The sequence below is a fragment of the Vibrio sp. 99-70-13A1 genome, from assembly GCF_013114625.1.
In the GTDB taxonomy this organism is placed as follows: domain Bacteria; phylum Pseudomonadota; class Gammaproteobacteria; order Enterobacterales; family Vibrionaceae; genus Vibrio.
In genome coordinates this window covers 1-115,343 of sequence record NZ_VTXD01000013.1, presented here as the reverse complement: position 1 = coordinate 115,343, position 115,343 = coordinate 1, and the positions used below count along the sequence as shown (strand labels likewise).

The 115,343-nt window shown below is 42.0% G+C and carries 80 protein-coding genes and 1 pseudogene (1 of these 81 running past the window's edge); 38 read left to right on the top strand and 43 right to left on the bottom strand.

Going from position 1 to position 115,343, the window contains the following annotated elements:
- The 5 genes from otnI to F0226_RS10510 form a co-directional block, all read left to right on the top strand.
- Nucleotides 1–236, top strand: the 3' portion of a protein-coding gene (gene otnI / locus F0226_RS10530) for a 2-oxo-tetronate isomerase (RefSeq protein WP_171735592.1). 541 nt of this gene lie to the left of the window's left edge; the window shows 236 of its 777 coding nt (coding positions 542–777); its start codon lies off the left edge, out of view; it ends in the stop codon at nt 234–236.
- A gap of 190 nt (nt 237–426) precedes the next feature.
- Nucleotides 427–1,881, top strand: a complete 1,455-nt coding sequence (locus F0226_RS10525) for a TRAP transporter large permease subunit (RefSeq protein WP_171735591.1) — start codon at nt 427–429, stop codon at nt 1,879–1,881.
- A gap of 175 nt (nt 1,882–2,056) precedes the next feature.
- Complete coding sequence (locus F0226_RS10520) at nt 2,057–3,229, top strand: glycerate kinase (protein ID WP_171735590.1); 1,173 nt, start codon at nt 2,057–2,059, stop codon at nt 3,227–3,229.
- Between the two features lie 301 nt (nt 3,230–3,530).
- Entirely contained in the window at nt 3,531–4,982 is a 1,452-nt protein-coding gene (locus tag F0226_RS10515; protein WP_171735589.1) for a catalase, read from the top strand.
- Between the two features lie 216 nt (nt 4,983–5,198).
- The gene (locus F0226_RS10510; RefSeq protein ID WP_171735588.1) at nt 5,199–6,071 is read left to right on the top strand and encodes a patatin family protein; all 873 of its coding nucleotides are present in this window, start codon (nt 5,199–5,201) and stop codon (nt 6,069–6,071) included.
- A gap of 282 nt (nt 6,072–6,353) precedes the next feature.
- Here the strand turns inward: F0226_RS10510 and F0226_RS10505 are convergent, their stop codons facing one another.
- The 5 genes from F0226_RS10505 to F0226_RS10485 all read right to left on the bottom strand — a co-directional run bounded on the left by F0226_RS10505 (nt 6,354) and on the right by F0226_RS10485 (nt 13,214).
- Complete coding sequence (locus F0226_RS10505) at nt 6,354–7,346, bottom strand: 2-hydroxyacid dehydrogenase (RefSeq protein ID WP_171735587.1); 993 nt, start codon at nt 7,344–7,346, stop codon at nt 6,354–6,356.
- 251 nt (nt 7,347–7,597) lie between these two features.
- Complete coding sequence (locus F0226_RS10500) at nt 7,598–7,936, bottom strand: DUF1971 domain-containing protein (protein WP_171735586.1); 339 nt, start codon at nt 7,934–7,936, stop codon at nt 7,598–7,600.
- Nucleotides 7,937–8,063: 127 nt separating this feature from the next.
- The gene (locus F0226_RS10495) at nt 8,064–8,888 is read right to left on the bottom strand and encodes a ferredoxin--NADP reductase (protein WP_171735585.1); all 825 of its coding nucleotides are present in this window, start codon (nt 8,886–8,888) and stop codon (nt 8,064–8,066) included.
- A gap of 415 nt (nt 8,889–9,303) precedes the next feature.
- Nucleotides 9,304–12,423, bottom strand: coding sequence for an efflux RND transporter permease subunit (locus F0226_RS10490; RefSeq protein WP_171735584.1), 3,120 nt, complete (start codon nt 12,421–12,423; stop codon nt 9,304–9,306).
- Nucleotides 12,424–12,431: 8 nt separating this feature from the next.
- Nucleotides 12,432–13,214: an efflux RND transporter periplasmic adaptor subunit gene (locus tag F0226_RS10485; RefSeq protein WP_171735583.1), complete on the bottom strand. Its 783-nt coding sequence runs from the start codon at nt 13,212–13,214 to the stop codon at nt 12,432–12,434.
- Between the two features lie 293 nt (nt 13,215–13,507).
- On the opposite strand from F0226_RS10485, the gene F0226_RS10480 reads away from it, so the two are divergent.
- On the top strand, nt 13,508–14,188 hold the full coding sequence (locus F0226_RS10480; protein ID WP_171735582.1) for a response regulator transcription factor: 681 nt from the start codon (nt 13,508–13,510) through the stop codon (nt 14,186–14,188).
- Nucleotides 14,189–14,316: 128 nt separating this feature from the next.
- On the top strand, nt 14,317–15,606 hold the full coding sequence (locus tag F0226_RS10475; protein WP_253820800.1) for a HAMP domain-containing sensor histidine kinase: 1,290 nt from the start codon (nt 14,317–14,319) through the stop codon (nt 15,604–15,606).
- 58 nt (nt 15,607–15,664) lie between these two features.
- Here F0226_RS10475 and F0226_RS10470 read toward each other — a convergent pair whose 3' ends face one another.
- Nucleotides 15,665–16,645, bottom strand: coding sequence for an AraC family transcriptional regulator (locus F0226_RS10470; RefSeq protein ID WP_171735581.1), 981 nt, complete (start codon nt 16,643–16,645; stop codon nt 15,665–15,667).
- Nucleotides 16,646–16,789: 144 nt separating this feature from the next.
- Between F0226_RS10470 and F0226_RS10465 the strand changes: the two genes are divergently transcribed.
- Together F0226_RS10465 and F0226_RS10460 are read left to right on the top strand one after the other, a co-directional pair.
- Nucleotides 16,790–18,160, top strand: coding sequence for a serine hydrolase (locus F0226_RS10465; RefSeq protein WP_171735612.1), 1,371 nt, complete (start codon nt 16,790–16,792; stop codon nt 18,158–18,160).
- A 296-nt stretch (nt 18,161–18,456) separates the two neighbouring features.
- Entirely contained in the window at nt 18,457–19,347 is an 891-nt protein-coding gene (locus tag F0226_RS10460) for an acyltransferase (protein ID WP_171735580.1), read from the top strand.
- Between the two features lie 193 nt (nt 19,348–19,540).
- On the opposite strand, the gene F0226_RS10455 is transcribed toward F0226_RS10460, so the two are convergent.
- The 3 genes from F0226_RS10455 to glgX all read right to left on the bottom strand — a co-directional run bounded on the left by F0226_RS10455 (nt 19,541) and on the right by glgX (nt 24,418).
- On the bottom strand, nt 19,541–20,239 hold the full coding sequence (locus F0226_RS10455) for a tRNA (adenine(22)-N(1))-methyltransferase TrmK (RefSeq protein ID WP_171735579.1): 699 nt from the start codon (nt 20,237–20,239) through the stop codon (nt 19,541–19,543).
- A gap of 203 nt (nt 20,240–20,442) precedes the next feature.
- Nucleotides 20,443–22,185 (bottom strand): diguanylate cyclase, encoded by a 1,743-nt coding sequence (locus F0226_RS10450; protein WP_171735578.1) that lies wholly within the window; start codon nt 22,183–22,185, stop codon nt 20,443–20,445.
- Nucleotides 22,186–22,456: 271 nt separating this feature from the next.
- Nucleotides 22,457–24,418, bottom strand: coding sequence for a glycogen debranching protein GlgX (glgX, locus tag F0226_RS10445; protein WP_171735577.1), 1,962 nt, complete (start codon nt 24,416–24,418; stop codon nt 22,457–22,459).
- A gap of 438 nt (nt 24,419–24,856) precedes the next feature.
- Between glgX and F0226_RS10440 the strand changes: the two genes are divergently transcribed.
- The 3 genes from F0226_RS10440 to F0226_RS10430 all read left to right on the top strand — a co-directional run bounded on the left by F0226_RS10440 (nt 24,857) and on the right by F0226_RS10430 (nt 28,074).
- The gene (locus F0226_RS10440) at nt 24,857–26,182 is read left to right on the top strand and encodes a carbohydrate porin (RefSeq protein ID WP_171735576.1); all 1,326 of its coding nucleotides are present in this window, start codon (nt 24,857–24,859) and stop codon (nt 26,180–26,182) included.
- Nucleotides 26,183–26,261: 79 nt separating this feature from the next.
- Nucleotides 26,262–27,119: a MalM family protein gene (locus F0226_RS10435; protein ID WP_171735575.1), complete on the top strand. Its 858-nt coding sequence runs from the start codon at nt 26,262–26,264 to the stop codon at nt 27,117–27,119.
- A gap of 112 nt (nt 27,120–27,231) precedes the next feature.
- Complete coding sequence (locus tag F0226_RS10430; protein ID WP_171735574.1) at nt 27,232–28,074, top strand: alpha/beta hydrolase-fold protein; 843 nt, start codon at nt 27,232–27,234, stop codon at nt 28,072–28,074.
- Nucleotides 28,075–28,177: 103 nt separating this feature from the next.
- Here the strand turns inward: F0226_RS10430 and F0226_RS10425 are convergent, their stop codons facing one another.
- From F0226_RS10425 to F0226_RS10415, 3 genes are all read right to left on the bottom strand, one after another.
- Entirely contained in the window at nt 28,178–31,075 is a 2,898-nt protein-coding gene (locus F0226_RS10425) for an amylo-alpha-1,6-glucosidase (RefSeq protein WP_171735573.1), read from the bottom strand.
- Between the two features lie 101 nt (nt 31,076–31,176).
- Nucleotides 31,177–32,355, bottom strand: coding sequence for a maltose/maltodextrin ABC transporter substrate-binding protein MalE (gene malE / locus F0226_RS10420; protein WP_171735572.1), 1,179 nt, complete (start codon nt 32,353–32,355; stop codon nt 31,177–31,179).
- Nucleotides 32,356–32,737: 382 nt separating this feature from the next.
- Entirely contained in the window at nt 32,738–34,369 is a 1,632-nt protein-coding gene (locus F0226_RS10415; RefSeq protein ID WP_171735571.1) for an alpha-glucosidase, read from the bottom strand.
- A gap of 198 nt (nt 34,370–34,567) precedes the next feature.
- Between F0226_RS10415 and F0226_RS10410 the strand changes: the two genes are divergently transcribed.
- Nucleotides 34,568–35,479, top strand: coding sequence for a LysR family transcriptional regulator (locus tag F0226_RS10410; RefSeq protein WP_171735570.1), 912 nt, complete (start codon nt 34,568–34,570; stop codon nt 35,477–35,479).
- A gap of 181 nt (nt 35,480–35,660) precedes the next feature.
- On the opposite strand, the gene pulA is transcribed toward F0226_RS10410, so the two are convergent.
- Nucleotides 35,661–40,076, bottom strand: coding sequence for a pullulanase-type alpha-1,6-glucosidase (gene pulA, locus F0226_RS10405; RefSeq protein WP_345776511.1), 4,416 nt, complete (start codon nt 40,074–40,076; stop codon nt 35,661–35,663).
- 391 nt (nt 40,077–40,467) lie between these two features.
- Nucleotides 40,468–42,243 carry an alpha-amylase family glycosyl hydrolase gene (locus F0226_RS10400; protein ID WP_171735569.1) on the bottom strand — a complete coding sequence of 592 codons (1,776 nt, stop codon included), beginning with the start codon at nt 42,241–42,243 and terminating at the stop codon, nt 40,468–40,470.
- Nucleotides 42,244–42,515: 272 nt separating this feature from the next.
- Here F0226_RS10400 and F0226_RS10395 point away from each other — a divergent pair, with 272 nt between their 5' ends.
- Nucleotides 42,516–42,845, top strand: a complete 330-nt coding sequence (locus F0226_RS10395) for a DUF1294 domain-containing protein (protein WP_171735610.1) — start codon at nt 42,516–42,518, stop codon at nt 42,843–42,845.
- Nucleotides 42,846–42,993: 148 nt separating this feature from the next.
- Here F0226_RS10395 and F0226_RS10390 read toward each other — a convergent pair whose 3' ends face one another.
- Nucleotides 42,994–43,578, bottom strand: a complete 585-nt coding sequence (locus tag F0226_RS10390; RefSeq protein WP_171735568.1) for a LysE family translocator — start codon at nt 43,576–43,578, stop codon at nt 42,994–42,996.
- A gap of 231 nt (nt 43,579–43,809) precedes the next feature.
- On the opposite strand from F0226_RS10390, the gene F0226_RS10385 reads away from it, so the two are divergent.
- The 3 genes from F0226_RS10385 to F0226_RS10375 all read left to right on the top strand — a co-directional run bounded on the left by F0226_RS10385 (nt 43,810) and on the right by F0226_RS10375 (nt 46,945).
- Nucleotides 43,810–44,250: an Lrp/AsnC family transcriptional regulator gene (locus F0226_RS10385; protein ID WP_171735567.1), complete on the top strand. Its 441-nt coding sequence runs from the start codon at nt 43,810–43,812 to the stop codon at nt 44,248–44,250.
- Nucleotides 44,251–44,302: 52 nt separating this feature from the next.
- Entirely contained in the window at nt 44,303–45,235 is a 933-nt protein-coding gene (locus tag F0226_RS10380; protein WP_171735566.1) for a LysR substrate-binding domain-containing protein, read from the top strand.
- Nucleotides 45,236–45,742: 507 nt separating this feature from the next.
- Nucleotides 45,743–46,945: a tetratricopeptide repeat protein gene (locus F0226_RS10375; RefSeq protein ID WP_171735565.1), complete on the top strand. Its 1,203-nt coding sequence runs from the start codon at nt 45,743–45,745 to the stop codon at nt 46,943–46,945.
- Between the two features lie 234 nt (nt 46,946–47,179).
- Here the strand turns inward: F0226_RS10375 and sstT are convergent, their stop codons facing one another.
- The 9 genes from sstT to malT all read right to left on the bottom strand — a co-directional run bounded on the left by sstT (nt 47,180) and on the right by malT (nt 59,039).
- A complete protein-coding gene (gene sstT / locus F0226_RS10370; protein ID WP_171735564.1) occupies nt 47,180–48,397 on the bottom strand; it encodes a serine/threonine transporter SstT in 1,218 nt (405 codons plus the stop codon).
- 441 nt (nt 48,398–48,838) lie between these two features.
- On the bottom strand, nt 48,839–49,906 hold the full coding sequence (locus tag F0226_RS10365; RefSeq protein WP_171735563.1) for a DUF1254 domain-containing protein: 1,068 nt from the start codon (nt 49,904–49,906) through the stop codon (nt 48,839–48,841).
- A 174-nt stretch (nt 49,907–50,080) separates the two neighbouring features.
- Nucleotides 50,081–51,040, bottom strand: a complete 960-nt coding sequence (locus F0226_RS10360; RefSeq protein ID WP_171735562.1) for a LysR family transcriptional regulator — start codon at nt 51,038–51,040, stop codon at nt 50,081–50,083.
- Nucleotides 51,041–51,343: 303 nt separating this feature from the next.
- Nucleotides 51,344–52,405, bottom strand: a complete 1,062-nt coding sequence (gene rsgA / locus F0226_RS10355; RefSeq protein WP_171735561.1) for a ribosome small subunit-dependent GTPase A — start codon at nt 52,403–52,405, stop codon at nt 51,344–51,346.
- 412 nt (nt 52,406–52,817) lie between these two features.
- Nucleotides 52,818–53,276 carry a copper chaperone PCu(A)C gene (locus F0226_RS10350; RefSeq protein WP_171735560.1) on the bottom strand — a complete coding sequence of 153 codons (459 nt, stop codon included), beginning with the start codon at nt 53,274–53,276 and terminating at the stop codon, nt 52,818–52,820.
- Nucleotides 53,277–53,403: 127 nt separating this feature from the next.
- Nucleotides 53,404–54,003 carry an SCO family protein gene (locus tag F0226_RS10345; RefSeq protein ID WP_171735559.1) on the bottom strand — a complete coding sequence of 200 codons (600 nt, stop codon included), beginning with the start codon at nt 54,001–54,003 and terminating at the stop codon, nt 53,404–53,406.
- Nucleotides 54,000–54,440 (bottom strand): hypothetical protein, encoded by a 441-nt coding sequence (locus F0226_RS10340; RefSeq protein ID WP_171735558.1) that lies wholly within the window; start codon nt 54,438–54,440, stop codon nt 54,000–54,002. The genes F0226_RS10345 and F0226_RS10340 overlap by 4 nt, the downstream gene beginning before the upstream one ends.
- Nucleotides 54,441–54,695: 255 nt before the next feature.
- Nucleotides 54,696–55,619 carry a DUF368 domain-containing protein gene (locus F0226_RS10335; RefSeq protein WP_171735557.1) on the bottom strand — a complete coding sequence of 308 codons (924 nt, stop codon included), beginning with the start codon at nt 55,617–55,619 and terminating at the stop codon, nt 54,696–54,698.
- Between the two features lie 699 nt (nt 55,620–56,318).
- On the bottom strand, nt 56,319–59,039 hold the full coding sequence (gene malT, locus F0226_RS10330; RefSeq protein WP_171735556.1) for an HTH-type transcriptional regulator MalT: 2,721 nt from the start codon (nt 59,037–59,039) through the stop codon (nt 56,319–56,321).
- Between the two features lie 593 nt (nt 59,040–59,632).
- On the opposite strand from malT, the gene F0226_RS10325 reads away from it, so the two are divergent.
- From F0226_RS10325 to glgB, 3 genes are all read left to right on the top strand, one after another.
- On the top strand, nt 59,633–62,086 hold the full coding sequence (locus F0226_RS10325; RefSeq protein ID WP_171735555.1) for a glycogen/starch/alpha-glucan phosphorylase: 2,454 nt from the start codon (nt 59,633–59,635) through the stop codon (nt 62,084–62,086).
- Between the two features lie 100 nt (nt 62,087–62,186).
- Entirely contained in the window at nt 62,187–64,367 is a 2,181-nt protein-coding gene (gene malQ, locus F0226_RS10320) for a 4-alpha-glucanotransferase (RefSeq protein ID WP_171735554.1), read from the top strand.
- Between the two features lie 174 nt (nt 64,368–64,541).
- Nucleotides 64,542–66,722 carry a 1,4-alpha-glucan branching protein GlgB gene (glgB, locus tag F0226_RS10315; RefSeq protein WP_171735553.1) on the top strand — a complete coding sequence of 727 codons (2,181 nt, stop codon included), beginning with the start codon at nt 64,542–64,544 and terminating at the stop codon, nt 66,720–66,722.
- 206 nt (nt 66,723–66,928) lie between these two features.
- On the opposite strand, the gene F0226_RS10310 is transcribed toward glgB, so the two are convergent.
- From F0226_RS10310 to F0226_RS10290, 5 genes are all read right to left on the bottom strand, one after another.
- Entirely contained in the window at nt 66,929–67,768 is an 840-nt protein-coding gene (locus tag F0226_RS10310; protein ID WP_171735552.1) for an energy-coupling factor transporter transmembrane component T, read from the bottom strand.
- Nucleotides 67,765–69,459: an ABC transporter ATP-binding protein gene (locus F0226_RS10305; RefSeq protein ID WP_171735551.1), complete on the bottom strand. Its 1,695-nt coding sequence runs from the start codon at nt 69,457–69,459 to the stop codon at nt 67,765–67,767. Before F0226_RS10305 ends, F0226_RS10310 begins: the two co-directional genes overlap by 4 nt.
- Nucleotides 69,460–69,465: 6 nt before the next feature.
- Nucleotides 69,466–70,014: an ECF-type riboflavin transporter substrate-binding protein gene (locus tag F0226_RS10300; RefSeq protein ID WP_171735550.1), complete on the bottom strand. Its 549-nt coding sequence runs from the start codon at nt 70,012–70,014 to the stop codon at nt 69,466–69,468.
- Between the two features lie 268 nt (nt 70,015–70,282).
- Nucleotides 70,283–71,413, bottom strand: coding sequence for an HlyD family secretion protein (locus tag F0226_RS10295; RefSeq protein ID WP_171735549.1), 1,131 nt, complete (start codon nt 71,411–71,413; stop codon nt 70,283–70,285).
- Complete coding sequence (locus tag F0226_RS10290; protein WP_171735548.1) at nt 71,413–71,826, bottom strand: DUF3302 domain-containing protein; 414 nt, start codon at nt 71,824–71,826, stop codon at nt 71,413–71,415. The genes F0226_RS10295 and F0226_RS10290 overlap by 1 nt, the downstream gene beginning before the upstream one ends.
- 106 nt (nt 71,827–71,932) lie before the next feature.
- On the opposite strand from F0226_RS10290, the gene F0226_RS10285 reads away from it, so the two are divergent.
- Nucleotides 71,933–72,124 carry a hypothetical protein gene (locus F0226_RS10285; RefSeq protein WP_171735547.1) on the top strand — a complete coding sequence of 64 codons (192 nt, stop codon included), beginning with the start codon at nt 71,933–71,935 and terminating at the stop codon, nt 72,122–72,124.
- Here F0226_RS10285 and F0226_RS10280 read toward each other — a convergent pair whose 3' ends face one another.
- The 4 genes from F0226_RS10280 to deoD all read right to left on the bottom strand — a co-directional run bounded on the left by F0226_RS10280 (nt 72,125) and on the right by deoD (nt 77,629).
- Complete coding sequence (locus tag F0226_RS10280; RefSeq protein WP_171735546.1) at nt 72,125–73,705, bottom strand: diguanylate cyclase; 1,581 nt, start codon at nt 73,703–73,705, stop codon at nt 72,125–72,127.
- Nucleotides 73,686–75,173 (bottom strand): hypothetical protein, encoded by a 1,488-nt coding sequence (locus F0226_RS10275; RefSeq protein ID WP_171735545.1) that lies wholly within the window; start codon nt 75,171–75,173, stop codon nt 73,686–73,688. Before F0226_RS10275 ends, F0226_RS10280 begins: the two co-directional genes overlap by 20 nt.
- Nucleotides 75,174–75,361: 188 nt before the next feature.
- Nucleotides 75,362–76,831 (bottom strand): IS1 family transposase, encoded by a 1,470-nt coding sequence (locus tag F0226_RS10270; RefSeq protein WP_171735544.1) that lies wholly within the window; start codon nt 76,829–76,831, stop codon nt 75,362–75,364.
- A gap of 87 nt (nt 76,832–76,918) precedes the next feature.
- A complete protein-coding gene (deoD, locus tag F0226_RS10265) occupies nt 76,919–77,629 on the bottom strand; it encodes a purine-nucleoside phosphorylase (protein WP_171735543.1) in 711 nt (236 codons plus the stop codon).
- 432 nt (nt 77,630–78,061) lie between these two features.
- Between deoD and F0226_RS10260 the strand changes: the two genes are divergently transcribed.
- Entirely contained in the window at nt 78,062–79,006 is a 945-nt protein-coding gene (locus F0226_RS10260; protein ID WP_171735542.1) for a L,D-transpeptidase family protein, read from the top strand.
- A gap of 108 nt (nt 79,007–79,114) precedes the next feature.
- Here F0226_RS10260 and F0226_RS10255 read toward each other — a convergent pair whose 3' ends face one another.
- A complete protein-coding gene (locus F0226_RS10255) occupies nt 79,115–79,381 on the bottom strand; it encodes an Lpp/OprI family alanine-zipper lipoprotein (protein ID WP_137371940.1) in 267 nt (88 codons plus the stop codon).
- Between the two features lie 423 nt (nt 79,382–79,804).
- On the opposite strand from F0226_RS10255, the gene F0226_RS10250 reads away from it, so the two are divergent.
- The 3 genes from F0226_RS10250 (at nt 79,805) to F0226_RS10240 (ending at nt 83,685) form a co-directional block, all read left to right on the top strand.
- Nucleotides 79,805–81,136: a DEAD/DEAH box helicase gene (locus F0226_RS10250; RefSeq protein WP_171735541.1), complete on the top strand. Its 1,332-nt coding sequence runs from the start codon at nt 79,805–79,807 to the stop codon at nt 81,134–81,136.
- 541 nt (nt 81,137–81,677) lie between these two features.
- The gene (locus F0226_RS10245; RefSeq protein WP_171735540.1) at nt 81,678–82,352 is read left to right on the top strand and encodes a response regulator; all 675 of its coding nucleotides are present in this window, start codon (nt 81,678–81,680) and stop codon (nt 82,350–82,352) included.
- Nucleotides 82,336–83,685 (top strand): HAMP domain-containing sensor histidine kinase, encoded by a 1,350-nt coding sequence (locus F0226_RS10240; RefSeq protein ID WP_171735539.1) that lies wholly within the window; start codon nt 82,336–82,338, stop codon nt 83,683–83,685. Before F0226_RS10245 ends, F0226_RS10240 begins: the two co-directional genes overlap by 17 nt.
- 120 nt (nt 83,686–83,805) lie before the next feature.
- Here the strand turns inward: F0226_RS10240 and nagE are convergent, their stop codons facing one another.
- Nucleotides 83,806–85,284, bottom strand: coding sequence for an N-acetylglucosamine-specific PTS transporter subunit IIBC (nagE, locus tag F0226_RS10235; RefSeq protein WP_171735538.1), 1,479 nt, complete (start codon nt 85,282–85,284; stop codon nt 83,806–83,808).
- A gap of 421 nt (nt 85,285–85,705) precedes the next feature.
- Nucleotides 85,706–86,959: an SGNH/GDSL hydrolase family protein gene (locus F0226_RS10230; protein WP_171735537.1), complete on the bottom strand. Its 1,254-nt coding sequence runs from the start codon at nt 86,957–86,959 to the stop codon at nt 85,706–85,708.
- A 534-nt stretch (nt 86,960–87,493) separates the two neighbouring features.
- Here F0226_RS10230 and F0226_RS10225 point away from each other — a divergent pair.
- The 5 genes and pseudogenes from F0226_RS10225 (at nt 87,494) to F0226_RS10205 (ending at nt 96,103) form a co-directional block, all read left to right on the top strand.
- On the top strand, nt 87,494–89,536 hold the full coding sequence (locus F0226_RS10225) for a prolyl oligopeptidase family serine peptidase (protein WP_171735536.1): 2,043 nt from the start codon (nt 87,494–87,496) through the stop codon (nt 89,534–89,536).
- A complete protein-coding gene (locus F0226_RS10220; RefSeq protein ID WP_171735535.1) occupies nt 89,537–91,678 on the top strand; it encodes a TonB-dependent hemoglobin/transferrin/lactoferrin family receptor in 2,142 nt (713 codons plus the stop codon).
- A 9-nt stretch (nt 91,679–91,687) separates the two neighbouring features.
- Nucleotides 91,688–93,931: pseudogene (locus tag F0226_RS10215) on the top strand (proprotein convertase P-domain-containing protein); the annotation flags it as partial.
- A 139-nt stretch (nt 93,932–94,070) separates the two neighbouring features.
- Nucleotides 94,071–95,543, top strand: coding sequence for a DUF1566 domain-containing protein (locus tag F0226_RS10210; RefSeq protein WP_171735533.1), 1,473 nt, complete (start codon nt 94,071–94,073; stop codon nt 95,541–95,543).
- Nucleotides 95,544–95,545: 2 nt separating this feature from the next.
- Nucleotides 95,546–96,103 (top strand): DUF1566 domain-containing protein, encoded by a 558-nt coding sequence (locus F0226_RS10205; RefSeq protein WP_171735532.1) that lies wholly within the window; start codon nt 95,546–95,548, stop codon nt 96,101–96,103.
- A gap of 175 nt (nt 96,104–96,278) precedes the next feature.
- Here the strand turns inward: F0226_RS10205 and F0226_RS10200 are convergent, their stop codons facing one another.
- Entirely contained in the window at nt 96,279–97,922 is a 1,644-nt protein-coding gene (locus tag F0226_RS10200) for a methyl-accepting chemotaxis protein (RefSeq protein WP_171735531.1), read from the bottom strand.
- A 500-nt stretch (nt 97,923–98,422) separates the two neighbouring features.
- On the opposite strand from F0226_RS10200, the gene F0226_RS10195 reads away from it, so the two are divergent.
- The 5 genes from F0226_RS10195 (at nt 98,423) to F0226_RS10175 (ending at nt 104,481) form a co-directional block, all read left to right on the top strand.
- Entirely contained in the window at nt 98,423–99,244 is an 822-nt protein-coding gene (locus tag F0226_RS10195; RefSeq protein WP_171735530.1) for a phosphate ABC transporter substrate-binding protein, read from the top strand.
- A 106-nt stretch (nt 99,245–99,350) separates the two neighbouring features.
- Nucleotides 99,351–100,280: a phosphate ABC transporter permease subunit PstC gene (pstC, locus tag F0226_RS10190; RefSeq protein ID WP_171735529.1), complete on the top strand. Its 930-nt coding sequence runs from the start codon at nt 99,351–99,353 to the stop codon at nt 100,278–100,280.
- Nucleotides 100,281–100,296: 16 nt separating this feature from the next.
- On the top strand, nt 100,297–101,178 hold the full coding sequence (gene pstA / locus F0226_RS10185; RefSeq protein ID WP_171735528.1) for a phosphate ABC transporter permease PstA: 882 nt from the start codon (nt 100,297–100,299) through the stop codon (nt 101,176–101,178).
- A 66-nt stretch (nt 101,179–101,244) separates the two neighbouring features.
- A complete protein-coding gene (pstB, locus tag F0226_RS10180; RefSeq protein WP_137371954.1) occupies nt 101,245–101,994 on the top strand; it encodes a phosphate ABC transporter ATP-binding protein PstB in 750 nt (249 codons plus the stop codon).
- Between the two features lie 366 nt (nt 101,995–102,360).
- Nucleotides 102,361–104,481 (top strand): GGDEF domain-containing protein, encoded by a 2,121-nt coding sequence (locus F0226_RS10175; protein WP_171735527.1) that lies wholly within the window; start codon nt 102,361–102,363, stop codon nt 104,479–104,481.
- 203 nt (nt 104,482–104,684) lie between these two features.
- Here F0226_RS10175 and F0226_RS10170 read toward each other — a convergent pair whose 3' ends face one another.
- The 6 genes from F0226_RS10170 to F0226_RS10145 are packed head-to-tail and all read right to left on the bottom strand — an operon-like array spanning nt 104,685 to nt 111,787.
- Nucleotides 104,685–106,409, bottom strand: a complete 1,725-nt coding sequence (locus F0226_RS10170; protein ID WP_171735526.1) for a BatD family protein — start codon at nt 106,407–106,409, stop codon at nt 104,685–104,687.
- 2 nt (nt 106,410–106,411) lie between these two features.
- Nucleotides 106,412–108,241 carry a VWA domain-containing protein gene (locus tag F0226_RS10165; RefSeq protein WP_171735525.1) on the bottom strand — a complete coding sequence of 610 codons (1,830 nt, stop codon included), beginning with the start codon at nt 108,239–108,241 and terminating at the stop codon, nt 106,412–106,414.
- Nucleotides 108,234–109,259, bottom strand: coding sequence for a VWA domain-containing protein (locus F0226_RS10160; protein WP_171735524.1), 1,026 nt, complete (start codon nt 109,257–109,259; stop codon nt 108,234–108,236). The genes F0226_RS10165 and F0226_RS10160 overlap by 8 nt, the downstream gene beginning before the upstream one ends.
- Before the next feature lie 42 nt (nt 109,260–109,301).
- The gene (locus tag F0226_RS10155; protein ID WP_171735523.1) at nt 109,302–109,778 is read right to left on the bottom strand and encodes a DUF4381 domain-containing protein; all 477 of its coding nucleotides are present in this window, start codon (nt 109,776–109,778) and stop codon (nt 109,302–109,304) included.
- On the bottom strand, nt 109,775–110,800 hold the full coding sequence (locus F0226_RS10150; protein WP_171735522.1) for a DUF58 domain-containing protein: 1,026 nt from the start codon (nt 110,798–110,800) through the stop codon (nt 109,775–109,777). Before F0226_RS10150 ends, F0226_RS10155 begins: the two co-directional genes overlap by 4 nt.
- Nucleotides 110,801–110,830: 30 nt before the next feature.
- The gene (locus F0226_RS10145; RefSeq protein ID WP_171735521.1) at nt 110,831–111,787 is read right to left on the bottom strand and encodes a MoxR family ATPase; all 957 of its coding nucleotides are present in this window, start codon (nt 111,785–111,787) and stop codon (nt 110,831–110,833) included.
- A 336-nt stretch (nt 111,788–112,123) separates the two neighbouring features.
- On the opposite strand from F0226_RS10145, the gene F0226_RS10140 reads away from it, so the two are divergent.
- The 3 genes from F0226_RS10140 to F0226_RS10130 all read left to right on the top strand — a co-directional run bounded on the left by F0226_RS10140 (nt 112,124) and on the right by F0226_RS10130 (nt 115,225).
- The gene (locus tag F0226_RS10140) at nt 112,124–114,040 is read left to right on the top strand and encodes a methyl-accepting chemotaxis protein (RefSeq protein WP_171735520.1); all 1,917 of its coding nucleotides are present in this window, start codon (nt 112,124–112,126) and stop codon (nt 114,038–114,040) included.
- Nucleotides 114,041–114,116: 76 nt separating this feature from the next.
- On the top strand, nt 114,117–114,317 hold the full coding sequence (locus F0226_RS10135) for a restriction endonuclease subunit S (RefSeq protein WP_171735519.1): 201 nt from the start codon (nt 114,117–114,119) through the stop codon (nt 114,315–114,317).
- 233 nt (nt 114,318–114,550) lie between these two features.
- Entirely contained in the window at nt 114,551–115,225 is a 675-nt protein-coding gene (locus F0226_RS10130) for a LuxR C-terminal-related transcriptional regulator (protein WP_171735518.1), read from the top strand.
- Nucleotides 115,226–115,343 lie beyond the last annotated feature (118 nt).

Genomic DNA, 115,343 nt, shown 5'->3' with positions numbered 1-115,343 from the left:
ATGCACAGATAATGGATGGTGACCTAAGTACTTTGATCCGTGAAGTGGCGGCTTATACCGGCCATATCCAAATTGCTTCAGTGCCAGAAAGGCACGAGCCCTCTGAAGGTGAATTGAATTACCCGCACTTATTTAATGTGCTGGATGACTCAGGGTATCAAGGCTGGATTGGCTGCGAATATAACCCTAAAGGCACCACTGAAGAGGGGCTTGGTTGGGTGAAACCTTACCTATAAAGCTAATCCGTTACGTATTTAACGTTCAGCATTAAGCAGTAACAACAACTGCTGCAATCTTAATAACGATAACGGCAACAACAATAGCGACACCTGTAATAACAATAAAATTATAAAGATTCGTGAGTGATACGTTCGCTCACGAGCACCCCTACATAAACACAACAATAAGAAACAGAAGGAACATAAAATGGATGGAGCACTGATAGGCATTATAATTGGCATCTTAGCCATGATGGGTATGATCATTAAAACGAGAATCCCAGTCGCTCTTGCTATGATTATTGCCAGTATCATCATGGGTTTATTTGCAGGTATGGCACCAACCGATTTAATTAATGCGATCAAAGCGGGCTTTGGTGGTGTGCTTGGTGGCATTGGTTTGATTATCGCGTTTGGCGTAATCATGGGTGCATGTTTTGAGCGTTCTGGTGCTGCGGTAAGAATGGCAAAAACGTTTGTAAAGCTATGTGGTAAAGGTCGTGAAGACTTAGCTCTGGGCTTTACTGGCGTATTAGTTGCGATTCCCGTTTTTTGTGATTCTGCGTACATCATTTTACATTCCCTTGTTCGCGCAATTTCACGAGACACAGGTAAATCAGCAGTGGGTCTAGGTGTGACTCTGGCTCTTGGTCTACTGATTACACACGCACTTGTGCCACCAACACCGGGACCAGTTGCCGTAGCCGGTATTCTTGGTGTAGACCTAGGCGAATATATGTTGTGGGGCTTGATGGTTTCTATCCCTATGATGCTGCTTTCTATGATTTACATTCGCCGCGTAGGTAATGAATACTACCGTGTGCCAAATGGTGAAACATGGATCACTAACCAAGCTGATTGGGCAAACCTAGAAAAAGTAAAAGAAACGGACGACAAAGAACTACCAAGTAACTTCTTATCTTTTGGTCCTATTCTTCTTCCAATTGCATTCATCCTAATCAACACGCTTGTTGGTCAAGGTGATAGCGCAATGCACATGGTAATTTCGTTGATTGGTAATCCAGTGGTTGCGGTAGGGGTCGGTGTACTTATGGCGCTTTATGGTCTTACCCGCCACATCGAACGTAAAGATATGGTTAGCTCAATGGATGATGCACTGTCTACTACCGGTTTGATTCTTGTTGTGACGGGTTGTGGTGGGGCAATGGGTGCGGTACTAAAAGCATCTGGTGCTGGTCCTCAAGTCGCTGAGGCTATTGCAAGCAGTGGTATTCCACCATTACTTGTACCATTAGCCATTGCTTCAATGCTTCGTCTAATTCAAGGTTCAGCAACAGCATCTATGATGGTTGCTGCAACCATGACATTGCCTTTAGTAGAGACTCTAGGTCTAGACCCTGTGTTTGTAGCTCTTGCTTGTGCAGTAGGTCCAGTAGGCTTTTCTCACTTGAACGATTCATACTTCCACATCATCAACCGTACGTTAGGCATTACTGAACTTGCAGACCAAATCAAGATCTGGTCGGTGTCTTCAACCATCGCTTGGGCAATTGGTGCAAGTATCATCATGATTCTTAACCTAGTGTTTGGTAAAGGTGGAACCTTGATTGATCCTTTGATTCCAATTGCAGTGTTAGGTGCTCTCCTTGTATGGCTAAAAAGCAAAGAAAAATCACAAGTTGAGACTGCTGTAACTCACTAATATTATTTCCCTTTTATACTGCCTCTATGTTTGATTAGCTTGCTGATCTGCCATAGAGGCATTTTGGTTTCTATTATTTTTAGTCACCACTACTTTTAGTTATCAGTATTTTTGGTTTCCAATACTTTAGCTTTTCATTACTTATCAAAATTTATATTCCTTTGGATCTATCAGTATGAAGATTGTTATTGCACCAGACTCATTTAAAGAATCATTGACCGCAGTTTCAGTGGCGGCATGCATTGAGAAAGGCTTTCGAGAAATATTCCCAGATGCTGATTACGTGACTCTACCTTTAGCTGATGGCGGTGAGGGTACGGTAGATGTGTTGTTGCAGGGCTTAACGGGGCAAAAGCGAGCGCTTGAGGTGGAAGGGCCATTGGGTGATAAAGTTCATGCTGAATGGGCAATGCTTGAAACGTCAGATCGTAATCCGAATAAAACCGCACTTATTGAAATTGCCGCTGCATCGGGTTTGGATTTACTGACACCTGAGCTGCGAGATCCGTTAATTGCTTCCTCTTTTGGTACTGGTCAACTGATTTTAGAAGCCGCCGCGCAAGGTGCGAAAACTATTATTTTAGGGTTAGGTGGAAGCGCTACAAATGATGGTGGCGCCGGTATTGTTCAAGCATTAGGTGGTCGTCTATTCGATAGTAATGGACAAGAGCTGAGCCGCGGTGGCGCAGCGCTAGCCGAATTAGCAGCCATCGACTTGTCTAATGTCGATGCGATCTGTGCTGACATAAATCTGGTTGTCGCGTGCGATGTAGATAATCCACTATGTGGAGATAACGGAGCAAGCCATATATTCGGTCCACAAAAAGGGGCAAACCCAGAACAAGTCTTGATGCTTGATAACGCACTCGCGCATTTTGCTCAGGTAGCAGAAATGCAAGGTTGTGTTTGTGGAGAGGAGCCTATATCAGAGCGCACAAGTTATGGCGCGGCTGGAGGAGCACCGCTAGGGTTAGGTTTGATATTTAATATGCAAATTAAACCCGGTATCGAGATGGTACTCGATGTATTACAAGCTGATCGAGTCTTAAAAGGGGCTGACCTTTTGATCACAGGCGAAGGTCAAATGGACAATCAAACTCTACAAGGAAAAGCGCCTTATGGCATCGCTAAACGCGCGAGTTTGCAAGGTATTCCAACCATAGGTATTGCTGGTTCATTAGGTACCGAAGTAGAAGCGCTTTACGGTGAAATGAGCAGTTTGTTTGGGACAGTAAGATCACCGCAGGCTTTATCAAAAGTATTACAAGAGGCGGAACTTAACTTAACGAGAACGGCAAGAAATATTGCTGCGACTTTAAGGTTAGGTCACACAATATCGAGTAAATAAGACATTTCTGTCAGAATGAACTTACACTGATTTAACAATGTAAATTAGTGTAAGTTCATGATTTTTATATTGTAAATGTTTTTATCAATATTGGGTGATTATGATTTGGATCATTATTTCGATAGGTTTTACCCATGATAACGATAAATACAAACAATTATATTTTACTTTAACTCAAGCTTATTCTATACCCTTATTGGTTGAGTGGTTTTGTGTGACAAATGCCTTTACACAGAAGCTCACGCCGAAGTAAAGGTGCATCAATGATTGGTGCACTTTAAAAAGTGATAAGGAATTGATGATGAGTAAAAAACTGACCACAGCAGCGGGTTGCCCTGTTGCACATAACCAGAATGTTCAAACTGCAGGTAAGCGCGGACCTCAACTTCTTCAAGATGTTTGGTTTTTAGAGAAACTGGCGCATTTTGACCGCGAAGTGATTCCAGAGCGTCGTATGCACGCGAAAGGGTCTGGGGCATATGGCACGTTTACCGTTACGCACGATATTACCCAATACACCAAAGCGAAATTGTTCTCTGAAGTGGGTAAGAAAACCGACTTGTTTGCTCGTTTTACAACGGTTGCAGGTGAGCGCGGTGCGGCGGATGCAGAACGTGATATCCGCGGTTTTGCTGTGAAGTTTTATACTGAAGAAGGTAACTGGGACATGGTGGGTAACAATACGCCAGTGTTCTTTTTACGTGATCCTCTGAAGTTCCCCGATCTAAACCACGCAGTGAAACGTGATCCGCGCACTAACATGCGCAGTGCGAAGAATAATTGGGATTTCTGGACGTCGCTACCTGAAGCGCTTCACCAAATTACTATCGTTATGAGTGATCGTGGTATCCCTGCTACTTACCGCCACATGCATGGTTTTGGTAGCCACACGTTCAGCTTTATCAATAGTGACAATGAGCGTTTCTGGGTTAAATTCCACTTCAAATCTCAGCAAGGTATTAAGAACCTATCTGATGCAGAAGCTGGGCAGTTAATTGGTGATGATCGCGAAAGTCACCAACGTGATTTGCTAGAAAGCATCGATAACCAAGATTTCCCGAAATGGACTCTTAAAGTTCAAGTCATGCCAGAAGCAGACGCTTCAAAAGTGTCGTACAACCCATTCGACTTAACGAAGATCTGGCCGCACGCTGATTACCCATTAATTGAAGTGGGTGAGCTTGAACTGAATCGTAATCCAGAAAACTTCTTCGCAGAAGTCGAGCAATCGGCATTCAACCCAGCAAGTGTGGTTCCGGGTATTAGCTTCTCTCCAGACAAGATGCTACAAGGTCGTTTGTTTGCCTATGGTGATGCTCAGCGTTACCGTTTGGGTGTGAATCACCACCATATTCCAGTGAATGCGCCACGTTGCCCAGTACACAGCTACCACCGCGACGGTGCAATGCGTATTGATGGTAACCACGGCGGCACATTGGGTTATGAGCCAAACGATCAAGGTCAATGGGCTGAGCAACCCGATTTCGCAGAGCCGCCACTAAACCTAGAAGGCGCGGCTGATCATTGGAACCACCGTGAAGATGAAGATTACTTCTCACAACCGGGTGACTTGTTCCGCTTAATGACGGCAGAACAGCAAGGTATTTTGTTTGATAACACCGCGCGTAACTTAGGTGGCGTGCCTAAAGAAATTCAACTTCGTCACCTTAAACACTGCTACAAGGCTGATCCTGCATATGGCGAAGGCATCGGTAAATTGCTTGAAATCGATGTGAGCGAATTTAAATCGTAATCGCTAACTAGACTTGTTAATCAAAAGGTCGTGAGTTACTCGCTCAGCGGCCTTTTTTGATCGCGTATTCAACAGTCTGTTACCTAATCTTATGAATTATTGAGGTTTTATAGTTAATAGCTTTTACCTATCAAAATGATAAATTCAACCCATTATCTTCACGTTAAAAATGTGATTATCCTACTCTCATTAGTTGATACAGCAGTAGAGTTTGAGATGAATAAAAGCGCATTAATTGTAGAAGGTGGAGCAATGAGAGGCATCTTCGCCGCCGGAGTATTGGATGCTTTTATGGAAGAAGACTTTCGACCATATGATTTTGCTATTGGCGTCTCTGCTGGTGTGTCTAACCTTGTTGGTTACTTATCTCAAGCGCCAAAGCGCAGCTATAACGTGATAACGACTATGGCGACTGACAAAGTTTTCTTTAACCCAACTCGCTTTGCCAAAGGTGGCAATTTAGTGGACGTTAAGTGGTTATGGGATGAATCCAATAACCGTTTTCCGCTTAACTGTGAGCAATTATTCTCCAGTGTTCCACTGCTTGCCGCTGTTACTAATGTCGATACTGGCAGTGCTGACTATTACCATATTAAGCCTGAAAACTTATCGAATGTTGTAGAAGCAACCACTGCTCTGCCCATTGCTTACCGTGAAACGCCATGCTTTTCAGGTGGCTGTTATACCGATGGTGGAGTGGCGGATTCTATCCCAGTTCGTGAAGCATACCGTCGCGGCGCTCGTGACATTACCGTGATTTTGTCTCACCCTTTGAGCTATCAAATGAAACCTCAGAAGTATCAATGGATGCTCAAAAAGCTGCTGTCAAAGTATCCGAATATTGCAAAATCGATGGCTGTGCGCGCTGAGAACTACAATCAATCTTTGGAGTTCATCCGAAACCCACCTAAAGATGCGATCATTAAGGTTATTGCTCCACCAGAAGCGTTTGCGGTTAAACGGTTAACTATGGATCAAGGGATTCTAAATGCAGGTTATGAGATGGGCGTTCAAGCTGGGGCAGAACACTTAGCTATTCGACAAGGTGTGCATGGGTTAGATACTGAAAACTGCCATTTCTGCATCTAAAGATTATGGTTAGTAATGCTTATGGCTAGCCAGTTAGAGACCTGATGTCGAGGCAATCTTATGAGCAGTAGTTTATGAGTAATAGTTATGAGCAATTTTTTATAAATAATAGCTTATAAACAGTGGCTTAACTTAGATTTACGATTAATACGATCAAATTGAAACTATCAAATTACTATGATAAAAAGCCACGTTTCCTGTGTAGTAAGCGTGGCTTTATTGGTTTGATTTATCGACTAATCAACGATTACATTAAGTCGAGGCATCACGATTCTAGCCAAGCTAGATCAATTCATTGCCACTTTTTTTATCACTGAAAAATGCTTCAACACTGGTGAGTGTCGTGTTGGCAATATTGAATAAAGCATCTTTGGTTAAGAATGCTTGGTGCCCTGTAAATAACACGTTGTGACAAGCAGACAGGCGGCGGAAAACATCATCCACAATCACATCGTTAGATTTGTCTTGGAAGAACAACTCTTTTTCGTTGTCGTATACATCTAGACCTAACGCGCCAATTCGGCTTTGTTTTAAGGCTTCAATGGCAGCGGTTGAATCCAGTAGTTCACCACGGCTGGTGTTCACTATCATCACGCCGTCTTTCATTTTGCCAAACGCCGTTGCATCTAGAAGGTGGTAATTTTCTTTACTCATTGGGCAGTGCAGCGTAATTACGTCAGACTCTTGATACAGCTCATCGAGCTCCACATATTTTGCGCCAAGCTCTTCAGCCAGTGGGTTTGGATACGGGTCATAGCATAGAATGTTCATGCCTAAACCTTTCAAAATACGCATTGTCGCCAAGCCAATTTTCCCCGAACCAATCACACCCACAGTTTTGCCGTGGAAGTTGAAACCAACCAGCCCTTCAAGAGAGAAGTTAGCATCACGAGTTCGTTGGTAGGCTTTGTGCAGCTTGCGGTTTAAACACATCATCATGCCGACAGTGTGCTCGGCGACTGATTCTGGCGAATAAGCAGGCACGCGAACCACTTGTAAACCGAATTCTTTTGCGGCTTCTAAATCGACTTTGTCAAAACCAGCACAGCGCATCGCGATGAGTTTTGTGCCGCCTTTCGCTAGTTTTTCAAGAACGGGACGAGACAGGTCATCGTTAACAAAAGCACAAACTATTTCGTTTTGATAAGCCATTTTTGCTGTTTTTCTGGTGAGTCGAAAATCATGAAAGTGAAATTCAGCGTTGAGATCCCCTTTAGCAAGATTGAATGATTTTTCGTCGTATGATTTTGAGCTAAAAAAAGCAATGTTGAGCATAACTTCCTCTCTGTACGAAAGATGCGAATATCGTGTATTCAGGCTAATAATTAGGGCAGTTTGCTAGAGATTTATTATCTTGTCTATCATCATTAACCATTGTAATTATTAAGGTTATATTATTTCTTCCTAGCTATTTATATTTTTGGCTGATCTTTGTCTGGCTAAACGGCTTGTTCTGGTTTTACCGTATTTATCGCGCTTAATTGAATCATCAATGAATTTCACAACGAGTGAAATGCATAAATCGATCACTTATCTTTTCGGGTATTGAACATTTTCTTGGTTTCTTTCTCTGACCAGAAATTGATATTGAATTGGGCATCATCGCTGAGCTCCACTCGGTGCCAATATTGAGGAGGGCTGGTTGCAAATTGGCCCGCGTTAATCACCACAACGCTTTCAGGTTCGGTTGCGTCAGCGTTCGCAAAACCATAGAAAGTTACGGTTCCTTCCATCACGCAAATCTGACCAAACACTCCTTCAGCAGTATTGTGATGGTTAAGCAATGCCGCCGGTATGTTGTCTTTTGTGAAAAATGGCGTTGAGCGTTGAATTGTCCAATGAGATGGAATGCGTAAATGACTCATAATAAACCTCTAATGTTTAATCTTAATAAGTAAAAAATATTGAATACAAACACTGCTAACGCTTAGGCTTCTGCAAATAAGCGTCTGCAAAATTTGAAGTTAAAACCGGAAATAGGTTTAGGGATGACTACCAGTAATTCTCGCTGCTGAATTGTCCCGCTTGACGGCGTAAATGCTTGTTTAATCCGAGCTGTTTAAGCGCTTCACTTGTGTCGCGAACCATGGCGGGATTTCCACAAAGATAGAAGAAACTATGCTGCTGATGGATGGCGATGGAGGTAGCGTGTTCGAGTTCGCCTCGAAGTAACAACGTTGGGATTCGTCCGCGCAATGTTCCGGTGATTGATTCTCTAGAAATAATTGGCACATAACGTAGTTTTCCTTGAAATTGGTGAACAAGCTGCGCGATGCGCGATTGATAAGTGAGATCTTGCTGAGTTCTGACGGCATGCACCAATATGAGGTTAGCAAACCTATCAGCCATGTGAGGGGTTTCTAGCATGGCAATAAAAGGACCAATGGCGGTGCCTGTCGCAAGCATCCAAAAATCTTTCGCCGCTGGTGGAATCTCTTCTAATATCATGAAACCGCTGGGGTCTTTCCCGACAAAAATCGTATCGTGAATCTTTAATTCATGAAGCTTTGGGGAGAGTTGACCTGAAGTGTCTTTAACAATTAAAAACTCTAAATGTTGATGTCCTAGCGAGTGGCTTGGTGAGTTAACCATAGAGTAAGCTCGGCGGATGTACTCCGGACGTTCGAGGTCATTACTCTCTTGTTGGTACTGCAGCTCGGTAGACACGGGTAGGGCAAGTTTTGTGAATTGCCCTGCAAGGTAAGGCGCAACGGGTGCATGTACATGAAGGCTAAATAATTGGTCGTTCCATTCGATTTTCTGGGTTACTTTTCCTTGTACTAAACCGTGAGGAATACCATGAGAAATCTTGTCCATAGAGCCACCTTATTGATTGTTTTACCCACTGGTCATTTCATTTTTGAATTACCAGAAGCCTGTACTAATCATAGTGCATGAACCATGCCGATAATGAGAATTGTTATCAAGTGAGGGTTTGATGGTAATTTAATGTTTTTATAAGTCATAAAGACATTTTATTTTTGTGTCTTTATGACTTTTATGTGTTTTTCTTACTAGAAACTAGAAACTAGAAACTAGAAACTAGAAACTAGAAACTAGAAACTAGAAACTAGAAACTAGAAACTAGAAACTAGAAACTAGAAACTAGAAACTAGAAAGTAGAAAGTAGAAAGTAGAAAGTAGAAAGAAGCCTCTTATTCCACCTTTAAACCACTTGGAGTGATAGCTTAAAGGTGAAAATAAAAGGCTTCAGATGAATGATGTGAATGTTTTATTTACGTTTGAGTCGTCCAAAACAAAGCGCGTATAAGCTAGGAATGACGAATAAAACAATCGGCAAAGAGAACAATAAACCATAGCCAAGCGTTAAAGACATTGGTCCCATGAACACATCGGTTCCGCCTAAACCGTAAGCAAGAGGCAGCAACCCGACGACTGTGGTTATTGACGTTAATAGGATTGGTCTTAGTCGGCTGGCAGATGCTTCAATCACCGCTTCCAAAGTGTCTTTACCTTCTGCTCGAATCTCGTTAATACGATTTATCAGAACCAGAGAATTGTTCACCACAACCCCTGTCATACCAAGCACGCCAATCAAGGCAAACATAGATAAAGCTTGCATATGAACGACTAGTGCCATTAATGCCGCCACAACTGCAAACGGGATCACAGCCATAACGAGTAACGGCTGTATCAATGAATTAAACATCACCGCTAGAACAAAGTAGATAGCGACCATGGCAGCAGGAAAAGCCACTACAAAGCCACTCATGGTTTCATTGGTACTTTCTGCTTCCCCGCCAACATCCAGTGTCACGTTACTTGAATATTGTCCTTGTAGCTCAGTGAGCATTTGTTCTGAAAGCGTGACGGGGCTGATGGTGTCATCCGTGATTTGCGCCGTGACCGTGACTTCTCTTTCTGCGTTGTAGTGTTTAATTAAACGTGGCGCTTCAATTTGTTCTACTTTCGCTAAACGGCTCAGTGGTACTTGGACTCCGTCTGGTGTAAATATTTTGGTGGTCGATAAGCGTTTAATATCTCGGTATTCGTCTTCCAAAATGACACGAATATCGACCTCTTGATCACCCAGCCAAGTCGATGTGACAGAGTCTCCTTCAAACGCAAGGCGAAGTGTGGTTGCTAGATCAGATACCGTTAAGTTGTATTTCGCTAACCATTCGTACTGAGGAACAATGCTTAACTGAGGGTCTTTCAACGCTTCATTGTTGGTTACACCATTGATACCACTTTGTTGATTAAGCCAATTACTTGCGACTTCAACAGCATGATTGCGTTCATCCGTTGTGCCACCAAGAACACGCATCTCAATTGGCTCTCCTGGAGGCGGTCCGCCAGCATCCACTGAAAACTTCACAAAGATTCCGTGGTCATTGTCAGCAAGTTTTTCATTTAACTGAGCAATGATTTGGTCAGCCGTGCGATCACGCAGCTCATAACTGGTTAGAATCAGCAATCCAGTACTCACTGGTGATGAATAAGTCATATCGTAAGATACGCGTTCATTATCGGGTAAAGCAGCAATTGCCTTCTCAATATCAGTATGAACATCACGTATTTGTTCTAGTGGTGTGCCTGGCTGAACTTCGGTGTAGATTTCTACGTATTTTGCTGCCTCAGATGGAAATATATCCAGCTTCAATGTCATTACCATGCCAGCCGAAAGGGCGCTAACGACCAATGCTGATGCGATAACCGATTTTTTATATTGCAGGCTGAATGTCAGCATTTTTTTGTAAGTACTTATAATGCCTTCAAAACGATCTTTCTGTGGTTTTGGACTCCCTTTTTCTTTGGTATCTAATGCGCTGGCTAAGTGTGCGGGTAAGGTGAAAGTACATTCCGCTAGCGAAAATAATAGCGCTGAAATCACCGTGATAGGGATAACGAGTAATATTTTACCCATTGCACCGGGCATGAAAAACATGGGAATAAATACCAGTGCTGTAGTCGTTAAGCTCGCAATTATAGGTTTAATGACCTTTTGTGTGCCTGAAATCGCCGCCTCTAATGCGCTTTTACCTTTCTCTTTTTCTTGGTAAATACTTTCCGCTACAATAACCGAGTCATCAACAATAATACCGATAACCAAAAGCAAAGCTGCCAGTGTAATACTGTCTAAGTTTAAACCGACCATAGGTAGGATAAACATCACACCTAATATACAAAACGGAATAGAAACCGATACCCAGAAAGCCACCTGTCTTTTTAGAATCAAGCTTAATACTGCCAGTACTAATACCAGGCCAATACCACCATTGGTTGAAACGATTGAGAACTTATCATTCATGTCGTCAGCAAGGTTCAAACCATATTGAAATTGGAATTTACCATTGTGCTGAGCTTGTTCCTTTTCAAGTAAAGCTTTTACGCTGTTCACCGTTGCGATGATGTCTGAACTCGCGCTATTTGTTACTGAAAATAAAACCGCCTCTTGACCATTAATAACTCCCATTTGTGTTGCTTTAGCAAAGGTGTCTTCCACATTCGCTACGTCAGATACTCGAATAACGGAACCATTCGGTAGTGATTTGATAACGATATTTGCGATGTCTTCTGCCGAGTGAACCTGAGTCATGGTGACAATTTTTTGTTCACTCACCCAAGATTCAACCACCCCACCAGATTGAGATAGATTACGCTGGTTAATGGCTTGCCCAACTTCATCAAACGTTAATTGGTAACGGCTGATTTTAGTCGGATCGATTTCTACCCAGAATTCACGCTCGTTGTAACCAGACATGCTGACGCTACTGACACCAGAAAGTGCATTCACTTTTTTCTCTAGTTGATAAGCGTATTGCTGAAGAATATCTGAGTTAGTTTGTTCTGGGGTCGATGTGAGTTGTTTTGAGTCTGTATTTACTGTCGACTGGCTACTGTTTTTAAAATCTAAGCTATCAAGATTTATATCTTCAAGGTTTATGTCGACCAGATTGACGCCAAATGTCAGAACCTCAAACGATGAGGTTTTCTTTTGAGTGACCACTGGCGGGTTGGTGATATCAGCGGGTAAATTGCTGACGCGGTCGACCGCTTGTTGAATATCTCGTAAAGCACGAGCGGCATCTTCGCCAGGTAGCAGCTCGGCTTCAATAAAAGACATGCCATCTGTCGACTGAGATGAAAAGTAGTTGATGCCTTGTACACTGCGTAGTTCTTTTTCAATAGGGTTAGTGATGTTGAGCTCAATATCTTGAGCCGTTGCCCCTGGGTAAAGGGTTTCAATTTCAACCGTTTCAAAAGCCACATCAGGGTATTCCTGAAGCTTCAAAGTGTATAAAGAAGCGATGCCAAGTAACAGCACCATAATTGTGATGATACGAGCTAAAAAGCTTCTTTGTGCAAAATAAGAGATAAGTGATGACATTTTATGACCTATTGGATCGCAGCAATATTAGAAAGCGTTGTAGATGCATGAATAGACATGCCCGGTTTTAACTTTTGATCCGGATTGTTAATTTCCACTTCAACTGGGTAAGCCATGGTTTGGCTGTCTACTTCAACACCAATTCGATTGATGGTTGCTTGGAATTTAACGGCAGGTGCAGCTTCAGCCCAAAGCTCGATTGGTTGCCCCACCTTGAGTGAATCAATGTCATATTCACTTGCCAATAAGCGAACGGTTAATGTGTCGATATTGACGATCTTATAGAGCAGATCACCTTGATTCACCCAGGCGCCATTGTCTGTACTTCTATTCACGACAAACCCCGAAATGTTAGACAGGATTTTGGTGTTTTTCAGGTCAAGTTGCGCATTCTCAAGCTCAATTTTCGCAAGAGTTAGGCTAGCTTTTGCGCTTAAGAAGTCAGCGTTGGCAATGTCTAATTCGTTCTGCGACAAGCTATTTTTTTTACGAAGTTCCATATAACGTTCATAGACAGATTGCTTAAGTTGTAAGTCTGCTTTAGCAAGCTGTAGGTTGGCGGTTTGTTTCGCGACGGCAAAGTCAAAGTCTTGAGTTTTAACGGTTGCGATAACTTGCCCTTTTTCTACTGCTTCACCAGAATCAAAACTGGCACTTTCAACGACACCACTGACTTCCGCTACAACGTTAAGTGGGGATTTACTAATGGTTTGACCAATAAGGTCGGTGGCATAAACAGAAGGAGTAATAAGGGTGCTGCACAGTAGGCTAGTCAGTAGTAGTGGTTTCATGGTGGTGCCTCTCTAATTTGATACTTGCAGTGTGAGACTTCCCATGTCGAGTTTTTGTCGAAATCATTCGACATTGAAATATAAAATCGAGTTTTTTGATGAGTTTTTTATGAGCTGACAGTTGCTGACTATTTAAGACATTTCGATTGACCTAATGCATTTCAGTCGTTCTGTTGAGGCAAGCATGTTGTTGAATGAAATTAGTACAGCATTCGACATTAATTCGACACTGAACCATTATAATTTCAAGACACTGTGATAATTAGGTATCACGTGAAATAGGTGAGTGAATAATGCTAAAAGGCAAACAGATTTTAATTGTTGAAGATAACGATGAACTACAAGGCATTTTAGCTGATTTCCTTGAAGTGAAAGGTGCTGAAGTTGATTTTGCCGATAATGGTGAGTTAGGACTTAAGCTTGCGTTAAACAATGAATTTGATGCCATTATTCTTGATGTCATGATGCCAAAAAAAGATGGAATGCAGGTGGCAAAAGAGCTTCGAGAGAGCGGCTGCACTACACCTATCTTAATGCTAACAGCACTTAATGGTCGCGATGATATTCTAAATGGATTCAAAAACGGGGTAGATGATTTTGTTAGTAAGCCCTTTGATTTTCAAGAATTGGAAGTACGGCTATTAGCTCTCATTAAGCGCTTTAGAGGCAATGTTGCAGCGGCTGAGTTGTCTTTTGGTGAGCTGGTGATAGACGAGAAAACCAGAAAGGTACAAAGAGATGGGCATAAACTTGTCACCACCCCAGTTATGTATCAAATTCTTTTAGCATTAGTGAAAGCACAGGGTGAAATTGTGTCTCGTGAGTGTTTAATTCAGCAGTTATGGGGAGATGATACGCCGGATAATGATGTGTTACGCAGCCATATTTACTTGTTAAGAAACATACTTGATAAGCCATTCGAAAAACCTATGCTAAAAACAGTGCCTAAATGTGGATTCAGATTAGAACTGTAATCTAGACTTTGATAGATATGGCTAAAGATAGGGCTATTAGGAAGAAGGGTATAATGCTCAGATTTTTAATGCTTAGCTTATTAAAGCTAGAGCTAAAGCTAAACATATAAATGATGAAAGCTGAGGGTATGAAAACTATGGTCGTTAAAGCGTTGTCAGAGTTGAAATCTCAGCTGTTTGGAAAGCCGAAAACTCATAATATCTCTCAAGTTAAAAAACGCTTAATCGTGACATTTTCAAAAATTGCGCTGTCGACATCCTTTGTTGTGTTCTTTGCCTTCTCTCTTCGTTTAATTTTAGGGGAAGATTATCAGCTTCAAGCCCATCTTAAATCTTTCGAAAATATCGCCACTAAACATTATCAACTTGAACAAGTGCCTATAGCCCAAGTAAGCCAATCGGTTACTGCGTATTTTAATGAAAAGTATCTGCCTGAGTACTTACAAAATGAACTGCCTTTTCAAGAGAATGAAGTCACTCCATACCGACCTTTCAGCAAACAAGGCATGATGATTTATCACGTACAATTTGACTATCAGGGGCAGCAATTACCGCTTTATCTTACGATAGGCTCAAGGTCGATCGATTTTGGTGATGATAACTGGGATGCCCTTATGGGGATTTCTATGCTTCTCATGATTTTCTTAGTCGTGGTTCTCAATTTCTCTGTGAAAAGAATGTTTGATGGCTTAATGGCACCTGTCGCGGAGCTAAGTGAGCAATTAAATTCAGGTGTTAAAGGTGATTTTGAAGTCTCGGAACATAGTATCGATGAATTAAAACAGTTAACGCGAGAATTAAACCACTACCAGCACATGCGTGATCGAGTCGCAAAGCAAGAGATGATGTTTGCGAAATATGCCAGCCACGAATTGAAAACACCAATCTCCATTGTATTGGGCGCAGCGAACCTACAAGCGATGAAAGACGACCCTGAATTTCAAACAAAGCAGCGTGAAAGAATTTTGACTGCCGCGAATAACATGCACGCTACAGTAGAAGTATTGTTGAATATTGTGAAACAAGAAGATGCGAACCTGAATCAAGAGCCTTGGTTGATTCAAACCAGCGATATTACCTTAGCTGATTTTAGTAAAAAGCTGCCAGATGCAGTCGCCTTAAACTTAAATCTAGATACCGATAGCAAGCTTAACTTTCCGCCTGTTGTGCTTAATATGATTTTGAAGAACTTAGTGAATAACTCGATTCGGTTTACAGAAAAAGGCGATATAACCATAGGCATTCAATCAAATGAAATTACTGTATGCGACAGTGGTACTGGCTTGTGTGGAACCAATGAAACTGAGCATGGTCTTGGGTTATTGATAGTAAGGCGTTTGTGTACGACTTATGGTTGGAGCTTCGAGTTAACTGATAATGTAAACCAAGGTTGTACGGCTAAGTTATCGCGCCCATGATTTTAATCGTTAATCGTTAATCGTTAATCGTTAATCGTTAATCGTTAATCGTTAATCGTTAATCGTTAGATTTGTATTTTTGGCGGTAACTTGGTGCGCTGATTCCTGTCCAGCCTTTAAAAGCTCGATTGAAATTACTCAGGTCGTTATAACCTGTTTGCCAAGCAATATCTTGAACGGATAAACATGTGCTTGTTAACAACTGAGTTGCCAGCGTTTTTCGACACTCTTCTTTTAAACCTTTAAAGGTAATACCTTCTTTTTTCAGGTTCCTTTGAAGCGTTCTTTTTGTCATGCCGAGCATGTTAGAAAACCAATCAATGTTAAACCATGGCAGTACAGAATAAGTGCGTATCAAAGCTATAACAGCACGGTGCCAATTGACGTCCGCTTTCTGTAAAGGGATGGTTTGGAAATCGTCATTGAGTGGAATAACCATACGTCCCAAAGGCTGTCTATATTGGATGTGAGCTCGACTTAATGGTGTAGATCGTTGATGTGCATCTGTCGCCGTGGAAACAAAGCCTACATCATCCGGAGCCCAGCTTTCTCCCAAAAAGTGTCGGCAGAAATTGATCAGAGCCAAAGTTCTAAACCATTCGGCTTGCTCAAATCCGGGAGTAAAAGGGCGGTAACAGCTGCGATGACATAACCACCATTCTCCTTCGTGTTGTTCTGTCCAAACCGTCACGTGGTTACTTAAACTCGCCATTTCACTGATCAAACAATGAATCCCATCTTCGAATGATAGACATTGATCAACCTTGCTTTTCAATTGTGAAGAAAGGATCGCAATAGACGCCTTTTCCCCTATCTCAAGACCGATTAAATACCCATGCATCATTTCCAGTTTATAGATAAATAGCATGAGATCTTTGGTCGGTAACCAGTGTTCTTTTTCCATTAACTCACTGGGTAACCCACATTCATTCGCGATAGCACGCCAATCTATGGCATTCGCTTCACAGTAAGCAATGTGCGGTGCGATATTCCCTGAATTGCTGACCAGTAACTCTGTTCTTTCGGACGATGGCTTCATATTTTTATCTGCTTATCTGCTTATCTGCGAATTCGGAACGATCTGATTTAAGCTAAAACCAGTATAACCAATTGTCACCAAATGACCTATTTCGTCCTGGTTAGATAAATATAATGGCTGCAGTTGAAATCGGAGGCTTATATGATCAAATTAAACCCTATTACGTTACTCATTCCTTCACTGCTGATGCCTGCTTTTGCTATGGGAAATGTTACACAGCCAGAGAACCCAGTAGAAGCAGCGCTTAAAGCTGAAGGAGCATTGGTCAACTTACCGGTAAGAGCTGGTAAAGAGGCTTTTACTCCTGAATTTATCGACGCTGCGAGAAGTAACTTCAATAATTTTCATTGGCAAATGGGGGGAGATCACGGGCTGTATTACAACATGTACATGAATGAGTTTATGCCAACGGCCATTGCTTCACCCAATGAGGCTTACCAGCCATTGGTTAAGTTAATCAACCCTGAACTTGGGAAAATCCCAGTGGTAACTCAGGCTAAAGGTGAGATGACGATGGATGAATACATGGCAGATCCTCAATTTAGAACACAAGGTTTTTTATTGATTCATAAAGGGAAAGTGGTCTATGAAGCTTACCCTGGAATGAAACCAACCGATCGCCATATTTGGGCATCATCAGCGAAAGCAACCGTGGGGCTTGTTGTGGCTCAACTGGTCGAAGAAGATAAAATGGACACGACAAAAGCGGTGACAGCTTATCTTCCTGTACTGGGTAATACGGTATGGGATGATGTGACCGTATTGGATTTACTGAACCACACAACGGCTCTTGATAATGAAGAAACATTGGATTCCATATTAAATCCAGATTCATCGGTTGTGCGTTTCTTTGCTTCTGCTCTTGGTTCGGTTCGCGCCGCAACAGGAGAACAAGAAACATGGCTTGAAGTTGCTCGCGATACTCAAAAGTTAGAAGGCGAAGAAGCTGGAGAGCACTTTCGATACGCTTCAATCAATACCATGTTGCTGACTCAAATGGTGGAGCACATCGAAAACAAAACGTGGACTCGCATTTTTGAAGAACGAGTGTGGAGCAAGATGACAGCAAGACAACCTGCATTCTTTAATCAGACTCCAGATGGTATGGCTTTGTCGTTAGGGCTAATGCTGACAACACTAGAGGACATGGGGCGCTTTGGTTTGCTCTTTACTCCAAGTTGGAAAGCGACAGCGGTGGAGCAAGTCGTGAGTGATGAAGTGTTCGAGCGCATTCAAACCAGTGGTGACCCTAAAACACATATGGATTCTACAAAGCAAAAAAGCTCAATGAGTGCATTTAATGAAATGAGCTTGTCGCAGTCTTATCAGTTTGATTTCATCTTTGATGATGGTGCTATGGCGAAAAGCGGCAATTTAGGTCAAATGCTGTATGTCGATCATGACCGTGATTTTGTTGGTGTGGTGTTTTCAACTAATCCATATCACTCCGGCTTCGGTGAGAGCAAAGCCCCTGCATTAATGCGCTCTGCTGCGAAATATTTACACGGTAAATAAGCAGTAAAGAGTAAAAACTCATATGCAACAAAGAGCAAAAACTCAAATGCAATAAAGAATAATAAACATAAGTAATGAATTACAGGTAGCTGAAGCGCACATTCCTATTCTCCAAAATTGGTCATTAAGGTCACCGAATAAAGAGCACTAATAAAGAGCACATAACGGCTTATTGTGAAGGTTTTTTACTCGATAATGAGTGAGAATTGAGTGATCAATCTATCAACATAATTAGTCGAGAGATTATTTATAAGATGAGTATAATGTGCGCTTTTCGTTGTTAATGTAGCCTGTTTATGTCTGATAATTTCCGCATGGTCTTGAACATCTTGTTTGTGACTGTAAATACCGCAATGACCGCCTTCACAGTGAGTTTCTTTGGGCTGGTTAAGTTGGTTCTTCCTTTCCCTATCGTTCAAAAATCTTGTACCCGCTTAGCCAATTTCACCTTCTGGTGCTGGGCATCTTTGAACTTGTGGATGCTTAATATCAATAATGATATCAATTGGCAGGTTGAGGGAAGTGAAGATGTTTCCACGAAGCAATGGTATTTGATGATGGCGAACCACCTGAGCTGGGCAGACATTGTTATCTTGTCTTCTATTTTGAAAGATAAGCTGCCTATGCCTAAGTTTTTCTTAAAGCATGAACTGTTGTATGTCCCTTTTGTTGGGCTAGCGTGTTGGGGGCTGGATATGCCTTTCATGAAGCGACATTCTCGCGAGTTCTTACTTCGTCACCCAGAAAGACGTAATGATGATTTTGATGCAATAAACAAAGCGTGTGAAAAGTTTAAATTGGCTCCAACAACATTGGTCAACTTTGTGGAAGGCACTCGCGTAAATCAAGAAAAGCTCTCAACGGCTAAAACACCTTACCAACATTTGTTAAAGCCTAAAACGGGTGGTGTTGCTTTTGCATTATCTGCAATGGGACCGATTTTAGATGGTATTGTTGATGTGACTTTGGCGTACCCAGAAAACCAAATTTCCCCATTTGAAGATATGCTAAAAGGTAAGCTGACTTCTGTTGTAATACGAGTGAAAGTGCACCCGATGGATGACAACGTGAATGGCGACTACTTCAAAGATAAAGCGTTTAAGCGCCGTTTCCATGCTTGGTTGAATGCAACGTGGCAAGAAAAAGACGAATACTTACAAGGTGTTTATCGTAAGTACAGTAAATAGCTTATCTATGAAAACATCTTAATAATCCTATAAAAATGCCAGCATTGTCGCTGGCATTTTTGTATCTGAATCTAGGAAAGTTTGCTAGATTGTTCCAAGCCTTTTTCTAGCTGACGTCAGGCTGGTGCTAGATCTTTTTTGGTCATTGACTAGCTAGCACCTGGAAACTGACTAACTAGCACCTGAAAACTGACTAGCCAACTTCAGGTAATTGAACCGCTTGGTACGCTTCAATAATGTGTTCTACCTTACTGTTTTTTCCGAGCTGTAAACGTTGGTAATGCTGAAGGGTTTTACTACGATAATTGATCGCAGTTTTGAGCTTAAGTTCAGTATCTACTTGCCATATTTTTTCGCCTACTGGGTGGATGTTTTGACTTGGCTTTTGCTGCTGATTACTGAGTAACATGATCTCGTAGAAGCGGCGGTTTTCTTCTACTAGGCATTCGTCTTTCATCTGAAAATTGAGCTGCTGTAAGCGCTGTCTTAATACAAATTGCTGGTGGACAGGGCATATCAAAAAATCGAGAGCTAACTCTGGGTATTGAGCATGAATGACCTCAATAAAGTGCTGAGTCAAATCGCCTCCCACTCCGGCAATAATGACTAGGTGTTTTCCTTCATGCTGATCAAAAGCAATATCCCCGACATCACCACAATGTACTTCCCAAGTGGATTGTGTCGCTTCGGATTTTGGGAAATAGCGTTCAAGTTTGATTTCTAACGCATCCATTAGCTGGGGCACGATATCAATGAAGTGAATCGTGGGAGCTTTGTTCGCGACCAGTAAGTGAGTACCAAGAAAACCGTGGTCACAGCAACAATCCCATATATGGGCGTATTCGTTACTGACGAGAGATTCAATGGTTTGCAGTCGCTTACTCAGTTTCATTGTTTATAGCCGTTGTTTGAAGATCATAGGAAATAATGGGAGGCGCATTGTAATGGTTTTTCATAAAAAAAAGCACCCGTTTATGAGGTGCTTTGATTCAGATTAATAGCTTTGGTTAAGCTGAGTATCTTGGATATAGGCTAACCATTTTGATTAAAGCCTGTTGCTGTGCAGAAGCTAGCAGTGTTAATAACACAGCACGGTTAAGAGGCAATCTCTTGGGTAGATACATACACTTCTACACGGTTTCTTCCTAGCAGCCTTGCTTGTTTTTTTGCATGTTCAGCGTGGTCTAGGCTGCATGCATGGGACTCAACAATTTTGGTATAACCGATGCTGGCACCCAGAGGAAGCGAATCTAACGGTTTACCTATGGTTTTATCTGATAGTGCGACCCTGCATTGGTCTAGCTGATATTTTGCATCTTCATGGTTATTGGCATGAAATAAAATACCGAACTCATTGCCGCTTAATCGAGCCAAACTTATCCCTTTTGGTTTTGGGAAATGATCTCGAATGGTATCCGCAGTGCTAATAATGGCGGTGTCACCGACTTGTTCGCCGTAGTGGCGGTTGATGTATTCAAAGTTATCAATGCTTAAACGAGCTAAGAAAGTATCAGGCGTGTTCTTGTAGTGTTCTAACGTGTTGTGGAAGAAAGCCTTATTTTCTAGCTGCGTCATCACGTCTATGCTTTTCAATTGATGATTGAGAAGTAAATTTGCTAAAGAGACTTCCGTGTAACTTCTAACAAGGCGCAAAATACTGCTACTTATTGGGAAGTAACTGCTCACATAGATCACTGCTATTAACTGCTCTTTTGAATACAGCGGAATGCAGTAATGACGCTGGTGAATTCTTAGTTTCTTTGCGAGAGAGTCCGTGTATTGGCGGCCTTGATAGGTCAAAGTGTTTGGTTGAAAGCTAGCTGCTAGAGATCCGTCTGAATGTATGATGGTTTTATTTCCATGGTAATCAAGCGTGCTAAAGTTCTGTGATTTTTGGTCGTACAGGCAGAATTGTACTCCACAGTGATGAGTGAATTTATCAAAGATGGATTTTAACTGATGTTTAAAGCTCGCTAAGTCATTCACTTGGTTGAGCACCATAAGTGATGAGTTCAGTTGGTGTGTGAGGTAATTGAATACTAACCACAGCAGCAGCATTGATGCGATTAAAATGCCGGCAATAGTAAATTGATAAGAAGAAGATAAAATTTCTCGGCGATCAGTTCCTGCAATAAAGACCCAGTTTAAATCGTTCTCTGCATCAAAAACGGAAACTTTAAAGTTGCCTTGATAGTAATACTCGTATTTTCCGCTGGTTAAGCCTGAATCTAAAAGGGATTTGATTCCTGCATTGTAACTGATGGACTGGCTACCAATTCGAGCCGGATCTGGATGGAACAGCAGCTTCTCTGTACTTTTATCTACGACAAAAACATAGCCTTTATTGAGCGTTTTGAGATCTCTTAGCCCTTGAGTGGTGTGCAATAAATCAAACTCAATCCAAACTTCTTCATCTAAAGGTAAATTGCTGCGCTTAACTGAAAATACCCAGCGTTGATTAGGCTTCTGGTAAACAGAGGAAACGAAGAAATCACCAGTGAGGCTTTGAATGGGCCGCCATTGAATGCTCTCAATAACATTATTAGTTAAAGGTTGGTTTTTAGAAGAAGAGTAAACTTGGGTTCTTGGTTTGAAATGAATGATGTCAGAAAAATAAGAAGATCGTTTAAGAATGTTTTTAGCCAGGATATCAAAATCATGCTGTTCGTTTTCTGTATGAAGAGAAGGAAGCAATGATTTTTCTAGCAAGTATAATTTGGCAAAAGTAGCTTCGATGTTTGATCTTACTAGATCGGCGGCGATCCGAATGTTTGATGAAGATTGAGTATGAGCGGAGTTTTCTGCTTCCTTTAATTGAGATGCTGCTAAATAAAGCATGAAGCCTGTTAATAATATTATGTACGGTCTTGTCAGCCGAATAAGTGTTTTAGGTAAAGCCATGATATCCAAAGACGTGGTGAATCTGTATTTATAGTGGCAGCATAGTAAACAGTTTTCACAACCACATCAATGCAAATGATTCCATATTGTTTTAGGGTTTTTGTGATGATTAGCTTAAAAAAAAGCCAACTATAAATTAGCTGGCTCTTATATATTGCTTATTCTTTTAAGCATTAAGCATTAAGCATTAAGCATTAAGCATTAAGCATTAAGCATCCGGCGCGTAGTGTAAAATTGCCATTGAGGTAGGAGACAGCAACATCTCCCCTTCTGCTGAACATGATTTTACATCGCGTAAGTTAGTATCGCAGATAGTTGTCCAAGTTTGGTCACGATCACTTGGCAGAGTAAACCTAGCTGGCGCATTCGTCTGGTTAATTAAGTAAATGAGCTCATTACCTTCTTTACCAATACCTAAGTGAAGTGCAACAGAGCTTAAGCGGTTCCAGTCGTCATGTTCCATGATTGTGCCGTCGACTCGGCTCCAGAATATTCGGTTTGAGTTTCGTCTATCACCACTAAAGGCTTTGATGAAAGGCACCATATACTCTTGTCGAGCGGCAACCATTTCAGAAAGCCAGCTTTTGAAATAATCTTTACGCTCTGAGGCTTCCCAATTTAGCCAGCTTGTTTTGCTATCTTGGCAATAAGCGTTGTTGTTACCTTTTTGGCTATGTGAAAGCACATCTGCAGTTAGGATATGAGGAATACCAAAAGCAAACAGCAAACTTGCCATAAAGTTGCGTTTTTGTTTTTCGCGCGTTGCGATAACTAATAAGTTTTCAGTTTCGCCTTCGATACCGTAGTTTTCAGAGCGGTTATCACCGTGACCATCTCGGTTATGCTCACCATTATCTTCATTGTGCTTATGTTTATAAGAGACAAGGTCTTGCATGGTGAAACCATCGTGATAAGTGATGTAGTTAACCGTTAATTTATAAGGCCAATGAGCCGCGCTATAAATGTCTCGCGAACCCATTAAGCGGGTCGCAAATTCTTTTAAATAGCCTTGGTCACCGCGCCAAAAGCTGCGGGTAATATCACGTAACTTGTCGTTACATTCGTTCCAACCGAGTGGAAAATTACCAACTTGGTAGCCATTTGGTCCGATATCCCATGGTTCTGCGATGAGTTTGGTTTCACGAAGAACAGGGTCTTGAGCCACTGCTTTGAAGAACGCGGCTTCAGGGTTGTAGTCGTCACCTTGTCGCCCAAGTGTTGCCGCTAAGTCAAATCGAAAGCCATCCACTTTATATTCACTTACCCAGTAACGAAGCGTGTCCATGACTAAGTTAAGAGCTGGCTGATAAGTGAGATCAACGGTGTTACCACAGCCAGTGAAATTTGCGAAGTGGTGACCGTGTTTAATATAGAACCGTTGGTCGAGCGCTTTTAAGTTAAAGACCGTACCACCTTCGCCGCCTTCAGCTGTGTGGTTATAAACCACATCTAGAATGACTTCGATACCATTACGGTGAAGTTCTCGGATAGCGGTTTTTAATTCGGTTACGGCGTCTTTATCGGCATAGCGAGGATCTGGAACCATGAAAAGGTAGGGGTTGTAGCCCCAGTAATTCACCTTTTTCATATCAAGAAGATGAGGTTCGTGCATACATGCAGCAACTGGAAGAAGTTGTAATGAGTTGATATTTTGCTGCTTGTAAAAGGCGAGCATTTCGGGGCTAACTAACCCTAAATAACGACCTTGATCTTTGGCTGGAACTTCCGGGTTAAGCTTAGAAAGACCTTTTACATGAGTTTCGAATAAAACGGTGTCTTCACGTGAAATTCTTGGATTTTCAGTATCTTGCCAGTCAAACTTGTCATCAGTGACGACACACTTAGCCATAGCAAAGCTTTTTTCGTTTGTATAAGGCGTGCTGTAATGTAAAGGTTTACTTAATGCTTTCGCGTACGGGTCTGATAGTAATAAAGAACCATCATTTTTTTCAACGATGTAACCGTATTTTTGCCCAGCTTTAATGTCTTCAATGAATGTATGTTTAATTCCTGCGTACTCTCCCTCTAATTTATATGTTTTGAATTCATCTTTATCGTCAAATAAAGCTAGAGAGATAGATTTACATTCAGGGGAATAAATAGAAAAGTTGCAACCAGCATTACTTAGCGTAGCGCCTAGTGGATAAGGGCGAGAGAGAGTTTTAGTCATTGCTTATTATTCTTGTTCAGTTAAACAGCATCAGTTAACTATAAGTAAAAAGCTTTGTCACAGTAAGGTCAAGCATCTTCACAGAATAATTATTTATTAAATTATTTTATTTTTAATTTGTTCAAATTATATATTTGATGCGCGTCTCATTTATGGTGAATAAGTCGATCTCGGTGCGGTCTACTCCTCCTAACTTAAGTGATCTAACTCCCCTAAACACCGTTCTGTATATTTTCTACGCCTTTCTCATCCCCCCTAAATTAGCTAAGGGTGGAGGAAGTCAAAGTTGTCATCCTTTCTTAATATTGACCCCGTTGAAACGAATTGTAGGGGAAACCCTAGTACCTCTCTACGTTATGTTGCCATTACTGCCTTTGGCGCTGCATGAGAGCAAAAATAAAAATATTAATAATGAAATCGTCCTTAATGGAGTTAAGAATGAAAAAAGTAAGTTTGATTGCTGCTGCAGTGGCTTCCGCATTAGTTGCTGGTTCAGCGTTTGCAGAAAGTGAAGTTGCATTAGATGTAACAAGTGGTGACTCTGCAATGGAAGTAGAGGTGAAAAACCCTACTGACGTTATCGCTGACGGTTGGGAAGTGCATGGTTACATGTCTTCTAACGTTCGTGTTGTAGATGGCACAACGGTAGATACTGAATTCGGTAAGCCTGATTACAAAACAGCAGGTACTCACGGTAAGAGTACTAACCAAGTTGAATTCGTAATTAAGAAGCATTCTGAATACCAAAACGGTGTATGGGCTGATTACGTTCTACGTACTGAATATGGTAATGGTAACTCTTATGCTTACTCTTCTTCAGGTAGCCAAAAAGCAAATACAACGGCTCAGTTTGAAGTTAAAGAAGCGTTCGTAGAGCTTGGTGGTATTCTAGGTGAAGACACTTCTATCTGGGGTGGTCAACGCTTCCTAAACCGTGCTGCGGGTATCCTTTCTGGTGAGTTCTGGAAACAATCTTCAGGTATTGGTGCTGGTATCCAAACTAAGCTTGATGGCAAAACAGCGGGTATCGCTTACGTAATGGCTGATCCAGATGCAGGTCAAGTTGCACCTGGTGCTGAACGAACTACAGCTTCTTCTGTTGACCTTTACTACTACGGCGTTGACGCTGGTATCGGTAGCCTAGATTTCGACTTCAAATACGGTAAAAAAGTTGTAGATGGCGAGAATGAAGATGGTATGGGTGCTGCTGTAACACTTAATACTAGCTACTACGGTCTTGACGGTTGGACACAAAACGCGATTGCTTACGGTTCTGGTGTGATGCAAAACCGTGGTGTTAACTTCGGTGGCTGGTCTGGCGGTAATGATGATGCTGAATCTCTATTCCTAACGTCTTACGGTGTACTTAACATCTCTGAAAAATGGCAGCTAGGTACAGAAGTAACTTACATCACTGCACTTGACCAACTATGGGGTGCTGAAGGTCTGACTCGTTACATCGTGGCAGCTCGTCCTTCTTACAAATTGAACGACAATGTTCGTCTTGAAGCGACAGCTTCTTACGGTCATGAAGAAGGTGACGAAGGTTACTGGGGTCGTACAGGTGATGATCTAGAAAGTAACATCATCAACCTTGAGATTGCGACTGCATTCACAGCTAACTCTGACTACTTCGGTCGTCCACAAGTTAAGCCTTACATCAGCTACATTAAAGCCGATGATGAAGCAAGTGCTAAGCAAATTGGCATTGACAGTGGTGATGATGAATTCGTATTCGGTGTACACACTGAAATCTGGTTCTAAAACCGATATAATATTAAGGCAGCCTTTGGCTGCCTTTTTGTGTTTTACCTTATAACAGCCATTAGTAAGAGAGATTACAATGAAAAATAAAAGCTCTATTTTAGCCGTGGTACTAGGTGCCTTGCTAGGCGGTTGTGCATCTGACGCTCAAGTTCAAACTGAACTTTCTCCACCAACTAATTCAGAAATTTGCTGCAGCGATTTTACGCAATTCCCTTATGCTCAGCTCAACGATAATGAAGATTTAAAATTTGATATTGATTTAGGCTCACCGGTAGGCAACTTCACTACGGGTAACAGCCACTTTGCTGCCTTCAAATTCAGCGACCGTTCAAGTGAAATGGTCGTGACGCTTTCAAGCCTGATGATTGATGATTCTGTATTTGCACCAGAAGTTATCTTCCTCGATGAAGCCTTCCAGCCTACGAAAACCGTAAAGTTTGATGATTTTAAAGTACAAGCATCCGATGCTTTTACTCGTACAAGTTACGTAGAACGTTTGCGCGTTGATGCAAGCAAAACGCCATATATGATCATCTACACGCCAGCAGATGAGCTTGGAAAAGCTATTAAGGTGGATCACCCGGCAAAGGTGCGCGCCAAAGAGTTCGGCGAAGTGATGCCAATGGTGATTGACCCTGTCTATACCAACCGTCTTGGTGGTCGAATCGAGCTTGAAGTAGAAACTTTGAAGCTTCGTCCATACCGAGCAACAGCGGCAGTTGCGCCAGTAGCCGTTGCCCCTGTTGTTGCAGAACCGGCAGCCACTACAGCCATTAAGGTTCAGCAAGAAACTCAAGATTTCTATATTTCTGCTATTCAAAAAGCGGTGAAATCAGGTGATGTACCTAAAGCTCTAGGCTTACTTGATGAAGCGAAAGCATTGAATGTTGAAGGTGCTCAAGAAGCGTTTGTACGAGCAGTTAACGCTAAGTAGTTTCGGCTTACGGCATATATCTATTATTCATTAACGCTCCGAAAGGGGCGTTAATTTTATGTACTTATCAATTATATTTTTGAGCCAAACTTTGTTGGTGTAAGGAGATGTCATGCATACAGAGGAATCAACACTCGTCATCCTTTCTGATTTTTTCATCCCGCAACTCAACCGTTTCCGAACGGTTCGCATTTATTTACCGATAGGCTATGAGGCTTCTGAACTGCGTTATCCTGTGCTGTACATGCATGATGGACAAAATGTCTTTGAAGAAAAAACGGCTACTTACGGAATGAGCTGGAAAGTTCGTGACACTCTGGATGTCATGCAGAGAAGGTCTGAGCAAAATGGCATGATAGTAGTGGCTGTTGATAGCAGTGATGAGCTAGATAAAATGAGCCGCTATGATGAGTACTCACCATGGAAAGCCAGTGACTCTGTTCTTGCTTTAGGTATTGAAAAAGAGCTGCTAAAACACGGAGGGGAAGGAAATGAGTACCTTGCTTTTATCTGTGACACTTTAAAGCCTTATATTGATGGTAATTACCGAACCAACCCACAACGTGAATCTACTTATCTGGCTGGAAGTTCAATGGGTGGCTTAATCAGCTTTTATGGCGGTATTAAGTATCAACAGGTCTTTTCTGGTATTGGAGTATTCTCTCCAGCTTTTTGGTTTAATTACTCTGCTTTTTTTAAGTTGGCGTCTGAAGCTGAGTTTGGATTACCCATGAATATTTACATGGACATGGGAACCAATGAAAAAAGAGAGGGCTCAACGGTCGATTTTGCTGAGGTTTATCTATCAGGTTCTCGGGATATGAAAACGTTGTTAGAAGATAAAAGCAATGTCTCGTTGTTCTATGTTGAAGGTGAAGGGCATGAACATAATGAAATAGCATGGGCTGAACGTTTCCCCGCTTTTATCCGCAGTATATTGAGCGTTCAATCTTGAAATAAGCAAGCCTAAAATAAAAATGGCGTTTGAGGGAACACTCAAACGCCATTTTTGATCGCTTCCTTTATTTTAATCGAGTGAAGGGAGGTGATGATAAATATTAGTCTTTGGCGACTTCTAAGTTCTCTTCAGTTCTCTTATTTAATAAATAGTCTTTGGATAGCATACTTTGATGCTGGCGAGTAAAATCAGGTTTGGCGAAGTGTAAATCATCTAAGAGTGGGTATCGTTTACTTGGAATAATAGTCACATTTCCTTGTTCGGTATTTGCGACTACTTCCCCCGTTTTATGATTAATGACTATGTCTAGTTCAGTACTCACTGGGCACTCAATGTTAACGTCTGTCGCCTCACTCACGCTCAAGGTGATGCAAAGTTGTAGTTTATCTTGTTGCAGCTTGTTTGGTTCTTGCCCCAGCTCTGAAGCTTGTGCTGCGCCGATTACATAATGGCTAGTATCTTCATTTTTGTTGAATTGAACCTTAAGCAGACCGTTTTCTCCGTAAGGGAGTGTTGCACTTAAAGTAGCCCATGAGCTTGGTAGCCGAGGGGTCAAATGAATGCGATTAGCCAATAATTGTGGGCGGTAGCCTAAATAGTCCTGCTGAGCATTTCGAGCATATTCAGAGGCAGACCAAGCTTGGGCAAATGTCCCGGATTCAACTAATGGGCTTTCAAGCAGTAGGTTTGATGCTGTAGAACCCTCAGCGATCGTGTCTTTGGTTATTATTTGCTCAGCGACAGTTTCTTCAGTTATTGTTTGGTAAGCATCTAAGTTTTCACTCATTGCACCACGGCACCCTTGCTTTAAGATCTGCTGACCTAGATTTCTAGAAAGCGTGTAGCTTAACTCTTGCTGCTCTAATCGGTTAAGCGCACTCACGGTAAAACCTGAATTCCATCCCCAAATAGTACCGTTATGGTAGGCCGCATCTTTGTGGTATTGAACTTGGTTGTCATGGTATGGGTGAAAATCAATATGCTCTTGCTGAAGCGAGCAAATACCCCAAGGGAAAAGCAAAGTTTCAACCGCATTTTTCACGATGTGTTGCTCAATAATATCATCTGTCATGACGCTATCTTGTGGGATCGACAATACCATTAACTGGTTAGGTCGAATGCTGTAATCAGGCTTATCCCCAGTAGATAAATGATCCGCCAGCTGTTGGTTCTGAGCATCCCAGAATTTACTTTTGAAGCTTTCTTTTATGCGAGAAGATAGTTTTTGCCATTCCGACTTAGCGTCTTGGTCATCTACTAACTCAGCCAAATGCATTGCACAATTTACACTTTCAAACCACAGCGCTTGAATGTCATTAGCTTTTGGTCCTCTTGGCGACCAAGGCGTAATACCATTGATTTTTGCGTCCATCCAAGTGTCAGGGTGGCGGTGCGACATTAAATTGTCTGAATCTAGGTATTCTTTTTCAACGCCCTCAATAAAGCGTTTCACCGTTGGGTAAATGTCTTTAGCAAACTCAGTATCACCCGAGTAATTTATGTATTCTAAGGCTTCTCGTATCATCCACGGCGTGCCATCTGTGGTGTTGTAGATAATATTAGATTTACTGGTGACTCGGTTAGGAATACGACCAAAGTTTTTAGATTCTTTATCTAACATTTGCATTGAGGCAAAATTCTGAATTACGGCTTTGGCTTCATCAAATAAGCCATTGACTAAGCTAGTGCCAGATAGAGCAATAAAGGTGTCTCTGCCCCAGCAATCCTTAAACCAAGGTAGCCCTGCCCAAATGCCGGTTCCAAATTCATGGCTTACAAAGGTGCGGCTAGATAAGCGAGCCCACATCACCGATTTATTGAAGTGGATGTCGTTGGTCCACAAGTAGTTTTTAAGTAGAAATTGGTAGATGCTTTGTTGATGAGAAATAAATGCGGACTCTTCAACGGCTTTTACTGCTTGAGATTGAGTCTCTTCAAGTGTGTCACCAAAAGATAAGTACACACACAATGAATGCTCTGATTGTTGAGTTTCCAGTTTGAGTTTCACATTGTTTTCAGATAGGCGCATCACCGTGTCGAGTTCTGGTGAATTGGCGAGTGTCATTTCTTTTGCAGAAATTGATTTATCCGCAGCAATTGAAATAAAACGCGGGCTGCCTTCTGGGCAAATACTGTGGTCAAGCTCTATGGTTATACAGTTCTGCTCAGAGTGAATGCTTGAGTGTGTGGTCGGAATGTTCAGTTCAGGGACTATGGCTAACATTGCCTTGTCTTCAGCGTTCACATGTAAACAAGCCAGCCTAGACCCTTGAATGATGCTCAAACAGTCTGAAGATGTATGGTTTTTTTGATTGGAATAGTGATGCTCAATGCCATAAGGCATCAAACTGGCATGATTAGCGGATTCTTTGTCATTAATCTTATGGTCTACGAAGCTGGCAAAACCGCCTAAAACCCACCCTTGGTGGTGGCGATACTTACCACTGTTCACAAAGCTGTGCGTCGTTCCGTGATAGTAACCATCTACATTATCACCAAATACAAACGGAAAACTTTCCATTTCGGTTATCGCGAGCTGTTGGAATAATTCATAGTGTGGGAGCGCAAAGTCAGGTTTGTGCCAGTCTATTGTTGATTGTGTTGCAGCGTCCGCAATTAGGCTTGTATCAGTTAGCTGTCTTGTTGGGCGGTGGTTTTGAGGCTCGCCTTCAGCAAAGGTAATGGTAGGAACATCACCTTGGAAATTAAGCTCTAACGTAAATAAGCCTGGAGCTGAAGGTGAAAACAGAAGGTCGTTTCCAATCCCCTGAGTGGTGACAAGCTGAGTCAGTGTATCCGTTTTGCACACGGTAGGATTATTGGCATGACCAGATAAGGTCCAATTCTCAGTGCCGTCTAAGTCGGATATCTTGAAGCGATATTGATCCGTAGATAAACAGACGGTTGTTTGTAGGCGGTGTTCTGAAAGCGAAATGAAAGGGGTGTCTAACCCCCAACCATTAAAAGTGCCTTTAAGATAGAGAGTAGGGATTTGCATAGCGATGTAATTTCCAGAAATGAAAAAAGGCACAGCGAACTGTGCCAAACTTACGGACAATTAGTACTTGGAATGTTGTACTTAAAATATAGGACTTGGAATTATTTAGTAATTTGTTTAGCAGCCATATCTAGCGCTTCTCTTACTGTTTGCTTACCTTGCATTGCGTTATCAATTGCAGCGCCTTCAGCAAACCAGTAAGCGGTCATTTGAGGGATGTTCGGCATTACTTCACCGTTTTCTGCATTGGTCATTGTTGACTTAATGCGGTCATCGCTCTCTAGGATTTTTTGGAATGATTTCAGTGTTACTGCACCTAGTGGCTTGTCATCATTCATGATTTTTAGAGACTCATCTAAGAATAGGTAGTTCTCTAAGAACTCTACCGCTAGGTCTGTGTTTGGACTTGCTGAGTTAATACCCGCACTTAGGATGCCGACGAATGGGTTACCTTTACCACCATTTAAAGTTGGTAGAACCGCAACGCCATAGTTAACGCCCATTTTATCTAAGTTGCCCCAAGCCCAAGGACCATTGATGGTCATTGCTGCGTCACCTTTAGTGAATGCCGCTTCGGCTACTGAGTAATCCATATTAGGGTTTAGTACGCCCTCGTTAACCATGTCTACTAAGAATTGAAGACCGCGAACACCTGCTGCGTTGTTTACGCCAGTGCTTTTCTCATCGTAGCCATCTGCTGTTTTCTCAAAAGCAAACGCGCCGCCAGAAGAAATAACCGGCCATGTGAAGTAAGCATTCTTAATATCCCACATGATTGCTTGCTTGTTTTGCTTCTGCATATCTTTTTGGATATCAGCTAGCTCTTCCCATGTTTTTGGTGGGTTTGGTAGTAGATCTTTGTTGTAGATAAGAGAAGGGGCTTCAATAGAAACAGGGTAGCCGACAATTTTGCCTTCAACTGTTACTGCGTCCCAACTGAAGTCAACAATCTTGTTTTTGAATTCTTTGCTTGGTTTGATTTCATGTAGAAGACCAGATTCTGCGTAACCACCGAAGCGGTCGTGTGCCCAGAAAATGATATCAGGACCGCCGCCAGTAGCCGCGTGCTGTTGGAATTTAGCTTCTAGAGATTCAGGGTGCTGAACAATGATTTTTACGCCTGTATCTTCTTCAAATTGTTTACCAATTTGAGCAAGACCGTCATAGCTTTTATCGCCATTGATCCAGATGGTGATTTCACCTTCTTCCATCGCGACAGCAGGAGCATTACATAAAGCAGCAAGGGTACAAATAGACAGAGTTTTTAATACATGTTTCATAGTTCAGTTCCATTTTCAGAAGGTTATCCATAAGTGATAAGAGCTTCTACTAGTTCTTATTATCTTGGGTGAATTATAGCGATGCAGAGGAAGAAGGAGAAATAGGATTATGAGTGTTAGCTATAGCTTTAATCTATACCTCTGGTCAAAGTAGCCTTAAATAAAGGTTGTTAGAATTTTTTGTGATACAGAGCGTTTTCATAAGTGTGAAGAATCGCTCAAACTCTTTTTGGTAAAGGAAGGGGAATGTTTTTACGTGCTCAGTTGCTTAGTCAATAATTGTGATTTTTGAATAAAAAAAGAGGCAAGGATATGAGACTTGCCTCTTTGGGTTACTACGTATTTTTTTGATTTTATTTGCTATAAAACCTTATGAATCAGTTTAAAGCTTCACAGCAAAAGACTCGTAAGGCTTCAAGTTCAGCGTTTCTGATATGGCAGTGACAGCTTGGTAGTTGTTGATCAAGCATGTCAGATCTTGCTTTTGGTACTCAGCTGGTACATCGAGTGTTAAAGCTTCATCCGAGAAATTGCAGATAACGAATAGTTTTTCTTCGTTAAGCTCTCTTACGTAGGCAAATACTTTGTCGTGGTCTTCAAACACAGGAGTGAATGATCCATGAACAATGGCAGGGTGCGCTTTACGTAGTTTGATTAAATCTTGGTAGTGATAGTAAATAGAATTTGGGTTGGCTAATGCTTCTTCCACATTGATTTCTGGGAAGTTCGGGTTCAGTTCAATCCATGGTGTTCCTTTAGAGAAACCTGCATTTTCACTGTTGTCCCAATGCATTGGCGTACGAGCATTATCACGGCTATTTTCGTGAATTGCATCCATCATGTGTTCATGAGTGACACCTGCTTCTGTTCGAACTTTGTAAAAGTTCTGGGTTTCAATGTCCTTATATTGCTCAAGATTTTCGAAAGTAACATTGGTCATACCGATTTCTTCACCTTGGAAAATATAAGGCGTGCCTTTTAAGAAATGTAGGCAAGTTGCTAGCATTTTAGCTGACTCAACGCGGTACTCTTTATCGTTGCCATATTTGGAAACCAGTCTTGGCAAATCGTGGTTATTCCAGAACAGAGAGTTCCAGCCACCATCAGCCAGCTCTACTTGCCACTTAGTTAGCACTTGCTTGAATTCTTTCAAATCGAGCGGGATTGGGTTCCACTTGTCACCGTTTTCCCAAGTCAGCGTGATGTGCTCAAATTGGAAAACCATCGACAGTTCATTTCTGTCTTGCGCGCTGTATAGCTTGGCAATTTCAGGTGTTGCGCCCCAAGTTTCCCCAACCGTTAACAGGTCTTTGTCACCAAATGTCTTTTGGTTCATTTCCTGTAGCAGTTTATGTAAACGAGGACCATTTCCTGTAATGCCTTTATCGATTTCTTTACCGATAAGATCTATCACATCTAGGCGGAACCCACCTATGCCAAGGTCAATCCACCAATTCATCATGGCGTGGACTTCATCTTGAACTTTGGTGTTTTCCCAGTTCAAATCTGGCTGTCTTTTTGAGAATAAATGGAAGAAGTACTGATGAGTATGTTCATCCCAATGCCAAGCACTGCCACCGAAAATGGACTCTTGATCATCTGGAGCACTGCCGTCTGGTTTTGCATCACGCCAAATGTAGTAATCACGGTATGGGTTATCTTTAGAAGAGCGTGCTTGTTCAAACCAAGTGTGTTCATCTGATGTGTGGTTCACGACAAGATCCATCACTATTTTGATGTCACGCTTGTTCGCTTCGTCCAGTAAGCGCTGCATGTCTTCCATGCTACCAAACTCTTTGGCGATGGCTTGGTAGTCAGAAATGTCGTACCCGTTGTCATCCATTGGAGATTGATAAACAGGAGACAACCAAAGCACATTGATACCAAGATTTTTTAAATAGTCTAATTTGCTGATAATGCCATTTAGGTCACCAATGCCATCATTGTCTGAATCTAAGAAGCTACGTGGGTAAATTTGATACACCACGGCGTCATGCCACCATTTTTGTTCCATTATTCAATTCCACTCAATAAAACGATTGAGCTCACTATAGTGATTTTATGCGAGGTGGGGAAATAGCGTTAGACTCATTTCTCTATAGGAAAAAGCTATATCATGGCTATTGTTTGATGTATGTTTTACATAACGCTATAAATCGTTGAAAAACCAACCGCGCATTTTGTGATGTTATGCAAATAAAGAGAAAGCAATATGAATAAGCCATACCGATATTTTTTGATGGTTGCCCATACTGGCAGCATAAAAGGCGCCGCTGATAAGCTCAATATCAGTCAACCTTCTTTGACCGCTGCCATTAAAAAATTAGAAGCCGATGTCGGCGTGCCTATTTTTATTCGTAAATCCAAAGGTGTGGAATTAACCGAATATGGGCGTTTATTCCGAGAGTATGTGCAAGAGCAGCAAGAAAAACATTTGAGTTTAATGCACCGCTTTACCGATATGCAGCAACGCCAACTGGGTAAGTTAAAAATAGGAACGGGTGAAGCGTGGTGGGAACAATTCGTTTGCCACTCCGTTAAAGAATACAAACTAATAGAGCCCGCTTGTTCATTGCATTTGGAATTTGGGAATAACTTGTCTTTGATGCACCACCTTGTTCAAGGTGATATCGATTTGTTTGTGGGGCATGAAGTCACGGGTTTACATGAGCGTTGTAAAGTGACATTTCACCCTTTGTTTCAAGATAAAGAAGCCATTTTTGTTCGAAAAGATCACCCGCTACTGACTAAGAAAAAATTGGGCATGGGTGGTCAATTGAAGAGTCAAGAACAGTACCCGTTATTACGAGTGACGCCTGAGCATTCAAGGCACAACTCGGTTCTCTCTGATCATGTTAATTCCCAAGAAGATGCGATGGAAAGCCAGTTGGGTGGTCGTGATGTGTATGATGTAGATTCACTTTTCGCCAGCATTGATATGTTAAAAATGACCGATGCGGTGATGCCATATAGTCAGAAAATGTGCGCTTGGATGAAAGAGCGAGAGATTGAAACCTTACTGGTGAATGAAGAAAGGTTAGGCAATGTAGGGATCTATACCAAGCAAGGCATTGATGACCAAAAGATCCAACGATTTGTGCAGATTTTGCAGGAATCAATTTAAAGCCGTTATGTAAGGCAGTTACGCAAGGCAGATTCCAAACTATGCCAAACCTAGCTTTAAGCTGAACCAAAAAAGCGCCAACCTGTATTAGGTTGGCGCTTGTTTTTAGTTGGTGCTGTTTTAGAGCAGCGAAACGTTACGCTTTCATATTACATTGACTAAAGTTACTTAGACGTAATAGTTACTTAGCCGTAATCGTTAGCTCTTTGTTTAGTATGTTGAATGCCACTTGGTAGCTACCCGCTGTTGCAGGAGTGAAAGCAATATTGCCGCTTGAGTCAGTAATCTCTAGAGATTCAGAACCCTGAACAACATCATTAAAGGCATGTTCACATTCGCCCCAGTTACCACAAGTCATTTTAAACTGAGTAGTTTCACCGGCAGTCAGCTCCGCTGTTGTAAATGAAATCATTTCTGGCTTATCAGCATCTGATGTCATTTTCTGTGCATCACCGTGTGCCCAATCTCCAGAGATAGTACCTGGAATAAACCAAGTTTTGCCTACATAGCTTTCGCTTAGTACAGCATCAACTACAACTGGTGTTTCAGTATTGGTTGCATCAAGTGTGAACTCGTACATACCCATTTCAGAGAAGTTACTTGGGCAGTTATCACCACCACAGCTAATTTCTGTATCCCATGAGCCTTTAGTAAATTTGTAGCCAGTATCTTTAGCAAGACCTAGTTGAACTGTGTACAAACCGCCATTAGCGTAAGGTACTTCGATAGTTGATGGATCCCAAGATGCAGCAGGGAAGTCACCAGCAATGTAGATTTTGGTGTTACCAAATGGAGGTAAATCATCAAGTTTTTCGCTTACTGGCAAACCTAGCCCACGTTCGCCGTTACGAGCTTGTACAAACACTGCGCTAGACCAAGCTGGAACCGAGAATTTACCTTCAGTGAATTGTGAAGCACCAGCTACCCCGCCATCTACATGTTCATCACTTAATGCAAAACCAGCAAGTTCGATAGCTTTGCTTTCGTGGTCAACAAAATCACCCACTACTTGAGTTTCTGGTGATGCGTTAATAACCACTACGATTGAATCAAGACTAGAATCTAGGTCCGTCGTTTGTGTTGAACCGTTATCAATAGTCATCACAATCAAACCAGGTGTTTGACCTTTGCCTGAATTACGGAAGTCGACACGTTTCATGATTTCTTCAGCACTTGGCAGTGTCATCAAATCAGAAGCACTACGGATGCGTAGCATTTCTTTGTAATTTGAGTACATCAATTCCAAGTCTTTAGCTTGTGGCTGCGCGTTAACGTCGGCCGCTACTTGGCTGATCAAATCATAGTTAGCGAAGTCTTTATCTTTTGCAGGTAAACCTTTGTTCCAGTTGTTGTCTGCAAGAGTAAAGTCGACAAGGTTGTACCAATCACCGTAGTCGTAAGAGTCACGCTGCATTGATTTAGAACGCAGCAGTTCACCACCCATATGGTTGAACGGCATTGCTTGACCTAGTAGAACGGTCGCCATACCAACAGACTGCATTTGAACGCGAACTTCAACTGATGCCTCTGAAGGCACTTTATACATGTTGATGTCCCAGAACGTTTGGTTATCGTGCTTAGAAACGTAGTTTTGAACTTCCCAAGGCTGTTCTGCGTAACCTGCTTGCTGACCGTTATAGTCAATGCTTGAACCTACTTGAGTTGTCCCTTCGTAATCGACCATCTTGAATTTCTTCAAGTTGCCAGCCATACCTAAGCGAGTTAAGTCAGTTTGGTGAAGTGCGCGAGCTAATTCTGCATCAGACACATTGCCTTCTGCATCTCGGCTTAACTCATTCGGTAATACTGCTGCACCAGTAGCAAAACCTTGAGTTTCACGGATGCCGTTAGCTTCATCAAATGGGCTACCGCCACGCACTGCATCTCTCAATCTGTCTGAGAAAGAACCAATACCAGTGCCGCCAAGGTTCGGTTGAGTGGCTTGTACAAAACGTTTGTTGTTTTCAACTTCACCAAAGTTCCAACCTTCGCCGTAGAAGTACACTTCAGAATTCACTTCACGAGCTGCTGCTAAAGTTTGCTCCATTTGTGAAAGTGGGTGGTGACCCATTAAGTCCCAACGGAAAGCATCAATTTTGTAAGCTTCAACCCAAGTTTGGATAGAGTCATCAATTAGCTTGGCAAACATGGCATTTTCAGGTGCTGTGTTTTCACAACAAGTTGATGTTTCTACTAGACCTGTATCTGGTACTAAGCGTTGGTAGTAAAGAGGAACCACTTTATCCAGTACCGACTTGTCGTTCATGCCTGAAGCGTTGGTATGGTTGTACACCACATCCACAACGACGTTCATGCCGATATCTTCTTTAACTGATTTCACCATTTCACGGAATTCTAGGATACGCGCGGTACCTTCTGCATCGCTAGAGTATGAACCTTCAGGAACCGTGTAATGGAATGGGTCATAGCCCCAGTTGTATGAGTCGACTGAACGAACGTATTCGTTAAGCCCTTCAACCACTGGATTCTCTTTCGAATCGCTTGCTTTTAGCTCTTCAAATGCATCAGCAATTGTGCCACCACTTGTACAGTAGCCACTGAATCGGTCATCTTTTTCAACAGACGCATTCAGTGAGCATAGTTTGCTAAATGGTTCGTTGATATTAGCAACTTGATCAGGGTCTTCGTTGATCGTCGCGATATCAAATACTGGCATTAAGTGCAGGTGAGTCATACCTGCTTCACTTAGCTCTTTTAGGTGGTTTACTGGAACTGAGTTTTGCTCGGTGAAGGCTAGGTACTTACCTTTGTTGTCTGTACTTGCATCTTGAGCTGAGAAGTCACGGACATGAGATTCGTAAATCACCATGTTAGACAAATCACCATTTTCAGGGTTTTGAGAGTGTGGTGCGTCTAAACCGTCCCAACCAGCAGGTTTCAAATCATCTGAATCTAAATCGATGGCTTGGCTGTATAGAGAGTTTGTTGAAAGGCTCACTGAGTACGGGTCGGTTACTTCGTAGCCGTAACCTTTTTGCTCTCTTGGTTGGAACACTTTCATTGCGTAACGGTAGAATTTGTTGTCTACCGCGTCAGTTTCTAGTTCAACGCTCCAGCTACCAGAAGCAGCATCTTCAGTCATTGCGTGACGTGAAGCTTCAGATTTGTCGCTGTTGTAAACCACTAATTCAACTTCAGAAGCTGTTGGCGCCCATAGGCGGAAGGTCACGCCATCATCACCATAAATTGGACCGTATTCTAGGTCGGCGGCATCTTCAGCGAAAATAGCATCAATTGCGCCAGCAAACTGAATCGCAGTAGAAGAGCGCAGTTCTGATGGCTCATCTGCCGCACCGTTTGAAGAAGCAATGGCAATCAAGCTGCCTTTCATCAAAGATGCAAGTGACAGATCCGTTGGAAGATCAGGCACCTCAAATGCTGGGTAGTCAGCAAGGTGTGGGAATTGTGCTTTTTGCGCTTCTGTTAGTGTTGCACCAGTAAGCTTGATTGAGGCACCGGTGACGACACCGTTTTCTGATACGTCGTACTTGCCGTTTGAGCTGAACATGATTTGCACAAGGTCAGCACCGTTGCCTGCACGCCAAACCATGGTGTTGTCGTCCAGTAAAATTGCCCCAACGGTATCAATGGTGAATTCTGAAGATGGACCGCCAACTGCAAATGCATCATCTCGGGTTGGGTAAGACGTTCCACTGCCCGGAATATAAGTGACGCCTGGGTTTTCAGCTTGACCTGAAATATCAATCACAAGGTCGTTGCCAATAAGCTTATCTTTGTTGGCGTTACGGAAAATTACGTTGAAACATTGAGTGGCATCATCAGTAACCGGTACATACCAAACGGGACCAAACTCATCAGAGGCATCTGGTGTTACGCTTACGTCGTCCCATCCACCATTTAGGTAGTCTTCACCTGCTGCTGCACAGTTTGCGTTATTCCAGATATGCAGGTTTAAGTTTGCGTATCCGTTTTTCTCTGCACCTTCTTCTTTGTAATCACCTAGTGCATCGTATAGGTGCAATGCAAAGTGACCAGATGGTGGAGCTGGCAATTCACCAGGAGCTGCTACTTCTGGTAATTTTACGTCAGTACCGGTTTGATCAAGTCCGTGAGCCATCATCATGGTGTCTTGACGAGAACCTTCAACTTTGTCACCAGTATGAGTCACACCAAGTGACTTACCAGCATCACTGCTGTCTAGCGTCACGGCTGCTTGTTGAGTTGTACCATCTGAAATACTGCACGCGCCTTGTGCTTCTGTTGCGGTAACTAACCAAGTCGGACCAAAAGTATCAGACGATGTCGCGGTAAACGATTTATCACCACACTCCAATACCCATTGGCTAAAATCGGTGGTGGCATTTGCCATGCGAGAAACTGTAGATGTCGTATCTGCAATGTAGCTGACAGAAATTTCGGTGGCTGCTGGTGTTGCAGCAGCAGAAGGGAGAGCTACATTCGGTGCAAGTTCCACTTCAGCGGGCACAGAGGTTGATGGTGTAGGAGCGGTATAATTTGATGAGTCATCATCATTACAGCCCGCAATCACTGTTGCCGTTAGAATTGGCAGCATAGCCTTGGATAAGGTCGATAGCTTAAAGGTTTTTGTATTCACGTTTGATATCCATATTGTTTTTATTTCAGTTGAATATCGTAGTGTTTAATAGGTCGAACGGTGTGTGAGCGATATATCCAAAGTTATTTTTGATAGGGAAATTTAGAAAATACAGTGAGGTCGTCACGCTTTGTATAACGAAAATGAATAGTACGTTTGATCAATCGCTCACAAATTAACTATTCATGAGGTAAAGGCGTAGAGCATGGGAGTAGGAGGTGAGGATGAGTTCTACTCCTCAGAAGTGTGAGCTTAATGCCGATATAGAGCGATCTTGTTTTTTATCGAAAATAAAGGGTGACTCATTCACCCTTTATTGGGGGTACTTAGTGCGAAAATCAGTATTAGATTTGCTCTTTTAGCTCGTTTTTTATGGACTAAATTTGCTTCATTAAAGTGGTAGAGTCAAAACCAATGCGGAGGTTGCTAGTGGCTCTAATTGTAAACTGATGAAACCTTCCCCGTGGTTGTTCACTTTTAATGTAGCCGCTGAATGGTTACCAATACATTCGTTCATACCATATGTTCCTTCTTTTAAATCAATATCTTGAAGGACGTTTTGCGGAATGACGAGATCTATGAACTCGGAGTTATGTTGATGGAAATTCGCCGCAGCAATCACCAGTTCATTCTGGTCATGGCGGATAAACGCGTAGCATGAATCGTTTAAATGATTGGATTGATGTAAGTCGACATAAGCACCTGTCATGGATGAATGTTCTAGGGTGAAATTCATCACTTTTTTGTAGAAGGCACGAAGTTGCTTTTCATCGTCATTGAGTTGCCCGCCGTCAAACTTCCCGTCATTCATCCACTTTTGGTGCTGAGGTACGCCAATGTAATCAAAGATAGAAGTGCGTGAAGGTTGCCCAAACCCTGCATTTTCATCTCCAGGTTCACCGACTTCTTGACCAAAATACAACATAGTTGGTGAGCTACTCAATAAAGCGCTGACTAGCATTGCAGGCTTAGCAATATTGGCGTTACCAACAAATTCTGGTGAAGCAATTCTTTGCTCATCATGATTATCAAGGAAGTGCATCATATGGTGTTCAATGTCTTGCAGTTGATGTTGAATTTCCGGAATGATTGCGGTTGATGCTTTGCCTTGCATGATGGCTTTCAAACCATCATACAGATCGACCTTATCGTATAAGTAATCCATCTTGCCGAGCTTAATGTAATCTCGGTAAAGATGAGGTTGATACACTTCGGCCATTAAAAACGCTTCTGCATTCTTCATTTTGATCGATGAGTTGAGGTAGCTCCAAAATTCAACTGGCACCATTTCCGCCATATCATAGCGAAAACCATCCACGCCTTTAGATAGCCAGTACAGTGCAATATCTCGGAACTTAACCCAAGAATCAGGGACTTCAAATTCAAGCCAGAAGTGATAATGATCCATGTAATCGCGGTGTTCAAAGTCACGAGGTAATTCTGGGAAATCTTTGGTGCCATCGGGCTTAATACCATAGTTCACTTTAACGGTTTCGTACCAATCGTCGAAATTTGGCTTGGAAAGGCGAGATCCATTACCTGTCCATTTGGCTGGGTTTTCAATAAATGGAGTCGCTAGGCTTGGATGGTCTTCTCCACCAAGAGGCATGAACTCAGAGGTAATATCTGGCAGTTCAAAGGCAGCATCAGGAATGTAATAGAAGTTATTATCGCGGTGGTACTCTACGCTGGTATCGTCTTGGCTACCGAAATCTTTGATACCAAGCGGGTTGTTTTCCCCTTTGTATTGGCGCGCAACATGATTGGGTACGATGTCGATAATGACTTTTAAGCCGCTTTCATGGCTTCTTTGTATCAGAGCTTCGAATTCTTCAAGGCGTGATGCAGGGTCATTAGCTAAATCAGGGTTAACTGAATAGTAATCTTTGACAGCATAAGGAGAGCCTGCACGCCCTTTGACGACACTTGGGTGATCATTGGTAATACCAATATGGGTGTAATCCTTGATGACAGCATGGTGCGGAACGCCGGTGTACCAAATATGGGTAATGCCAAGATCTTTTATTTCAGCAAGAGCGTGATGCGTGAAATCACTGAATTTTCCTACCCCATTTTCTTCCATCGTGCCCCATGGAGTATTAGTGGTATTTTTGTTGCCAAACAAACGTGTAAAAACTTGATAGATAGCATGTTTTTTATTATTCATTGTTATAATTCCTTTATATTCCATCATGTTATGTAGGGATGGATAAGGCATTTAGGCTAACGTATTTGTAAAAAAGCTTACTCCTCCTTTATTAAAGATTTAAGGGCGTAGTTGGGTTTTATTTAACGGTTTGAGTCGCTAAGCTAAGCGTGTCAGATCCATGCTTCGATAAGTGATATATAAATCAAATATATACTAGTAAATTTAAGGGTTCATTTTTGTCTATCTCAATTATTTTCAGTTTTGTATACCTAGCTATTGTTGCAGTTAGCATGTTGTTTGTTGCGTCTTATGTACCGATTCTTATTGCCTACATGGTGATGAGTCTTTTGACCTTTGCGCTTTATGCGAAAGATAAACGAGCGGCAATAAAAGGTCAGTGGCGAACCAAGGAAAGTACGTTACACCTGTTTTCTTTATTGGGAGGTTGGCCTGGGGCATTGCTAGCACAAGCGAAGTTACGCCATAAAACTCAGAAACAGCCATTTAAAGCCATCTTATGGATGTCGATTATTGGGAATATTTGCGGTTTTGCGTGGGCTTTGACGGCGCAAGGACAAGCGGTGTTACAGCCTATCCTTGCGAACTTATCGGTTAACTAAACTATTAGCTAACTAAGCAATTTGCTAACTAAATTATTGAGCAGCTAATCATTTAAAATGAACTGAATTTTCAGCCGTGTTAAAGCGCTAGATAACTAGATAACGTTTTGACTCAATGCCTAGAAGTTGATGAGCCAATGACTAGACATTAGAGCATTGGAATTGTCGACGCGAGTAGTAATCCCGCCATTCCATAGTTGAAGCTCTTAATGCGAATTGGGGTCGTTAACCAATGTTGCAATTGTTTTCCTGCTGCAGTCCAAAAAGTCACAGAAGGTAAATTGGCTAAGGTAAAGATTCCTGCAATGATGGCTAATTCCCACCAAGAACTTCCAGAGCTATAGACCGAAACCGCTGTTAAAGCCATTGACCATCCCTTTGGATTCACCCATTGAAAGCTCGCTGCACCTAGAAAGGTCATGGGTTTGAATGTGTCTGAATTTTTAGTTTTGCCACTGGTGGCAATCTTGATTGCAAGGTACACCAAGTAAGCCAAACTCAGGTACTTTAAAACTTGGTGCGTTACTGGGTAAGCATTAAATATGCCCATTAAACCGAACCCAACTAATAGCAACATTACGGCGAAACCGAGTGCGATACCCAACATGTGTGGGATGGTTCGAGCAAAGCCGACATTGGCTCCTGAAGTCATTAACATGATGTTGTTTGGTCCAGGGGTAAAGGTCGAGACAAACGCAAATAACGCCAATGCACTGAGTTGTTCTAATGGCATAGTGTTCTCCATTTTTATGTATGCTGAGTAAGCACCGTATGCATGTGATGTACGAGCTTAAAATATGAGTGAATGCAAATAGTGCGAATGCAGAAGTGGTAAACCAACGAGCATTGAAATATAGGCATGAGAATCTTGTCTGACCGGTCAAGCTTCATACTAGGTGGAAAGCACCGCAATTTTGTGTTTATATTCATCTCATTAAAGGTTTTTGAGCAATAAACAACGGCTATGGATAGATTTGACGAAAGAATATTGCATGAGCTAAAAGCTGACGGCAGAATCTCCAATGTAGACCTTTCTGAAAGGGTAGGGTTATCTCCATCTGCAACGCTAAGGCGAGTGCAAGATCTAGAGAAAAAAGGGGTGATTCAAGGTTATCGCGCGGTATTAGATAATGTGCAAATGGGCGTTGGTTTTATTGCTTACGTATCGATTGGTTTATCTAGTCACAGTAAAGCGGCTCAACTTGAATTCGAACAACATGTCAGCTTAGAAAGTGAAGTGGTGGAATGCCACAATATTACGGGTGCTAATGAGTACTTATTACGAGTAGAAACCCGTGATTTACCAAGTTATAAAAAATTTCATGCCGACGTATTAGGTGAATGTGCCCAAGTGAAAGCCATTTCTACCATGGTGGTCATGGACACGCCTAAAGATGAACGCTAGTTATAATGACTAAATTTGTGTGAACGATTGAGCTACAGATTAAGGAAAGAAAGTGCCAAATACGAACCAGTTGTTATTGTTTCTTGATGTCGTCCAGCAAGGGTCTTTTACCAAGGCTGCGGCTTTACACAATATGGATAACTCTTCACTTTCAAAGCAAATTAAGAAGTTGGAAGCTGATCTTGGTGTGCAGCTTTTGAATCGGTCGACTCGTTCCTTTTCTTTAACCTCTGCCGGTGAAGACATTCTTGCTCAAACTCATGTTCTTCAAGACACGCTTGACCAAATCCAAGGTATTGCTGATTCGTATCAATCTGAACCGAAAGGGATGCTGCGTATAACGACCCCCATTTATTTTGGTCAGCAATATCTGCAGCCGATAGTGTCTGATTTTATGAAGCGCTATCCAGACGTACAAATTTCCTTGTCTTTAAATGATAAGAAAGCCGATATCATTGCTGATCAATACGATATTGCGTTTCGAATTGGCAAGTTGGCGGAATCTAACCTTATCGCTCGAAAAATTGCAGACACTCACTTCTTGCTGGTGGCTTCTAAAGAGTTTGTCGAGCAACATGGAATGCCTGAAACGCCACAAGATTTGATTAAGCTTCCTGCAATAATTTACAGCAATAGAGATATTACATTAGACCACCTTCGTATTAATGAAAGTCCGGGAAGTGACCTGTACCATAGCTGGAAAATGAAAGGCAATTTTGTTGTTAGTGATGTGCGAACAATCGTTGCTGGAGTCAGTGATGGGCTCGGTTATACCTTGCTTGATTTATCTAACCTTCATTACTCAATGGAAGAGTTAGGCTTAGTCACCTTGCTCCCTGACTATCATATTTCTAGGTTAGATACGGCAATTTACGCAATTTACCCGCACCGAAAGCAAACTAAGCTAGTGAAAGAGTTTATCCAAAGCGTGCAAGACTATATTGGTAGTCCCCCGATGTGGGAACAGAATCTACTGAAAAAGTAATAAATTACTGAATAAAGAATCTGCTGAATAATGAAAAGGCGTACTCAAATGAATGCGCCTTTGCTGTATTAATCAGCATTAAATGTTTAGTAATACAGCGAGTTAACATGTTTATCGAAGTTTAATTTACATTGTAAACTCTAATAGATACAAGGTGTTGGTTCCTTTGCGATCTAATATTCTAAACTTATTACGCCTTATGGGTTTTTGCAGGTAATTGCTAATCTAGCAGCGGCGACTACCACTTAATCTAGACTTACCATTTGAAAAGATATGATTGAAGATCACAACGGTCAATTCCAAATGAAATCTCACGAACTAATGGCTGTATAGTGGAATTATCATCAACAGTTGCTTACTTCTGTCAGTTTCTTCTGAAATATGTTTATTAATTCATGCGTCCTCTTCAGGTTTTCCACGAATAGCCGCTAAAATAGATATCATCTAAAGCTGATTGTATTTTCCACTTCGGTATCTGAAATCAGCTTACCAACATTAAGAATTTTTATGAGTACTATGGGAATCGCAATTGGTGCGACAGCTCTATCACTTCTGCTTGTGTTTATCTGGCTCATGTCGCTGTCTTTAAGAAAGCAGCGTGTTGAGGAAGAAAGAAAAGCGCGTGAAGTGGCTTACCGAAAAGCGATTGAAAAAGCACGAAAACAAGAGAAACAAGAACGTCTTTTTAAAGCTGAAACGGGTCATCTTCCATCCATTCTATTTCTAGCGAAAGAAGCAGAAAGAACGAATTTGAAAGAGGCTTTATATTGGTACGAAAAAGCCGCCCAGCTGGATGACATGAATGGCATGTATGGCATTGTGCGTATCAGCATGCGTAAAAGAGAAGACCTGATTCTTAAAGAGCAAGCGAACTTTTGGCAGCTAGCGATTGCTGGTTTAGAAGGGGATTTGAATGCCAAGTTTGAAATGGGTAAAGCTCTGATTTTCGGAAGAGGGACAACCAAGAATATTCCTAAAGGTTACTCATTAATTGAAGAGTCAGCATCAGCAGGAAACCCGGAAGCTATGATTTTTATGGGGGATTGGAATGTTGATAAAACGAACCCAGACGCCTCTGCTGAAGCTTCTGTCAAGTGGTATAAAGGCGCTGCAGATAAAGGGAAAATCGAAGGAAACCTTAAGCTGGGTGCCAGTTATTTGAATGGTGTAGGTGTGCCGAAGAACCATGGAATTGCATGTTACTGGTTGGAAAGTGCCGCTGAAAAAAGCCACCCTGAAGCGATGTGCCGTGCGGGTGAAGCATGGAGAGATCAAGGCGAACACGGAAATGCGATCTCTTATATTTGGCTATTTATGGCTGCTCACTTTGGTTATGAGCCCGCAAGACCTGTTAGAGATATCGTAGGGTCTAATTTAGGGGTCGATTCTGTTGTAGGTTTGCAGTCCTTAGCTAAACCACTTATCGCAAAGCTAACCCAAAAATCAGTAACTAAGCATTCCATTATTCGAGCGTTAAATAAGTTGTACAAGCGCGGTGTGCCCATTCCCAAAAAAGTCGTTGAAGTAGAAGAAGATTCAGACGATAAGCAGCAAGAGGCAAGCCCGATACAAGAAAGTAGCCAACCTAATAGTGAAGTGCAACAAGATCTAGAAGGTCGTGAGCAGGCTGTCGCTTCTGTAGCTGTAGAGCCTACGATACCTACTGCGGCACTGGACTTTTCTCAGCCGCTTAAGCCGCCCAAGCCTTAAATTGATAGCTTTAAATTACTAATTGTTAAACCGCTTATTTTTAAAATATCGAGCTTTAAACCACTTGGTTCAAACTGCGCGGCTTAAAGCCCTTTAGTTCGGATATCGCTTATCTAAAGTAGTTGTCACGGATATATAGAGCCAACAGAATACAAATAAAAAGAAACGGGGAAGCATTAGCTTCCCCGTTTTTTGTTTGAACCAGTCAAATGAACTTAGTCTTTCCCGAATGTATTACTGTGCTTTTTGTTGCTCAGCTTTACAAACGGCAGCAGTGAATACAACGTCTGTTGAGCTGTTCAATGCTGTTTCAGCAGAATCTTGAATCACACCAATAATGAAACCAACCGCAACAACCTGCATTGCCACATCATTAGAAATACCAAAAAGACCACACGCCAGTGGAATAAGCAGTAATGAACCGCCAGCTACGCCAGAAGCACCACATGCAGAAACTGCAGCAACAAGGCTAAGTAAGATTGCTGTGAAGATATCAATCTCAATGCCCATCGTGTTAACAGCTGCTAGCGTTAATACGGTGATCGTAATTGCAGCACCAGCCATGTTGATGGTTGCACCTAGCGGGATAGAAACTGAGTAAGTGTCTTCATCAAGTTCAAGCTTCTTACATAAGTTCATGTTTACTGGAATATTAGCTGCACTTGAACGAGTAAAGAATGCTGTCACACCCGACTCACGAATACATTGCAGTACAAGTGGGTAAGGGTTTTGCTTGGTTTTTACGAATACGATTAGTGGGTTAACTACAAGAGCAATAATAAGCATTGAGCTTAAAAGTACTGCCAGAAGTTGACCATAGCTTGCTAGAGCATCAAAGCCTGTTGTTGCGAACGTTGCAGAAACAAGACCGAAGATACCAAAAGGAGCAAGGCGAATGATAAATCGAACAATGTGAGAAACACTGTTACTTAAATCTTCAAATACAGCTTTCGTTGTTGATGAAGCGTGATGAAGCGCAAGACCAAGACCAACAGCCCAAGCCAGAATGCCGATGTAGTTAGCATTCATTAACGCGCTTACTGGGTTATCAACAAGTTTGAATAGTAATGTGTTGAGTACTTCAGCAATACCTTGAGGAGGGTTTGCACCTTCAGCGCCAGCAACCAGTGTCAAGGTGGTTGGGAACATGAAGCTTAATACCACAGCGGTTAGAGCCGCTGAAAACGTACCAAAAAGGTAAAGTACGATGATTGGTCGCATATGGGTATGCTGACCTTTCTTCTGGTTTGCAATAGAAGCAGCAACAAGAATGAATACCAAAATTGGGGCTACTGCTTTTAATGCACCTACAAACAGGCTACCAAGTAGGCCTGCGTCTTGGGCTGCTGATGGTGACACCATTGCTAGAATGACACCAAAAACAATACCCGCAAGGATCTGGAGAACTAAGTTTCCACGAGCAATGCGAGCTACGATGTTGTTATTTTGCATAAAATACCTGCAATTATTTAGTTGTTATAGTTTGTCGTGTTTTATAAAAGCACGATCATTTCGTCTATTCATTAGCCGAATAGTCGTTATGGTAACTACATAATATTTTGTGTCTAGGAATAGTTTGTTTTTAGAGTAATTGTTTGCTCTACGTGCTTAATATAAGTTCTAATGTTGATTATATGTTACAGGTTGGGGTGAAATACTGCTGTGAACTTCAGTTTATATGCATAAAATTTCGACATTTGTGCTTGGAATATCTATTCGTAATGTGAATGGAAAAGGCGGATTGAAATGGTTTGCAGTGATTAGAGCTGTTTTGATGGTATCAGGAAGATTTTTTTGTTTAGAGCTCAAATAAAACTCACCTCCATAATTTAGAGGTGAGTGATTGTCCTTGCTTAGTTGCTTAGTTGCTTAGCTTCTTAGCGATAGATAAAATTAATTTACAGCTTCAACTGTAGGTAATACTCGAAAGCCATCCACTTGAACTAATTTGCTTGGTTGATAGTGACGAACCCCTAAGTTGAAAACGCCAGAATCGTTATTTGTTTCAATATTATTGGGTGCGTCAGACCCACAGCCAAAGCTTAATGTGAAACTACCATCGTCATTAGGAACTGCTGTATTTGAACTCAAATTTGCTAAGTCGTTAAACATAAAACCAGCCTTGTCATAAACGGTGATTGACCAGAATGCTTTATTCTTTGGATCTTGGAATGTCGCTTGATGACAAATATTTGTTGGGTAATCTCCCGATATTTCATAAATATTGTCCTGTACCTGCGCACCGCCCCATCCAATTGCAGCCCCAACTTCATATTTTTCTTGAGTGAACAATTTATTAGATGAATCCCCAGGAGCCGTAAACATTCCGGTTAGAGCATTGCTGCCATCTCGCTTGAAAATAGCGGGCATTTTAGTTTTTAGTTCAGTTTCAACTTCCTTAAAAGAGGCTTCGTTCACCGGTTCTGCCGTGAAAGCTTGATCGCTGTTGGCGGTTATCTTCATTTGATCTTGAAGTTTTGCTGCTTCTTCTTGCGTAAAGGTTGAATCTAGGCGAATGACTAAATATAGATGGGTCCCAGTGTGAGTTGAAAGTTCGAATGAACCTGAACCATAACTCATGGGCTGAATTCGGTGATCTTCCGTGACTGGCTGAACTGAAATGTACTTTCCTTCCGGCACTTCAGGCATGGTGACGGTTGCACCTTTAGACACATCTACAACTGCCATTGAATAGTAAGTATCACGATTCATTCTTACTACTGGTTGCTTGTCAGTTGGGGTGAGCGTGCGTTTATGTAGAAAGTGATTCACGCCCACCAAATCTTGATTTTTAAGCATTTGGTGCGAGGTTTCGGCTGTTGGGTATTCTGCCGTTGTTATGCTTTTCCCTTGTTCTGAGAAAAAGGAGTCAAGAGACTCTGCTGGTTCCGCAAAAGCAGAGCAGCTACCAAATGTGGTTAAGGCAATAATAAGTGCTTTCGCTGTAGTGGTCGTTTTCATGATCATTTCCTCAGTGGAATATCGTGATATTGGGTAAGTGGTTTTACTATAGACAATATCTAATATGACGAATAATGAAGAAAATGGATGACTGATATACCACTGACGCATATCAATTTACCTAAACCTAAACCTAAACCTAAACCTAAACCTAAATATCATTTACTTATGTACTTAGACGTTAATAGGCGAAACTGAAATTTTATCTTTAATGGATTCAACAATAAGAGATTTCAACCATGTGTGAGGAGTGCTAGAAAGCGTTCGCCTGTGCTCTATCAGATAAATGTGGACCTTATAAGGCTCTTCATCAAAGTGCTTTATTGGACTTAATCGAACATCAAAACCTTTACTTTGAACTAAAGCGTGACTGGCTATTATCAGGCGATTTGTATTTTCGATTGAATCCGTTAACGTTGAAAGTTGTCCTGATTTAAGGGCTATATTTCTAGTCTTACCGCGCTTTGCTAATTCGATATCTAGCGGGTTTAGGTATTCATGGTTAGAGCGAATGTCCAAGGATAAATCGACGAAAGGGTACTGGAGACAATCATCTAATGTAATGTCTTGCTGGCTCAGCAGAGGGTGGTCGGCTGCACCATATATAACAGGGTAAGATGAGCCAATTTTTTCTGAATGATATTCTCCATTAGCTGGTGGTTTTTCTACGTGTATAGAAAAATCTACCTGACCTTCTTTAAGTAATAGTATTGGGTCATAAGAGGAGGGGTACTCTTCAATAGTGACTTTTGGTGAAGCGTTATAGACGGCTTTTGCTAACGGCGCTGTCAGTAGCTGGCTCATCAGTGGTGGTATGGATAAACGGAATGTTTTTTCGCAAAGTTCAGGGTTGAAGCTAGTGCTATTAATTAAGTTGTCGATAGAGAAAAGTATGGCGTCAAGTCTGGGCTCTAGTTCTAGTGCTTTAGTTGTGGGTTGCAGCCCATTAGATTGTCGGTAAAACAGAGGGTCGTTAAATAAGTCTCTTAATCGACCTAATATCCGGCTCATTGCTGGTTGGGAGAGGTACAGCTTTTCTGCTGCTTTAGAAACATTCTTTTCTTTGATTAATACACTAAGTGATACAAGAAGGTTGAGATCCAGTCGAGACAGTTCTTGTTCAAGAGTCTTCATAGCTACATTTAATTCCATTTATCATTAATAGCATATTACACAGTAGCATATCTCTCGGTAGGTATTATTAGTTTGAGTTGTAGTTTGTAACCAGCTAGTGATTTATGAATGATAAGCCGTAAGCCGTAAGCCGTAAGCCGTAAGTCGATGGAGGCGGGTAGAGGTTATAAGAAAGGCAGCAATAAAAAGTGAGGCAATAAAAACGCCCCTTAAAATTAAGAGGCGTTTCATGGTGTTACCTAAGGTTGGCTGAGTAAGTCGAACAAGCATCCAGTCCAGGTTCTAGTTCGATTCCACGGCTAATTAGTTACCTTGTTTTATATTTCGGCTTTCCGATTGCACGTTTCGGTACATTTTAGAAAGCTGCTTATAGTGTGAACGCTGCTCGGCTAGCGTTGCACCATTTCGAGCTTGTTCTCTTAGTAGCTTCTGGTAATTTTTAAAGCGCCTTTCTGTTAGGTTGCCACTTTCAATTGCCGCTATGATTTTACATCCCGGCTCTGTTTCGTGGTGGCAATCTGAGAAGCGACAGCGCAGAGCGAGTTCTTCGATATCAGAAAAGGTTTCACTTACCCCGTCAGCACAGTCGGCTAATTGAAGCTCACGCATTCCTGGAGTATCCAGAAGCAAGCCACCACTGCTCAAAGAGTGAAGTGAGCGAGATGTCGTAGTATGACGACCTTTACTGTCGTCTTCTCGAATCCCCCCTGTTTCTTGTTCTTCACTGCCTATCAATGAGTTAACTAATGTGGATTTCCCAACACCCGATGAACCCATAAGTGCGACGGTTTTACCTACTTTGCAAAAATGTGCCAAAACTTGAGTAGAGTCGATATCTAAACTGTTCACTGACTCCACCATTAGCATTGGGTCGAGTTGTTGAACTTGCATAATTTTGTCTTCAACATCGTCACATAAGTCTTTTTTGGTTAGAACAATAACCGGTTCGACTTGGGCTTCATTGGCAAGTGCTAAGTAGCGTTCAATTCTGCTTAAGTTAAAGTCATTGTTGAGTGAAACCACGATAAAAACCGTGTCAATGTTAGCGGAAATATACTGCTCAGATACTTTGCTGCCCGCTGCTTTTCGGCTAAACAGAGATTGCCTTTCAAGCAAGCGGTCAAACTCTTGTTCGAGCGTTAAGATCACCCAGTCACCGACAGTCATGGCTGGTTGGCTATGGTGAATGGGTAAGGTTATTTCACCTTGCTCACTCGCCAACGTGTAGCCGCTTCTATGATGAGCAATAACACGAGCAATGATAGATTGGTCGTAGTCTTCAAGTGTCAGTTGCTGCTGGAATACAGGTTGCCATCCAAGTTGTTGAAGTGTCATTGGATGAGAAAATGCAGTTTGTGAATTCATTATTTGTTTACCCTAGACGTGCGAACCGTATCAGAACTGTACTTATTCGTTGAGCTATTTAGCTTAAGAAACAGTTATAGGCTCGAGACGTCATAAAAACGTTTGAGTTAGGGTCAAATGGAATTGATGTAGACCCCGGTAATTAATTACACGGGTAAAGGTAGTGGGGGTAATAACTCAAATTTAGCTATTGGCTAGTGTTGAAACTGGCTAGCTGTGAAATTGAGTAATTAAATTGGTAGGAAATTAGTTGTCTTTAGGTGTTTCTACCAAGTTATACGCGCGATACTTTTACAGTCGTGTTTAGGTTCGTCATTACAATCATCTTGTGTCCTCTATTGGGTTAAATACGCGCTAAGCGTAACAGAAAACGGCGAGTGGTAAAAGTACTCGCCGTTTGTTTTAAAGAAGCTTAATGATGAGAATGGTCCATCTTCTTCATGCCGCTCATGACTTTTTTCACAGGCACTTGCAGCGTTTGATTTTCACCGTTTGCAAAGGTAAGGGTCATTTCAATTTCTTGCCCTTCTTCTAAGCGCTTTTCTAGATTAAATAACATGATGTGCAAGCTACCCGGCTTCAATACGGCGTGACCGTTTGCTGGTATCGCAATGCTTTGCACCTGGCGCATTTTCATCACATCGCCATCTTTAATCACATCATGAAGCTCGACTTTTCCTGCTGCAGGAGTTGAAGCAGAAATAAGTGTGCGTTCACTATCGCCATGGTTCATAAGCGTGGTGAAAACAGCACTTGTCACTGATGATGGTGGCATTGCGCGAGCGTATAAGTCGTGCGCCATGATATCAGATTTAGCTTGAGCAAAAGGAGTGAGGAGCAACCCCGCAAGGGCGAGAGCTTTTAACTTCATGTTATTGTCCTTAATGGTTTTATTATAGTGTTATTGCGCTTTTAGTTTTGAGCACTTTAATTGTTGTTTGGACCTTTTTATTTGGTCCATTATTTGTTTCATTCTTAATCTAGCCGTATAACTAAAACTAGTTAACCGTAAGCTCTTTTATCGCATTTACGATAGGCGCAGGGGTTAAAGTGTGAGGCACTTTAGTAATTAATGTCCCATCTGGCTTAAGAAAGTAGAAATAAGAACTGTGATCTAAAGTGTATTCAAGCTCAGAGCCTTCAAGTTCTGTTTTACGGAAAATGACCCCATAGTTATGAGCCAAAGACGTTGTTGCTTCTAATGAACCAGACAGACCTTCAATCATAGGGTGAAAATATTGTGCGTATTGAGAAGATGCGTCCGCAGCATCACGCTCAGGATCTAAAGAAATGAACATAGGGCGTAGTTTGGCTTTATCTTCATCGGTAATTTGATTGAGTGCCCCTGCCAGCATGGCTAGTGATGTTGGGCATACGTCTGGGCAACGTGTGAAACCAAAGTAGACAACTCGAACACGTGGGTCAGCCTCGTCAAATATTGTAGCTGGCTGACCGTCTTTTCCATATAGAGTGGTTTCAGAAAGCTGCTGTGCTTTTTCTTGTTTAGCCTGGGTTGTCGCTTGCTCGTCTAAATAAACTTTCACGCCGAACCCTAAAACAAACGCTACGATTAGCGCTAAAGACCAATTTTTACTCATCTTGCCATCCTTATTGCAGGGTGAATCGTTGTTGTGCCGTCGGTTAACTCTCCAACCCAAGTCATTTTTTCAAGTGTGCATACGGGTAGAATAATTTCGCCTTCATACTCATCTCCGCCTACCGATTGTAATTGATAGAGGGCGGTGCCCATTTCCATTTCAAGCCCTTTTAGCGACAACAACAATGTGTCTTGTTTTGCATTAGGCCAAGTAACTCTAATTGTCGAAGGGATAAGTGGCTGGGCTGTATTTTTATCAAGTGACATTGAAATGGATTCTTGTTTGCATGTGTCTGCTGATAGCATGCAATAGTCCGCGAGATCGATATTTTCCATATCTGAGCCGAGTGATTCTTGAATCTTGTCTAGGGCTTGAGGTCCATAAAAACCAGCGGTAAGTGCAGTGATTACCGCAACAACTTTAAATGCAGAATGCATCAGACATTTCCATTTCATTCTATAAAGTCGCGATGTTATCACAACAGCCAATACGTATTTGTATCAAAAGGAAATTATGTGCAGGTGTTAGTATTTTACACAGAGTTTATTCAGCTTAATTTATCTAATGTTAGAACACATTTCCCTTAGTGAATAAAAATGCCGCCCATCATTAGAAGGGCGGCATTTGATTGAAATATGAAGTGAAGTCGTAATGCTTATGCGCTAGAAGCTAGAAGCTAGAAACGACTGTTATTACTTTTCATTTCCGTGACTTGCAAACTTCTCAAGACCCAATACAAAAGCAATAGCAGCTAGCATCATAACAACTGCTAGCACTAATTGAGATGGCTGAGATGTGATAGTTTCAAACTCAAATGGGGACAGGTTTTCTTGAATTAAAGGAACTTGCTCGCCTTTTGAGTTAGTACGCCAGCTGATGGTTTCTTTCCAAGGCCAGATTTTTGGAAGTGTTCCAATCATTAAACCGGTTAAGAAAATCAACGTGAAATCTCTGAACGAGCGCAATAGCCAAGACAGTACGTGCGAAAAGGTTAATAGACCAATCACACAACCGCCAAGGAATAACGCCAACACGTCAATTTGGAAGCCTTTAACAGCGGCGAGTACCGGAGTATACATACCAATAAGAAGTAAGATAAAACTGCCAGAGATTCCCGGCAAGATCATCGCACAAATAGCAATTCCGCCTGCGATTAAAATGTTGATGCTAGTCGGTTCCATCTGCAGAGGCTTCAGTATGGTAATACTGTAAGCGAATGCGACCCCTAACAATAGAAACACAAAACGCAAAGCGTCTCTTTTTTCGACCTGTTTAAGAATATGGTAAATAGAGACTAGAATCAGTCCAAAGAAAAATGACCACAGTGGGATAGGGTGAGTAACCAGTAGCCATGAAATTAATTTAGCTAATGTCGCTATGCTGGTAAAAATGCCACCGAACAATGAAATTAAGAAAAAGCCGTTGATGTGGTTAAATGCGGCTTTAAAACCTTCACGCTTCCATATGCCGAATAGGCTTGGGTTGATGCGTCTAATACTTTCAAGAAGAGTATCGTAAATCCCAGTAATAAAGGCGATGGTACCGCCAGATACGCCAGGCACAACATCTGCTGCGCCCATAGCCATACCTTTAAAAAAAGTGCTTAAGTAATTCATTGCTACGTAAAGTTGATGAGAATTGCCCGCAGTATACAAAGAATAGTGTAGAAAAAATATCAATTATAGATGTGCAACTCGATGTTGTGTGCGATCACGCTCGACAGTTCATAAAACTAATAAAATAGGGATTTGCCTACCCTTTGATAGCAACAGTATTCATATCTATTTTGCATGCATATGCAAAGTGCAATTGCATAATGCAAATCCACATTGGAAATTAGGAGTTTTTTGCGACAATTTACTCAAAATAGCCTGATTTAAAGTTGGCATGCTATCTGCATTATATAAATTGACCCTTCTTAAGCCGAGGGTCACCTAGCCAACTGACGTTGTTAGTGAACCAATTTGTTCACAATATATATAGAGCCAATCGCGCTTATTGCGATTGGCTATTTTTTTATCTGTCGTTTGCGCTGCTCACCTTTCTATGGCACTGGATTAAGGCTTGAATGACAAAGCCACATATCATTCTGACTCAACACTCAACACTCAACACTCAACACTCAACTAAGTCTAAACTGCACATCTATCTATCTATCTATCTATTGCGTCAATTATATTACTCGGCTCACTTTTCTTTGTTGTATGCAGAAACTTATTATGCAAAAAAGCCACCCCAAAATCGTTTTGGGATGGCTTTATGTAATTTGTAGCAAGAGTGCTACTTATCAGCTGAGTCAGTCGTGAATGTAGAGTTTAGTATCCCATCAGTTGTAATAAGTTCTCTGCAGTACTGATCGCTTCTTTTCGATTCGCAATATTCAGCTTTTGGTAAAGGTTACGAATGTGCGTCTTAATCGTTGTACCAGCGACATCGAGTTCTTGGGCAATTTGTTCATTACTGAATCCAGAATAAATCAACCCAAGCACTTGCCATTCACGCTGAGTCAGTGGGCTTGTACGCACAAGTTCAGGAATATTAGGGTGGTTAACCAAGTTCTCAACAAAATCTTCATCAAAGTGAATGGATCGGCTGCGCTGTGTTGTCGAAATATCTTTCATGATTTGTTGCGCGCGGTGGCGCTCTAAATCACCAAGACCTGGTTTACTGCTTAATTTATCAAGGATGTGACCAATCGTACTGCCGTCTACTAGGAAATTACCCACCATGCCGGTTTGATTCGTCATGTGCAGTGCTTCTTCTAGCAAGGTACGAGCATGTTCTTCATTTTTCGTTTGGATATGATAAACCGCTTCAACAATCAGGTTTCGGTTGGTGTCCGTGACTAACTGAGATTTAGCTGCTTCATTTTTTAGGAAATTCAAAGCGGTTTCTGCTTCTTCAAATTGATCTAAATAAATATGCGCTCTTACAATATTACGCCATTGAAGTTGGCAAAAGTGGTTGCTCGCGGTTTCAGGGCGCGCGGCTGCGTTTAGCCATTCTTGTATTGCTTCTTTATTGCCTTTGACCTGCCAGAATAAAATAAGTGACAAAGATGCATTGGCTGTCCAATCTACATGATAAGTAGACTGGCGCAGTAAGTGCTGGATTTGGTCAATGAACTTTGCTGCTTTATCAATTTCACCGCGGCTAAGGGAGATACGCGCTAGCATTGAATAGCTGTGAAGGTGCTTGCTTGGAGAATGATGCCCCAAAATATCTAACCCTTTATAACAGCACTCTTCTGATTCATCTAGACGGTTCCAACACCAAAATATCTGAGCGCGCACACGTAATAAAAACTCATGCAAAGGTACGTATTGAAGCTGATGTTCTTCAATCAGTTTAAAAGCTGAATCTTGTAATTCGAAAGCCGCTTGAACATACCCTTGAGCAATCAATATTTCGCTTTGTTGGAGAATCGCCCATAACGCTTGATGATAAACTTGATACTGGCGTGCCAGCTTTTCTGTTTGCTGCATCATAGGTAATGCACGACTTAAATTACCCATTACGTGATTGACTTCGCCTACCACTGATGTCGCTACAATGCGGCTGCGATAGACATTGGTATTGAGTTGGCTAAGTGCCAATTCTGCAAGCTCTAAAGCGTTTTCAGGATCGCTGCTGTTAATCGCGACTTGGGCTCGAAGTGCATTATATTGCCCTTGATATTGAGTATCTAACACAATATTACGTTCTTTATATTCCTTTTCGGCTTCTTCTAATAGTGTGCCTACTTGGTCATATCTATGTTGGCTTTGTGCTAGCCATGCTCTTAACATCGAAAGTTTTGGATTACCAAATAACTGATCTCGTGTCAGTTGTTTTACTGCCATCTCTAAAGACGAAAGCTCACCTTGGTTAAACATCTTCCAACCGGTGTCATTCAAGATCTCGACAATCAGATCACCGTCTTGGGCTCTTTGAGCATGTCGTAATGCTTGATGAGGCGTATTTTGTTTCAGCCACGCTTTTGCAGCAGAGCGATGAAGTTCTTCTTCTTGTTGAGGAATGCGAGCTTGGCGCTCATGAGCTAAAAATTCTGCGAATAAATTGTGGAAACGGTACCAGTTATGCTCGCCCTTATGTTCGCCTTCTAGAGGGTAGATGAATAGCCCATAACGGTTTAAAGACTCGATCATACCTAAAGCATCCTCACGTTCGGTGAGGGCACAGACGAGCTCATCATTAAAATGGTCAAGAACGGAACATTGCATTAGGAAATGTCGTGTCTCTTTATCCAGTAAATCAAAAACTTCTTCAGCGAGATAATCCCAAAGGTGTGCGTGGTTGAAGTGAGAAACCGATTCGGCTGCTTGAACTAAAGTTCGTTTTTGGTGCTGAGCCTGCAAAGCTATTAATTGTAGGGCAGAAGGCCAACCTTCAACATAGCTACATAAGCTACCGGCTGTGGAATCATCTATTCCATTCGCGACTCTCAAGTTAAAGAATCGCGTGGTCTCTTCTGTATCAAAGGCAAGCGATTCATTGCCAATTTCAATCATCAAGTCACGGACACGAAGGTTTGCAGTGCCCAAAGGTGGCGTGGCACGGCTTGTCGCCACTAGCGTTAGGTTGTCAGGCATGTGTTTCAAGAAGAAACGCATGGCTTCATGAATATCGTCATTGGCGATCAGGTGGTAGTCATCCAGTACTAAAAAGCACTCCTGATGGAAATTAGACATCTCTGAGAAGATTTCACTTAGTAAAGAGTGAAGGGATGAAAATTGTCTCTTTTCCGCCAGCTTTTGAGAGTTTGGACAAGCGTTTTGAGTGGCTTTATTTAACGACTGAAGTAGGTAGTTAATGAATCTAAAGGCATCATTGTCGCTGTCATCAATACTGTACCAACCCACGTTTGGTTTATCTGCTAACCATTGCGCCGCCATGGTCGTTTTTCCATAACCTGCTGGGGAGCGAAATAAGACGAGCTTATAAAATGGTGCTTGCTGTAATAGCTCCAATACTCGAGGTCTTACGATTGCATTATGTAAGCGTCCAGGGCGAGTCAGTTTTGATGGGATCCACATATAGAAGTCTAACCTTTTAAGGGGTTGGTATAAGTTGCATATAAACCTTGGTTACAAAATGCTTTGGTTGCAAGATGCCATGGTTCAACGGGTAGCAATACCAATTTCCGTTTGATTTATGGGGGCATGTTACGTGAAGCGGAATACAACAAACTATGATCGACTTCTTAAATCTTGCTCTTCTGCCTGTTTTTGGTCATCTACGCCCCTTTTTTGTGATTAGAATCACTTATTGGTTGGGTTTTTGATTGTGAAGTGGTTCTTGTCTGTACGAAAAATTATGCAATTTATGAAAGAGATTGAAAATATTTCGTGATCTGAACATCAAAATTGATAAGTGATTAGGTTTATGTAAACAGGAATATTTCTATTTGAGGTTAGGTTATCGAATAGAGGCTTGTGATCGTAGTCACTCGAAATTTTTATTATGCGTCAGATGATGAGATTCAGATCACTAAGTGATTACGGGTACGCCCTCTACTCCCTCTGATCTACTCCTTATAGGGTGTAGTTTCGGGATGATGTTTAGTTAATGGTGACCATGCACGATATGTCACAGATGAATTAGAACTATTAAAAGCGAGATTTCTGAAATGAAACCAACTCAGCAAAAAACTTTCGATAAAGTGTCGTTCCAAGAGAATGTTAAGAAACACCTTTCTGCAACCTACGCAACAACGGTTGAAACTGCGGATAGCCGCGCATGGTACCTAGCAATGGGGCGTGCGCTAGCAGAGCTTACAACGCTTGATCTTCTACAAACAGAAAATGACGAAAAAGTTAAAAACGCGAAAAGTGTTAACTACCTTTCACTAGAGTTTTTGATTGGTCGTCTAACAGGTAACAACCTGATCAGCATGGGTCTATACGAACAGATCACTCATGCAATGGAAGAGCTAGGTCAAAACCTAACTGACCTTCTAGAAGAAGAACGCGACCCATCACTAGGTAATGGTGGTCTTGGTCGTCTTGCTGCTTGTTTCATGGATTCTTGTGCCGCTCAAGAATACCCAACAGTAGGTTACGGTCTTCACTACGAATACGGTCTATTCAAACAGTCTTTCCAAGACGGTCGTCAACAAGAAGCACCTGACGCATGGCGCGGTGTTGAAGGTTACCCATGGGAAGTCGCTCGTCCAGAACTAGCACAACACATTGGTTTTTACGGTCATGTAGAAGTTGAATTCGTTGACGGTAAAGAAGTACGTACTTGGGTTCCAGGTATGGAAGTAAAAGCAATGCCTTGGGATCTACCAATCGTAGGTTACGAGTCAAACACGGTTTACCCACTGCGTCTTTGGGAATGTCAGGCAATTGCACCATTCTCACTAGCAAGCTTTAACAACGGTGACTACTTCGAAGCGCAACACTCGCTAATCGATGCAGGTAACATCACTAAAGTTCTTTACCCGAACGACAACCACGAGAAAGGTAAGACACTGCGTTTAATGCAGCAGTACTTCCACTCAGCAGCGTCTGTTCGCGATATTCTACGTCGCCACGAAGCTGCAGGTTTCTCTTTAGAAGATCTGCCTAAGCAAGAAACGATTCAGCTTAACGATACGCACCCAACGATCGCTATCCCTGAATTGATGCGCATCTTGATTGATGAGAAAGGTTTAACTTGGGACCAAGCTTGGGAAATCAGTGCTCATACGTTCGCATACACGAACCACACACTACTTCCTGAAGCGCTAGAGACTTGGTCTGAATCTTTAATCAGCCGTCTACTTCCTCGTCACATGGAAATCATCTTTGAAATCAACCACCGCTTCATGCAAGAAGTTCGTAAGATGTGGCCTGGTGACGGTGAGAAGCAAGCGAAGCTTTCTATCATCCAAGAAGGTTTCCACCGCATGGTTCGCATGGCAAACCTATGTGTGATTGGTTCTTACAAAGTAAACGGTGTAGCTGCGCTTCACTCTCAACTGGTTAAGAAAGACTTGTTCCCAGAGTTCAACGAGATCTTCCCAGGCAAGCTGACTAACGTAACGAATGGTATTACGCCACGTCGTTGGTTGAAGTTCTGTAACCCAGGTCTATCTAGCCTAATCACAGGCAAGATCGGTACTGAGTGGCCAGCAAAACTTGAGCAACTTGAAGGTATTGCTAAGTTTGCAACAGACGCGAAATTCCAAAAAGAATTCATGGCTGTTAAGAAAGAAAACAAACAGCGCCTTGCTGATTGGGTTTCTGAGAACATGGGTATCGAGCTAGATACTAACGCTATCTTCGACGTTCAAATTAAACGTCTACATGAATACAAGCGTCAGCACCTAGATTTGCTACACATTCTATCTCTATACCACCGTATTCTTAACGAACCTGGCTTCGAATGTGAGCCTCGCGTATGTTTCTTCGCAGCAAAAGCAGCACCGGGTTACCACCTAGCGAAAGAAATCATCTTCGCGGTTAACAAGATTGCAGAGAAGATCAACAACGATCCTCGCATCGGTAACAAGCTTAAAGTGGTATTTATGCCTGACTACCGTGTAAGCATGGCTGAGATTATCATTCCAGCAGCTGACGTTTCTCAGCAAATCTCACTAGCAGGTAAAGAAGCCTCTGGTACAGGTAACATGAAAATGGCTCTTAACGGCGCTCTAACTATCGGTACGATGGATGGTGCAAACGTTGAGATTCGTGAAGAAGTTGGCGATGAAAACATCTACATCTTCGGTCTAGACGTTGATGGTGTTGTTGCACTGAAAGCTCAGGGTTACAACCCATACGATTACTACAATGCAGACCCACTACTAAAAGCGTCTCTAGACTTACTGACTGGCGACGAGTTCAGCCCAGGTCAACCAGGTCTACTACGTGCAACATTTGATAGCCTACTAGACGGCGGTGACCCTTATCTATGTCTTGCAGACTTTGCATCTTATGTTCAAGCACATGAAGATATGGGCAAACAGTACAAAGACCAAGCTGGTTGGGCTAAGAAAGCCATTCTTAACACCGCATTGGTTGGTAAATTCACATCAGACCGCTCAATACGCGACTACGTGAACAACATTTGGAAACTTGAAGCCGTAAAACGCTAAGAGTTTGAACAACGCCAAGGCAGTCCACTGCCTTGGCCTTTTAATTGATAGAACCCCTACAGATTTAGAAGGCGTAAAAGCAGTGCCTTCGGAGAGAGCGATGAAAGATCAAAACGTATTAAAACAAGTCGCAGAAATGGCAAACATTGCAGATAGCTACGTTAGTGCATGGGGCGATGAAGCTAAAGTTTCAGATGAGACAATTACACACTTATTGGCTTCACTAGGCTACGACACAAGTAATGACGCTGCATTATTAAAGTCAGCAGAAAAGAAACATAAGAAAGACGTATTAGACCCAGTTCTTGTTTTGCGAGATGGTGAGCCCGTAGAAGTGGCGCTTAACCTAGGTGCAAGTGCCCGTGAAAGTGAGTTTAGCTGGCGCTTAGAAACCGAGCAGGGAGAGGTACTTGAAGGCTATCTTCAATCTCAAGTCGTTCGAGATGAGCGTGCAGAGGGTGGCCCTTTAGTGTTTGCATTGCCAAGTGATTTGGCGTGGGGTTACCACAAACTGATAGTGAGCCGTAAGCGTCGTAAAACACCTTATGAAATGGCACTTATCATCACACCGAAAGCATGTTTTAAACAAGATGCCATTGATGATGGTAAAAAGCTATGGGGACCGAGTGTTCAGCTTTATACATTGAGAACTCAGCATAACTGGGGTATCGGTGATTTTGGCGATCTGAAACAATTGGTCGCAGATATCTCATCTCGTGGTGGCGATTTTGTCGGCTTGAACCCGATTCATTCGTTATTTCCAGCGAATCCAGAAGGTGCGAGCCCATACAGCCCATCTTCACGTCGTTGGTTAAACATTCTTTACATTGATGTGAGTTCAGTACCTGAGTTCTCATTAAGTGCAGAAGCACAACAAACTGTTGGTAGCACTGAATTCCAACAACGTTTGCAAAAAGCTCGTGAATCACACTGGGTGAATTACACTGAAGTTTCTGATCTTAAGATGAGTATTCTTCCTTTGCTTTTCGCTGAATTCAAAAAGCGTCATTTAGATAAGAATAGTGATCGTGCACAAGAATTCTTAGCGTTTGCCGAAATAGGTGGTGATAGCTTAACTCAACAAGCTGCATTCGACGCACTGCATGCCGATCTTCATTCAGAAGACAGCGGAATGTGGGGTTGGCCTGTTTTCCCTGAGAAATACCGCACATTTGATAACCCAGCGACTCAGAAATTCATTAAAGACAATCAAGAGAAAGTACAACTTTACATGTACTTACAATGGATTGCTGACTGCCAAATTGATGATGCACAGCGTTTAGCTGAAGAGAAAGGCATGGCGGTTGGTTTGTACCGTGACTTAGCTGTAGGCGTCGCTGATTCAGGAAGTGAAACTTGGGCAGATGAAGGCAACTTAGTGATGGATGCGAGCATTGGTGCTCCACCAGATATTCTTGGTCCCCTTGGTCAAAACTGGGGTTTACCGCCGCTAAACCCAGAAGTACTTCAAGCGACAGGCTATGATGCATTTGTAAAACTGCTACAAGCGAACATGAAGCATTGTGGTGCTTTACGTATAGACCATGTTTTAGGTCTATTACGCTTATGGTGGATTCCACGTGGTGAAGATGCAACCAAAGGTGCATATGTTTACTACCCAGTACAAGACATGCTTTCCATTCTTGCGCTTGAATCACACCGTCATCAGTGTAGTGTGATTGGTGAAGATTTAGGTACTGTGCCAGATGAGATTGTCGACATTCTTGCAGATGCAGGTGTCCACTCTTACAAGGTATTCTTCTTCGAAACGTCTGAAGAAGATGGTGGTTTCATTTCACCTAAGCATTATGCTGATCAATCAATGTCTGCGTTATGTACGCATGATATGCCAACACTTCGTGGTTTCTGGCATTGTGATGACTTAAAAATGGGTGAAGAAATTGGTCTATATCCAGATGCTGCTCAACTAGAAACGTTATTTGATGATCGTTTAGAGTGTAAGCAAGGTATTTTAGATTCAGTCGCATGGCACGGGTTCTTACCTGAAGGTGTAGGGCGTGATGCAAGCCAAGTACCAATGGATGCTTACTTAGCAGAAGCGTTGCAGTTACATGTAGCTGCGGGTTCATCAACCTTGCTTAGTATTCAGCTAGAAGATTGGCTAGAAATGGACCAACCAGTGAATATTCCAGGTACTGTTGATGAGTATCCAAACTGGCGTCGTAAGTTATCGATGAATCTAGATGAAATATTTGCCCACGAAGGCGTGAACAGAGTGGCATCGCGACTCACAGAAGTTCGTAGCAAAGCTGGAGAATAACTGGATGGATGACCGAGAATGTAGTGCACTTTATTGCAGTCGAATACGAAACTACAACCTTGGTCACTCAATCACAGGCCTTCGTCAGGTAAACTAAATCGTCGTTATATTGCCCGCATAATTAGCGGGCATTTTTGTATAGTATTTTTTGATGTTTGGTTAGGGAGATAAGTTTTGGAAAAAAGCGTCATTTCAAAGCAAAAACAAATATATACCCAACTGTCACAGGCTTCATATGCTGACCCATTTTCATTTTTGGGGCCATACTTACCTGCAGCCGAAGGTGCGTTGCGTGTATGGATCCCTGGGGCAGATAAAGTAGAGCTGATTGTTGGAGATGAACCACGCGTAGAGTTAAAGCGAGAGAATGAAAGTGGATTTCTTCTTGGGCAAAAGCGTGATTTACGTTTCACACATTACCAACTTGCGATTAATTGGTCGGGTGTAGAACAGATTATTGATGACCCATATCAATACCATGGCTTATATGCAGGTTACGAAGAGCTGCATACTCCGAAAGAAATGTACAAGCACATGGGTTCACAATTTGTGACTCTAGAGCGTGATGGAAAGACAATTTCAGGTACTCGTTTTCTTGTGTACGCACCACACGCAACAGCAGCAAGTTTAGTGGGTGATTTTAACGAATGGGATGGTCGTCGCCACCCAATGCAACGTTTAGATTACGGTATTTGGGGGCTATTCATTCCAAACTTGGAAGAAGGTGCTCAGTACAAATTTGAATTGAAAGGACCAAATGGGGAAGGCTTACCTCATAAAATGGACCCTTGGGGTTTCTACTCTGAGCAATACCCTTCTTTCTCATCCATCACGTACGACCACAATCGTTACGAATGGCAAGATACCAAGTGGCAAAATCGTCCAATCACAGAGAAGCGTAAAGAAGCATTATCTTTTTACGAGCTTCATGCTGGATCTTGGAAGCGTAATGCGGAAGGTGAATTTTTAAATTACCGTGAATTAGCCGCTGAGCTAATCCCGTACCTGACTGATTTAGGGTACACACACGTTGAATTAATGCCAGTATCAGAGCATCCGTTTTATGGCTCTTGGGGTTATCAACCAATTGGTTTATTCGCTCCGACTAGCCGTTTTGGTTCTCCTGACGATTTTAAATACTTTGTTGATCAGTGCCACCAAGCTGGTTTAGGTGTCGTTCTTGACTGGGTTCCAGCGCACTTCCCTTCCGATGATCACGGTCTTGCAAACTTTGATGGAACACCACTGTTCCACGATCCTGATCCACGTCGAGGCTGGCACCAGGATTGGAATTCATACATTTACGATTTAGGTCGTGAGCATGTTCGTCGTTTCTTAGTTTCTAATGCTCTGTATTGGTTCGAACAATTCCATATTGATGGTATTCGAGTTGATGCTGTTGCTTCAATGCTTTACCTCGATTACTCGCGTAGCCATGACCAGTGGGTGCCAAATGTCGATGGTGGTAATGAAAACTACGACGCTATTGCAACGCTGAAATGGATGAATGAAGAAGTATACAAACACTTCCCAAATGCCATGACAATTGCTGAAGAATCTACTGCTTTCCCTGGTGTGTCTGCACCAACATTTATGGGTGGCTTAGGTTTTGGTTTTAAATGGAATATGGGGTGGATGCACGATAGTTTATCTTATATCCAAGAAGACCCGATTAACCGTAAGTATCACCACGACACTATTACTTTCCCACTCGTGTATGCACACAGCGAGAATTACGTATTGTCTCTTTCTCATGATGAAGTGGTTTACGGCAAAGGCTCTATCCATGACAAGATGCCAGGTGATGAGTGGCAGCAAACCGCGAATTTACGTGCTTACATGGGCTATATGTATGCTCAGCCAGGTAAGAAGCTGAACTTCATGGGGGCGGAATTCGGTCAAACGGCTGAATGGAATCATGATGATCAATTGCAATGGTTCTTGCTCGATTACGAACGCCACCAAGGTTTGCAAAACCTAACGAAAGGTCTGAACAACCTATACCGTTCAGAGCTAGCAATGCACGAACTGGATTCTGACCCTAAAGGGTTTGAATGGCGCCTGCAAGATTCAGCGGAAGCGAGTGTGTTAGCGCATGAGCGTATTAGTGAGTCGGGTGAGCGTGTATTGGTTGTTTCTAACTTTACACCCGTGCCTCATGAACGATTCCGTTTAGGCGTGCCTAGCTCTGGGCAGTATTCATTACTATTGAATACGGATGCGAAAGAGTTTGATGGTAGTGAATTCGAAGTGAAACAAACGGTCGTGATTGAAGAGATTCAAAGCGAAGGTTTAGACCAATCTATCGAGTTGAGATTGCCGCCATTATCGACCGTCTTCTATAAGCTTAACTAATGTTGAGCCTACTGATTTGATTAGTTTGTTTTAGCTAATTTGAATCTGTGGTTTGGTCAGCTTGTATGAATTAAGTTGATTCAATATAAATAAAAATACCGCTCTAAATTAGAGCGGTATTTTTTTGTTTTATGTTTCTGATTATTCGTTTAGCTAAGAGCGAGAAGCTCTCGTTAGTCGAACTTAACTCAAAATGGATACCAGACTCAAAACGGATACCAGAATAGTTGTTCTTCGAGTATTCGCTTTGTAATCGCAAGAACGACGATGATGGAAATAGTGATGAGTACAGCAAAGTCAATTCTCTTTAGAGGCGAGTAGCTGTACCAAGTCCGAGACTTATGCCTGCCGAATCCACGTAAAGTCATCGCATTTGATATTTCATCAGCTCTGTCTAAACTCGAAAAAATCAGTGGTCCTAGTATCTTCGCCACGTTTTGAATTCGAGTAATTAATGATGCCTTTTTCGATAGATCGACACCTCGTGCTTGCTGAGCATGCATGATATTTACAAAGTCTTTTTTTACTTCAGGTAAATAACGCAGTGTAAGGCTTACTGCGTAAGCAATCTTGTAAGGCACACCAATACGGTTCAAGCTCGCTGAAAACTCAGTAGGATGCGTTGTGAATACAAATATGAGCGCGATAGGGAACATGCTCATGTATTTCAACGTCACGGTTATCAGATAAAATAGAGTCTCTTGGCTTAATGAATAACCTCCCGGTAAAGTCAGTAGGATATGTTCACTGCCAATAAACTCAGGCCCTTGCTGAGGGGCAAGTAAATACATGAACAAAGCATTGAGCAGTAATACACTGGCTGTACCTATAAGCAGAGGCTTATAAACACGCACAGGCACTTGTGTCATTTTGAGCAGGAACAAGCCTGTGAATATCAGAGTAAGGATGAGCCTGATATCAAATGTGGTTAATACGACTGTCACCCATGCAAGGAAAAGAGCGAACTTAGTGATGCCATTAAGTGCGTGCAGTGGTGATTGAGTATCGATGTAATTGATACCAAATTTCACTTTTGATGCATTCATAATGAACCTCGTTCATAGTCAATAAAATGCTGCATGAATGCATTGGTCTCTTCAATTTTCATCTTACTTGCAAGCTCATAAATACTTGTGGTGCACAGGTTGGCCCTTTCTAGTAAAGATGTCTGGCTAAATACTTCAGTCATAGGCGCATTAGCGATCAGCTTACTATCTGCAATAACAATCGAGCGGGTTGTGTATTCAAGGACTAAGTGCATGTCATGAGAGATGATGACAACCGTAATTCCAAGCTCATTATTCAATTTCTGGATGAAATTCAACATAGAGGTGTAGTTACGGTAATCTTGCCCTGAAGTCGGTTCATCGAGAATCAGAAGTTCTGGTTCTAGCACTAAAATAGAGGCAATAGTGACTCGTTTCTTTTGCCCATAACTCAAAGCCTCAATTGGCCAGTTTTTGTATTTACTCAACCCACAAAGCTCTAGAACAGACTCAACTTTGCTCTTAACTTCAGACTCGTCTACGTCGCGATTGCGTAAACCAAATGCTACCTCATCAAAAATCATGTGATGTGAGATCATATGGTTTGGGTTCTGCATGACCACGCCTACTTTTTGGCTTCTCTCAAAAATAGACATTTGAGAAAGTTCTTCGCCATTTAAGTAAGAAGAGCCAGAGTCTGGCTCGATAACGCCCATGATAATCTTAGTGATCGTAGATTTGCCCGATCCATTTTTGCCTAAGATAGAGACAAATTCACCTTTGCCAATTTTGAAACTTACGTCTTCAAGCGCATTCTTTTCGCCATCATACGAATAAGTTAAGCCATGAACTTCGAGAAGAGTGGGGCAGTTTTGAGCTGGCTCGACACTTGGTCTTTGATCAAACCATGTTTGAATGCTTGGTCGGAATTTTTTGAAATCAAGTTGTTCGAATACCGACAGTTTATCTTCTTTAGTCAAAGGAGCGTTCGCGGCTTTAAGCGTAGAAAGATACAGCGGTTCACGGATACCGTGAATATCGAGTAAACCAGAAGCTAGGATTTCATCAGGTGTTGTGTCAGCGATGATTTCGCCACGTTCCATCAGAATTACGCGGTCTACATGTTTATGTAAAACATCTTCAAGACGGTGCTCAATAATAATGATGGTTTTATGAGTTTCTTGGTGTAGCTGATCAATAATCTCGATAGTAGCTTTGCTGGTTTTAGGATCTAAACTCGCAAGGGGTTCATCAAACAGCAGAACATCCACATCATCAACCAAAATACCTGCTAGGGATACTCGCTGCTTTTGACCACCAGATAAGTCGTGTGGTGAACGATCTAACATGGTTTCAAGGTCGACCATTTTTGCCGTTGATTTCACTAGAGGATACATATCAATGTTAGACATCAGCTGGTTTTCTAACGCAAAAGCAATGTCTTCACCAATGCTCAGCCCAACAAACTGGCTGTCAGTGTCTTGCAATACTGTGCCAACTTGCTCGGTATAATCATGCATATCAAACGTAGATGAGTCTTGACCGTTGATATGCAATGATCCCGATGTTTCCCCTTTAATTGCATGAGGAACTAGACCGTTTAGGCACTGCCCTAGGGTAGATTTCCCACTACCACTAGGACCAATAATGACGATTTTCTCTCCTTTCTCTATCCTTAGATCGATATTTTTTAGCGTCGGTTTATCCAGCGACTCATATCTAAAAGAGAAGTTCGAAAATGCTATAGTCATTATCGCTTATGCCTCAGTAAGGTTGCGGCTTTGCTTATTGCGTTTAGCTACGGATTTTAAAATCAAGTAGCCAACAACAGCGATCAATACTGTATTACCAGCGGCAATAATTGATAATTGAGTGAAGACTTTGGTGAACGGTTCTGCGTAAAGGATAGTATCTAAGAATGCTGAGCAGCCGTAACCAACCACATTACCCGCCAGTGCGAGTAACACAAAAAGAGCAAAATCTTTCATCGGAAGTTCACCTTGTTGTAGGCGATTTTTCGTCATGGTCGGGAATAATCCAATAACCATTCCGACAATACCTGAACCAAGCACCCAAGTAAGCCAAACGCCCCAGCCTGCGAACAAATCTGTTACCCAGTGGCCAATAAAGCCAACTAAAAAACCAACGATTGGACCGAACAGTACTGAGAATAATGCTAATACAGCCATGGCTGGCTTAAGTGTAGTATTGGCAAAAACAGGCACGCCAAACATTGGTAAACCACCAATGCCGTATAGAGCGGCGCCGATCGCAATCACGACGACAGTTTTAGCTGAAAAGTTCATGGATAACCTCAAATACAAAAAGATAAATGCTTTAAAGAGCCTAATAATTGCCGTTATTGGTAAATCTCTAAACAAGCTGATTTTTTAGGCAAATATCAAAAATAAGGCGCGCAGTATACAGGAGAACAGGTCTCTTGGGAAAGCTAAGTGTCTGGATGTCTAAAATTCATTCAGCGCATGGATGGGTAGTTTTCAGGGGAAGGGAAAAACAAAGCCAGAGCATTAACGCTCTGGCTTAATCTTTATTTTATACTTTTAAATCAATTGATTAATGATCTAAGTACAAGAAGTTTTGCCAGCTTTTCATTCGAATAAGAACCTTACGCATGATCGAAACGTGCGTAAAACTGTCTGAATAAACGGCAACTTCCACGGCTGTACCCAGTGGTAAATGGTACTCAGACAGATCATCAGTAATCGTCAGTTTTGCAAATACACGACCATTAGTTCTCAGTGCATCAGTACCTAGCAGGGTACCCCTAGCTTGGAATTGGCTTTCGCCTATTGCTGGAATTACTTCTTCAATACGACCTTTAAAGACTTTTCCAGGCAGAGCGCGGAATAAGAACTCAGCTTCAAACCCAGGCTGTAAGCGTTGCAGTGAATTTTGTCTAAATGCCGCCGTATAGAACTGAGCTTCTGTATGAACAAATGTCATGACAGGGGCTAGTGGTAGAGGCACTGCCATGACACCCGGTCGTAAAGCCAATTGTGTCACGTAGCCATCGGTAGGGGCTCTCACTACGGTTTGGTCAAGGTTAAACTCTGCAACACGTAAGTCTGCAAGCAAACCTGCAACGGCGGTGTTCTCACCTCCAATTTCAGAGTTGAGTGCAATTTGTGCCTGTTGTTGATTCGCTTCTGCGACTTTTAACGCGGCTTCTGCTGCTTTATAAGCTTGCCTTGTTGTATCGAGTTGTTGCTCAGTGAAAGCGCCACTTTTGAAGCCTCTTTCGTAACGAGAGAATTCACGTTGAGCTTTATCTCTTTCTGCAATGGCTTTGATTTTAGCGGCTTCAGCTTCTCCGACTTGTGATTCAAGCCCTAGTGCTCCTTGGCTCGCTTCTTTTACTTTAGCTTGTAACTTAGCAACCTCAGCTTCAAAAGGGATTGGGTCAATGCGGAATAGAATATCACCTTGTTTTAATGGCTTATTCGCTTCTACGGGCACTTCAATTACTTTGCCACGAACACCTGAAACAATTGGAGTTGTTGAGTAGACTTGGTTACCAATCTGAGTGAACGGGTGGTTGTAGTTCATCAGAAGAATCAGAGTACCAATTAAAACAACCCCACCAAGTACAGCTGTTGGGACCGTCCATTTATTCAGAGGGATCTTAAACACTTTGAAAATGGTGATACAAAGTGCTGCATAAGTCATTATCAGCAGTAAATCCATTACTTCACCTCCTGATTTTGAGCATCAGTTGAATTTTGCGATGTTGTTTGTTGCTCGGAAGTTGAGTTGGTTTGAGCAGTAGGCTGCTTTAATTGTGCAACTTCTTGTTGAAGTGAAGCAACTTGATCAATCAGAGTGTCGACACGGTGGTGAATATCATGTTGCTCTTCTGCAAGTTTTGCGAACCCCCAGCCTCTGTCTTTGCGCCAGAGTGTTGCCCATATCCATAAAAATGGCCAGATTGCGTGCAAAGTGAAAAGACTCACCCAGCCGGAGACATGAATCGCATCTTGATGTGGGTGGTCGCGCTCTTTGGCAATTTCATAGGGAATATCGTGAATAACGATGATTCCATAAAAGATGACTAACGCGACAAATATGAGTAAGCCAAGGGCAAAGTAGTCTAAAAACATAACGGGTCCTTGTTAATTTCTAAGAGTCTGAATTTATCTTACACTAGGCTGTAAGTATTTGTTATAAAAAATAAAACCTTTATAGAGTATTTTGTTTTAACATTGAGTGGTAGTAGAAGTAGAAGTAGAAGTAGAAGTAGAAGTAGAAGTAGAAGTAGAAGTAGAAGTAGAAGTAGAAGTAGAAGTAGAAGTAGAAGTAGAAGTAGAAGTAGAAGGGCATAAAAAAGGAAGAGCTCATCAATGTGAGCTCTTTATCATGTTGCTGTATTTTAGTTTTTCTGCGGAAATAGCAAATTAGCTACTCAGTACATACTTGGTTACGACCATTAGCCTTTGCTCGGTATAACGCTTTATCTGCTCGATAGAAAGTACGTTGAGTATTCTCTCCATCACGGTGTAGCGTGATACCAATACTGACTGTTAATCCACGCTCTCCAAGTATTTCTCTCCAACCATATTGGAATATACGCTCTCGATAGTTTTCCGCGTGAAGTTCAGCTTTCGCTAAATCTGAGTTTTCTAAAATTACCAAGAATTCTTCACCACCAAAACGAACACAAGATGCCCCTCTAAACTTGAAGTAAGAGGCTAGTTCATGTGAAACGCTCACAATGGCTTTATCACCGACTAAATGGCTTAACTCATCGTTAATTGATTTGAAATGGTCAATGTCGACAACTAACAGAGCAAATGGTGTTTCATGCAGCAGTAAATCTTTCAGTTTTACATCTAACCAACGGCGGTTATGTAAGTTGGTTAGCGGATCGGTAAACACATCTTGCTGCAGCTGAGCTACGGTGTTTTTATGCTGCTCAGTGGTTTCCTTTAATTCTTTATTTTCTTGTTCTGAAAGTATCAATTTTAATTGCAGTTCAAAGCGGGATAAGCGACGTAGTTGGCTTGCTCCCAATTCACTAATTGGAATCTGCTTCATTAAGTCCGTTTCAATGCGGTAGCCTTTTTTCTCATAACTCAATGCTTCTTTGAAACGACCTTGAGTCATACACACGGAACTTAGTGAGTCATAAAACCTTTTCGCTAAAACAGGCGATGAATAAAGTTTGATTCGTTTGTGGGTGGTTGCAAGGATCATACTCGCAATGTGCTCTTTACCTATCGAATTTAAGTTATGAGCGACCTCTAAACGAATCATAGTCGCTAACCAACTTGCTTGGATATTGGTTGAGGAGTACTGAACTTTTGAAAGGCACAAAAGAGCTTCGTTATACTCTTTTTTAGCGCGTAAAATTTTAGCGCAATACAGCAATATTTGTGCGGTTAGTCGCTTGTCACTGACTAAGATACTCAGTTCTTCACATTCACGTAAAAGGTCATTTGCTGCTGTAATTCGGTTGAGTAAAATCAGGCTTGCGACCATGTGTAATTTAAAGCGAAGCCTTAGTGAACGGCTGCTAATAGCATGGTCAATACTTTCGATCTTTTGGTAATAACGTAAAGCACGGTTATGATCGCCATATGCGTCACACAGGTTACCCATTCCGATAATAGCCATCACGTATTCATCAATATAGCCGTGCTCTACTGAAATAGTGGAGGAGCTGACAAATTCGTTGAGTGCTGCAGTGTAGTCGCCGATTTCAACTAAACGCTCACTTAGGCTGGATTTGACCGTTAAAATATCTTCAACATCACGTGGTAAAGAAAGCAGGTCGAGTGCAAGGCGCAGTTCATCAATACTGATCTGGTTCTGCTTGAGCTCAGCTCTATATTCTGAGCTGATGATATAACAGTGGGCGCGTTCTTGAGGTGTCGTCGAAATATGAAGACGGATATGATTCCAAAAAATAATGGCTTCTTCACCAGAAACGGATGAAGGATCAAGCCCGGCATCAGTGATTTTACTTAGTAGCGTTTCCATCAGTCTCTACCTTTTCTGGGGTTTCTTCCAATTGCTCAAGAGTGAACGGGAACGTTAAAATGTCATTGAGGCTAATGGTTGGTCTCTTACCTTTTAGTCCGCGTCTGTGCCATGGGTACATATCAAGCATAGCTTTGAGTGTATTGAACACTTGCTCTGCATCCTCCCCTTTTTCAGAAAGCATCAGAGCAACTCGTTCTGTACTCAAGCGTGAGATGAGGTCATTTTGATTGCATATCGCGTGGGCGAGCTCAGTACATACTTCGAGGTAATCTGGGTCTACGTGCTGAAACATGATAACTGCATGTTTAGAGTGCTTAAGTTCTGTTTTATACAGAACCAGTTTTTCCCACCAGTAGGTTTCTGAAACTACATGTGAGAAGTGTTTTTCTGGATCATATTCATGCTGACCACGAATACGATTTATGAGCTTTCTTGCTCTTTGTTCCAATTGGCGTTTTGAGCTGCGAGCTTTATCTAAACCTACTCGTGTGGTTTGTTCTCGAAGCATGTCAATTGAATGCTTACGATATTTTTTGAAAGCGATTAGTGAGGCTTCATAGTCGCCATTTTCTTCTGAAACGAGAGATTGCTGAAAGCAAATTTGGCTGAGTAATTCGCCATTATCGAATGAACCTGCAGACTGTTCAGCTAACACTAATAAATCGGCAGCTTCTTCAGGTTTCTTTCTTAGCAGCTGTAGCCTTGCTCGGCTAATGTATGAGTGGGCTTTCATCCACGTCAGATTATGTTTTATTGCGAGACCGTGTGCTTTTTCCGTCGCTTTTTCAGCGTCGTCTAAGCGTTCCAACCCCAGAAGCGCTAACCCTCTAAAATCCCAAACTTCTGCATGCCAGGTATTGTCGTGGTGATCTTGTAATGCTTCTTCAGCACCATCAAGTACAGAAAGCATTTCCACATAGTTACTAAGAAGGTAGTAATCCCATGCAAGCAGTATTCTTGCTTTTCCTTCAAGCCAGCCAATTCGGCTACTGTTTGCTACCTTGACCGCGAGCTGGTGGGTCGAGCAAGCCAATTTATATTCATGGGTAATTCGCCAAATATTACCAAGACCAATCAAGCATTCAATTTGAATTTCTATTTCATCAACGAGGGCAGATTGTTCTAATGCATTTATCCAGTATTGCTGGGCAGAGTAGTATTTAGCTTGTCCCCAAAACTGGAGAGCATGAAGGTGTAGGATTTCAGGAAGGAATATGTCGGTATCAAGTCGGTTTTGGCGAGAATAGGCTTCTTTGATATCTTTTAAGCCTTTTCGATAATCCATTAAGTTCCAGTGGCAACGCGACATGATCATTAATGCCTGTATCGCCCCCTTTTCAAACAGCATCTGTTCAGCTCTCACTAAGCATTGTTGTGAGAGTTCTAAGATGGCTTGAGGCTCAGAATCTGCACGACTCTTGAGTTGCTCCAATTCTGTTTCAAGAAGGTACTGGTGTTTGTCCAAGGCGTATATCCATAATTACCGAACGTATTGATAACACGATCATTATAAGAGCATGATATAGGATAAGCACGAATTATCTTCAATAGAAAGTTTATGAGACGCATATCTTTATAATTAATTCGCGTTAGCTCATATTCTAGTGATTATTATCCTATGGTCTATCCACCACATCTTATCAATTAGCTGTGTTATGAGAGTAACTGCTTTAGCGTCAGAGGGTGATCTGTTACGCCAAGGCGTTGAGCGGCTGTTGCCCCATGCTTATCTTGGTAGCATAGATTGTGCCAAGCTCTGAATATATCTAGAAGAGGAAGGATGCCACCTGGTCTCAGTTTACGTCTAGGTTCATTAATGAAGCTATCAAATAACAGCTGAAAGCGTTGCTGATAAAATTCGGTATGTTTAATTGTTGCTTCGTTAAACCATTGTTTAGGCTCTGAATTTTTTCCAGCTAGGTAACAAATGCCTTTTTGGCTTGTTTCTTGGTTTGCTATTGCCCAACGATCTCGCCACCAACTCATGTGGACGATGTCGATTTTCTCAAATCCTTCATTATCATCCCATGTTTGATCTTCTTCTACATACATTAAGTCAATATTTTGGCTTTGAATACGCGGCAAGCAGACGCTAAGTGCGGCAGATCTTAGTAGAGGATCTTGTGGCAAATAGATTGAAACATGTTTGTCTTCTTTACACATATCTAGCACATGTAAAAAATGCGCATAAGAAGTGTAAGGAGGACGAATTAGTGCACCTTTAGAAGGGTAGGTGAAAGTAGTTAAGTTCCCCATTGGGTCTTCAACATTGCCACGAGCAAGAATGGTTTGGTATTGCTGCTCGATACGTTCACGTAAATTTTCTGAAGGTTTTGGCGTTTCGACATTCGCTTCTGATGTATGGTCACGAGAGACAAATCGTGAAGCTGCGTCGTATGGGTTGTGATCAACACCACCAATTGGTTCTTCTGAATGAGAGTAGTTCACATGCTGGCATAAAATGTACCCAGAATGCGCTTCTCCTGTCGCGATCCACACAACACCATTGTTGCTGTTTGGCTGTAAACGTTGGTAATGCGAAGCAAATTGGTAATCTTTTGCATGATTCACCCAGCGAGCATCGATCATTGCTAATTTTCTACGGCAACGGCTCGCGATATGATCCACATGGTCATAAAACGTTTTTGGATTGATCTCTAACTTGCGGCAAATTTCACGTACAGAATAGCCCATGAACAGTAAGCCCATGAGGTTTTCTTGAAATTGAAGTTTTTTATTGGATCCTGACCATTTATCAACAAATGTTGATTGGCAGCATTTGCAGCGATAACGCTGGCGATCACCACTATAACCAAAAGCATGGTATAGGTGTTTATGGGTGTGTACGGAAAGCCCAAAACTCTCGCAGTCATTGTTGCGACAGGCTGGCAATCCATCACTATGAAGCTGACGTAAACGATGTAACTCGTTTAGTACTTCACGGTTGTTAAGTAAGGGGGGGAACGCACCACATTCACGACAAACCATCGCTGGACGCTTAGGGTTCGCATGTTGCAAAACATAACGTTTTGCATCGCTCAAGCCAAAGTTGTTACACGCCAATGTTTTACAAAAGTTGAGTTGTAAACCATCTGCATCTTTTGGCAGCTCGCCGTTAGACACGATCGCCCCCTCGGGATTATCTGGGCAGCTAAGCGAACTTAGCTGCTGGGTATTTCTTTTCAATTAACTATTACTATCAATAATTAATTAGATGTTGATTGCAGTTTCTAGTGCAACTTTCATCATGTCGTTGAACGACTTTTGACGTTCTTCAGAACTTAGTTTTTCGCCACGGATGATGTGGTCAGAAACCGTTAGGATAGTCAGTGCTTTAGCGCCTAGATCTGCAGCTACGCCGTAGATGCCAGCAGCTTCCATATCAACACCTAGGATGCCTAGTTTTTCCATTTTGCCGAATAAATCAGCTTCAGGAGTGTAGAAAAGGTCAGCAGAGAATACGTTACCTACTTTTACAGGAACTTCTTGTGAACGAGCTTGTTTTACTGCTTCTTCAAGAAGACCGTAATCAGCAATTGCCGCGAAATCGTGGTTGTTGAAACGAATACGGTTTACTTTAGAGTCAGTAGATGCACCCATACCGATAACAACGTCCATCAATTTAACGTCTTCACGTACAGCACCACAGCTACCTACACGGATAACGTTTTTCACGCCAAACTCAGCGATAAGTTCGTGTACATAGATGCAGCATGATGGGATACCCATGCCGTGACCCATAACAGAAACTTTTTTGCCTTTGTAAGTGCCGGTGTAACCGAACATGTTACGAACATCACAAACTTGCTTTACATCATCAAGAAACGTTTCTGCAATGTATTTTGCGCGAAGCGGGTCACCTGGCATTAGAACAGTTTCCGCGAAATCACCAAGTTGTGCATTAATGTGAGGGGTAGCCATTGTCGTTCTCCAAAGTTTAAACGGTAATTTACGGAACAGGTTTGTAAATTACCAATTCTGTTGAATTGAATTCGTTCTGTTGAGGCAATATTAGCGAGTTAAACAAAGGTTCCTTGAGAGCTTTGTCACAGAATGAGTTCAGCTATTGAATTTCATAAGTGTTGATAACTAAATGTGTTGAAACTTTATGGGCAATCGTTTTTGTTGTCCATTATCTTTATTTTAGACCGTCTATGAGTGCATATGATGACGCTTTAATGACCGAAAAAGTCTATCTTTAGCGTAGAAGAATGGAAAAAGTACGTGACTATTTGATTGTGATTAAAGTGAAATCGATCGTAAATTGAGCATGAAGCATGGTTATCAATCATTAAGGTTGTTGCAGCTTATAAACATAGATAATCTAAACTCTAAATATAGAGCTATTTAGGAATGACTATGCCTTGCGAGTCTAAGCGACCAATATTCAAAAATATCAAAGGGAAATTGAAAGTTCTGACTCTCGCTTTAGGGCTGTGTTCTTCTCACTTGTCTGCCGCAACTTTTCAATTACCAACCGATGAAAGCCGAGTGGTAGGGCGAATTCAATTACACGAAGTCGTGAAAGGTGAAACGCTCGCTGAAATAGCTAAAAATTATGATGTTGGGTTCTTGTCATTAATGGCGGCGAATAAAGGGATTGATCCTTTTCTCCCGAATGAAGGGCATGTGTTAAGTATCCCTACTCGATTCATCCTGCCCAATACCGTTCGTGAAGGTATTGTCATTAACCTTGCCGAACTTCGCTTGTACTATTTTGATGCTGATAAAAGCCAAGTGCATGTGTTTCCCGTTGGAATAGGAAGAGTTGGGCGCGATACGCCTGAAATGACAACGAAAATAAGCCAAAAGAGGCCGAACCCAACCTGGACGCCTCCTAAATCTATTCGAGCTGAATATCTAGAGAAAGGAATAGAACTTCCTCCGGTTGTGCCTGCTGGTCCGGAAAATCCGTTGGGTCAATATGCTTTACGACTCGCCTATGGCGCGGGTGATTACCTTATCCATGGTACCAATAAAGACTTTGGGATCGGACTTCGAGTAAGCTCTGGTTGCATTAGAATGGAGCCAAAAGATATTGAATGGCTATTTGAAAAAGTAAATAAAGGCGAGAAAGTAACGATTATTAATGAGCCAATAAAGATTGCTCTGGAGCCTGATCGTAGCGTGTTCATTGAAGCACATGAACCGTTAACACGTAGTGACGGCTCACAAAAAGATTTGAATGTACCCATTGAATTAGAATGGTGGCTACAGGATGCTCAATTGTCTGACTCTAAAGCAAAATCCGTCATTTTTGCGCAAAATGGCGTTCCCGTTGAAATCGTTTCGCCCTAGTTAAATCCGGCTTCGAAGATCAACAGGCATAAAAAAGCCGTTTATCCTTGTATGGGTAAACGGCGATAGTCAGTAAAGTTAACGTCTATTGAGTGTCTTTTTACTTAACTACTTTGTGTATGACTGAGCAATATTATCAATACGCTCATTGGCACGAGCTGCTTCTTCTTGCGCTGCCATTGCTGAATCAGCGGCTTGTTTAGCTTTCATTTCTGCTGTCGACTGTTCATTTTTAAGCGCATTAACTTCGCTAGTTAGTTGAGCAACTTGGTTTTTAAGCTCATCCATGCCTGCCATTGCCGATTCATCGGGACCAGAAGAACAACCAGCAAGAATAAATACGGAAGCTGCAGCTGCGAATAACGTCTTGTTCATAAGAACTCCTTGTTTATATTAATATCAAAATGTGCGCCATATATTTCTAGCTATACAGTCGCTTCATTAATGATTGTAGCGATAAAAATTTTAAGCACCTAATTTACAAGTAGGAAAATGATAAATCTGTTCCTTTTTATCCAATATGGTGGTGGAAGTCTCATATTTGAGAGCCCATAAACAGACGTGTTTTTTTTCGCCGTTTATTTTTTCTTGAACATTTACGGATAGATTTTTTAATAGGCTGACAGGGGATTATTCTTTTCGGGTGACTTTGCTAAGTATTAACATAAGGCTGTAAACAAAAGGTTGGGGAAAGATACCGGATAAATTTTATGTGATCTCTATCCATTAGAAGTACTTTCGCGGTATCATGTCACGTTAAAATAATTTTGTATCAAATCACCAAGACTGGAGAGTCCTTTGCACTTTAAAGATTTAGGCTTAGATAATCGCTTACTGAAGAACTTAAAACATTACGACTTCAAGAAAGCGACAGAGATCCAACAACAAGCGATCCCTGTGGCTATTGCTGGTAAGGATCTATTGGCTTCATCAAAAACAGGATCGGGTAAAACGTTAGCATTCGTATTACCTATGATACATAAAGCATTAAAATCGAAAGCTTTTTCTGCACGTGATCCTCGTGGTGTAATTTTGGCCCCAACCCGTGAATTGGCTAAACAAGTTTACGGTGAACTTCGCAGCATGCTGGGTGGTTTGTCTTATGAAGCCGCTCTTATTCTTGGTGGTGAGAACTTTAACGATCAAGTTAAAGCGTTGCGTAAATACCCACGTTTTATCGTAGCAACGCCTGGACGTTTAGCGGATCACCTAGAGCATCGCTCTTTATTCTTAGATGGTGTCGATACACTGATTCTGGATGAAGCTGACCGTATGCTAGATCTGGGTTTTGCTCCTGAGCTTCGCCGTATCTCAAATGCAGCTAAACACCGTCGTCGTCAAACGTTAATGTTTTCAGCTACGCTAGATCATGCTGAAGTGAATGGCATTGCCGGTGAAATGTTAGATACGCCAAAGCGTATTTCAATTGGTGTTTCTAATGAAGAACACCGAGACATTACTCAAAAATTCTACCTATGTGATCACCTAGATCATAAAGAAGCAATTTTAGACCGCATTATTGAAGAAGCTGAATACCGTCAGGTAATGATTTTTACAGCGACTCGTGTGGATACTGATCGCCTAACTGAAAAGCTAAATGAGAAGAAGCTTAAAGCTGTCGCTCTGAGTGGTAATTTAAACCAAACTCAACGTAATGCGATCATGAGCCAATTTGAACGTGCTGTCTTTAAGATTCTTGTTACGACGGATGTTGCTTCGCGTGGTATTGATATTCCGAACGTGAGCCACGTTATCAACTTTGATATGCCAAAGCACACTGAAGAATATGTACACCGTGTAGGTCGTACTGGTCGTGCTGGTAACAAAGGTGATGCAATCTCTTTGGTTGGTCCTAAAGATTGGGATAGTTTCAAGCGTGTTGAAATGTACCTGCAGCAAGATCTTAGCTTCTCTGTTCTTGAAGGCTTGAAAGGTAAATTCAAAGGTATTAAGCCTCGCAAACCTGCTTTTGCTAAAGGCGGTCCTGTGAAGGATAAAGCTAAAGTTCAAGCGAAGAAAACACCGAAGAAACCGGTTAAACGCGATAAGAGCTTCCACAATAATGTGGCTGTGGGTGATACCGTATTTATTCCTAAGAAGAAAGTCGCTCCAAAAGTGGATGACGAGTAAATTTAGTGATTGGTTTAGGCAGGTTACTTAGTTAACAGTTTAAATCTATAGGAAGACGTGCACAGTTTTATGTGGCGAATTCTACTCATTGGAACGGTCCTATCTTAGGGCCGTTTTTTGTTCGTGTAATATCGATCTTCCAGTGTTCCAGCCTCACTCTCCCCATCTTCCCCATTGTTTATTCACGCTCCTCCTCTCAAAGTACAGTTATGTACGTCGTAGGTATATTGGAGTACACGCTTTACCATAAAACAGTTATTTACAGGCTTAATTATCTTAGAAATGTTGATTAATTATCGTTAATCATCTGAAAATGAAATCTAAATAAGAAGCACTGCATAATGCCAGTGAATATAAGGTGTTATTGTTTTTTTGTGATGAAAATTCAATCAAGCCATACAATAAAGCTCCGCTATTTTATTTAGACACGGTTTACCCCCTAAACCGTAACTGGCTCGCATTAGTCACGCGAGCCTCTCTTTTTTCTCTATCTCAGCCGCACCTTTACGATAAAATTATCCTTTAAATACGAGGGCATACAGTGAAAATACTGATCATCGAAGACGACACTACCACCAGAGAGTTTGTTGCAAAGGGACTGCAAGAGCATGGTTATGCAGTTGACCAAGCGGAAGATGGTAAGAAAGGCTTAATGATGGCCTTGAGCGCTGAATATCAATTGGTCGTCCTCGATAGAATGCTCCCTTATTTAGATGGCATGAAAGTGCTTTCGGCTATTAAAGCAACGCAGGAAGACTTACCTGTTCTTATATTGAGTGCGATGGACAGTGTGGAAGATAGAGTTGACGGGCTTCAAGCCGGTAGCGATGACTACTTAATTAAGCCATTTGCTTTGGCTGAATTACTTGCTCGTGTCGATATTATTATCCACCGTAACAACAAGCAGCCAGTGACCACGCACGCCTTGAGTTATGACTGCTTAGAGGTTGATCTACGCGCTCACCGTGTCGTATGTAATAAACAAGAACTTACCTTGCAGCCGAAAGAGTTTCAGCTCATTCAGTACTTTGTAGAACACAGTGAGCAGGTAGTCTCGAGAATGCGCTTGTTTGAGGCGATATGGAGCTACCACTTTGACCCTAAAACCAACGTGATTGATGTTCATGTCGCCAACTTAAGAAGAAAATTAGAAGAGGCTGGGTGTTCTGGGCTTTTGCATACAGTAAGAGGGGCTGGCTATGTCCTTCGTCGATGATTATGCACTGACCCGTTCATCGGTCTTCAAGACGTTAGTAGGTGTCTTTGTGTTAATCACGGTCGTGAATGTCATCGTAATACGGCAAGTTTATAAAGATTCAGATGCATTTCACCGTGAGCAATTGGTGAAACAACTTCAAGATGAGTCAGCAGAGTTTAGCTTTGTGGCGAAGCAGAGCAAAGAAGATGTTGAAAGGCTACTCGCCACAAAAAGAGCATCAGAAACCAGTTTTTACTATCGCTTAACTGAACGTTCAGAGCCAGTGTCTAATAACCCTACTTATCCCATTCGAACGTTACCTTCTAGCGTTGCAAATATCTTAGTCGGAGATACGCACCAGCTCGTGATAGGAATAGATCATCACGCGGTTGAAGCCTATCAAAAATCTCTAATTCCGATTGTCTTTTCGGGAATCATTCTTCCTGTAGCGGTGATGCTTATAGCTGCTTTGTTCTTTACCATATTGATTTTAAAACGTTTAGAACGAGTGAATCGTGCTATGAATCGTGTCTTATGCGGAGAGCGAGATGTGAAAATAGCGGTGTCGAAACAAGATGATGAGTTCGATATATTGGCTATTCACCTAAACTTCATGATTGAACAAATGGCAAAGAACGAAGCGTCACTTAAGTCACTGACGGTGGGTATGGCTCACGATATGCGAACGCCGATGGCTCGTTTAAAGCTACGCCTAGAAGAGATACTGTCTGATGAAAAGCTGACCGTTAAACAAAGCGATCAGCTCTCAGCTTGCCATGATGAGCTTGAACTTATTTTGTCGCTGTTCAATAGCATGTTAGAAATTGCAAAGTTGAATAGCGGACAAACAAAGTTGGCGACTGAAGCGGTTGATATAGGTCGAGTTGCCCATGATGCCATTGAGTTTATTAGCCCTATTGCAGACATGAAGCAGCAACGTTTAATTTGCCGTCAAGATCAGCCTTGTGAGGTTCAGGGAGATAAAAGTTTACTGTTTCGCGCGGTGTTTAATTTGATTGAGAATGCAGTGAAATACACGCCTGATCATGGAGATATTGAGGTGATAATTGATCACTTTGGCGTTGTGGTCGCAGACAATGGCATAGGGATCTCTGAGAGCGACAAAATGAGTGTGTGTCGCCCAATGTTTCGTGCGGATAAAAGCCGTACAGAACAAGGTAACGGGTTGGGCTTGTCTTTAGTCGATGCGGTGGTTAAACGACATAATGCTCACTTGATTCTACGTGATAATAACTCAGGCGCTAATCAACCAAACGGTGGTCGTTTATATGATGATAGCTTGTGTGATGGTAACTGCGGTTTGAGGGCAAGGATCTACTTTGAACGTTAGCGGGTTAATCCCATATAGCGTTTTTAACTTTTAACTCATGATCAAAAAGGCTCAACAAATTGATACTGCTGAGCCTTAATATTGAAATAGCATTCGCTAGGTCGCTAGGTCGCTAGGTCGCTAGTTTGGTAATGCAATCGCTGTTAAGTCTTGGCTTTCGGGGATCTGCTTCATTGCATGGGCAATTTCTTCAGCTTCCGTACCAACAATGACTTGCAAGTTATTAGCTCCAATTTTAACGACGCCCATAGCTCCAATCGCCTTTAGTGTCGCTTCATTGGCTAGAGTTGCATCTTTCAACGTAAGACGTAAGCGCGTAATGCATGAGTCGATACTGGTTAGATTGGCATGCCCACCCAAAGCTTTAAGATATTGCGCGGCTTTTTCGTTGGTGTTAACAGCATTAACCTGAACCGTTTCTTCAACTTCACGACCTGGTGTTTTAAGGTCGAACTTTACAATCGCGAAGCGGAATACAGAGTAGTAGATTGCAGAGAAGCACAACCCTTGCACAATCAGCATGTACGGTTTCATTGCCAATGGCAGGTTGTAGGACAGAACAAAGTCGATGAGACCACCGCTAAAGGTAAAGCCAGCAATCCATTGCATGCTTGCAGCAATGTATAGCGAGATCGCAGCTAAAAATGCATGAATCAGGTACAAAACAGGTGCCACGAACATGAAAGCAAACTCAATCGGCTCTGTTACACCGGTTAAAATTGCCGTAAGTGCAGAAGCCCCAAGAATACCGCCAATCTTCTTCTTGTTTTCCGGAAGTGCACAGTGGTACATCGCTAAACATGCAGCAGGAAGCCCGTAACCCATTACAGGGAAGAAACCACCTTGGTAGATTCCGGTAACGCCTAACTCGCCCGTACTAGACCAAAATTTTGAGATATCGTTTATGCCAACAAGGTCGAATAGGAACACTTGGTTAAGTGCATGGTGGAGACCAATAGGAATCAACAAGCGGTTAAAGAAGCCATAGATACCAGCACCTACTGCACCCATGTCTGAAATCGCGATTCCGAAATCAACCAACGCGCCGTATACGACTGGCCAGACGTAAACCATGATCAAACTGATAGAGATAGCAGCTAAAGAGGTCACAATTGGCACAAAACGTTTGCCGCCAAAGAAGCCGAGAGCGGCAGGGAGCTTAATGGTGTGGAAACGGTTATAGAGAGAAGCGGCCACTAAGCCCATCATAATACCAGTAAAGGCACTGACAGATGCTTTGGAAGCGATCACTTCCGAGCTGCTCATCTGATCAACGGGGACGCCCGTTATCTGCGAGATCACCGCAATGTTGCCAACGATCATCTCAACGATCAATAAGCCAAGCAAACCAGAAAGAGCCGCAGCACCGTTGCTGTCTTTGGCAAGCCCGTAAGCAACCCCCACCGCAAATAGCCAAGCTTGGTTGTCCATGATGCCTTTGCCACCATAAACCAAAATAGTCGCAAGGGCGCTGTTAGCTCCCCAGCCTGTTGGGTCGATAGCGTAGCCTAAACCAAGCATTAAGCCGCCAGCAGGCAGCACCGCAATTGGCACCATTAGCGCCTTACCGATTTTTTGTAGGTATCCTAATATATTCACCGTCAGTCCTCTTTGGATTTTAATTGTTATCAAAGAGCTTACTTGGGTAAGGATTAACAAAGGGTTGTGCTTAGATTAACAATTATTAATGTTACTTTAGGTTCACAGGGAACCAGCAATTAATGATGCTTAAGAGAAGAGAAGAGAAGAGAAGAGAAGAGAAGAGAAGAGAAGAGAAGAGAAGAGAAGAGAAGAGAAGCTGGCGGAGTGGTATATCCTGCTGATTGCTAAACTCCCCTTAAACACTTTGTTTAAGGGGAGTTTTATGTGGTTGCACTAGTCTATTGATATTGATGATTTCGCTGACCCAGAATGTTTTTCTGCAGTCCCTTCTCTATACAGGATAAATCAAGCGAGTTCTCAAATTAAAGTACTAACATGTTAATAAGCTAATAAGCTAATAAGCTAATAAGCTAACAAGTTATTCAAAGTGAAAGGTAGAGAACGAATTTTTTAAGATATTGTCAGCAATGTATTTATGAGTCGCCGTTGTTGGGTGAGTCACTCCCCAAAAAACATAGCTATCCGACCCATACGCTGCGCAATCATTGGTTAAACTATGGCTTTGTAAGTAATCGATTGAAGAACTGCGTTGGATATTCAAACAAGCATCGCTCGCATTTCTAAAACCATGTGATTCAGGGGCATTTGTCATACTGGTAAAGAGCGCATTCGCGTCAAAAAGAACGATGTTTTCACCTTTAGACTGGTAGTACGCCGCCTGTTCTTTAATGAACAAATTAAACTCATTAATCTTCGCTCTTACTTTCACAATTTCTTCTTGAGTTGAATACTTAAACTGCGGTGCATTGGTTGCATCAGGTAGAGTAAACAGAAGAATGTTTTTTGCGCCAGAATCGCTCAAACGAATAAGGGCACTGCTGAAATCGGCTTTCACATCAGACACTTCTCGGTTGTAATTCATAAAGTCATTTAAGCCGAATTCCAGAGTGAAAAGTGTTTTCTCTGGGCGATAGTTTTTCGCCATTTTCATGTAAGTCAGATAAGACGTAACTTGGTCATAGATCCCAGTTAAAGCGACGTATTGGTTAGTGCCAGCTGCTCCGCCGACCGCCCAATTATACAAAGGAATATCTTTGTCTTTGGCTAAGTACTCCGTCCAAACTAATCCATTTGAGAAGTGCCCTAAAAACCATGAATTTGGGTTGGGGAATATCCATTGAGAGCCGTTAAATAAGTTACCCGTGTCAGATAAACTGTCTCCAAAAGCGACAATGCGGTTGATGGTATTGGCTTGAAAAACGTTATCATTTGTCCAAATTGAGTGATTATAAGAAAAACGGTTATCGGCGGCAAAATACGTGATATCGGCGGTATCATGCTGTAAATCGAGTGTATCTTCACAACGTTGCTTTATCTGGCTTTGTGGAGTGTCACTGAAAAACATATTTTTGAATGAGACTGATGACCACCAATAACCATCGACAGTGAAATAATCACCATTTTCATCTTCAGCCCATTCCCAATCGGTGGCTGGGGAGTCATGTGTTGCATCTGTTCTATACCAGCAGCGCACGTAAGTATAAGTCTCAGCAGTCTGGGTCTTCATAACCTGTGCTGCGGTGATACTTTCTGGAGTTACTGGAATCTCTTCCGCCGCGAATGCTCCAAAAGCCATTCCCAATGTAGCGGTTAACGTTGTTAGTTTCTTCATATTAGTCATTCTTCTTGTTGTTTTGGATATAGCTCGGTATTGGCATAGCTCGTTGGTCGTTATAAACAATCAATTCGAACTGGTATGACCTATATCTTTCATCGATAAATTACTGTCAACTCATTCAAAATTATTAGTGCGTTTACTGGTACTAACATCTGAGTTTCAACGAAATTAAGGTGGGGAAATGGCTATATGTTTAGAGTTTTTATTCAGAACTAGTGTTGATCTTTGATGCAACAGAAAATGAATAAATTAAAAGTTAATCTTGTGAGTACTAATATCTTTTGTTTTGATTTTTCAACTTAAGATGTTGATATTTAATGTTTATTTTCAATTTATGAGAGTTGATTAAGAAATGATTAGTGGAATGTAGGAGTATTGTATCAAGATAAAAAACTGTTATATCGATCATAAATGAGATAAAAATCGCGACGCAAGTCACTAATTAATGAAAATGATAATTGATCTCATTATTATTTAGGTGCAATATACGCTCGATTTATGGAATTGACGTATGGATTTGCTTTATTTATGAAACTCATTAGAGCGCTGTTAGTGACTGTTGTTTTTTCAGGAAGTGTTTTATCTGAAGATAATCTTGCGTGGTTGAGAGATGACAGCCGTGAGAAAACTGAAGTCTTGGATTACCTCAAGAAAGAGAACGATTTAACGCAGCAATACCAAGCTCAAATTCAACCTTTTAGCGATGCTCTACTTAACGAATGGCGAAAAAATACCTCCGTACGTTCTGAGAAACCTTGGCGAGAAATAAGCGGTTTTGAATACGCAGTACAGTCTCGTAAGCTCTTGTCTAGACCAGTTGGTTCGGCCGATGAAATCGAACTCTTTGATATCGCCAAACGTGCCACTACATTCGATTACTATCAGCTAGGCGCGTGGGCGCTTAGTCCATCTCGAACTCAACTGGCGATCGCCGAAGACCTTGATGGCTCAGAGCAATACACAGTAAGTATTGTCGATTTAGATTCTGGTGTTATCACTAAACTGGCAAGCAAGGTTGAAGCATCAGTCACTTGGGCTTTAGATGAGCAAAGTCTCTTTCTTATCAAGCAGGAAACACAGACGACTCGTCCCTTTGCTGTGGTTGAGTATGAGCTGAAAAGTGCCTCTGAAAAGCTCATTTTTCAAGAATCTGATACAGCTTGGTTGGTGTCGACTTACTTAACCAGTGACAAGAAATTTTCACTTGTTCAATCAAACAGTGACAGCAGTAGTGAGCAGCGCTTACTGAACCTTGAAACAGGAAAGCTTTCTAAACCGATCAGAGCACGACAAGCGGGAGTCGAGTACTACGCGGATAAATTTGGTAATCAATTTTATATAAACAGTAACCATGAGCGTTCAGGGTTTGAACTGTACTTAGCTAACTCGACATCAGCTGACTCAGAATCGCCTGAGTTCACACTTATTGAGCCGCTTTCACAATGGCAGCCTTTACTGGAAGCAAGAGGTGACACTCATGTTAGCAATTTCTACTGGTTCGCTTCTGGCGTTGTTGCCGTAACCGAAAGTGGGTCTGATCAATACCTTAACTTCATCAATAATAAGGGTGAACTTACGGAGACTCAAAAGCTGGCTCAATCCGGTCAAGTGGCTTGGGTTAGTCAAGTGGGTGATTTCGATAGTAATAAGCTGCACATTCGCAGTATGTCTATGATCCAACCTGCTAAATGGGAAAAACTAAACACGCAGTCTTTACAGCGTGAAGTGTTCTCACAAGATGCGTATCCAAACTTCAAAACGGCTGAATATCACACCGAGCAAGTCTTAATTAAAAATGGTGATGAGTGGGTACCCGTCACTTTAGCGTATCGTAAAGACCAACTTACTGAAAAGTCGCCGGTTTTACTTTATGGCTATGGCGCTTATGGCGTGACAATGAAGCCGTATTTTATGCCTCAAATTATCAGCCTATTAGATAAAGGGATGATTTACGCAATCGCCCACGTTCGCGGCAGTGGTTATAACGGCAAGGCTTGGTACCAAGAAGGTAAAGGCACCAACAAACTTAATTCTATTTCTGATTTCGTCGCGTCGGCAAAGTCATTGAAGCATTATAAACAAGGCGATCGTCCTATTTATGCGATGGGTTCAAGTGCTGGTGGAACCTTGGTTTCTGCTGCTTTGAATCAAGATCCAAACGCCTTTGATGCGGCAATTCTAAAAGTGCCATTTGTAGATGTAGTGAATAGTATGTCTGATGAAACACTGCCTTTAACTGCACAGCAATACGGCGAATGGGGCAACCCTAACATCGCTGAAGAACTTGCAATGATGAAAGCCTATGACCCTTATTTGAATATTGTTCCTCAAGAGTACCCTCCAACATTGGTTCAAGTTGGGTTGCACGATAGGCGAGTGCCTTATTGGGAAGGCGCAAAATATTTCGAGAAATTGCGTTCAGCCAGCACTGGATCCGGTCCTTATTTTTTATCGACGAATTTTAATCAAGGTCATTCAACCGATCGTCGTCAATCTTTATCACAACAAGCGTTTGAATACGCATTTTTCCTATCCATTACACAGCAACAAGATAATAAAGCGGAGCAGTAAATGAAGCTTTCACCTATCTCAGCGGCAGTACTTAGTGTACTTGCTGCCAACATCGTGCACGCCGAATCTGAGGTTTATCAGTTTGAAGAAGTGATTGTTACCGCAAATAAAATAGAGCAGCCCCTATCTGAAGTGGCTGGCTCTGTCGCGGTTATCAATGGCGAAGAACTCGAAAAGAAAGGATCAACCGAACTGTACGATTCTTTGAAAGGTGAGCCAGGCGTCTCTGTGACTGGTGGTGCGGGGCGACCTCAAAATATTACGATTCGAGGCATGACTGGCAACCGAATTGTTGTGGTTAAAGATGGCATTAAATCGTCTGATGGCTTTGGCGCTGAAGACAATAATGACAAGGTAGGTCGAAACTCATTTGATATGTCGAATGTGAAAAGCATTGAAGTTATCAAAGGGGCAAGCTCTTCAGTTTACGGCTCTGGTGCTATTGGTGGTGTTGTCGTTGTTAAAACAAAGCAGCCGGGTGATTACTTACAAGATAGCGACTTTTATAGCGATGTTTCAGGAACCTATACGGGGATTAGTAATAAGTATAAAGGCGCTACGAACCTTGCATTCCGTTCAGGTAATGTAGAAAGCCTAATTAGCCTTGCATATTGGGATGGTGAAGAAACGCGCAACTACAATGAAGACTTATATAACCGCTCAGTTGATGGGGTCAGTGGTGCTTACACGCTGAATTATTGGGCAAGCGATGCTCTGATGCTGAAGGGTAACGTTGAATATTACAAAGAAAACCTAGGCAAAAAAGAAGGTCCCGCAAAGCTGCAAACGGATGATAGCTGGGACATCGAAGACTTTGATCAGCAAGCTTATACCGAGACGTTTTCAGTATCTGCGGGTTTGGAATACCTGCCTTTGAATTCTTGGTTTGAAGAGTTAGACGCAAAAGTGTATTGGCGCGATATGACCAATCACGACGTCACTAATCGTTTGATGTCTCGCACGAACAATAACGTATTTGAATTACGAAGAGTGATTGATAGCCGTAACTTTACCGACCAAATTATTGGGGCTAATGCGGATTTTATCAGTTCGTTTAATACTAAAGGTGCTCAGCACACACTGTCTTATGGCGTGAGCTTAGACGTCAGCCGTTATGAACGACCAAGTAGCTCAGTCACTTTGGATTGGAATGGGACGTCGACTGGCGGCAAAGTGCCGTTTGTTCCAGCACAAGAATATAATTTTGCAGGTTTCATTCGTGATGCCATTGAAATCAACCGTTGGACGGTAACTGCTGGTGCGCGTTTTGATGTTCATCAGTTAAAGCCTGATTCGCAAGGCTCTATCAGTGGTTATGAAGTAAAAGAAAAGAGCAGCAGTGAAATTTCACCAAGCCTGTCCGTAGGTTATCAATTAACGGATTCACTCAATACTTATGTTTCATACAACCATGGTTTCCGCGCTCCGGCTTACGACAAAATTTATGGCTATCAAAATCATGAATTCGTGCCTATCGCACCGTTCGAAATTATTCCGAACATGGATTTAGAAGCTGAAACCAGTGATTCATTTGAAATAGGCAGCAAATACGATAACGGTCGTACTCAATTCTACGCTGCGGTTTTCTACCAAAAGTTCGAAAACTTTATTGGTGTAGAACAAATCACGTTCACTCCTGATCCTGATACCGGCAACTACTTCAAACAGTTCCGCAATGTAAGTGGAGTCGAGACTCATGGCATTGAGGCGTCAGTCGCGCATCAATTTACAGAAAATTGGGGAGCCAGTACTCAAGTTGGTTTTGTGGATGGAGAAGACGGTAACGGAGAGAAAATTCGAACCATAACACCTTGGGAAGGTAACGCTGAAGTCACCTATGACAACCAAGCATTCTCGGCTTATACGATGGTGAGCTGGGCGCAAGCTATGGATAAAGTGCCTGAATGTGAGAACGATATTGGCATGGTAACGGATTGTGCTACGACGGTGGGCTGGGCAAGTGTTGATATGGGAATGAGCTATGCGTGGGACTTTGGTTTAGACCTTAGTGCGAACGTCATTAATCTGTTCGATAAAGAATATATTCGCTACCAAGATGTAGCGGGTATCGACAACAACGAAAAGCTGTATTCGACAGAGCCGGGCCGTTATTTCACGGTTAATGCTAAGTATGTGTTTTAAGGGCTCAGTATGATCAAATCACCTTTATGTGTCGCCATTTTATTGGCTTCACTACCCAGTGTTGCGGCGCAGTGGGATTACCCTCAAGGTAATACGTTAGTTGCCAATCAACAGGAAGCTCAAACTTACTTAGAGCAAGCCTATCCTAGTGTGGGTAGCTTGCAATTTCGTTATTCGAACCAATCTAAGCTTGGTCATCATTACAATTTTGATGTGTTCGAAAATGGCGTTTATCAGCAGCAAAGAACAGTTATTCTGACGACGGATAACGACCACCAAGTGTCACGTGTTTTCAAAAGCCTTGAAGACACGGTAATACGCAATGGTCTACCAACCACAGCCGGTGAACTTGAAGTTCCTCGTCAGTTGGAAGCGGAAAGACCGCCGACTTTAGCCAGTGGGCAAGTTGTTCAAGCAGAGGTTAGCATCTTTAGCCCCGACTTAAGAACGATGCATAGAAGCGCACCGCCTGAAAGCTTGCTGACAGACATTAGCCAATACCCTCACACACCGCAGTACATTTCAAAAGGTGTGGAAGTTCTGAGTCACACTGACGGTATTTATCTGACTAACAGCCGTGTTTCACAGGTAGATGCTGTGGCTTTGGTGACTGTGGATCAAAATACGGGTGAAACCGTCAGCCGAGATAGCCAGAACTTCCTTCCTGCAGAAGGAGTGACGACATTCGCAAGTTTAGCTGAGTTGAAACAATTAGATTGGCAAGACAAAAGATTCACTCAAGTGATGGCATTTGTGCACCTTGACCAATCGTTACTCTACTTAAATCAACTTGGTTTCCCCTTATTTGATAAGCCGTTAGAGTTTGACGGAAGAGGCTTATCGGCGGATAACTCTACCTATTATTACGGACCGAAAGCAGCATTATTTGGTATTGCTGGTGGATCACCTGATGCCTTAGATGCAGATGTCATTATTCATGAGCTTGGTCATGGGATTCATTACCAAATCGTTAAGGATTGGGCTTATGGACACACTGGCGCAATAGGCGAAGGTTTTGGTGATTACTGGGCTGGTAGCTTCAGTTTCCGCACTCAGTTTGAAAATGCACAAACTCAAGGGCAAGAGTTTGAGATCGATACCGTGTTCAACTGGGATGGGTATTTTGGTGTCCGCAATACTACCCGCAGCTTATGGAACCAACGAGCACGTTATTTTCAACATGCTGAATATAGACCTCACGAAAGTGTGGCTGGAGAGTTAGGTGATGAGCTTTGGTCTACACCGTTATTCCAAGCGTTAAAAAGCTCTGTTGAATTGTATGGGCAAGATGCCTTTCAAGAGTTTGACACCATAGTACTTGAGTCCATGTTTGGATTAGGTCGTGGCTTGAAAATGCATGACCTAGCGGAAAATACCGTGTTTGTGGCGCAAGAGTTATACCCTGAGCGTCGTTATACTGAAATCTTAAAGCAAAAGTTTGCGATTCATAATTTAATCATTGAACCATTTAACGTTGAAATAGCATCGCGTTATGTTCATCCAGAAAAGTCATTGACTGTCGACTTGTATCCAACCTCTCGACAAGCTGAGGTTGCAGGTGAAATTGACATTGCCGGATCAACAAAAGCTTTTACAAGTCAGCCCGTTAATCAGTTCTCTATAGAAACGGCTTTACCAATTGGTCAAGTTTGTGGCTCATCTATCGCGATGAACACATCATTAGATTACCAATATAACGCTGCGTTGAAGAAATTGAGCTGGCAGCACCAACTGGATCTGATCTATGGGATTCCAACACTGAATTCTCCACTGAAAGAAGTGAACAGCCCTTTACCTGATAGCAAATTGAGTTCATCTAATCAGCCAATCATAGGCTTTAAGACTTTTAACTTCACTTTGAATGATTCGGTTCAATCGGTAGGGGAGCAGTTTGGTGTTTACCTAGATATCGATCACCCAAGGCTTGCCGATCTAACCGTGACATTAATTTCTCCACGCGGTACTCGCGTTGATTTACTGAAGCATCAACCCACTCGAACTAATGGTTTCAACAGCTTCTTCACTTTCAAACATGACGCACTGCTTAATGCTTTTGCCAATGAGCCGAGCAATGGCACTTGGCGCTTAGAGGTTGGTGATTACGTGATGGGTGAATCAGGTCACTTGAATCGCTGGGCTGTCGGCATGGTTTCAGAATATGACTGTGGTGATGCGGCCGCTAAGGCTTCTTCATCGAGCAGTTCTGGGGGAGGAAGTTCACCATTGATCCTCGTATTGATGCTGTTTCTCTCGCTAGGTCGAGTGATAAATCCAAAAAATTTGTTATGCCTGACAAGTTTTTTAGGCAACACAAAGTCGTTATTTACCAAACGCTCTTTAAAAACACACGTTTTAAAAATGTTCTTTAAAAACACAATAAGAAGATAACTCTATGAAACCACAATTGACTATTTTGGCCATGTCTTTGGCTCTTGCGGGCTGTGGAGGTTCGGGCAGTTCCGAGACTTCTGCACCTACTTATACCGTTGCAGGTAAGATCACTGCTCAGAATGTTGCTTTAGAAAGTAAGGTTTGTTCTGACTTAAATGAAAGCTTTACCTGTGATGCTGGTGAGCCGACGACAACAGCAAATGCTAATGGCGAATTTAGCTTAACGAGCACGAAAAAAGCGCTGCTGTCACTGCCGTTATTGGTGGAATTAGACACAGGTGTAGCGGTTAAAAACGCAGATGGTGTACAGACGTCTTTGTCTTACATCGCTGCTCCGGGTCTGCAAAAGACAACGGGTAATGAAATTAATGGTATTAGTTCATTACTTGCTGGCTATGTTTTAGATGGTTACACCGTAGAGAATGCCAACAGTAAACTAAAAGCACAGCTGGCAGCTAAAGGCGTGACTATTTCAGGTGATATTCAAGATCACCTATCTGATTCTGAGTTAGCAAGCTTAGAGCAGAATGTGGTTTCATCGATTAAAGTGTTTGATAAAACGTACCGTGCTTACATGCTGGCACAATTGAGTGAAAAATTTGATAAGACGACAACCGACTTTGTTGGTGGTGTTTTAACGAATGATGAGATTTCGGCATTCTCGAACGTTATTACTGGCGAGATGAAAGGCTCGACAGAGTTAAATGATACAGGCGCAACTCTGTACTTCACGGATGCAGACGATACTCAAGATGTTGTTGACCAGCCAGACAGCTTCCCAGGTCAAGATGCTGAATACGGTTTTGATACCACAGAAAAAAATGCGCAATCTGGTAATGGTTTTAAGTTTATCAAGTTGGATGAAAATGGTCAGACTCTCGCAGATGAAGCGGCTCAGTGGTCTTGTGTTCTTGATGAGCGAAGTGGCTTAATTTGGGAATCTAAAACTGACGATGAAAATTCAATGCAGCATAAAGATCGTCAATTTGCTCTAGAACTTCCAGGTAAAGTGACGCCTTATGACCAAGATGTGGATTTAGCAACATGTAAGACTACAGGCGATAACGTTTGTACTACTCAAGATTATGTTGAGCATATCAACTCAATCAACCTTTGTGGTAAATCAGACTGGCGTTTACCTACTTTCCACGAGTTCTATAACTTGCTTGATTTTGGTGAAACGGAAACTCACGCAAATGGTAAGGCTTACGGTCTAACTTATAAGTACTTCCCGCATCAAAGTATTGGTGGTGAATACACAGAGATTGGCTCAGTGTGGAACCAGTCAATTATCTACAACATCTACTCAAAATCGACGGTTGAGGGCGGTTTCTACTACAACGAAATTGGTACTCTTGGTGGTGACAGAGGTTATATCAGTGCGCTAGAGATCTACTCTGGTGATGTTGATTCTTCAGATAATTACGATTCTTACCAATTCCCGGCTCGTTTGGTTTCACTACAAGGTAAATAGCAATGAAAAACATATTAACAGTCGCTTTAATTAGCCTATTTTCGGCAGGCGCTTTTGCTCAAGAATGTAGCCTAGACCTTGGAAGAACGGCATCTAACACTCGTTATGTAACGAATGATAATGGTACTTTCACCGATCAGCTGACAGGTTTGACTTGGATGCGTTGCCAATTAGGTAAGACTTGGGATAAGTCATCATTATCTTGTTCTGGTGAAGATGAAACTTTTTTATGGCAAAGTGCATTGACTATGGTTGAGTCCATCAATGACACCAATGGTAATCACGAGTTACACCAATTTGGTGGTGTTGAGCAGTGGCGCATGCCAAACATTAAAGAGCTGATCTCTTTAAAAGAAGTGGCTTGTCATTCTCCTGCACTTAGCTCAAAAGCTTTCGGGGATACGTTTAACTACGAAACGGGTGACCTAGAAGCCTATGTGTGGAGCTCGACTCCGGCTGGTGACGGGCAAAGCGTGATGACGTTAGATACGATTAACGCTGAGGTTTATCAGTACAACGCCGCGCAATATAAGTTTAGCGTGTTGCTTGTTGCTGAGTAAGCGTAGAGTTGATAATAAAAAAGACCGTGATAATCACGGTCTTTTTTGTATCTAGCACTTGCTGCTTTGTAACGAGTGCTTTTTGTTTTGTTACTAGAACTTATAGACAAATGTTAGTTAAGCGCTTGAGTCACTTGTAACTCTAACCTCAAAGACTCAAAGAAATGTCTGCAAGTTATACTTTAAAGTAATCAAGTTGCTGCTTTTGACGCTCAGCTAAATCTGATAACTCATGACTGGCAGCTGCTGCTTGAGTAATACCTGTAACGTTTTGGCTGACTAAATCGTAGATATTTGAAATATTGCGGTTGATGTCACCCGTTACTTGGCTTTGCTCTTCAGCGGCAGATGCAACTTGCGTATTAATCTCGGTCATATCCGTAACTGAATGCGCAATGTCTGAAAGTGCAGTACTCACTTCACTTGCTAACTCTTGGTTTTGCTGCAGCATCGCCAGTGAGTTATTCATGCTTTCATTGGCATTACCAGATTGAGTTTGAAGCCCTTCAATAATCGCTTGAATCTCTTTCGTTGAATCTTGAGTTCTGGCTGCCAACATACGAACTTCATCGGCTACTACCGCAAAACCGCGCCCACTTTCACCAGCACGCGCCGCTTCAATTGCAGCATTTAGTGCAAGCAAGTTGGTTTGTTCAGAAATACTTTGGATCACTTCAATCACTTTACCGATTTGCTCGGATTGTTCTTTCAACGTACCAACAACCTGAGCAGCATCTCCTAGCTGAATTGCCATTTTTTCATTCGCTTGGTGGCTTTCTTCAAACAACGTCATGCTATGAGTTGCCATTTTGTCAGCCTGTTTAGACGCAGAATCCGCAAGAACGGCATTTTCATTGACGTGTGAAGCCGTACTTTCTAGTTGATTCACGGCTGAAGCCACTTGTTCAACTTCTTGTTTTTCTTGATCTGAATTAGCGCTTGATTGTGTCATTACCGCGGCAAGTTCAGTAGAAGCTGAAGCAACTTCAACGCTAATTCGCATCAAAGATTCAACGGTTTCTCTTAGCTGGCTTACCGTTTTGTTCACATCTTGAGCTAGAAACGAAATTTCATTTTTACCTTGTTCGTCGGCTTTAACTAGTAGGTTTCCTTTCGCAACATCACGCATTGTTACTTGAAGGTTTCTAATAGGATTAACAATGATTCCAGCTAATAGCCAGCTACTTAAAAGAGCAATAGAAAGAATGATCAGTAGGGCAATGATGGCGGTATTTAGTGTTGAACTGTGTTTTTCACCGTTAGTTTCGACGCTTTCAATAGCGATGCGGTTGAGCTCTTTTGAGAGGGAGTTAATCGCTTTTACCATGTTGTTACCAGCATCACGATACTGTGCAGACGCGTTCTGATACTTCATTTCAAAATCATCAGAAAGGTAACTCTCCCCATGTTTGATTTTTAAAAGAGGAAGCATGGTTTGACGTGAAAAGTCCACATAATGCCCCATAGCTTGACGCATCATTCTTACTTCTTCTTGCATGCCAGGTACGGTATCAAGTGAGTCAAGTAAGCGTGAATTTGTGTTTCTTTTTTGATTAAGCGTTTCCACAAGAGTCTTTATATCTTCTGGGTTAAACAAGCTGTAGATGGCTTTGATACGCATCCCGTAGCTGTTGTCTACGATTTCACTTAACTCTTCTTTATGCAAAATCAGCTGGTCAGTGGCAACCGATACATCTTGAAAAGCACTTTCTAGCTTTTCGCCTCCAATGGTGATTCCACCAAGCAGAAGAACAATGGAGAAAAGTACAGGTATTAAAATCTGTACTTTAATGGATAAGCCACTTAAAAGTTGGCGCATGTTAAAACCCTCTTTACACTTTGATGGTTAGTTAAAATTCCAGTTGTTGAGAATAATTCTTATTATTTTATTTTCCGGCACCGATTCTATCCCGTCAGTCTGATAAATCAATCAATAAACCATTACATTTTGTTATGAATTAGGCGTTTTTAAATGCCATTTAATCGTTTGCCGTGCGGAAGGAGGGGACATTAACAGATACAGCCTACGGACTTTTGATTTATATCTAAAAAAGAATAGTGAGCTGTAAAGAAAAGTGCGCAGGTTTATAAGGGGCACAATTGGGCGGTAAAGGGGGTTTGGAGTAATAAGAAGAGAACCGTTATAGCTATATATGGGAAATAGAGGAGGTGATTAAAGGGAAATCGATAATTTCGGTTTTATTACGCTTTGTCATATAGGCTTCAATTAAGTGAAACACAACTGTCACATTCAGATTTTAAAGTAAGCCTCGTTCAAGCAAAACATAACGGCAATAACGCCACTAAAGGAAATTTGTGATGAAAAAGACAGTTATCGGTGCAATCGCACTACTAGGCGCTCTAACAGTGAATACAGCTTCAGCTAAAGAAACTATCTCTGTAGTTGGCTCTAACAGTGCTTCTCCACTGGTTGAAGTTTTTGCAGAAACTTACATGAATAAAGGTGAACCAGTATTCATCGAGATTCAAGCTCCAGGTTCTTCTGCAGGCATCAAAGCAGCAAAAAATGGAAGTGCTGACCTTGGTATCTCTTCTCGTGACCTAAAAGAAGAAGAGAGAACATCTGACCTAAAAGAGCTGGTTATCGCTCGTGACGGTATTGCAGTTGTTGTTAACCCAAATAACGAAGTTTCTGCTCTAACTGCTGAGCAAATCACTTCTATCTACAAAGGCGACATCACTAACTGGAAAGACGTTGGTGGTGCTGACAAGCCAATCGTTGCAATCACACGTGATACAGCTTCTGGTACTCGTGGTGCATTCGAAGACATCATGAAACTTAAGAAAAAGATTGGCGATAAGAAAGTATCTGCAATCTCTCAACGTGCACAAGTTGCTAACGGTAACGGCGCACTAAAAGTATCGGTAGCAAGCAACCCATACGCTATCGGCTTCATTTCTCTTGGTACTGTAGATAACACAGTTCAAGCTCTAACTATCGATGGTGCTGCTGCAAACGTAGAAAACGTTAAGAACGGTTCTTACAAAGTTGCTCGTCCATTCCTAGTTCTTTACAAAGCTGGTGCTCCTTCTAAAGAAACTCAACAGTTCCTAGACTGGATGGTTGCTGATGAAGCACAGGCTATCGCAGGTAAGAAAGGCTACATCACAGTAAACTAATCATTTACTTAGCTTAAAGCATTTAAATATTGCTCAGCCTACATTTGGGCTGAGCCTTTTCTTTCAACTTTGCCTGAATTACAGAGCAAAGTATGAGATTTAGTATATGACCATCGCAAATAGTGAAAAGCTTATGAATACTGAAGCAACTCAAGTCAATAAGCCAAGTCTACGCACCAAAAAGCGTATTGATTGGAAAGAGCGTATCTTTCACGGCTTATTCTTAACGAGTGCTGTAATCGGCATCGTATCACTGGCAGTAATCGCTTATTTTATCGTTGCAGAGAGTATCCCTGCATTCCAAGAGGCTGGTGTCTCTGGCATTGTTTTAGGAACAGATTGGTTACCACCGGCTCTATTCGGTGTAGCAACCATGATTGTTGCTTCGATTGTTTCTACACTTGGTGCTGTTGTTGTTGGTGTTCCAGTTGGTGTACTCACGGCAATCTTTATCGCTGAAATTGCTCCTAAGCGCTTGGCTGATATCATCCGACCTGCTGTTGAATTATTAGCGGGTATTCCGTCAGTAGTTTACGGATTTTTTGGCTTAGTTATCATTGTTCCTCTTATCCAAAATGTTTTCCAGGTTCCTGCTGGTAACACTATTCTCGCGGGTATTATCGTTCTCGGTATTATGATTTTACCAACGGTTATCACGGTATCTGAAACCTCTATTCGTGCAGTGCCTCATGCTTATAAAGAAGGTTCACTGGCGTTAGGTGCATCTAAAATCTTTACGATTTTTAAACTGTTAGTACCAGCAGCACGTTCAGGCATTATGACCGGTGTGATTCTTGGTATTGGCCGCGCTCTTGGTGAAACCATGGCAATCATTATGGTTATGGGTAATGCCCCTGCCATGCCGGAAGGAATATTAGACTCAGCTCGTACATTAACGGCGAACATTGCTATTGAAATGTCATACGCAAGTGGCGTTCACGCGAACGCATTGTACGCAACTGGTGTTGTACTTCTTGTATTCATCATGATGTTAAATGGTGCTCTGCTTTATCTAAACCGTGAAAAAGCTAAGTAAGCGGAAGGTGAATACTATGCAAATAATTAAAACTCAAGATCGCGTAAAGCTAAAACAAGCTCGCCAAAACAAAGATAATGTTTTGAAAGTCTTCATCTGGGGTGCAGCCGCTGTGACGGTTGGCTTCTTGTTTTGGATTATTTGGTACATTTTGTCGAATGGTCTACAACACGTAGATTGGAACTTTATTACTGATGACTACACTCGTACTGGTACGGAGCAAGGCATTTTCCCGATGATTATATCCACCATTTATATGGTGATAGCATCGATATCCGTCGCAGCACCGCTCGGTATTATGACGGCGATTTATCTAACGGAATACGCCAAGGTGGGTAGCCGATTAGTAAAAGTTATCCGTTTCTGTACTGAATCTTTAGCCGGTATTCCATCGATTATCTTTGGTCTATTTGGTATGACATTCTTTGTTTCTATCTTAGGTTTAGGCTTCTCGATTCTTTCGGGTGCATTAACACTGAGTATTTTGATTCTTCCCGTTATTATTCGTACAACTGAAGAAGCATTGATGGCAGTGCCACAAACTTACCGCGAAGGCTCATATGGTCTTGGCGCTCCTAAAATCTACACTATCTGGCGTTTAATCTTACCAAGTGCAATGCCAGGTATCTTAACTTCGGTCATTCTTAGTATTGGTCGTGTAATTGGCGAATCAGCACCTGTATTTCTAACAGCAGGTATGGTGGCACGTATTCCAGAATCTGTATTGGATTCTGGTCGTACACTAACGGTTCACCTATATAAGTTGACCACTGAGCTGTTCACTATTGATGAGTGGAACCAAGCTTACGGTACAGCGACAGTCCTAATTGTGCTTGTTTTGCTGATCAACATGGTCACCAAATTAATTGCAAGCCGCTTCAACACAGCAACGTATTAAGCTCCTGTGAGCAACGTGTATAAGCATTGAATTAGAAACGAATTTAAGAATTTAGAGATTACGATTATGAACAAATTTGATATTGAAAACCTAGACCTGTTTTACGGCGACAACCAAGCACTTAAATCAATTAATTTGCCGATTCCAACTCGCCAAGTGACGGCGTTAATTGGTCCTTCAGGCTGTGGGAAATCAACACTTTTGCGCTGTCTTAACCGCATGAATGATTTGATTGAAGGTGTGAAAATTACAGGCTTATTAGAAATGGATGGCACTGACATCTATGGAAATATTGATGTCTCTGATTTACGTATTCGAGTTGGCATGGTATTCCAAAAGCCAAACCCATTCCCAATGAGCATTTATGAGAACGTGGCTTATGGTCTACGAGCTCAAGGGATTAAAGATAAAAAACACATCGACCAAGTGGTAGAAAGCTCTCTTCGTGGTGCTGCGCTTTGGGATGAAGTGAAAGACCGTCTTAAGTCGCATGCCTTTGGTTTGTCTGGTGGTCAGCAGCAGCGTTTGTGTATTGCTCGTACCATTGCAATGGAACCAGATGTTATTTTAATGGATGAACCGACATCAGCACTTGACCCGATTGCGACTCATAAAATTGAAGAGTTGATGGAAGATCTTAAGAAGAACTACACCATCGTGATCGTGACTCACTCAATGCAGCAAGCTCGACGTATTTCAGACCGTACGGCTTTCTTCTTGATGGGTGAATTGGTTGAACACAACGATACTCAAGTTATTTTCAGTAACCCTAAAGACGACCGTACACAGGGTTACGTAAACGGTGATTTTGGTTAATTTTAACCATAGATTACGCCGCGCTTTATTTACTAGCATATCACTATAATTATAAGCGATGGAAAGTTTGCCCCACTATTTGTAGTGGGGCTTTTTTGCTTTATCGGTTCCATTTTTCGTTATTATTTTTCTTGGTGCTTTTTGTATAAACACTGCGTAAATAATCGTTACTTCCACCCTGATAGGTTCACAGTTTCATTAGTAAGAAAATGGAAAAGAAATCCCATTTTTGTAGTGTTTGTCCAGCTTGTGACAATGCAAAGAAAGGAATTGCGAGTAAGTTAACATCTGCTTTTTAGTTATATTGATTGCATATTAACCCATAGGTATTTTTGCATTACTTGAATAGCCAGATGGATAGAACTTGTGCCAGTAAAAGCCTTTACCAAACAAATGTCAGCCATACGAGATCATCGCTTACTCGCTGAATACCTTTTTGGTTATCTTGCCCAAATTCTATGCCCCAAAGGGGTAGGTATTTTTACCAATCCTTCTATTTCAACGAATCAATCGCCTCTTTTTTCTTCTGGAAAAGTCAGCTCTCTTGATGTTTATCCTAATACGTTTTGGCCTTGGGTTTCACAGTTTGATACAGCAGACGGTGTACTGCCTATGGCGATCAATACTTGCCAGTGGGAACATGTAGAGAAGCTCGGTGGCGAATCATTTATTATGATGTTGGATAATGCCCCCGCATCTAAAACCTTCCTTGTGATACAAAGTTGTGATCCTGGAAAAATCAGCCAAGCCTTTGAAAATCATCTTGATGTACTTCAACTTGCTGCGGCACGTTGGCAGTGTATTCGGGCAGAAAAAAATGCGGCCATAGAAATAAAAAATCGCGATACGCGGGAAGCTCTGTATTTAGATGAAATCAAACTTCGAGAGTTGTTTGTTGAAAATATGAAGCTAGTGCATGAAGTGGCACTCGAATTATCCAACCCTGAATCATTGGATGCTTTATATAAAGCAGCAGTAGAAGCAGTAAGGGATCGCTTAGGCTTTGACCGAGCGGTTTTCATGCTGCTAGATATGAAAAAGCGTTGTTTTAGCGGCACTTATGGCACTGATGAAGACGGCAAAACCAATAGTGAGCACCATACTCAATACGATCTTCATCAACTTGAAGAAGAATATATCGAAGCGTTATCTGATGGTAAAAGAAACTTAGTCGTTATTGAAGAAGCCCCTCTTTATACGGCAGGGAAAGTGGTGGGACAGGGGTGGAATGGCATGCTCATTCTACGAGAGGGCGACAAAGCCATTGGTTGGATCGCAATGGATAACTATATTCAACGCAGCCCAATAACGGGTTATCAAAAGCAAATGTTGACGTCGTTTGGCTCCCTTCTTTCTCAAATTTATATCCGAAAACGGCAAGAACAAAATATTCGAATGCTGCACTCAAGCATGGTGGAGTTGTCTCGTTGTGACAGCTTGAGCGATGTTTGTAAATCAGCGGTTAGTTTTGCTATCCAGCATCTTGGCATCGATAGGATGGCTGTTTTTTTAACGGATAAAAACTGTACCTACATGCAAGGAACCTGGGGCACCAACATTCAAGGAAACATTGTTGATGAATCCTATTATCGTTCTGAAACAACGAATAGAGAGATAGTGACGGCAGCACGCTCAACGCCTAACCAAGTGGCGTTTGAAGAGTCGGTCCCTATTTACCATGACTGCAATATTGTTGGGTTTGGTTGGACATCCATGACTATGCTCACCAATAATACACAAGAACCGATTGCTTTTATTGCTGCGGATAACTTGCTGACACGAAGCCCGTTGACTTCTCAATTGAGGGAAGTTATACGCATATTTGCTTCAAGCTTGGCTGAAGTCCTACAAAGAACTCAAGCACAAGAAGAGCTGAAAATGCTTAATGAAACACTAGAACAAGAAGTGAAGAAGCGCACTTTGCAGCTTGAAATGGCGAATGAACAGCTTGATGTAATTTCAAAAATGGACCCACTTACTCGCCTTGGTAACAGGCGAAAATTGACTCAAGTCCTTGATGAGTTGAGCGATACCCATCAATCATCTTTGATTACTTTCGGTCTTATTCTTGTCGATTTAGACCACTTTGGTTTGTATAACAATGTGTATGGTCATACAGAAGGGGATGCCGCGCTTAAAACGGTGGGTGATATTCTTAGAAAGCATACTTATCATGAAGGTGAAACTTTTTGCAGAGTCGGTGGCGAAGAGTTTATGTTGTTATTGGTCGGGACGAGTCACAAAGAGACAAAACAGCGAGCTGAGGGCATTCGTCAATGTATTGAAAATGCCAAAATTTCTCACCAAGACAGCAGTACCAGCCAAGTCCTTACAGCTTCAGTAGGCTATGCATCGGTTAAAGCTCAGTATAATAATTTAGACTTTGATGGCTTGTATAGAAATGCAGATAAAGCTTTGTATCAGGCTAAAGACTTAGGCAGAAACCAAAGTGTATCAGCCGTTGCATTGAAAGTTGCTGTTGAGTAGAAGCCTACTCAGGTTATCGTTCACTTATAGTAAGTCTGTAAAAATTTAAATAAAAAAGCCTAACGAGAATTCTGTTGATTCATCGCTAGGCTTTTTGGTCTTTTGCTACAGCATCTGTTTTACTGCTAAGTAGCGACCTTACAGCAAAGTACTTACCTTACTGAAAATACCAGCCTTACTGTTAAGTATCGGTGAATAGACAATTATAATTGTTTCAGAACCGACTCCTCAGTAGTGGTTTTTGAGGCTTTCTGTTTTCTAATCAATTTTATTACAGTGGCTGGTGTCCATGTTGGATTAGAGACTGCATTTTTGCCGTAAAGCTCATTTGTGAATGATTTAATTTCGTTTTTAATGGCATTCAAGTCACTTGGGCTAACGTTCCTGTGCTCATCTCTCCACACTTCAAATATAGCTTCAACTTGTAAACCATCTCTCTTTTCTAAAGCGAAAATAAGATCTTGCTGTGTGTTATCCGGCTTGCCAGTCTTCTGGGTATTAGAGTGTGGCGGGTTGCTAGATTGCTTCTTCCAGAAGTGGAAAGCTAAGGCACTGCTTCCAAGCCAAAGTATCGCGAACATCAAAGTGATATATGGCCATATCCCTGCGTCGGTTACTGTTACCGTTTCGGTTGTAACTGGTTGGATTGATTTCTTAGGCTCTATTGCAGCAGTCTCGGATGCATTAGCGATTGCCGTAAAGGTTAAACCCCCAAGTGAGCTTGTTTCTTGCGTTTTGTTTGTGGTATTAAACCAAGTTTGTGTCACCGCTGGTAAAGTGAAAGAGCCAGATTGTTTAGGTATAAGCACTTGTTGGAAAACGACAATAGCATCACCAGATTCGGTTTGACCAAACTTTGGTTTTTCCTCGTACACACGAACAGTTTCAGGGTTCGTTAGTGCAAGATTCGGTAATTGATGTTGTGCAATCCCTTTTGCTGACATGGTGATAGTTCGAGTTAAGGAATCGCCCACACTCAATTCAATATGGCTGCCTTCCGCGATTTTTGCTCCGGTACTGTCTTCCCAAGTTTGGTTGAGTGTGAGCTGCTGTGTTGGGAGCCAGCTTCCCTGGTAATCGCTTGGTATAGGCAGAACGTTCACCGCAAATGTTTTAACTGGTGTATCCAGTTGGAATAGTCGAGTTTTACTCGAACGATTATCTGAATAGACCACTGAGCCTGTTAGCTTAGGTCCAATTAACATGTAATCACCCGGTATCGATGAAGACAAAGAGAATGATTGCTGAACTACCGTGACTTCAACACCGTTACGCACATCTTGGTACTGTTTTGAGTCTCCAATCGGGGTTATGTCTAGTCCCTTTGCGTTAATAACGTTATTTGAATCATAAGATCTATTTGAATCATCAGAGCTATTTGAAAGTATAGAACTAGGCGGCGCAATTTGAGGGTTTTGTAGCCTTCGAGGATCAGCCTTGATCACCAAAGTTACATCAAGCTGCCCATTCTCGCCTGGATAAAGCTGTGTTGTATTCAGTTCCAGCTCAAACTCAGCCATATCATTCTGGGTTGGTGCCAACTTATTGATGGACACTTTGATCGGAATAGGGCGTGTCTTAGCGCCTTCAATAGTGAAACTTGGAATGGTTAATGAACCTGCTCTCAGTGGCGCTAGAGTGACAGTCCATTCGCTTTGCACCGTTCGAGTTCCGTTAATGATGTTCATTGATGAACCGAAACTAGGTCGACCAATATAGAAATCATTGGCTAATGCATCGAGTGTTAAAGCATCTGAAGAGACCTTTTCATTCACAGAAACCCTGAGCACAAAAACTTCATCTTTGGTCACTTTATTCTGAGTCACGCTTGCAGAAGCGGTAGTGGCTGCATGTGCGGAGTTCATCGATAAACCTAGGCTTAAAAAACCGATGAAAAAGGTTAAAAATAGGTGTTTAGAAATTGGCATGATCACCACTTTTTATCTTGGTTAGTAGGCGCGTTTTTTTGTTGCGCTTGTAGAATCATTTGAGCTCTCAGCAGTTGGCTTGGATCCCTGGCACTTTCAACTTGTTCAAGCTTTCTAATGTCGGTGTCGACAGCCTTTGAATCACCAGTTTGATCCGGTTGAGCCGGTTGAGATGTCTCAGATTCGGGTTCCCCTTTGTGAGCTTGAGCTGAGCGACCCTCTTTACCCTCAGTGGATTCATCTTGGTTTTCTTGGCTTGAGCTTTCTTCAGCATTTTTCTTTTTAGAGTCATCACCTTGTTGGTTTTGGCTGTTATTCTCTTGTTGCTGTGAGTCAGGTTGAGGTTTTGGGTTTTGCTGAGAATTTGCCTGCTGATCTTCAGAGTCTTGCTGATTGCCTTGTTCTGAGCCTTCTTCATTACTTTTGGAGGAAGAATCGGTAGATTGCTGATTCTCTGATTGATTTTGAGAATCACCGTCTTGAGGCTCGCCTTGCTGTTGCTGTTGCTGTTGCTTGACGATGTCCAAGTTATTCTGCGCATAACGATGGTTTGGATTGCTGGCAAGTACACTTTCATAGCCTTTTATCGCTTCTTCAAGATTCCCTTGTTGTGCATACGCGTTAGCGAGGTTATAGCGAGCATCTTCACCCTGGAGATCTGATAAGGATTCAATTGCACCTTCATAGTTACCGGCTTGATATTGAGCAGCGCCTTTCCATTCCTTAGAGGAAAAGTCGGAAGCTGCAGCTTCAAAATCACCTTGTTGGAAAGATTGGTAAGCCACCTGATCATCAGTTTTCCAAGGGTTTGCGTGTGCTGGCATTGGTTTCAATAAAGGTGCTACCCCAATCACCAAGATCCAAATCGCACCTTGTCTGAATAAAGTGAGTACTGGCAACAGAATAAACGGCAGAAGCCAAAAGCCATTATTGACTCTTGTACTGAGGGCTTGTGTCCCTTGTTTTACGTCGGTCAGTTGGGTGCTGGCTGTGGTGTTTAAGGCAAGGTATTCCACGTCAGAACTGTCATGCTGCACAGGTGCGAACGTCCCATTGGTTAATCGAGTGAGAGCCTGCATATTTTCGATGTTGGTTCTAGCGATGACTGTAGAACCAAAATTGTTTCGTAGCATTGATCCGTCCGCTAAGCTGATAGGGGCGCCATCTTGTGTACCAACGGCAAGAATGGATAATCGCCACGCAGTGCCTTTTAGTTGTGACTCAATCTGCTTTCGTTCTTGGTCATCAATATCATCACTAATGAGAACAATATCGCCTTGGTAGATTTTGGCGTTGTGCATCATTTCCACTGATAAAGCCACGGCTGAAGCTGCATTACCACCTTGAAATGGCATGATATCTGGCGACAGGTTAGGGATAAGGTTAACAATGGTATTCACATCGGAAGTGAGAGGGCTAATGGTATACGCATCACCAGCATAAGCGACTAAGCCTGTTAAACCTTCAGACCATTTCGGCAACAGGTCGAGTGCTTTATAGCGGGCTTGTGTGAGTCGGTTTGGTTTTATGTCTGTGGCATACATCGACATCGACATATCCATCACGAGCACTCTAGCCGGAGTTTTTTCAAAACTTGGGCGTTCCACTTTTTGAAAACTTGGTCCAGCTAATGCAATAACCGAAATAGCCCACCACAGCGCAAAATACTTACGTTTGTTTCGTGAAGGTTTGCTATTGCTAGGCGATAAATATTGAGCAATATGCGGTGCAATCAATGGTCGCTCTTGAGTGCGATGACTAAAGATAAAGACCAATGGAATCACAGCTAAAGCGATTAACCATAAGGGGTAGAGAAATTCAAAATTAGACATTTTCTCTCCTTAGCGCAATAAGTAAGCATGAAAGTAATAGGGCGAGCGCTAGCGGGAAACCAAACCATTCTTGCTGAGGTCTCCATGTCTTAGTCGCACTTGATACTGGTTCTAAGCTATTAATCATGTCATAAATGGTGGCGAGCTCTTTGCTGTCTCGAGCTCTAAAATATTGCCCACCTGTTCTGTCTGCAATATCGATAAGCGTTGCTTCATCCAAGTCTTGAGCGGTATTGACTTTACGAGTCATAAAGAACTCTTTCACCACCATTTCACCAGCGCCAACACCAACGGTATAGATTGTTGAGTTGAATTTCTTGGCAATATCTGCAGCTTCAATTGGGTCAAGTACCCCAGCAGTATTGCTACCGTCACTCAGCAAAATCATTACTCGTTGAGGAGCGTCACTATCAATGAAGGTTTTAGTCGCAAGCCCAATTCCGTCACCGATGGCAGTATTGTTACCAATAAGTCGTAAAACGGCTTGGTTAAGTTGCTGCGTTAACGTGTTTCTGTCTAGGGTTAATGGTGTTTGCAAGTAAGCATGATCAGCAAACAAAACTAACCCAACGCGATCGCCTTTACGTTTATCAATAAAGTCTGTGAGGACCTGTTTTACCGCAGATAGTCGGTCAATGTATTCACCATTCAATTGCATGTCTTCTTTGCTCATTGAATAGGAAAGGTCCACCACAAGCATCAAGTCTCGGTGTTTTGGTTGAACCTCTACAGGGTCTCCATACCAGACAGGACGAGCGACAGCGATAAGAATCAACAACCAAATACACACAGAAAGAAGTTGAGGCCACAAAGATTTGGGTACCTTAGTTCCTGTTTGTTCAGGGAGGTAGGGTAACCTCACCGCAGCGGTGGGTTGCGCTTTAGGTGCAAACTTATAGATCAGCCATGGCAGTGGGGCAAGCAATAATACCCACCACCATACAAACTCCAGATTTGATAAGCTATTGATCCACAAGTTATTACTCCATAAACCACTGCTCCATGAATCATTGTTCATAATTTATTGCTCCAAAAGCGGCTTACGTAAAAGAATGAAAAGCTAGCCACGGCGTCCTCTCTTTGGTGGTAATGCTTTTTGAATCCACAATTGGCAATCTTGAACAAGCTGTTCATCGGAATCGTTTTGTTTGTTCTGGTAGAGAGCTTGCTGCCATAGGGCTTGTTTCGGAGCAAATAACGGTTGATTTAATTGTTCATCAAGAAAGGCATACCATTCATTACCAGATAACGGTGCAATAGTTTCTCTTGGGTAATAGCTAAGTGCAGCCTGCCTTAACAACTCTAAAGCTGACGATGGTGTGAGCGGTTGGTTAGTCAACGAAAATAGCCTTAATGCTGCGCGTTTTGAGGCTTGCTTTTTCTTGTTACGACGGATGATAAAGAGCGTGATTATGATGCTGATAATAATCGAGGCAGCTAAGCTCCACCATCCCCATTGTAGCGGCCACCAATGTGGGGCTTCAGGTAAAAGGAGTGGGCTAAGATCTAAAGTGGGGGTTTGAGTTGCTTCTGTCATGAATAAGTTCCAGATAATTGCTCAAGAAGAGGGCGAGCGCATGACAATGAACTGTATGGGATCGCAAGCGATAAACTTAACGCTTTCAGTTCATGTTGCTTTTGTTTAAAGGCGTGGTTCAGTTCCTGTTTTTCTTTATTCGAAGAAAAGTTTAGCCACTGAGTTCGTATCCCATTGGTTATTTGCTGGTAACCTTTATAGGGCGTATCACCAAGCTCAAGAGGATCATAAAAATGCACAAATCGAATTCGGTTATGAGTTCGTATTTGGCTTAATAGTGAGCGGTTACTTTCTTCATAGCGAATGAAATCGCTAAGGAAAATAATGTCACTGCCTTTTGGGCAGAGTTGATGGAGCGACTTCAATGCCACATCAAAAGAGTGCGGTGCTTGACGGGTAAGTTTGTCCGAATCCGCTCTCGAAGAATCAGCAGTCGCAGAGTCCGCTAATGTCGCATTATTAATCTCAATGATTTTTTGTAAAATTCTTAACGGAGCTTGGTGGCTCGCACTGGGTTTTATCTCAATCAGTTTGAAGCCAGTATCAATGACAGCGCCAATACGGTCTTTTTGTGCGACCGTCACCCAGCAAATTTGGCTAACAAAATGCGCCAGCTGGACGGACTTTAATAGTAAGGTTGAGCCAAAAAACATGCTGCTGCTCAGGTCAATATAAAGAACCGTGGGCTGCTCTCTTTCTTCTGAAAAAAGCTTAGTATGTGGCTTGCCTGTTCTTGCTGTGACTCGCCAATCAATGCTGCGAATATCATCGCCAGGTTGATATTGTCGAACTTCAGCGAAGTCCATGCCTCTTCCTCGTTTCGCACTTTCATGCTGACCATTAAGTTGAGACCACAGGCTTTTGGCTGGCGGTAACCAGCGTACAGATTGAGACTTATACTGGAGTAACTCATCTAAGTTCAAAGTCACGCCATTACTGCCTTTAGGTAAAGCACTAGGCTGTTTGGTTCCTAGTGACTTTTCTCGTTTGTTCAAAGATTGCTTTGGCAATGGATTTATCATGCAATTAACCTTATCAGCGACTACCGTTGCCTACGCGCTGCCCACTAAACCAATAAGGTGCGCGATAACTTGATTTGAAGTGATGCCTTCTGCTTGTGCATGATAGCTACGAAGTAAACGATGTCTTAGTACTGGAAATGCCATGGTTTGCACATCTTCGGGAGTCACAAAATCTCGACCTGCTAACCAAGCATGAGCACGTGCACAGCGATCTAATGCGATAGTGGCACGCGGGCTCACGCCCATATCAAGCCATTGGTCCAGCTGTTCACTGTATTGGCTCGGCTGACGAGTTGCCATAACCAGTCTCACAATGTATTGCTCAATGGTATCCGCCATGTGGACATTGAGTACTTCTTGTCTCGCTTGGAATATGGTCTCTTGGCTTATTTCAACGGGTTGAACCGCCGTGCTGCCTTTTGCTTCCCCTCGGTTGAGTCGAAGAATGTCTAGTTCACTTTCCATATCTGGGTAGTTTACTTCTAGGTGAAGTAAAAAACGGTCGAGCTGTGCTTCAGGTAGCGGGTATGTGCCTTCTTGCTCGATTGGGTTTTGTGTCGCCATAACTAAAAAGAGTTCTGGAAGCTTGTAGGTATTTCTTCCTGCTGTGACCTGCTTTTCTGCCATCGCTTCTAACATTGCAGCTTGTACTTTGGCTGGAGCACGGTTGATTTCATCTGCAAGAATTAACGAATTAAAAATAGGACCGGATTGAAAAGTAAACTCGCCTGTCTCTGGTCTGAAAATATCAGTACCAGTTAAATCTGCAGGTAACAGATCTGGCGTGAATTGAATGCGGTGGAAATCGCCTTCTACGCAATCGGCTAGAGATTTTACTGCGCGAGTTTTTGCGAGCCCTGGAGGTCCTTCAACAAGAATGTGACCGTCAGCCAGTAATGCGATCATCAACTGTTTTACCAGGTCTTGTTGACCTATGATTTGAGTTTCTAAATAGTCTTTTAGGGCATTGAAAGCGTTTGAATGCATGAAGTGCTCTCTTGATATTTGTATTTAAGTCTTAGATTGGTACTTGGGTTTGAAAAATTAAGAAAAGTTCCCTTAACTTTCAACATACAAGTACCCGATTTCTATTCTTGAGGTCGTTATAGAGATATGGGGATGTTTTTGATTTTCTAAATAGCGTTGGAGTGTTAAATAGATGTTTGGCTCACCAGCATTATTTGTGAAGAAAAAATAGCATTGCCATGCCTTTGGTCAATATTTTTGAGTTTTCTATATAAAAATAGAGACTAAAAATCTAAAGGGTTCTACTATGCGGCCGATAACAAAGCGTTACAATTTTCTGCCAATAGGGGCAATCTGATGTTCAAACTTAATTCCATGAGTATTAAACAAAAAGTCGTTGCGGGGATCACCTTTGCGGTGCTTGCTTCTACCGTTATTGTGGGTGTAATGGCTCAGCGCCAAGCTCGTGATGTACTGAGCCACCGTCTAATTGATATTCAATTGCCAAGTATGCTTGAGCAAATTAATGCAGAAGTTGACCGTGAAGTGTCTCAACTTCTACTTGCAGCTGAGCAAGTTGCTTCAAACGAATTTATCATCGACGCTGTTTCTTCAACAGACCGAGACCCTAGCGTTGAAGCTAAACTGGTCAAACAGCTTAATAATGTTCGTAACCAGTACCAACTGAATGATGCATCGGTTGCTAACCGACAAACATCTTATTACTGGAATCAAAATGGCTTTTTACGCCAATTAAACCAACAACAAGATGGTTGGTTCTTCGGTTTTACTCAGTCTGGTCAAAGAACCATGGTGAGCATGTTCCAAGAATCGACAGGCGAAGTGAAGATGTTTGCTAACTTCCAGCAAGTATCCGGCAGCACTATGTCTGGTCTATCAAAATCTATGGATGACATGGTAAGCCTATTGAATGGTTTTCAGATTGAATCGACAGGCTTTGTTTTCTTAACAGACAGTAAAGGTGATGTACAAATTCACCGTGAGCAAGGTAAAGCTAAGTCATCGCTTTCTCAACTTTATGGTTCTCAAGCTAGCCAGTTGTTGGATAAAAATGACTTTAATTTGATTACTACTGAGTACCAAGGCAAAGAAGTGTTTGTCGCAAGCTTGTACGTTTCATCAATGGATTGGTTTGTTATTGGTGTGGTACCGACTCAGGAAGTGTTTGCTGATTTAGATGCAACCGCTCAGAAGATGCTGATTACTACCATTGTTGTTGCGGTGATCTTTATTCTGATGGGAATTGTGTTAGCGAACAGCATTACGAACCCAATTAAACTGTTGTCTAAGCGTTTTTGTGATTTAGGCGCAGGTGATGGTGATTTATCACAACGCATTGAAGTGAAAGGCAACGATGAAATTGCTCAACTTTCGAATGGTTTTAATGGCTTTATTGAAAAGATCCATGAATCGATGAAAGAAGTGTCTTCTACAAGTCAGGCTCTTCAAATCGCGGCTGAAAGTGTATCGAATAAAGCGCATACCACTCATGACAACAGCCAAGAGCAGCGAGATCAGACTCTGCAAGTGGTGGCAGCTATAAACCAAATGGGTATGACTATCAGTGAAATTGCGTCTAACGCCGCGACTGCAGCTGAAACCGCGACTCAAGCGGCAGACAATACTGAAGTAGGTCGTAATGTTGTGAACAAAGCGAAAGATGCGATTAGCCGTTTGGCTCAAGATATTGAAAATACAGGTCAAGTGGTTGAGCAGCTCGCTTCTACTACGCAAGACATTGGTTCAATTTTGGGTGTTATCCGTGATATTTCAGACCAAACTAACCTACTTGCCTTAAACGCTGCAATTGAAGCTGCACGTGCTGGTGAGCAAGGTCGTGGCTTTGCAGTGGTAGCTGATGAAGTTCGTAACTTAGCGAGCCGAACTGCGGATTCTACTGAAGAAATTCAGAAGATGATTAACCAGTTACAAAGTGATGCAAAAGACGCTGTGACAGCGATGAATGCGGGTAAAGTCGTGACGCTTGAAGGTGTGTCTGCATCTGATGAAGCGGTGGGCGTTTTAGGTGGCATCTCAGATAGAATCACGGATATTACAGACCGAAATACTCAAGTTGCGACAGCAACGGAAGAGCAGTCAACGGTTGTACATACTATCAACCAAAATATTGAAGAAATTAACGCTATCAATGAAGTCACCACTGGTACTGCCGAGCAACTGGCTGATGCAAGCCAAGAGCTACGCTTACTGTCTGGTCGTTTAGATAAAATGGTAGGTACATTTAAGCTCTAGCATCACTTGGCTTAAATGAGTAAAATCAGCTTAGTTTCAATATTTAGTTTTAACTTTTTAGTATTAGGTAAGATTCATGAGCGATTTTGAAAAAGAACTAGAAGTGATGTCTCAAGAGATGGGTGACGAGCCTGAGGTAAAGCTCCCATCAATTGAAGAGCAAAAAGCAGTAGTTGCAGAGCTAAAGCGTTTAGAAGCAGAAGGTAAACTTACTCCTGAAGTTTTAGAACAGCACTTCGGTCAGTTCAATAAAACGAACAACTCACCTATTCATTAATTGAGTAGAGGGTGAATAAAAAAGGCGCTTTAATAGCGCCTTTTTGCTTTTTATAAAATCAAAAAGAAACACTCACTATATCTTAAAAGTGAGAATCTACTTTAAGCATATGAAACTACTAGTAAACCTCGATAATTCAGTAGGATAGGATATGGTGTAAGGTTTTTACTCTATTGACCTAGCGCTAAGGTTGACTAGATTGTGTACTGACAACGTTACGTTAAGAGGTTCACATGCATAATAACGATATAACAAGAAGCATAACTTTTGTTGCACATAACACTTTGCAATCCACCCTACTAAAAGAGTCGGTAGAGAATATTTTAGGGCTTCCTATCAATCAACTTACGTACCAACAATTGATTAATCAATATCGCTTTGAAGACCAAGTAATGACTTCATTGATCCTTATTGATTTTTCAAGTTTATCTGAAGAAGAAAAGGCCACTTACTTCGCCTTAAGGGATCAACAATTTCCTTCTGTAGATGAAGTCCTTATCAATTGTCCGCCTGAATCTGATTATGCCAGCTTTCTTAAGTGGAAAAATTTGGTTGGGGTTTTCTATAGTGACGACTCTCTAGATATGCTTGTTCGAGGGATGAAACAAGTGCTCGATGGGGAGTTTTGGTTTAGCCGTCAACTTGCACAAGAGTACATTCGTTTTTACAGAAACAGACAACCCGTTACGACCAGTGACCAATTTGCTTTATTAACAAAAAGAGAACAGCAAATTATTAAGTTGCTTGGTGAGGGGGCTTCAAATAATGACATTGCACAGCAATTATTTGTTAGTGAAAATACAGTAAAAACACATCTTCATAATGTATTCAAGAAGATTAATGTAAGTAATCGATTACAAGCTTTATTATGGGCAAAGGATAATATTGGGAACGAAGAATTTGTTTAAAAAATTAACCATTTTAAAAGGCACCTACTATTTAAGTTAGGTGCCTTTTTATTTTCAATTAACTATTGTATATTTTATTCTAATCATAAAGTTTACTACCTGTCTCTTATACACATCT

Coding starts and splice junctions, on each gene's coding strand:
- F0226_RS10525 (WP_171735591.1), top strand. CDS start 427: ATGGATGGAGCACTGATAGGCATTATAATTGGCATCTTAGCCATGATG.
- F0226_RS10520 (WP_171735590.1), top strand. CDS start 2,057: ATGAAGATTGTTATTGCACCAGACTCATTTAAAGAATCATTGACCGCA.
- F0226_RS10515 (WP_171735589.1), top strand. CDS start 3,531: ATGAGTAAAAAACTGACCACAGCAGCGGGTTGCCCTGTTGCACATAAC.
- F0226_RS10510 (WP_171735588.1), top strand. CDS start 5,199: ATGAATAAAAGCGCATTAATTGTAGAAGGTGGAGCAATGAGAGGCATC.
- F0226_RS10505 (WP_171735587.1), bottom strand. CDS start 7,346: ATGCTCAACATTGCTTTTTTTAGCTCAAAATCATACGACGAAAAATCA.
- F0226_RS10500 (WP_171735586.1), bottom strand. CDS start 7,936: ATGAGTCATTTACGCATTCCATCTCATTGGACAATTCAACGCTCAACG.
- F0226_RS10495 (WP_171735585.1), bottom strand. CDS start 8,888: ATGGACAAGATTTCTCATGGTATTCCTCACGGTTTAGTACAAGGAAAA.
- F0226_RS10490 (WP_171735584.1), bottom strand. CDS start 12,423: ATGTCATCACTTATCTCTTATTTTGCACAAAGAAGCTTTTTAGCTCGT.
- F0226_RS10485 (WP_171735583.1), bottom strand. CDS start 13,214: ATGAAACCACTACTACTGACTAGCCTACTGTGCAGCACCCTTATTACT.
- F0226_RS10480 (WP_171735582.1), top strand. CDS start 13,508: ATGCTAAAAGGCAAACAGATTTTAATTGTTGAAGATAACGATGAACTA.
- F0226_RS10475 (WP_253820800.1), top strand. CDS start 14,317: ATGAAAACTATGGTCGTTAAAGCGTTGTCAGAGTTGAAATCTCAGCTG.
- F0226_RS10470 (WP_171735581.1), bottom strand. CDS start 16,645: ATGAAGCCATCGTCCGAAAGAACAGAGTTACTGGTCAGCAATTCAGGG.
- F0226_RS10460 (WP_171735580.1), top strand. CDS start 18,457: ATGTCTGATAATTTCCGCATGGTCTTGAACATCTTGTTTGTGACTGTA.
- F0226_RS10455 (WP_171735579.1), bottom strand. CDS start 20,239: ATGAAACTGAGTAAGCGACTGCAAACCATTGAATCTCTCGTCAGTAAC.
- F0226_RS10450 (WP_171735578.1), bottom strand. CDS start 22,185: ATGCTTTATTTAGCAGCATCTCAATTAAAGGAAGCAGAAAACTCCGCT.
- glgX (WP_171735577.1), bottom strand. CDS start 24,418: ATGACTAAAACTCTCTCTCGCCCTTATCCACTAGGCGCTACGCTAAGT.
- F0226_RS10440 (WP_171735576.1), top strand. CDS start 24,857: ATGAAAAAAGTAAGTTTGATTGCTGCTGCAGTGGCTTCCGCATTAGTT.
- F0226_RS10435 (WP_171735575.1), top strand. CDS start 26,262: ATGAAAAATAAAAGCTCTATTTTAGCCGTGGTACTAGGTGCCTTGCTA.
- F0226_RS10430 (WP_171735574.1), top strand. CDS start 27,232: ATGCATACAGAGGAATCAACACTCGTCATCCTTTCTGATTTTTTCATC.
- F0226_RS10425 (WP_171735573.1), bottom strand. CDS start 31,075: ATGCAAATCCCTACTCTCTATCTTAAAGGCACTTTTAATGGTTGGGGG.
- malE (WP_171735572.1), bottom strand. CDS start 32,355: ATGAAACATGTATTAAAAACTCTGTCTATTTGTACCCTTGCTGCTTTA.
- F0226_RS10415 (WP_171735571.1), bottom strand. CDS start 34,369: ATGGAACAAAAATGGTGGCATGACGCCGTGGTGTATCAAATTTACCCA.
- F0226_RS10410 (WP_171735570.1), top strand. CDS start 34,568: ATGAATAAGCCATACCGATATTTTTTGATGGTTGCCCATACTGGCAGC.
- F0226_RS10400 (WP_171735569.1), bottom strand. CDS start 42,243: ATGAATAATAAAAAACATGCTATCTATCAAGTTTTTACACGTTTGTTT.
- F0226_RS10395 (WP_171735610.1), top strand. CDS start 42,516: ATGTTGTTTGTTGCGTCTTATGTACCGATTCTTATTGCCTACATGGTG.
- F0226_RS10390 (WP_171735568.1), bottom strand. CDS start 43,578: ATGCCATTAGAACAACTCAGTGCATTGGCGTTATTTGCGTTTGTCTCG.
- F0226_RS10385 (WP_171735567.1), top strand. CDS start 43,810: ATGGATAGATTTGACGAAAGAATATTGCATGAGCTAAAAGCTGACGGC.
- F0226_RS10375 (WP_171735565.1), top strand. CDS start 45,743: ATGAGTACTATGGGAATCGCAATTGGTGCGACAGCTCTATCACTTCTG.
- sstT (WP_171735564.1), bottom strand. CDS start 48,397: ATGCAAAATAACAACATCGTAGCTCGCATTGCTCGTGGAAACTTAGTT.
- F0226_RS10365 (WP_171735563.1), bottom strand. CDS start 49,906: ATGAAAACGACCACTACAGCGAAAGCACTTATTATTGCCTTAACCACA.
- F0226_RS10360 (WP_171735562.1), bottom strand. CDS start 51,040: ATGAAGACTCTTGAACAAGAACTGTCTCGACTGGATCTCAACCTTCTT.
- rsgA (WP_171735561.1), bottom strand. CDS start 52,405: ATGAATTCACAAACTGCATTTTCTCATCCAATGACACTTCAACAACTT.
- F0226_RS10350 (WP_171735560.1), bottom strand. CDS start 53,276: ATGAAGTTAAAAGCTCTCGCCCTTGCGGGGTTGCTCCTCACTCCTTTT.
- F0226_RS10345 (WP_171735559.1), bottom strand. CDS start 54,003: ATGAGTAAAAATTGGTCTTTAGCGCTAATCGTAGCGTTTGTTTTAGGG.
- F0226_RS10340 (WP_171735558.1), bottom strand. CDS start 54,440: ATGCATTCTGCATTTAAAGTTGTTGCGGTAATCACTGCACTTACCGCT.
- F0226_RS10335 (WP_171735557.1), bottom strand. CDS start 55,619: ATGAATTACTTAAGCACTTTTTTTAAAGGTATGGCTATGGGCGCAGCA.
- malT (WP_171735556.1), bottom strand. CDS start 59,039: ATGTGGATCCCATCAAAACTGACTCGCCCTGGACGCTTACATAATGCA.
- F0226_RS10325 (WP_171735555.1), top strand. CDS start 59,633: ATGAAACCAACTCAGCAAAAAACTTTCGATAAAGTGTCGTTCCAAGAG.
- malQ (WP_171735554.1), top strand. CDS start 62,187: ATGAAAGATCAAAACGTATTAAAACAAGTCGCAGAAATGGCAAACATT.
- F0226_RS10310 (WP_171735552.1), bottom strand. CDS start 67,768: ATGAATGCATCAAAAGTGAAATTTGGTATCAATTACATCGATACTCAA.
- F0226_RS10305 (WP_171735551.1), bottom strand. CDS start 69,459: ATGACTATAGCATTTTCGAACTTCTCTTTTAGATATGAGTCGCTGGAT.
- F0226_RS10300 (WP_171735550.1), bottom strand. CDS start 70,014: ATGAACTTTTCAGCTAAAACTGTCGTCGTGATTGCGATCGGCGCCGCT.
- F0226_RS10295 (WP_171735549.1), bottom strand. CDS start 71,413: ATGGATTTACTGCTGATAATGACTTATGCAGCACTTTGTATCACCATT.
- F0226_RS10290 (WP_171735548.1), bottom strand. CDS start 71,826: ATGTTTTTAGACTACTTTGCCCTTGGCTTACTCATATTTGTCGCGTTA.
- F0226_RS10280 (WP_171735546.1), bottom strand. CDS start 73,705: ATGGAAACGCTACTAAGTAAAATCACTGATGCCGGGCTTGATCCTTCA.
- deoD (WP_171735543.1), bottom strand. CDS start 77,629: ATGGCTACCCCTCACATTAATGCACAACTTGGTGATTTCGCGGAAACT.
- F0226_RS10260 (WP_171735542.1), top strand. CDS start 78,062: ATGACTATGCCTTGCGAGTCTAAGCGACCAATATTCAAAAATATCAAA.
- F0226_RS10255 (WP_137371940.1), bottom strand. CDS start 79,381: ATGAACAAGACGTTATTCGCAGCTGCAGCTTCCGTATTTATTCTTGCT.
- F0226_RS10240 (WP_171735539.1), top strand. CDS start 82,336: ATGTCCTTCGTCGATGATTATGCACTGACCCGTTCATCGGTCTTCAAG.
- F0226_RS10230 (WP_171735537.1), bottom strand. CDS start 86,959: ATGAAGAAACTAACAACGTTAACCGCTACATTGGGAATGGCTTTTGGA.
- F0226_RS10225 (WP_171735536.1), top strand. CDS start 87,494: ATGAAACTCATTAGAGCGCTGTTAGTGACTGTTGTTTTTTCAGGAAGT.
- F0226_RS10220 (WP_171735535.1), top strand. CDS start 89,537: ATGAAGCTTTCACCTATCTCAGCGGCAGTACTTAGTGTACTTGCTGCC.
- F0226_RS10210 (WP_171735533.1), top strand. CDS start 94,071: ATGAAACCACAATTGACTATTTTGGCCATGTCTTTGGCTCTTGCGGGC.
- F0226_RS10205 (WP_171735532.1), top strand. CDS start 95,546: ATGAAAAACATATTAACAGTCGCTTTAATTAGCCTATTTTCGGCAGGC.
- F0226_RS10200 (WP_171735531.1), bottom strand. CDS start 97,922: ATGCGCCAACTTTTAAGTGGCTTATCCATTAAAGTACAGATTTTAATA.
- F0226_RS10195 (WP_171735530.1), top strand. CDS start 98,423: ATGAAAAAGACAGTTATCGGTGCAATCGCACTACTAGGCGCTCTAACA.
- pstC (WP_171735529.1), top strand. CDS start 99,351: ATGACCATCGCAAATAGTGAAAAGCTTATGAATACTGAAGCAACTCAA.
- pstA (WP_171735528.1), top strand. CDS start 100,297: ATGCAAATAATTAAAACTCAAGATCGCGTAAAGCTAAAACAAGCTCGC.
- pstB (WP_137371954.1), top strand. CDS start 101,245: ATGAACAAATTTGATATTGAAAACCTAGACCTGTTTTACGGCGACAAC.
- F0226_RS10170 (WP_171735526.1), bottom strand. CDS start 106,409: ATGCCAATTTCTAAACACCTATTTTTAACCTTTTTCATCGGTTTTTTA.
- F0226_RS10165 (WP_171735525.1), bottom strand. CDS start 108,241: ATGTCTAATTTTGAATTTCTCTACCCCTTATGGTTAATCGCTTTAGCT.
- F0226_RS10160 (WP_171735524.1), bottom strand. CDS start 109,259: ATGAACAATGATTCATGGAGCAGTGGTTTATGGAGTAATAACTTGTGG.
- F0226_RS10155 (WP_171735523.1), bottom strand. CDS start 109,778: ATGACAGAAGCAACTCAAACCCCCACTTTAGATCTTAGCCCACTCCTT.
- F0226_RS10150 (WP_171735522.1), bottom strand. CDS start 110,800: ATGATAAATCCATTGCCAAAGCAATCTTTGAACAAACGAGAAAAGTCA.
- F0226_RS10145 (WP_171735521.1), bottom strand. CDS start 111,787: ATGCATTCAAACGCTTTCAATGCCCTAAAAGACTATTTAGAAACTCAA.
- F0226_RS10140 (WP_171735520.1), top strand. CDS start 112,124: ATGTTCAAACTTAATTCCATGAGTATTAAACAAAAAGTCGTTGCGGGG.
- F0226_RS10135 (WP_171735519.1), top strand. CDS start 114,117: ATGAGCGATTTTGAAAAAGAACTAGAAGTGATGTCTCAAGAGATGGGT.
- F0226_RS10130 (WP_171735518.1), top strand. CDS start 114,551: ATGCATAATAACGATATAACAAGAAGCATAACTTTTGTTGCACATAAC.